This window comes from Rubneribacter sp., assembly GCF_965361815.1.
In genome coordinates this window covers 1-109,546 of record NZ_CBDTNW010000120.1, presented here as the reverse complement: position 1 = coordinate 109,546, position 109,546 = coordinate 1, and the positions used below count along the sequence as shown (strand labels likewise).

Below are 109,546 nucleotides of genomic sequence, written 5' to 3'. Positions count from 1 at the left end.
AAGGTCTTTTTCATTCATAACCTGCTGCCAAGCTTCGAATGTCCAGCTTGCTATTGCAGTGTCCAGACTGCGATTGCAATCAACCTTGGAACGTGGCCATGCAAACTTTTTCGCGAATTCGCAAAATTGGCGTTGACACTGTCTAGCCTTATCGGCATAATGATCTCTGCTGTTTCGACGTGCGCCGTTACCTCAGCTGGATAGAGGGACTGACTACGAATCAGTACGTCGGGGGTTCGAATCCCTCACGGCGCACCACTTACAGCAGACGAATCCGCAACGACTGGCAGCAGCACGTGCGGTTTTTTTATTGGCTGAAGGAAAGGGACGTTGTTGAAGGTTCGAAAACCGAAACCTCACAGTATGTAGTCCTCCTTCGATTCCCTTGCGATGGCGGTCGAAGGACGACCGCAGCACCCGCGCTTGACAGAGATTTTACGCACCTGCAGATCCCGCGCGCGCCCCAACGCGCTACTATGGCCAGGTGCCGCAACCACGCTGCAACGCACGGGCACGACCAGTAAGGGACACCACCATGCTCTACCTCTCTCAAATGATGGGAAAACCCGTGATCGACTGCACGGGCGAGAAAATCGGCACGATATCCGACCTGGCCATATCCACCGGCGAGGTATTCCCGCGCATCACGAGCCTTGCGTTCCAGGGGCCGGGCAAGGTGCCGTTCATGATCTCGTGGCGCAAGTACGTGGGCGAATTCGACGAGGACGGCATCACGCTCACCGTGCAGGCCCACGACATCCGCTTCAGCTACCTGCAGCCCGACGAGGTGCTGCTGGCGCGCGATCTGCTGAACCGCCAGATCGTGGACACGCAGGGCATGAAGGTCGTGCGCGTGAACGACCTCAAGCTGTCCGTGTCGGGATCTCAACTGCGCCTTCTGGGCGCCGAGGTGGGCGTGCGCGGCATCCTGCGCGGCCTGGCTTCGTGGCTGGAACGCGCGGTGGTGGCCGTGGCGCGAGCGTTCGGCAAGAAGATAGACGAGCAGATCATCGCCTGGAACTACATGGACCTGCTCGACCGCGACCTGTCCGAGGTGCAGCTGTCCGTCACCCACAAGCGCTTAGACGAGCTGCACCCCGCCGACGTGGCGGACATTCTGGAGCAGCTGGACCCCCAGCAGCGCGCCAACGTGTTCCAGCACCTGGACGACGCGCGCGCCACCGAGGCCATCTCGGAGATGGAAGACGAGTACCAGGCGGACTTCATCGAAGACTTGGACGACGCGCGCGCCGCCGGCCTGTTGGGCGACATGGACCCCGACGACGCGGCCGACATCGTGCGCGACCTGTCCTACGAGAAGGCCGAAACGCTGCTGCGCCTCATGGGCGTGGAGGACGCCACCGAGATCCGCCGCCTTCTGGGCTACAAAGACGGCACGGCCGGCGGCATGATGACCACGCAGTTCGTGGCCGTGCACGCCGACGACACCGTGGGAGAGACCATCGAGGTGCTGCGCGAGCTGCCCGAGGATCACCCCACCGTGCACTACGTGTACGTGCTGGGCGAATACGACCAGTTCGTAGGCGTGCTCAGCCTGCGCACCCTCGTGCTCACCGACGACGCGAAGCCCGTGAGCGACGTCATGTTCGACGACGTCATCTCCGTTGCGCCGGACGAGACGGAGGAGGACGTGGCCGCCGACATCTTCAAGTACGACCTGCCCGCCATGCCCGTGGTGGACGAGCACGGGGCGCTGCTGGGCATCGTCACGGTCGACGACGCGTGGGACGCCATCGAAGAGGACGTGAGCGGCGACAAGACGAAGCTCACCGCGCTCAAAGTGGCGGGCGGCGTGGCGGGCGGCGTGCTGTTTTTGACGCTCTACACGCTCGTGCTGCTCCAAGCCGTCGGCTACGATTGGGGCTAGGCCATGGCCGGGAAGGACATCCGCCGCACCGAAGCGCCGCAGGCCGCGCAGCTCGCCGAAACGGCCGAAGCCCCAAGCGAAGGCAGGAAGACGCGCAGCAAGCTGCTGTTGGCCCTGGCCGCGCTGGGCCCGGGCATCGTCACGGCCATGGCCGGCAACGACGCCGGCGGCATCTCCACCTACTCCACCGTGGGCGCCAAGTTCGGCTTCGGAACGCTGTGGGTCATCCCCATTATGTGCGTGCTGCTCATTGTCGTGGAGATGACCGCGGCGCGCATGGGAGCCGTCACCGGCAAGGGGTTCGCCGCCCTCATCCGGGAGCGCTTCGGCATCCGCCTGACGGCGCTCGCCATGCTGGCGCTGCTCATCGGCAACGTATGCACCACGTTCTCGGAGTTCGCCGGCATCGCCAGCGGCATGGAGATGTTCGGCGTGTCCAAGTACGTGGCCGTGCCCGTTGCCGCCGCAGCCGTGTGGCTGCTCATCGTGGGGGGCAGCTACAAGCGGGTGGAGAAGGTGTTTCTTGTGCTGTCGCTGGTGTTCGTCACCTATATTGTGGCGGCGTTCATGGCGCAGCCAAACTGGGGCGAGGCGCTGCAAAGCACCGCAGTGCCCCACGTAGAGGGCGATATGAGCTTCATATCGCTGGTCATCGCCATGATAGGCACCACCATCGCACCGTGGATGATGTTCTTCAACCAAAGCAACGTGGTGGAGAAGGGCCTGTCTGTGAAGGACCTGTTCTCGCAGAAGGTGGACGTGGTGGCGGGCACCATCGCCGCGTGCTTGGTGGCGTGGTTCATCATCGTCACCACGGGCGCGGTGCTGCACCCCCAGGGCATCGAGATAGAGTCGGCGGCCGACGCCGCGCGGGCCCTGGCGCCCTTCGCCGGGCACTACGCCGAGGCGCTGTTCGCCGTCGGGCTGGTGGCCGCGTCGTTTCTGGCGGCATGCGTGCTGCCGCTGACCACGGCGTTCGTCATTTGCGAGGCGTTTGGATGGGAGGCCGGCGTGTCCTTCAAATGGAAGGAGGCGCCGCTGTTCAAGAGCATCTTCACGTTCATCATAGCGCTGTCAGCCGTGATCGTGCTCGTGCCGAACATCGACCTGATGAACGTGATGCTGACGGCGCAGTTCGTCAACGGCCTGGTGCTGCCCGTCCTGCTGGTGTTCATGGCCATCATCGCGGCGGACAAGCGCGTGATGGGGGCCTATCGTTCCCGCATCGTGTCACGCGCGCTCATATGGACGACGGTGAGCATCGTGACCGTGCTCACCGTCGTCTTGTTGGTCATGCAGGTGCTGGGGATCGGCTGACCCTCGTTGCTCGTTGCGCGCTTTAGCCGATCGCGGCCAGTCGGCGGCTCTCGTCCTTGAAGCGCTCGGAGAGGATCTTGTTGCTGTCGCCCTTCTCAAGAGCGCACGCCAGAAGCGCCTCCACGGTCAAGCTGTCCAGAAACGCGTTCATGCTCTCCTCCACCAGATCATAGGTGCGGCGAACGCCTTTCACCATTTCGCTGCCCTTGCGCGATGAACGCTTGGAGCGCTTCGAGGAGCGCTTGTCCTCCTCCAGCGCGCTCAGGATGTCGAGCACGCTGATCTTCTCCGGCTTCTTGGCCAAAAGGTAGCCTCCGTGCTTGCCGGGGCGCGCCTCGATGATGCCCGCGTTGCGCAGCAGCTGCGCAAGCTGGATCAGGTAGTCGCGGGGAATGTCCATGTCTTCGGCGATGTCCTTCGAAGAGCAAGTGGTTCCCTGCGCCGCCAGATACAGGACGGCGCGCATTCCGTAATCGGTCGATGCTTTAAGATGCATTGTTGTCTCCTTACTCGACGCCGCATCGGACTCGTTTCAAGGTCCACGATGAACGGTTCGTCCTTGGTCCAAACACGTTTCGAATATACCTAACGGAGAGCGATTATAGCAAGATCAATGATTGGTTTGTCGGTCAAATTGAATCAGATCGGTTACGATTGCCCTACTTCACGCCTAATCTCCACACAAATGCAAGGAGCGCGGGCGCACGAACCCGTTGGCTTGAGCGTTCCGTAGGTGCGCGCGCTAATCTTGTTCTCGCCAACATCCTAAGCCCCCTGTCGATTGGCCACCCCGCGCTTCGGGCGGTTGGACACCGACGCGGCAACCGCCTGACGCGTATTGTTTTAGTATACAGGCATACGCAGAATTCGGGGAGGGGAAGTAAAAAGAAAAGAGCGTCAACGAGCCAGCAATGAGCATCCCACGGGTAGAAGCCACAGCGCGAACACGACCGCGAACGGCCAGGCGTGCTCTTTGCTCACGGCGGCGAATTCGCGGATGAACGCCGTCGGCCAGAAGTATCGGGCCGTGGGGCTTCCAACCCCGTCGGCCGTCAGCCCTATCTTGTGGGCGTACTCCGCCGTGCGGAACACGTGGTAATCGCTCGTGACCACGGCGGCCCGGTAAGATCCGGCGCCCGAGCGCGCGTCCATGATGGCCTTGCTGTTGAGGAGGTTTTCCATCGTGGTGGTGGTGGAGCGGTCCTCCATGATGATGGCGTCGGCGGGCACGCCGCGCTCGTCTGTCAGGTACGCGCGCATGGCCTCTGCCTCCGACACTTCCTCGTCCGGACCCTGGCCGCCCGAGACAATGATGACGGCGCGACGCTTGCCCGCCTCCCACAGCTGCACGCCCTTGTCCAGGCGACCCGCCAGAAGCGGCGTGGGCTTCGCGCCCGACAGGCCCGCGCCGTGCACCACGATGTAGTCGTAGCCCGCACGTTTCGGCAGCCTCCGGTACAACCATGAGTACAGCAGCAGCGCGAAGAACGTAAACGCCACGTACGAACCTTCCATGAGCACCAGCAAAAGCAGCGCCAGCACGGGCATGGGCGCGGGCGTCAGCAACAAGATCGGCGCGGCCATGCACACCGCAACGATGAGCAAAGCCAGGAGCGCAGGCAGAAGATGCGGCAGGGAAACCCCCTCCCTCCGCACCACCACCACGGTGTTGGCCAGAAGGAACACGACCAAAGCCACGGTGCCGAAGGGCACGGAGAGCAGGCCAAGCACGATCAGCCCTGGCAGATCAAGCTGGATGGACAGCCCCCAGAACACGAACAGGCACAGCAAGAGGAAGTAAAGGGCGTTGCGGAACTGGCGCGGCTCCTTGCGATAGTTGCGCAGGAACAACGCCCCGAACACCAGCGCGGGAAAATAGATGAGCACGAGATACGCGAACATGCGGGGACCTCAACCGATCGATGTCGTTTTTCTTACAGTATAGCCTCTCTTTCGCGGTTGCAGAGGACGATGCGTCATCCGTTTCCATCGCGTGATCTGGCAAAGCGCGGGGCGGAAAGGGGGCGGCCCCTCGCTCCGCCCCCGCTGCCGTTGCGCGTGCGTAAGGAAGCGCGAGCCGTGCGGCAGGCGCCTCGCGGGGCACGCCTTGCCCATGCCGCCCTGCGTCGCGCGTCGCCCAACCCGCGCATCGCGACGCCGCGAAACGTCCCGCCTCGTTTCGCGTCGCGCCCCGCCCGCGCGATGAGGCGTTGCGCGGTGCCTCATCGCGGCTCGCGGGGCACGGCTCGCAGCTCGCGCTGCGCGTGCTGAAAGCTAGCGCGCCTCCTCTTCCTCCTCCAGTTCGTGCTCGAACTCGCGGTCGATGGCGCCCTGCGCGCTGGGCGGCTCCACCTCGAACGGCACGCTCTTCGTGACCAGGCTGACCACCGGCACAATGATCAGCGACAACACCATGGCGACAGCGCCGCAGTTGATGGGGCTGGCGATAAGCGGCGCGCCCACGAAACCCATGATCATGTTGCCCGTGGTCAGCCCCACGCCCACGATGAAGCTGGCCCACACCGCCGCCTTCGAGATGCGCTTGGAGTACAGCCCCCAGAAAAACGGCCCCAGAAACGCGCCGGCCAGCGCGCCCCACGAGATGCTCATGAGCTGCGCGATGAACGTGATGGACGAGGTGTACTGCACAAGCGCAATGGCCGCCGACACCGCAATGAACACCACCACCAGCACGCGCATAGTGCCGAGCTGGGTGCGCTCGCTCATGCTCTTCACCACGTTGCCCTTGATGAGGTCGAGCGTGAGCGTGGAAGACGACGTGAGCACCAGCGACGACAACGTGGACATGGACGCGCTCAGCACCAGCACGATGACAATGCCGATAAGCAGGTCGGGCAAGGTGGAGAGCATGGTGGGGATGATGGAGTCGTACACCGGCGCGCCCGCAGCCGTCATCTCCACCTGGTCGCCGTACAAGCGGCCGAATCCGCCCAGAAAGTAGCTGCCGCCCGCCACCACCATGGCGAACACCGTGGAGATGATGGCGCCCTGCTTGATGGCCGGGCCGCTTTTGATGGCGTAGAACTTCTGCACCATCTGCGGCAAGCCCCATGTGCCCAGGCTGGTCAGCACGATGACGCCCAAAAGGTCGGGCAAATTGGGTCCGAAGAAGCTGACGAACGGACCGGCCATGGCCGACTCCTCGGACGGGATGAGCGAAAGCTGCGTGATAGCCTCCGTGAAGCCGCCGTTTCCGGACAGCACCGCCACGATGACCGCCACAATGCCCAGCAGCATGACGATGCCCTGGATGAAGTCGTTCATGACCGTGGCCATGTAGCCGCCCACCACCACGTAGATGCACGTGACAACGGCCATGCCGATGACGCACGCCTCGTACGGCAGCCCGAACGCCATGCCGAACAGCCGCGACAGGCCGTTGTAGACGCTGGCCGTGTACGGGATGAGGAACACGAAGATGATGGCCGCGGCCGCAATGCGCAAACCCTTCGACCGAAAACGCTCGCCGAAGAACTCGGGCATGGTGGACGCGCCCAGGCGATGAGTCATCTCACGCGTGCGCGGGCCGAGCACCCACCAGGCCAAAAGGCTGCCGAGGATGGCGTTGCCGATGCCTATCCACGTGGCGGCGATACCGTACTTCCAACCGAACTGCCCGGCGTAGCCCACGAAGATGACTGCGGAAAAGTAGCTGGTGCCGAACGCGAACGCCGACATCCACGGCCCCACGTTGCGGCCTCCCAGCACAAACCCGTCAACGCTCGTGGCGGTTCGGCGGCAGTAGACGCCCACGCCCACCGCCACTCCGACGAATATGAGCACCATGCAAAGTTTCTCTATCATGAAAGTTCCGTTCCCCTTGGCGTTTCACGCGAAACACGCGTCTTGCTGCTACAACACGGCACGGCGGCACGACGACGCTGCGGCGCACTGCGACGTGACGCACGGCGGAACAGCGCTTCGCATGAAGCGCTCCGCCGCTGGAGGCGCACATGACCTTGCCCGTCGCAGCCGTCGGCGCATGCGGCGCGAGGCGGCACCACGGGACAAACCCATGTGCTACAGGTATCGATAGGAATAATAGGAAACGGCGCGGTAGCTGCCGCTCGATGCGGAAAGCGCAGGCGCGAGGCATTCCGCAGAGCGCGGCGCAAGGGCGCGGCACGCAGCGGCGAGAGCCAGCTGGAAACGCCAGCGATCATCGACGACGGTATGCCTTTTCGCGGAATGCATGTGCATACTCTACCACAGTAAAGCAGCCTCGGCGTCCAGAAAATGCGCGCGCGGCCGCGCATGGTCCCGCGCGGGAGCGCGCCCGGGCCTGCCGGCCGCGCTCCCCGTTCGCGCTTGCGGCGCCTTCCTAGTAGCGGCTGTCGAAGATGCGCTTGGTTTTCTTCTCGCTGCGCGGCAGCTCGCCCATGGGGACGCCTTTGGCGTCGGGGGTGCAGCCGCACTTCGCCTTGAAGATGAGGGCCAGCTCCTCTTCGGCGCGGGCCTTCGCCTCGCCTTCCAGCGGCGTCTCGAACAGCACGGTGAGCACGTCCTTGCCGCTGATGTTCTCTATCATCACCTGGTACTCGCTCGACGTGCCGTCGGTGGCGGCGATAACCTCCTCCACCTGGGCGGGGAAGAGGTTGCAGCCCTTCACCTTGAACATGTCGTCGGTACGGCCCGTCAGCGTGTCGATGCGCGGATGTGTGCCGCCGTGCGCGCAGGCGCAGTCGCCGGGAATGATGCGCGTGAGGTCGTGCGTGCGATAGCGGATGAGCGGCGCACCCTGCTTGCGCAGCGTGGTGAGCACAAGCTCGCCCACCTCGCCGTCGGGCAGCGGATCGCCGGTCTTGGGGTCCACCACCTCAACGTACACGTAATCGGACCACACGTGCATGCCGTGGTGCTCGCTGCACGAGATGCCGATGCCCGGGCCGTACACCTCGGTGAGGCCGTAGATGTCAAAGATCTCCACGCCCAGCTCGCCGGCTATGCGAGCGCGCATCTTGTCGCCCCAGCGCTCGCTGCCGATGACGCCTTTGCGCAAACGCAGCTGGTCGCGGATGCCGCGCTTAGCTATCTCCTCGGCCAAAAGCAGCGCATAGGAGCTGGTGGCGCACAGCACGGTGGAGCGCAGGTCCTGCATCATCTTCAGCTGCTTTTCGGTGTTGCCGGGACCCATGGGAATGGCCATGGCGCCCAGGCGCTCGGCGCCCAGCTGAAAGCCTATGCCGGCGGTCCACAGGCCGTAGCCGGGCGTGATCTGGATGCGGTCGGAGCGCGTGATGCCCGCCGTCTCGTAGCAGCGCGCGAACTGGATGGCCCAGTCGACCACGTCCTGCTGGGTGTAGGGGATGATGACCGGCGTGCCCGTGGTGCCGCTGGAGCTGTGGATGCGCACCACTTCCTCGTCGGGCACGGCCTGCAGGCCCAACGGGTAGGCGCGGCGCAGGTCGTCCTTCTCGGAAAACGGCAGCTTCTCGAAGTCTTCTTGCGTTTGGACGTCGGCAAGATCGATGTCCGCGAACTTCTCCGCATAGAAGGGCGAGCGGTCTTTGAGCGTGGTGAACTGCTGCTTGATCAGGTTGAACTGTTCAGGGGTGAGCTGCATGAGGAGCCTCTTTCCAAGTCGATGGCAACAGGTGCGGGATATGGGCATGCTTCAAGCCCGCAGGCGCGGGTCTTGAAGCTAAAGCCATCGACCGGCCGAGCCGAACGGCACGGCTTGCAAAGCGGAGATGTGAAACAGGTTCGTCATGCGCCCTATTGTAGGTGAAGGGGCCGGGAATGCAAAGGCCGAGTGCCGGGTTTCCAACGCCAACGGCCCAAAAGCGCCTCGCGCGTACCGCTTCTGACAGCGGTATCAGAAGCGGTACGCGCGAATGCCTTCGGCGACCACTTCCGCTAGCCCAAGAAAACGCTTGAGACGGAAGACAACCTGCTCATCCACCTCAAGCTCGCGCGCCATGACCAGGATGTCGCCCATCTCCCCTGCGTGCACGGCGCGCGCTCGCGGACGCAGCTTGGCGGCTCGGGCCTCGTCGGCAAGCTGGACGTCCGGCTCGGCAATGGCGCCCCCGCACGTCTTGGCGAAGCACGCATCCACAACGATGTGCGGCAAATTCTTACGCGTCATATAATCGCGCAATGCGGAATCGTACGTTATGCGCATGGTTCCCTCCAAGGCTGGCTCCCTCAGGCGGTTGCGGCGTCGATGGCGGCCAGGTTGAGGGGGACGTAGGCGGGCTTCACGCAGGCTTCGATGGCGCGGCGCAGGTCGTCAAGGTCAAGCGGGATGCGGCCGACGGACAGCGCGCGGGCCAGCAGCAACGTGTTGAGCGCCTTGCGGCTGCCCACGCGCGCCACGAGCGCAGCGTCGTCCACGGCCACCAAACGCGCCGGGGTGCCCGCGAGCTGCGCCTCCAAGCGCGCGACGATGGCGTCCGCGCGGTAGGGGCGCCCCGAGAGCGCGACGGTCACCGGCTGGACGGGCGTCGTGGCGGTGACGAGCACGCCGTCGAGCGCAAGGTAGGGCAGCACGCGCGCAGCTTCGGCCGGCTCGAACGCTATCACGAGGTCGGCCGCGCCCCGCGCCACAAGCGGCGCATGCACGTCCTCGCCCGCATCGCCCATGCGCACATGCGACACCACGTTGCCCCCGCGCTGCGCCATGCCGATAGTCTCGGCGGTGCGCACCTGCCAGCCCTTCTCCTGCGCGGCCTGGGCCAGCACCTTCGCCGCAAGAACGGTGCCCTGCCCGCCCACACCCGCCAGCAGCACGTTACGCATGGGACCCTCCTTCCGCCGACGATGTTTCACGTGAAACATCGTTGCGCCTTGCAGGTCCGCTCACACGAGCAAGAGAATCCGCAACATCCGACGGAGCAGAGAGCGCGTCGAAGGGGCACACCTGCACGCACAGGCCGCAGCCGGTGCACAGGCTTGCGTCCACGAACGCCTGGCCGCGCTCCTTGCTGCGCGGCCCGCGCGCGTCGGCGTTAAAGCCGATGGCGGGGCAGCCTATCTCGGCGATGCACTTCTTGCAGCCGGTGCACGTCTGCGCGTCCACGGCTGCCGGCGCACCCGGCTTCGCCAGCTGGATGCAGGGGCTTTCGAACAGCACGGCCGACGGCCCCTCGTGGTCGATGGCCGTGCGCGCAGCAGCAACGGAACCCTCCAGATCAAGCGGATCCGCATGCACGATAACCTCCACGCCGATAGCCTCCAGCACGCGCTCGATGGACACCGGCGCGCGACGCGGCCCCATGAGCGTAACGCCGGTGCCGGGATGCGGCTGCGAGCCGGTCATGGCGGTGGTGGCGTTGTCGAGCACGCACACCGTGATGTCGTGGCCGTTGTACACGGCGTTCACGACGCCGGGCAAGCCGCTTGCGAAGAACGTGGAATCGCCCACGAACGCGAGCACCTTCTTGTGCGGTTCGGCCACGGCGAACCCCTGCGCCATGGTGATGCCCGCGCCCATGCACAGACACGTGTCCACCGCATCGAGCGGCTTGGCGTTGCCCAGCGTGTAACAGCCGATGTCGCCGCAGAACACGGCAGGCGTCGTGCCCAACGCGCGCTTGACGGCATAGAAGCTGCCCCTGTGCGGGCAACCCGCGCACAGCACCGGCGGGCGCACGGGAAGCGGGTCGTCGGCAGGGGCGTCGTAGGTTGCGGCGGGCGCGCACGCAAGGGCAAGCTCGTCCAGCCCGAAGAACGCCGCAATGCGGGCGGCGACATCGTCCACGTCGTTCTCGCCGCGATCGCGGGCATCGCCGGTCAGCTTGCCGCGCACGGCGAACGAGCCGTGCGTCGCGCCGCAAAACGCAAGCAGCTCGTCTTCCAGGAAGCAGTCAAGCTCCTCCAGCACCAGCACCTCGCCAAGCCCTTCCGCAAACGAGGCCACGGCCTTCGTCGGGAACGGGTAGGGCGTCCCCACCTGCATGAAGCGGTACGCGGGCAGCTCAACGCCCACTGCGGCTGCTCGCTCTTCCAACATGCGCAGCGCTTCGCGCGCATACGCCGCCGACACGCCGCCCGCCATGATGCCAAAGCGCGGGGCAACGCCCGCCGCGCCGCGCGCGTCCCCTTCCGACACCGGGTTGAACGCCGCCAACGTCGAATCATGCGCGAAATCGTGCGCGATCTGCGGCAGCCGCTTGTTGATCTCGCCATGCGCCTCGAAGGCGCGGCGCGGGAAGATGACCCACTTGGGATGGCGCTCGAAGCCCTCTTCCGGCACCGGACGAGCCTCGGTGACGTCCGCCACCTCGAAAAACGTCGAGGCGTGGTTGATGCGCGTGGTGGGCCGCACGATGACGGGCGTGCGATAGCGCTCCGAGAGGTCGAACGCGGCGCGCATCATGGCGAATCCCTCGTCAGGCGTGGAGGGATCGAGCACGGGCAGCTTTGCGAAGGAGGCGAACCGGCGCGTGTCCTGCTCGGTCTGCGACGAGATGGGGCCGGGATCGTCGGCCACGAACAGCACGAGGCCGCCTTTCACGCCCACGTAGTTCAAGCTCATGAGCGCATCGCTGGCCACGTTGAGGCCCACCTGCTTGCAGGTGAACAGGCAGCGCGCACCCGCGTACGACGCGCCGGCCAAAAGCTCGAGCGCGGCTTTCTCGTTGGTGGACCACTCCACGTGCACGCCGCGCGCAGAACCTGCCGCATGCAACCGAGCCACCGTTTCGATAAGCTCCGACGAAGGCGTGCCGGGATACCCCGCCACCACGCGCACGCCCGCCTCAAGCGCCGCATGGGCGAACGCCTCATTTCCCATCAGCAGTTTCTTTGCCATGATCTTCGCCGCCCCCGCTCTGGTCGCACAAGCGGGCGTTTCACGTGAAACACCCCTTTTGCCATGATAGCAAATGCGCCCAAGCCCGCCAGGACGCATCTGCGAAAGGGAGCCGCCGCCCGCCGCGAACGCATCTGCACTGAGAGTCCTGCGAAAAGGAGCTGTCCGCCGGCGCAAACGCGCCCGTGCCGGGGGTCCTGCGAAGAGGGTCCGCCCGCCAGGACGCATCTGCACCGGAGATCCTGCGAAGGGGTCCGCCGCCCTCGCGAAAGGGTCCGCGAAAGAAAGCCGCCGCCCGCCGCGAACGCGCCCGCATCAGGCGCCTTGCGAAGGGAAGCCCTCCGCCGCAAGACGCACCCGCGCCGGGCACCGGCCATCTGAGAAGGGCGCGAATGTCAAATCGAGGTAACGGTTTTCTTGCGACGCCGCCCGCGACGTGCGCCTTCGATACCATTTTCCACGTACCCGAAAGAGAGCAGGTATCCCATGAAATGCCCTGTCTGCAACGTTGACCTGGTTATGAGCGAGCGTCAAGGAATCGAGATCGATTACTGCCCACAATGCCGCGGCGTATGGCTGGACCGCGGCGAGCTGGACAAGATCATCGAGCGCTCGAACGCCTCGGCGGCACCGATGCCCGCGGCGGCGCCCTACCGCGAAGAACGCCGCTACGACGATGACTATCGCCGCTCGGACAGACGCTACGAAGACCACGACTACCGCAAGCCCTACAAAAAGAAGAAGCGGGGCGATTTCCTCAGCGACCTCTTCGAGTTCGGCGACTAACGCGGCAATCGACACTGCAACGAGAAGAAGAGGGGCGGGCGCCTCGAACGCGGCGCCCTGCCCCTCTTCGCTCCACGACTCTTGCGGCGCCGCCCTTACGCCTCGGCCATGGCGCGCTTGAAATCGACGATCTTCTGGCGTTCCTCGTCGCAGCCGGTGCCGAGGATCTGCACGGCCAGGATGGCGGCGTTCTTCGCGCCGTTGATGGCCACGCAGGCCACCGGCACGCCGGAGGGCATCTGCACCATGGACAATAGCGAGTCGAGGCCGCCCAAGTCGCTCGTCTTCATGGGCACGCAGATCACGGGGTTGGGCGTGTAGGCCGCCACCACGCCGCCCAGATGAGCCGCCTTGCCCGCCGCCGCCACGATCACGCGGATGCCGCGCTCGTGCGCAGAGCTTGCCCACTCGTGCACCTCGGCGGGCTTGCGATGCGCGCTGGCCACCTTCACCTCGTACGGCACGCCGAACTCGTCGAGCTGCTTCATGCACGGCTCCATGGCGGGCATGTCGCTTTCCGACCCCATGATGATGCCGACGACCGGGCTTTTCTCTTCGCTGGACATTCGCGCTCCTTCCTATGTGCTCCCAAATCGCAAAAAGGCCCGCTATCTGCGGGCCTTGGGTTCTCATGGTGGTCGGAGACGGACTTGAACCGCCGGCACGGGGATTTTCAGTCCCCTGCTCTACCAACTGAGCTACCCGACCATATCCTACGCCCTTGCGGACGCGAAACGGTATTATAGCAATCGCTCCCGTAGCGGTCAAACACAAGTTTTGCCAAACCTTCCGAGAAGCGGCATGAGGGTGGGCAAGCCGGCGAGGCGGCGAGCAAAGACGCTGCAAAATGCCTGCGAAAGGGCGCTGCGGGGAGAGCTACTCGGAAACCGAGCGCGCAACCGTCAAAGACTCGCCCGCAAGACCACCGGAAGCCCGCTTCACCTTGAAGTAGGTGGCCTCCGCTTCATCCCTAGGACGGCACTCGTCAAGTTCCACGGGAAGGAACTCGGTATGGCCCGAGAAGTCGAAAAGCACTTCTTGCTCGCCCTCCTCCCCTGAATCGCGCATCAAGGCAAGCGCTTGCAGGGCGTACGGGTCGGCCTCGAGAATCGTCCCGCGGCCAGTCAACGCACCGCTTGTCGTTCCTCCTGCGTGATCCTTCGCGCTTCCCTTTTCCGCAGCAATATGGTCAGAGCCGTTTTCCCTGGGAGGGGCTTCGGAAAGCCCCGTCCGTCGGCTGCCCATCGGGCGGGAAGGGCTTTCCGAAGCGTCTGATCAGGGGAAGCCCGGCCTGAGGATTGGTCAAAACGGGTCCGTGTCAATCCTGGTTTAACAGAGGGAAACCCTTCCTCTCTGGTAAACCAAGACTGACATAGGCCAGGCCGGTTCGCCGGGCAAAACCCTACCCGTCAGGCGGGGAGGGCCTTGCCCAGCGCCCGCCCGGGGAAGGCCCGGCCCGAGATTCGGCAAACGCCGGTTCGCGTCAACGGTGGTTTAACAGCGGAAACCCTTCCCGATGGCGAGAAATCACCGAAGTCGGAAGATCCGACGGCCCATATGCCCCCTCTAGTCCCGTTGCCGAATTGCCGACCTGGTGTTTTACTGGAAAAAGAAGGATTTCCGCTGCCGAGCTTTTCCGATTTCGGTGATTTCTCGCCAGCGGATGCCTCACTCCCTGTTAAACCAGCGTTGACATAGACCAGGCCGGTTCGCCGGGCAAAACCCTACCCGTCAGGCGGGGAGGGTCCTGCGCGGCGGGCCGGCCCGCGCCGATCCCGGTTCAACGGGGGCGCTTCCGTGAGCTGGTCACAAACCGCGCCCTGTGGCACGCCGGAGGGCCGATTCGGCGCGCCAACGGGCCGCGCGATTCCGGCGACCTGGGGTTTCTCCAGACGCGGAGGGGCCGGAGGGCGGAAAACCGGCCCCGCGCGTGCCACAGGGCGCGGTTTGTGACCAGCTCGGCGGGGGGCCGCGTGCCGCAGGGTCGGGCACGCGACATCAGCGTGCCGCAGGGTCGGGCACGCGACATCAGCGCGCCGCAGGGTCGGGCACGCGCGACGTCAGCGCGCGACGCCCCCGGCCTGCGCGACGTCCCCGGCGCGACGGGCCGGGGGCAGCCTCGGCGCGGAACGCGCGGCCGCGCCGTCAGTCCGCATCAACCCGCAGGCGCCGGCGCGACCGGGCAACCGCCAGCGCGGCAACGCCCGCAAGCGCAAAGACGGCCGCCGCCACGGGAGCGTCCCCCGTCGAGGCAAGCGGACCCGCCGGCTTCTCGCCGGAACCTGCCGCCCCATCAGCAGCGGAATCGGCAGCAGGACCCGAGCTGCCGTTCGCACCGCCGTCGGCCGGCCCCTGCGACGAGGGCGGCGTCTGCGAATCCGAACCCCAACCATCGCCCTGGCTGCCATCGGCTCCGCCGCCCGGCGCGCCCTCGCCCGAGCCGCCGCCAACGGAAGGCCCTCCCTCGGACGGCCCGGCCGGCTCCTCGCGGTAGGCTTCCACGGTGTAGAACGACGAAGCGGACGGCTCGTGGTTGCCATCGCCGGCCAGGCGCACCTCGTAGCGGCCGGGCGCCAACCCTTCCAGCACGCCGCCTGCGGGAACGGGCGTCCATTCCGCCGCGCCCTCCAAACGGTACTCAGAGCCTGCCGGCAAACCGCGAAGGGAGCCGTCGTTGCCGCCCGCCGTCGTCTCGGGCGCGCTCGACACCGCACCGGCGTCCAAATGCTGGGGCGCCTTGAAAATGCCCGAGGCAACCTGCCCCTCGATGCCCGCTTGGACAGACGCGCCCAGCGCGTAGTACTCGGCATCGGCGCCCGCCAGCCTGATGTTGGTCGCACGCACCGTCTTCGTGGCCGCGTTCGCATCGGCGAAAGACCAATCGGCCGTCGCGGAAACCTCGTCGGAGCCCTTCACGCCGGCAAGCAGCAGGCTAAGCGTCGCATCAGCGGGGACGCCGGTCGTGCCGTCGTACGCCTTCGCCGCATCGCCCATCACCGCAGCCGTCAGGGGAGCCTCCTTCAAAACGAGGGTCGCATGGTCAACGGCGTCCTCGAAGTTGGGCAGCCCCGTCACGCGCACGTACACCTCGTTCGCCCCCACCTTCAAAAGCTTGCCCGCTTCGGACCCCTTGGAAGTGTCCAGCACGAAATCCACGCGCGAGCCTTCCGAGACGCCTTCGGCCTGCGACCCCAGCAACACGCCGCCGTTGTCGGGATGGCCCAGGTAAAACATTGCCACAGGGGCTTCGTTCGCCACTGCGCCGCGCGCGTGGGCCGACGCGAGCGCGGGCGATACGGAAAACGTCACCGACTCGCCGTAAACCGCTGTGGCGACGTTGCCGTCCGGACCTTCCCCCTGGGAGGACCCGTCGATGGCGAACCCGAGGTCAACCGAGACGGCGGGCGCGGGGACGATGGACACCGAACCGGACACGTCCGAGGCGTCCAAAGCGTAGTTGCCCGCATCCGCGCCCAGCAAAGCGGCCGACGCGGCGAAGAACGGCTTGCCCGCGCCCGCTTCGGCGTCGGCAGCCGCGCCATCGGCCGTCGCGCGCACCGCCTCGCCCGGGAGGACGCCCTCCAGAACAAGCCTCACCTGCGTGAAGTCCGCCGTGCCGTCGTAGGGCTTGGATGCCGTGGAATCCTTTTCGTCAACCGTCGCCCTCAGAGCCTTCGGCTCAACGCTCACGGTCACGTCTGCGGATACGGCTTCGTAGGAAGCGGCGTCCAAACCTTCCGCCTGGAACACCGCGCGATGCGCCGCCTCCCCAACGCCGGGAACCGCCTGCGCGTCCTCCCATACCCAAACGCCGTCCACAGGCTGGCCCTGGTCGTTTGCGACCGCTCCGCCTTCAAGCCGCGCAGACGCAAGCTCGTCCCCGTACACGATTGGCCCCGAAGCCGCAGGAGCCTGCCGAACGACGAACGCCAGCTTCTCAAGCTTGACGGTCACCTGCTCCGAAGCGGGCGAGTCGTTGTAGTTTCCGTTGCCGGCGTAGCGCGCCTCGAAGACGTACGTGGCGCCGGGGATCAATCCGGAGAACGTGGGCGAGTCCTGCCACTCCCCTCCGTTCACGCGGTACTGCACGGTTTTGCCTTCCGCGCCCGCCGGCTTGGCGAGCACGACCGAGGTGCTTGTCGTGCTTGCCACCGCAGGGGCGGCCGGAGCGGCCTGATCGGCCTTCGCCACGCGGAAGTACAGGCTCACCGTGCCGGACCCCGACACGCCGCCAGCCGTGAAGCTGACGCTGGGGGCAAGCACGAAGGCCCCGTTCGAACCGCCGGCACCCACTCCCTTGCCGGTTTTGGCCGCCCAGGTTGCGACAACCTTCTGCCCTTTCTGCAGCGTCAGCCCGCCGGACCACGCAAGGCTGTTCGAGTTGGCCGGATTGGTCGGCTGGGAGGCGCCTTCGGGCACCGCGCAGGAAACGTAGGAGAAGTTCGAGGGGTTTCCGGCGGTGATGCCCGAGATGGTTGCGGGGGTGTCGGCAACGTTCTCAAGCGAAAGGGTCATGGTCGCCTGCTCGGCGGTGTAGCCGTACGGCGCCGTGCGATCCTGCTTCTCCACCTTCAAAGCCGTCAGCGTCGTCGTCGGCGACGCGAACATCGCGTACCCGGCGCCTTCGTTGGGGTTCGCGGCCTTCACGCGCACCTCGTACGCGCCGGCTTCGACGCCGGCAAGCGACGAGGCGGGCAGGTCCTGCCACGAGCCGCCTTCGGCGCGGTACTCGTAAGAGGCCCCTTCGGATGCGGCGGACAGCGAAAAGGCGGTGGTGATGGCGCCGTCCGCCTCCGAAAACGTCGAGGAAGCGGCCGGGGCCGCCGGTCGCGCACCCACTTCGAACGTCGCATCGTCGGCGCCGTTGCGGCTCACCTTGGCCTCAAGCACGGCCCCCTGCTCAAGCGCCTTGTCCAGCGCAGCCGTCAAGGGCGCTTCCAAAGAGTCGGCGGTCAGCGAAACCTCCTCCAAACCCAAATCTTGGCCGTCGGCGTCAACCCACGTCACCGTCGCGCCTGCAAAGCTCGCATCGAACGTCATCGTTTCCTCGCGGTAGTCGATGACCGGGCGGGTTTCGTCTTCGTAGAAGTCGAGCACCGCTGCGGCGAAGTAGTCGGCCCCGGTCCTTGAGGTCCTCTCCTGCAGCTTCACGTAACGCGCTTGCACGGTGTTAAACTCAAGCGCCTTCGTCGGACGCACGGCGCTGCCGCCGCCCCATTCCGCCTCGGTGAAGGTCCACGTCTTCACTTCCCGCCAGTTCGAGCCGTCCGAGCTGACGGACAGCGTCATTTTCAGAGGCAGGCCGTTTTTCGAGGTCACCTGGCGCGGCGTGAAATCCATGCGGTTCAGGTGCCGCTCGCGGCCCAGATCGACGGTGATCCACTTGTTGTGGTCGTTGGCATTCCAGGTGGTGTGCCAGGCTGTTGTTTTGTTGCCGTCCACGGCGTTTTCCTTGTGGCCGCTGTGGGCGGTGGCCTCGGTGGAGGCTCCCGTCGCCGTCATCTGCGCATAGGGGACGTAGCGCGCTTCCAGCTCGGGATTGCTCGTGAACGAGAAGCTTGCGGCGGGCGAGGGCAGCTTGGTGCCGGTCGCGGCCGTGCGCACCTGCACCGTCGCGGCGCCTTCGAAACGCACCGTCTCGTCAAGCGGCTTCCAAGCGTCGCCGTCCGCCATGCGGTATTCGTAAGAGCCTTTGTTGGAGCCGGCTATCACGTTGGCGGAGTCATGCGCGGACAGCGACGAAGGCGCAGAGGAGGTGGTTATGTCGATGGTGAACACCGAGGCGCCGCCGACGAACCGCACCTTGATGTCGTTTTCCGCCGTGATGCCAAAGACCTGCTCGTCGGTCAGCAGCACCGAATGCTCGAACACGTCCGTGAACGTGCTGCCGCCGTCCAAGCTGTACGACCAGGCCACGTCGGAGCCTTCGTACTGGGAGCCGAGCACTATCTTGTTGGCGTTGGCGCCCGAGAACGAGAACGTGGCAACCGTGGCGTCGGCGCGTTGCAGCAGCTTGTTCGCCATGTTCTTGCAAATGGTGGGCTGCAGCACATTGTTGCTGGTGGCGGACGTGGCCTTGGTCAGCGCGCCAATCCGCAGCGAATCGACGGCGCCCACGGCGCTGGCGGCGTCGCCGGTCAGCTTGCCGTTGACGATGGACTTCATCAGGTCGTGCATGGGCAGCGGGAAGTAGGTGAGCGCTTCTGAGAGCCGCGTGGCCAGCTCGATCCACTCCTGGGGGCTTGCGCCCTTTTCGGCGTGCAGGGCGATGGCCTTCTCCCACGTGTCGTAGTTGATGTCCTGCGCGTCAATCGCCCGATCGTAGATCTTCTCGCGATCGACCAGGTCGGTGAACGTGTCGGCGAGCAGCCTCATCTCGTACGCCTTCACGTAGCCGTCGAAGTCGTTGAGGGCCTCCTGCGCATAGGGGACGTAGGAGACGTTGTATTTGCCGTCTATCGTGGTCTTGCTTTTCTGGCCCCAGCCGCACAGAAGCCGCTCTCCCTTTTCGCTGCCCTGCCATCCGGAAATGTCGTTTTGCAGCGACCACGAGCCTTCCTGCTTTCCCGTGCGCACGTCCTGCATGAGGCCGTATTTCAGCGCGGCGGCATGGCCCGGCTGCCCGATGACGGAGGACGGAGTGCCGAAAGTGGCGTTGAGGTTGGCGTAGGTTTTGGCGAGCGATCCGCACACGCCGCCCTTGTCGAACACCATCCACGCCTTGTGGCGGCCGGACGTGCCGTAATCGACGTTCCACTCCTCTCCCTTCGAATTGGGGAAGTTGTCGTCCTCGTACTCGATGAGGTACCGGCCGTTGTAGCCGTTCTCGTACACCTTGTTCGAGTTCGCCGGGCTGACGACCCTTCCGTCGTAGTTGGCGGCGTTGTAGTAGGAGGCGTTGTTGTAGCCGTTATTGCTTGTCCAGTTGGAGGTGTAGGCGATGTAGGAGTAGGCGTCCTCGCGGTTCTTCTGGTTGTTGGGGTTTTTGGTGCGCGCGTAATTGCTCAGCCAGGGAATCTGGTTGTCGTCTATGTTGGAGTCCATCACCCAGCGCATCTCCTCGATCTCCAGCTCGTCGAAGATGTTGGTGTGGAACAGGTACTCGTCGGCGTTTTCGCGGAACGTTTTGTAGATGAGGTAGCGCTTCACCGGGTCGGAGGCGTCGCTGTTGCCCGTCCAGTACTTCACGTTGGCGGTGTGGGTGAGCGACAGCGTCACCATCATGCGCAGGTACACGTCCGCGTCGGTGCCGGTCAAATCGGCGTTGTAAGCGGCGTGCAGCGTACGGAAGATGTCCAAGGACTTGGAATAGTTGTTGTTCACGGGGTTGCCGCCGGTCACGTAGTAGCGCAGCGCGTCGGCGTTGCCCATGAACCACTCCAGAAACGCCGCGTTCTCGTCGGAGGCTCCCGCCCAGGTGGAAAGCGTGCCTTGGGTGGCGGCTTTCGTGAGCGCGCGCTGGAGCAGCGTCAGCTCGTCTTGCTCGGACAGCGCGCCGGACGCGATGTCCGAAAGCCACGAGTCCAGAGCTTTCTGCTTGAGCTGCGCGTCGTAGGAGGCAAGGTCCCGCACGGCCGACCCGCCGTCGGCGGCAAGCGCCGGGGCGGCGGAGACAACCGGGGCCACGGAGGCCGCCAGGACCACCGCCAACGCCGCCGACGCGATGCGCTTCGGCGCGTGGAGAAGCCGTTTCGAACCGTCTTTCTTCAGTACGCGAAAACCTGATGTGCGCATGCGCGTTCCGTCCTTGTCGATCGTTTTCCGGTCGGCCCTTAAATGTTACCGACACTCTATTAAATAATCTTTACGATCTTACCTGAGGTTCCGCACGAAGGTAAAGGGAGGGACGGCCCATCGTCCGCCGAATTCGATGGGGGCAAGGGGGGCGCGAAGCGGGAAGCGCAGCGGGCGCGGGGCGGGGGGCGGGCGGCGGAAAACGCGGCGTGAATGCACGGGGAGGCGAACGCGGAGAGCAACATGCATGCACGGTGAGGGCGGGCGCGGAGGGCGGGCGGACCCGCGGCCTGCTCCGAATGCGCCCCGGAGCGGACCGACCCGACCTCAAGGCCGCTTCCGGAAACCAAGTTGAAGCCCCCCGGATGTTTCACGTGAAACATCCGGGGGCGAAGCGCGCGGATCGGACGCGGAGCGGCGTAAAGCGCTACTCTCTTGCGCAGCCGTCGCCGAAGATCAGCTCGCGCTCCTCGCCGGTGAGGGCGGCGCGCGCCTGGTCGCGCAGGTTGTTCACGCCGATGAAGAACTGGCGCATCATCACCACCATGAGGTAGCGGCCGCGCGGCGTGAGCGTCAGCTCGTCATGCGTGTCGCGGTCGAACGCGCCCGCCGCCTTCATGAACGCCATCTCCACGGGCAGCCCGGCCTCCACCGTGCACCCGAAGTCGCGCTCCCACGCGCGCTTGTCAAGCCGCAGCCCGAACAGCTGCATCATGAAGCGGTAGCGCATGCGGTCGCGCTTGCTGAACGTCGTCTTGCCCATGAGCGACATGCGGCCGGACTCGATGGCCGCGTTGTAGTCCTTCACCGAGAACGTGTTCACGTACAGGCTCTCGCCCAAATACGTGATGCCGCCCGACCCGATGGCCGGGTACTCCTCGTAGTCCACCACGTACTCGTCGATCATCGCACGCGGGGCTTCCACAGGTCCACCAACGTCAGCGAGGGTTTCCCCAGTGTCCCGCATCGTGGGGATGGCGGAGGCGTAGCGTACTTCGGTACGTGCGCCTCCATCATCGCCGCGAGGCGGGGTGCTGGGGGAAGCCGCAGCGTCGGCCCGTTCCGTCGGCTGGCAAGCCGACGGAACCGACAGGCGGTTGAACGTCCACGCCGAGCCGTGCTCGAACAGCGGAGCGTCGCCGCCGGCCAGAAGCTCGTCGATGATCTGGTAGAAACGCTGCTCGCGCGCGTAATCCACCTTGCCCACGGTGCGCGCCAGCGAGCGCGCCACGCTCGGCGACGCCATGAGCGGGTAGAACGTGGTTTGGCTGGCGCCGCTTTCCACCACGCGCTCGATGTCGCTGATGAGGATGTCCTCGGTTTGCGCGGGGAAGTTGAAGATCATGTCCGCGTTCATGGAGACGAAATACGGGCTGGCCTCCTGGATGCGCTCCAGGATCTCCTGCCCGCAGCCGTACTTGTCATAGCGGTCCATCTGCTTGAGCAGCCCGTCGTCGAAACTCTGCACGCCCACGGAAAGGCGCTGCACACGCCCTTTCAGCTTCTCCAAATACGGACGCGTCAGGTGGTTCGGGTTCGTCTCGCTCGACACCTCCCTGATGGAGAACGTCTCGCGCGCCAGATCAATGGTGTCGCACAGCTCGTCGAGCATGATGGTGGGCGTGCCGCCGCCCACGTACAGGCTCTCGAAATCGTAGCCCAACTCTTTGAGCATCATCATCTCACGGCGCATGTTTTCGAAGTAGGGCCGCGCGCGCTCCTCCGAGAACGGGAAACGGTTGAAACTGCAGTACGGGCACAGCCGCTCGCAGAACGGCACGTGCATGTACAGCATGTAGCGCTGACCCGGCACGGGCGCGGGAACGCGCGCCTCCTCGGTGGGCCGAAGCTTCAGATAGCGGTTCGTGCACTGGCGGACGACGGTTGTGAGCAGGCGTTCGGAAAGCATCAGGCGCCCTGCTCTTCCCGACCGGCGATGGCGCGCTTGCCAATGTCCAAACGGTGCTGCTTGCCCTCGAAGTTGATGAGGTCGCACGCCTCGTACGCCTTCTCGCGGGCCTCTTCGAACGAATCCCCCAGCGCCACCACGTTGAGCACGCGCCCGCCGGCGGTCACCAGCTCGCCGTCGCGGTTGAGCGCCGTGCCGGCATGGAACACCGTCACGCCCTCTACGGCCTCGGCCTCGTCAACGCCCAGGATGACCTTGCCCTTCTCGTAAGAGCCCGGGTAGCCCTCGCTCGCCAGCACCACGCACACGGCCCACTGCTCCGACCAGCGCAGGTCAACATCCGCAGGACGCCCCTGCGCCACGGCCAGCATCACCTCGGCCAGATCGCTTTCCAAACGCGGCAGCACCACCTGCGTCTCGGGATCTCCGAAACGCGCGTTGAACTCGATGATCTGGGGACCGGCAGGCGTCAGCATGAACCCGCCGTACAAAACGCCGCGATAATCGTGCTCGAACTCGCGAGCCGTGGCCTTAGCGGCGCGCTCCATGATGGCATGCATGGCGGCCAACTCGTCGGACGTCACGATGGGCACCGGGGAGTACGCCCCCATGCCGCCCGTGTTCGGCCCGCGATCGCCGTCGAAGGCGCGCTTGTGGTCCTGGGCCGTGGCCATGCAGCGGGCCTTGCCGTCGCTCACGAAGGCGAGCAGCGAGCACTCGGGGCCCGTCAGGCACTCCTCGATGACCACCGTGGAGCCCGACGCGCCAAACGCGCCCTCGAAGCAGGACCGCACGGCGTCCTCGGCGTCCTCCAGCTCGTCGGCCACCACCACGCCCTTGCCCGCAGCCAGGCCGTCGGCCTTCACCACAACGGGAGCGCCCAGCTCGCGCACGTAGGCAAGGGCCGGCTCCAGCTCGGAGAAACTGCGGTAGCGCGCCGTGGGAATGCCGTTGCGCTCCATGAACTGCTTGCTGAACGTCTTGCTGCCCTCCAGCTGGGCACCCTGCGCGTCGGGGCCGAACACGGGGACGCCGGCCTCGCGCAGCACGTCCGCCACGCCCGCCACCAACGGCGCCTCGGGGCCCACGACCACCAGCCCCACGGCGTGGTCGCGCACGAACCCGAGCACGGCCTGCCCGTCCTCCGGGTTCAGCCCGGGCACGTTCTTCGCCAGCCGGTCCGTGCCCGCGTTGCCCGGTGCGACGAAAAGCTCTTCGCACCGGGGCGATTTCGCCAGCGCCCATGCTATGGCGTGCTCGCGGCCGCCGCCGCCCAATACCAAGATGTTCATTCCAGGTCCTTTCAAACCCACTTGCCTCGCGCCATCTCACGTGAGACGGCGCGCGTTCGTCGTGCGTTGGTCCCGCTGGCCGCCCGCAGCGTCAGCGAAAAGCGCCAAGGTGCCCAAGGTCGCGGGGAGGGCGAGGCGACGCACGCCTCAGCGCGCAGGCCCCGCCTTGCCGCGAGATCGGGCGCTTTGGCGCTTCGCGGCAGCAACCCGTTTCGCCGTTCGGCGAAACGGCGGGGCTTCTTACCGCATGATGGTCTGATCGCGGTCGGGCCCCACGGCGATGATGCTCACGGGCACGCCCACCGTGCGCTCCAGGTACTCCACGTAGCGCTGCGCGTTCTCCGGCAGCTCCTCGAAGGTGCGGCAGCCGGTGATGTCCACGCCCTTCCAGCCGGGAAGCTCCTCGTACACAGGCTTGGCGTGGAACAACACGCTTTGCTGCATGGGGAAGTAGTCGTACACCTTGCCGTCGCACTCGTAGGCCGTGCACACCTTGATGGTGTCGAACGCCGAGAGCACGTCCAGCTTGGTCAGCGCCACGTCGGTGAGGCCGTTCACCTCGGCCGCGTAGCGCGCGATGACGGCGTCGAACCAGCCGCAGCGGCGCTTGCGCCCCGTGGTCACGCCGAACTCGTGGCCCACTTGGCACAGAAGCTCGCCCACCTCGGCCTCCTCGCCTTCGCCGCCGTCTTCGGCAAAGCGCTGCTCAGTGGGGAAGGGGCCGCCGCCCACGCGCGTGATGTAGGCTTTCTGGATGCCCAGCACGCGGTCGATGGCCGTGGGGCCCACGCCCGATCCCGTGGCCGCGCCGCCCGCGCAGCACGACGAGGACGTGACGTAGGGGTAGGTGCCGTGGTCGATGTCGAGCAGCGTGCCCTGCGCGCCCTCGAAAAGAATCGACTTGCCCTGGCGCACGGCGTCGTTGAGCAGCTGCGCCGTCTCGGCCATGTAGGGCTTGAGAATGCGCGCGTAGGGCAGGTACTCCTCGCAGATCTCCTCCACCGTGTAGGTGTGCAGGCCGTAGATCTTCTCCAAAACAGGGTTTTTCTGCGCGAGCGCCGTCTCCAGCTTCAAGCGGAAGATCTTCTCGTCCAGCAGATCCTGCACGCGGATGCCCTTGCGCGCGGCCTTGTCCTGATAGCACGGGCCGATGCCGCGCTTGGTGGTGCCTATCTTGTTGTCGCCGAGGCGCTTCTCGTCCGCGCCGTCGAAGTCCTTGTGATAGGGCATGATGATGTGCGCGTCGCAGCTGATCTTGAGGTTCTTGCACGAGATGCCCTCGGCCTCCAACATGGCCATCTCCTTGATGAGCACGCCGGGGTCAATGACCACGCCGTTGCCTATCACGGGCACCGCGTTCTCGTACATAACGCCGGAGGGCATGAGGTGAAGCGCCAGCTTCTTGGTGCCGTGGATGACCGTGTGGCCGGCGTTGTTGCCGCCCTGGTAGCGCACCACGTAGTCGTAGTCGCTCGCTATCAGGTCGGTGATCTTGCCTTTGCCTTCGTCCCCCCATTGGGCGCCAACCAGAACTGTGCTCGGCATGTATGTGCGTCCTTTCGTCGCCTGATGGGGCGCGCAGATCGGCCGCCCCGCAACCTTTCACAGTATAGTACAGGAGTCCTGAGCTTCCATGCGAGATTCCAACGATGTGCGAAGGCTTCAAATTCGCGCGGACAAGGCGCTGGATCGCAACGTTTTGGATTGTTCGGCATGCTCGCCCATGAAGCCCTCGTCGGAAGACAGGATGTTTTACGTGAAACATCCTGGGGCGCGAGGGGCGGACGGGATGCCGGAAAGGGCGGCGAGCGGGTGACGACATCGGGGGAGGTGGGCGGCAGGCGGACGGCGGCATGGGGGGGTGCCGGGGAGGGCGGCATCCGAGGCCGGCAGCGAGGGAGGCGAGCCGATAGCGGCATCCGGGGGCAGTGGCGGGGCCTCCATGCAAGATGATCGGCCGTTTTTGGACAAGTTCCCGAGTTATGAGTCCCCAGTTGCCGAGTTATGAGTTTTCCTTTCGGCCGGCATTTCGATGACTGCAACGATTTCAATTCTTGACCTGGGATTTCAGATGCGCGAGCGAGGCGGGTTGCGACGGGGACCCGGGAGAGGCCCCGAGAAAGACTCATAATCGGGGAACTTGTGACTCATAACTCGAGAACTTGGGCGTTTTTCGCGATGTATCTCGCATGGAGGGGCGCTTGCCGCCCAAAACCTGGACTCGCCCCCTCCCCGCCGCCCGGGGTGTTTCACGTGCAACATCCCGGGCGCAGCCGGCGGGCGCACGCGACCGGCAGGCTCAAACCCTCCTCACAGTTCCACCTCGTTGAGCGTTGGGTCGGCGGCGCGCAGGGCTTCGACAACCTCTTCGTGGCAGGTGAACAGGATCACCTGGCGATGCCGGGCCAGCTCGGCCAGCGCCTCGGCCGCTCCGGCACGGCGCTGCGCGTCGAAGTTCACCAGGATGTCGTCGGCCAAGATGGGGATGGCGCGGCCCACGTTGTCCGCGCATATGAGCAGGGCGATGCGCAGCGCCAGGTACAGCTGCTGGCAGGTGCCCAGCGACAGGTGCACGGGATCGCGCACGGTTTTGACCGCGTCCGTCACTTGCAGGCGACCGTCCACCGCCAAGGACACCTTCGTCCAGCGGCCGTCGGTCATGAGCGCCAACAGGCGGCTAGCCTGGCGGTACACCTCGGGCTGGCTCTTGCTCTCCCAAGCGGCGATGGCGGCCTCCAGCATGCGGCGCGCCAGAAGCAGGCGGGCGTAGTCGCAGGCGCTCTCCTCCATGCGCGTGCGCACCTGCTCGCATTCCAGCTTGATCTCGTCGAACTCGCGTTCCTCCTCGGCGCGGGACAGCAGCTGCTTGAGCTCGCCGTAGCGGCGGTTCAAGCGCTCGCTCGTCTCCATGAGCGCCGAACGCTGCTTGGACTTTTGCGAAAGGATGGCGTCCAACGCTTCCACGGTCCGCTCCGCAGACACGCCGGCTTGGTCGAACAGGCGCCTGCGCTGGCGTTTCGCCAGCGCAAGGCTCTCCTCCAGAGAGCTGCGCCTTGAAACGAGGGCTTGGCGGCGCTGACGGTACAGCCCCGCCTCGGCGCGGGCGTCCTTCGCCTCGTCCAACAAGGTTCGGGCGCGGCGGAACGACCCCTGCGCCTCCCGCAGCCCCGACGCGTCAAGCTCGTCGCGCATCCGCGCGCGAAACGCCTCCCGGCTCTCCCGGCATGCCTCCAGTTTCTTCTTGTCCTGCAGCATCACCCACTGGGCATCGCGCAGGCGGGCCTCCTCCTCGTCGGCCTTCTTGTCGGGCCGAAACAGCATGACGAGCGCCGCCAAGGCCACGATGACGGCGATGACCACCAGCCCGACGCCGCCCACCGTGAACGACAGGCTGTTGATCTCGCGCCCATGCATGAACAAGGGCACACCCGAGAACAGGAAGATGAGCGGCAGCGCGACGGAAAGCGCCACCTGCACGCTTCTCTGGCGGCGCAGCACGCCCTGCATCGAGGGGTCGTCCGCCGTTTCGAGCAAAGCCTCGTAAGCCGCCTTCGACGAGGAGAAGTTGTCCTGGGCCAGATCGACCGCGTGATCGCACTTCGCCTCGTCCACAGCCAGCGCCTCCAAACGGTCGCGCAAGGCGCGCTCCTCCGAAGCCTCCAGGCGGATTAGCTGGGAAAGCGCCGCGTCCTCGCGAAGGCGGCGCTGGGCGCGCAGGTCCTCCTCCTCGTCGCGCAGCGCGGCTATCCTCTCCTCCAGCGCCTCCAGCTCGGCGTCCAGCTTCTCCGCGTTCGCCCGATGGGCGGTCAGGGCCTCTATTTCCGAGTTGAGGGCGTCCAGACGCGCCAGCAGCTCGTCGCGCTGGGGCGCCAGATCGCGAAACTCCTTGTCCTCGCGCTTGAGGCGCTCGGCGCGGTCGGAGGCCGCGGAAAGCTCGGCGAGCAGGCGGTCGCGGCGCGCGGCCAGGTTCGTCAGGGAGTGCCCGACGCCCGACGCGCGCGAGGTGTACTCGGCCAGGCGCTCCTGCACCAAGGCGCGCGCATGGGCGGGCGAGGCGCCGGTGCCCGACCCGGCCGTGAGCAGCTTCGCCGTCACGTCGGTGGTGTTGCGCAGGGTGCGCAGCTCGTCGCTGGTGAGGGAGAACATGGTCTTGAACGTCTCGCGGTCCAGGTCGGCCACCAAAGAGGCGTCCCCCTGCAGGCCGTCGGCGTTGCGCGTACGCGACAGCTCCGCCTCGCCGTCCGGCAGCGAGAAGAACAGCGAGCCCGACCGCTCGGCGTTCTCCGGCTTGTAGGTGTTGCGCACGCCCCGGGCCTCTTCCCACCCGAACAGCACGCCGCCCACAAACGAAGCCACCGTGGTCTTGCCCGCCTCGTTGCGCCCAATCACCACGTTGAGGCCCGAAGCGAACGGACCGACGGCCTTGTTCGAAAGCGCCCCGAACGCCGTTATCTTGATATGCTCCAAATACGGCCGCGTCATCGTTCGTCCCCTTGGGCGAGCAGATCAAGGACCAGATCCTCCGCCTCCGCGGCCAGCTGGGCCACCGACCGGACGCATGACCCGGGCAGCTGGATGTTCTTTGCCAGAAACTCGTCCTGCAGAAACGCCACCGCCTGGTCGGGGTCGCTTCGCTGCGCGGCGGCCGCCTGCAAAAACACAGCCGGGAACAGCCCTTCCCTGCGCAGGGCCTCCTTGTCGCGCGCATCTGTGGTCCCGTCCACCAACGCATCGCAGAAAAACAGCGGATACGAATCGTTCAGGTGCTTGCGCAAATCGGCCAGCACGTCGGGACGCTCCAGAACCGCATGCAGCGGCGTGGCGCCCCGCAGCGTGATGCGCGAAACCATCTCCTCGCAGTGGGCCTTGCCGTTTTCGCGGAACAGCTCGCGCATGATCTTGTCGGTGACGGCCGGCAGGTTCGGGCAGTCCTCAACGTCCACGTCCAAACGCTGCCACACCACGCTGGCCGTGGGCACGGGCTCTATCCTGTTGGGACGGCCCTTCTCAAGTGTGACGCAGTAGACGCCCCGCTCGCCCGTCTCCTTGATGTCGCGGCCTTGGATGCAGCCGGAGAACACGAGCTTCGGATCGTCGAAGGAGGGGTACGCGTAGCGCACGTGCACGTGCCCCAGCGCCCAGTAGTCCATGCCCGCGGACAGAAGCTTCGCAGGCTCCACCGGGGCCTTCAAGTCGTCCAGATGCAGCCCGGTGTGCAGCACGCCCACGGAAAACGGCGCTTGCGCGGCGCGCGGATGCTCGGCGGAAAGCGCGGCCACGGCCGCCTCGCGCGTGACCCCTTCGGCTATGCACTCGTCGGCGGGCCAGGTTTGGTTGTAGTAGCCCCGGCCTCCTATCAGGCACAGCGGCTCGCCGTCGCGCTCGTGCAGCGCGAAACCGGGCCTGTCACCCGGCAGCATGACGGCGTTTGCGGGAAGCGAGAAGAAGTCGTGCTGCCACGAGGTGTACGGATCATGGTTGCCCGTCACCAGGTAAACGGTGATGCCGGCCTCCTCCAAGCGGCGCAGGCCCTCGAAGAAGCGCCGGTAGTCGCCGTAGGAGGGGCGCGCGGTGTCGAACACGTCCCCCGCCATCACCACGAAGTCCGCATCGCGCGCGATGGCCGCGTCGATGACGCGGTCGTACGCCTCCGCCAGCGCGGAGAGCAGGCGCGCCGCCCAGGCGTCCGAAAGCGCGCGCAGGCCCCGGAAGGGCGCGCCCAGGTGCAGGTCGGCGGCGTGGATGAATGTCACGTGTTCAGGCATAGGTGCAGTGTAGCGCGAATGGGGCCGTGCCAAGGATCGCAAGACGCCGCCTGCGGAAGAATCTTCGACGAAATCCACGAAGAAACGCGCACGGCCCCCGCGCGATGCGGGGGCCGTGCGAAGAGCGGGGGGGGGGAGGGGGCGGCTCGCAACGGCCGGGCGCCCCTTCGCCTCCTAGCGCCTCGGCCGGGCGTGGCCGGAGCGGCGCGCCCGGGACCGGGCGCGGGCGGCCAGCGCGGTGGCCAAGGCAGCGGCAGCCAGCAGGGCCAGAACCGCCGTGCCGTCGCCCAGGCGGGGCAGCGGCAGCGGGGTGGGCGCCGGCTCCACGGCCAACGGCGCGCCCGCAGGGGCCTCGGCCGGAGTCTGCGGGGCGGCCGGCTCCTCGGGGGCGGCCGGAGCGCCGGCGCGCAGCGTGCCCGTCGAGAGGCTGACGGCCCCGGCGGCATTGCCGTCGGCCACGTTGGCAAAGGCCAAAGCCGCCTGCTGGCCGTCCTCCGCCAAGTCGAGCAGCCCCTCGGCTCCCGACACCGCCACGACTGCGGGGTCGGAGGCGTCCAGCACGTGGAACATGCCGCGTTCGTCCGCCCTCACGGCCGTCACCTGGGCCCGCTCGCGCAACGCCGCGTAGTTGCCGGTCGGATCGGCCAGAGCCTCGCGCTCGTCCGGCCCCAGTTCGAAGTCGCGCGAGTACACGCCGTAGCGCAGGCCCGTGTCCGGATCGACCGTCGAGCCGCCGTGGTCGGACACGTGCGCCGTCACGGTTGCGGACAGGTCCGCCGCCCGGGAGCGGCTTGCCAGGACGAACGTCACCTGCGCGCCGTCCGTCACGTTGGCCGCCGTGGCGGCCTGGCCGCCCACGGTGACGCCCGCCAGGTCGTCCGCGGTGATGGGAACCCCGCCAACCTGTCCGGAGACGTGCGCCAGATCGAACAGCAGCTGTTCGAGCGTTCCCGCCGCCTCGGCAGCAGCCAGCTCGTCTGCCGAGGTGTGGAAGTCCTGGGCGAAGATGTTCGCATCCGTGCCCGGGTCCGAGCCGCCGCCGGGGGTCATGTACACCCGCGACGTGCAGCCGGCGCCCGTCCCGCCGACAATGCCGTAGACCACGTCGAACTCATCTCCCGGAACCGCCGCGTCGAGGGCCGTGCGATCCGTCACCTCCACGACGATGTCCGGATCGGCCACGGTCGAACCCTGGGGCACCACGACCACCTGGCCGCGACGGATCAGCTCCTCGTCGGTGAGCGCTCCCGCGTCGCGCTCCTCGGCGCTCACCGTGTAGTTGTTGGAGTAGACCGTGTAAACGGTGCCGTCGGGCCCGGTGGCCTCGCCGGCATTGTCGAACACCGACAAGGTCACCTCGGCAGAGACGCTGCCGACGCCGTCCTTGGCGTAGACGAACCTCACCTCGTAGCTGGGCAGATCCCAGCTCTCGGCAAACGAATCGTCCACGACCGCCCACGCGCCGTCCTGCTTCACGTGAACAGCCACGTCGGAGACGTCCAGAGAAGTCCCCTGGAAGTCGGTGCCCGAAGCCTGGGCGCCCGCCCACAGCCTCTGGCGCAGCGCCTCGGCGTCCTGGGCAGCCTGCAGGTCGGCGCGCTTCTCCACGAAGTCGGACGCCTGCAAGCTCATGTCCAGGTGCGTCCCTGTGGAGACAGACGTCGCCGCCGCGTGCTGCTTGTTGGCGAACGCCACGTCGCCTGCGGAGCCAAGTGGCACCTGCTTCATGGCCTCCACCTGGGCGGCGTCGGGCTGCACCTGGTCGGCGCCCAGCACCGTCATGTAGCCGCTGCCGCCGCGCACGGTGGCGAAGGCCCCGGCACGCTCGATGAGCGCCGCGTAACCGTTGCCGCCTTCCTCGAACAAGGCTCCATCGCGGTCGGCCGTGTTGAACACGTAGTCGTTGGAGTACATGCCGTAGCGCTTGCCCGGATCGGTCGGGTCCGTCACCTCGCCGCCGTTGTCGGACACGTGCGCCGTCACCGTGGCCTGCGCCTTGGTGCCCACGACCGTGAACGTGACCTTGGAGCCGTCCGCCACGTTGTCCGCAGCGGGCGCCTCAAGAACGCCGTCCACGTCCACCTTCACGTCCACCTTGGCCGCGTCGTAGGTTCCCAGCGCCGCGCCGTCCGCGCCCGTGCCGTTCACGCCGGCCAGGTTGTAGAGCAGCTCGGCCACCTTGCCGGCGTTCGCCTGAAGCTCCGCCTTGGACGTGTAAACGGTGTGCGCCGCAATGCGGGCCTTGCCCGAATCCGGATTGTCCGGATCCACCGGGTCGGTGCCGCCGCCCTCGGTGATGAACACGTTGGACGCGCAGCGCGCCTGGCCGTCCTCGGCCACGCCGAAGACCACCCGCACCGTCGTGCCGGCGTTGGCCGCCACAAGCTGCGTGCGGTCCTCCACCGTCACGGTGCCCTGCGGGGCGTGCGGATCGTCCTTCTTGTAAGCCGTCGCCCCGGCCAGCTGGATGATGCGCTCGTTCGACAGCCCGGCCTCTATCTCCTGGGCGCTCACCTCGAAGTCGTTGGAGAACACCGCGTAGTCCGCGCCCTCCACGTCGCCTTCGTCGCCGCCTCCGCTGGTGTTGTCGAACACCGTCATGGTCACGGCAGCCGTGGCGGTGGCCGCGGGGTCCTTCTGGGACGTGGCCGTGATGGACAGCTCGTACACTCCCTTCTCGCTCGGCAGCGCCAGGCTGTCGCTGCCCTTGTTCGTCACCTTGATGACCGCGGCGTCGTAGGCGTCGTAAACCGTGCCGTCCACCGTCGCCCGGGCGCCCGCCTGGGAGAACGCCCACTCGGCGGCATCGGCGGGAGCCACCTTGGCCAGGTCGTCCACGGTGGTGGCGAAGCCGGACGCCTTCACCGACACGTCCTTGTCCGCAGGCTCGTCCACGTCGTCCCACACGCCCATGGTCACCACGGCCTCAACGCCCTCGGCGTAATGGAAGCGCACCTCGTAGCTGGACGCGTTCCATCCGCCCTGGTAGTCTGCCAGGTCGGTCCAAATGGGCGATCCGTCCTCGGCGGTGCCCGTCCGCACGCTCACGGTCACGTCGCCAACCGTCAGCGCGTTGCCGTCCGCATCCGCGCCCTTGGCGCCGGAGGCGTCCCAGAACAGGTTCTTGATCTGGTCGGCCGTGCCGGTCAGCTCGCCGCGTTCCATGTCGAAGTCGTTGGCGAACAGGCTGCCCTTGCCCACGACCTCCGTGCCGCCGTCGAAATAGGTGCCCGTGGACACGCTGGCGGCCGTCGCGCCGTTCGCGCCTGTGCCCAGCAGGTTGGTGAACGTCACGTCCACCGTCTGCCCATCGGTCACGGCGGCGGCCAGGCCGTCGGCCCCTTCGACGCGCACAACGGCGTCGCTCGACCCGTCCAGCGGATAGGTCAGGCCGTGCTCGTCGGTCTTGGTGGCAACCGCGTTCGCGCGGGCGCGCAGGTCGGCGTAGTTGCCGGCGCCCTTCTGCGCCAGCGCGTCCTTGTCGTCGGCGCTGAAGTCGAAGTCGTCCGAGAACATGCCGTAGGAAACGCCTGTCGAGGGGTCAACCACCGAGCCGCCGTTGTCGAACACGTGCGCCGTCACCGTGGCCTGCACCTTGGTGCCCGCAACCGCGAACGTCACCCTGACGCCGTCCACCACGTTGCTCACGGTGGGAGCCTCGGCGCCCTCGCCCACGGTCACCTGCACCTTGCCGACGTCGTAGGCGCCGGGCAGGGCGTTGCCGTCCGCGTCCGTGCCGAACACGCCGGCCAGCCGGTACAGGAGCGCGGCCACATCGCTGGCGTTCGCAGCCAGCTCGTCAACGGACGTGTAGATGTCGCCGGCGAAGATGGACGCCTTGGCATCCGGATCGTCCGGATCCGTGCCGCCGCCCGGCGTGATGTACACCTCAGACGCGCAGCCCTCGCCCGACTGCTGGTTCGCCAGACCGTACTTCACCTGGACGGTCGCGCCCGGCTCGGCCGTCGCAAGCCCGCCGCGGTCGGTCACGGCGACAGGCGCGTTCGGATCGGCCGCCGTGGAGCCTGCAGGCACCGCCACCACCTGGCCGCGCTTGATCAGCTCGGCGTCGTCGGGCCACGAGTCCGTGCGCTCCTCGGCGCTCACCGTGAAGTCGTTGGAGTACAGCTTGTAGGAGGTGCCGTCGGGGCCAACCACCTCGCCGCCGTTGTCGAACACCGTCATGGTGACGGCGGCCGTGGCGGCACCGGCGTCCTTGGTCACGGTGAACGCCACCTGGTAGCTGCCCTTGCCCGCAGGCCAGGCCGCAGTCGGCTCCTTGCCGTCGATGGTGGCGCTCACGCCGCCGTTTGCCAGGTCGTCGGCGCTCACGGGCGCGCCGCCCACCATGGCTTGCGCCTGCGCCTGCTCGTAGAGCCACTTGAGCAGCGCCTCGGCGCCGTCGGCGGCCGCAGGCAGGTCGGCCGCCGCCACGTTGAAGTCGTTGGCGGAGATGCTCACGCCGCCCTGGGTGGCGGAGTCGTCGGCCACCGTCAAGGTCACCTGGGCCTCCACCGTCTTGCCGTTCTCGGTGTAGGAGAATCTCACCTCGTAGGCGTTCTTGCTCCAACCCTCGTCGTAGTCCGCAGCCGCAACCCACGTGCCGTCGGCCTTCTGCACCTGCACGGCCACGTCGTTCACGCCCAGCGCGGTGCCGTCGGCCTTGAAGCCGCCAGCGTTGGCGTTGGTCCAGAACGTGCCTGCCAGGTCGGTTGCGCCGCTCAGGTCGCCGCGCTCCATGGTGAAGTCGTCGGCGTAGAGCGTGCCCGTTCCCGGATCGGTCTGGCCGCCGTCGCGGTAGGTGCCCAGAGGAGCGGCCGTAACCTGGGGGTTCTCCGTGTCTTTCGCGTTGGTGAACGTCACCGCATGGCTTGCTCCCGCAGTTGCCAGCGCGCCCAGCGCCGCCACGTCGCCCGCGTTCACGCCCACGTTGCCCGCGTCCGCGCCGTCGAGCACGGTGTAGCGGCCGTCCGCGTCCGTCACGGTGGCCGTCACGCCGGCGAAGCGCTGCAGCATGCCGTAGTTGTCGGCGGCGTCCAGCAGCCCGGCGTTCTTGTCGGCCTCGGAGAAGTCGAAGTCGCGGGCGAAGATGCCGTAGCGCGTGCCGTCGGCGCCCTCGTGCGAGCCGCCCTTGTCGTGCACGGTGGCGGTCACCGTGGCCTTGAGGGCGGTGCCGTCCAGATGGAACGTCACCTCGGCGCCGTCAACGATGTTGTCGGCCGAAGCCTCCTCGTCATCACCGTTCACGGTGATCTTGCTTATGTCGGCCACCGTGATGGCCTGGCCGTCCTTCACACCCGTCACGTTGGCCAGATCGAACAGCAGCTGCTTGAGCGCCGCCGCGTCGCCGGCCCCCGCCAGCTCCTCTTTGGAGGTGACGAAGTCCTGCGCGAGGATCTGGTTGCCCGCATCGGGATCAACCGCGCCGCCGCCCCAGATGGTCACCTGCGAGGCGGCCGTTGCCGCGGCGTCGTCGTTTGCCGTGTAGTTCACCCATGCGTCGTCGCCCGCCGTCTTCCAGGCATCGCCGTTTTTGAGGCCGGTCTTGTCCACCGCAACCTTGTCGAGCGCGGCGGCGCCGCTGGCGATGGGAGCCGCCAGGTTGTCTGCGTCGTACACGGTCACCTTGCCCAACGTGGCCAGCTGCTCGTCGGTCAGGCTCGGCAGATCGTCCTCGCTCACCTTGAACGGCGAGGAGAACACGGCGTAGCGATCGCCCTTGGCGCCGTAGGGGTACACCGTCAGGGAAACCGTCGCGGATTTCGTGCCGTCCGCCACCAGGCTGAAAGTCACCTGGTAGGTCTTGGCAGCCCATGCGTCGCCGGCCTGGGTGCCCACCACCGCAACGCTCACCTTGGCGCCGTCGAACGCGGCGGGCAAGCCCACCTGGTCCAGGACGCCGGTCACGTTGGCGCGGTCGTACATCTCGGCCTTGAGCGCGTCAGTCAGGGCGTCCGGCGTGGAGGCGAAGGCCCCCTCGCCTGTCAGCTCGTTCAGGCCGAACGCGAACGGATTGGCCCAAATGCCGTTGCCGTCGGGGTCGGAGGTGCCGTCGCCGTGCACGAACACCGTGCTGGTGCTCTGCGCGCGCTCGGCTTCGGCTGCGGTCTTGGGAGCCAAAAACGTCACCGGCGCGCTCTCTCCCGCCGTCTTCGCGGCCAATTGGGCCAGCTGGTCGCCCATGCCGGTTGCCATGTCGCCGCCGCCGTAGGGGCGGTGCGTGCCGTTGAGCTCCTGGAAGTAGGCCGCCACCTGGGCCGCGTTGCGCAGGTTCTCGTAGTCGTTATCCGGCTTGACCAGATTTGCCAGATCGGCGCCCTCCTTCACATGCACGTTGTTGCTGTAGATGGCGAAATATCCGTTGCCGTCGGGGTCGATCACGGTCTGGCCGTTGTCGTACACGTGCATCGTGATCTGGATGCTCGTGCTCTCCTGGGCCTGGACGGCTATCGTCACCTGGTAATCGCCCGTCGTCCAACCGGTGTGGCCGTTGAGCGTGCCGCTGCTCTTGTTCGTCAGCGACTCGCCCGCAGGCGTGACCACGGTGTAGTACAGCTGGTTGAACGGCAGCGTGCCGCCGGTGCCCAGGTTGACGGGCTTCACCTGGCCGCGATTGTAGATAAGCTGCGTGTTGTACTGCGCGGTCGGCATCCCGCTGCCGGTGGGCAGCAGCTTCTTGCCCTGCAGCTCCTCCAGCGAGATGAAGAAGTCGTTGCCGTTCAGGCTGTAGTCCGTGCTGACGGCGCTGTCGTCGGTGACCAGCACATCCGACGCCGCGCTCGCCTTCTGGGCGGCGGTGTCGTTCTTGGCGGTGAACACCGCGCCGTCCGTCACCGTCGTGCGGCCCAAGGCGTTGCGCAGAGCCGTCAGGTCAACGGCAAGCCCGTCGGAGGGCAGCGCCACGGCGGCGTTGTCGGCCGCGTACAGCGTCGCGCTCGCGCGCTTGACGGCCTCCGCATCGGAGAGGAAGCCGCTGTTGGACGCGCCGGGCGTATCGTCCCACACCAGCTCGTCCGCGCCGGCGGTGAAGTCGTTCGAAGCCACCAAGAAGCCGTCCGAGGCGCCCATGTGGTCGTACACCGTCATGGTGACGGTGGCCGTCACCGCCGTGCCGTCGTTTTGGCCGTCGGCGGTCAGGGGCTGGTACCTGAACGTCACCCGGTAGGAGCCGCGCTCGATGGCCGCCGGGTCGGTGACGGCCTGCGCGGAGCCGCCCGCCGGGGCGATGGTCACCTCGACGTCGGCCAGCGCCAGCTCCTCGGCCCCGTTCTTCTTGGTCCCGTGCGCGTTCGAGCGGTCCCAAGCCAGCTGGTTCATCTCGGCCATGCCGGTCCAGGAGTCCTTTATCTCGTCCTTGCCCACTGCGAAGTTGGAGGCGAACAGCTTGGCCTGCGGGTTCACCGAGGGATCGCCCGACGAGGTCACGGCCATGGTCACCTTCTTTTCCGAGCCGGCAACCTTCTGGCCCGCGGTATCTTGCAGGTAGAACGTCACCTCGTATGCGCCCTCAACCGGCACCGCGCCAAACGCGGTGTCGAAGTCCACCTTCACCGTCATGCCCGAGCCGCTGGGCATGACGCCTGCGGCCGCCCAGTTCTTCAGGTTCGTCTCGAACTCGTTGCGCGAGGCGTCGTCGGCTTTCAGCGTGTAGGAGCCGTTCGCCTCGTCGTAGTACTTCTCGATGGCCGTCTTGGCTATGGAGAAGTCGTTCGCCACAATGTAGGCGCCCGCCACAACCCGGTACTGGTCGGATTCGGCGCTCTTGAACCACGCGCCGTCGCTGTGGGTCACCTGGAACACGTACGTGGAGCCGGGGTCAACCTGGTACGTCCACTCGCCGCCCTGGTAGGCAAGCTTGACCGGCTCCCACGTACGCGCGCCGGCGTCGGCGTCGTCCACCTTGGACACCTGGTAGAAGGTCTCGTACTCCGTGCCCTCGGTCGGGTTGGCCGCGTTCTTGACGTACGCGGCGTCCCAGCCGGTGAACGTGCCCTTGTCGGCCTGCAGGATGGGAGGCGCATAGGCCAGGTCGGGCTTGGCCGCGCGCTGGGGAACCGTGCTGATGACAGCCTGGTCGCTTTCCAGCGTGCTCGCCTTGCCCGTGGCGGTTGCCGTGAAGGTGCCGCTTTGGACGCCGGGCTGGGTTGCGCCCTTGTACGCGCCCTCCTTCGTGCCCGCCAGATCGGCCACGCTGGCCGTGATGGTGCCACCCGCTGCGGTCGGGTTGGAAAGATCCAGTTCAAGCGTCACGTCGTTGCCGTTTTCGGCATACGTCTGGGGAGCCGTCACGGTTTCGGCGGCGTAGTCGTACGTGTACGTCGGCTGGCCGTTCGCCGCGCCCTCGGCAGGGGCGCTGGGCTTCGTCCACATGGTTGCCTCGGCGCTCCAGCCGGCTGCGTCCACGTCGTACACCTTGCTGGCGGCGAAGCGCGCCTTCACCTGATGCGAGGTGTTGGGCGAAAGGCCGTTTTGGGTCAGGCCGGACACCGGCGCGCCCTCGTTGCCGTCAACCGCGTACTCTATCTGCGGCGCGTAGTTCACCTTCCACGCGTTGCCCGCCGGCTGGTCGATCTGCGCAACGCTGAAGTCGTTGCCGTGCGTCGCCGCCTCCCACGTCACCGCATCGACAGCGTAGGCGCTCGCATCCTGCACGGGGGCGCTCGGCGCCGCAATCGTTGCCTTGTTGATGGTCACGTTGGGCTTTGCCGACACGTCGGCGCCGGTCACCTTCACGTGGGTTTGCACCTGGGTGCCCACCGCATCCGGGTTGGCCTCCCTCAGGCCATCGTCCGCGCCAATCGTCACCGTGAGCGGCTGGTAGTTGTTGTTCACGTCGTACGCGGCGCCGCCGACCAAGGCGAGCGCCCAAGCGGTGTAGTTGGAGCCGAGCGCCTCCTTGTCCTTTTCAGGCAGCGTCGTTTGGGCGTTGTTGGCGAACACCTTCACGCCGTTTTGCTCCACGCCCGTATCGTACAGGTGCACGTTCGCGCGCACGTTGAGGGTATGCGTCGCGCCGGTGCCGTCCTTCACGGTCACAACGTAGCTCACCTCTATGGGGCTTTCGTCGTCTTGGCCGATGGAGCTGGGGGTTGCCGTGAAGGTGTACTGGCCGTTGCCCGTGCCCTGGGAAACCGCGCTCACCGTGCCGTCGGCGTTTTCCACCATGACGGAAAGGCCCATCTTCTGCGCCAGGGAGGCGGCGTCGCCCAGTTCGGTGGCCGCGTTGGCGCGCATGGTGGCGTAGTCATGCACCGTGGCGGTGTAGTCGCCCTCCTCGGCCGTCTGGCCGTCGGAGGTCACGTCCACCGTCACCGTGTAGGTCTTGGTCAGCCCGTCATGCTGCCTGCCGAACGAATCGGTGTAACGGTAGGTCACCGTCACCTCGGCCGTGTAGCGCCCGGGCTTCAAATCGCTCTTCACCGTAAGCGGCAGGTCCACCTTTGCGCCGTCGTCGGTTATCTGGCCCGACAGCGCGCCTGCGGAAAGCCAGTCGTTGGCCACCGAGGAGTCGATGCCGGTGGAGGTGTTCGCAACCGTTGCGCTGAAATCGCTGAACGAGGGTTTGTCGCCCACGCTGTTGCGTCCCCCGTCCGCCGGGTCGAAGAAATCGCGCGCCGTCAGCGGCAGGCTGATGCCGCCGATCTGGCCCTCTTCGAACGCCGCGGACAAAGGCGCGTCGGCCAGGCGAGCGTCCTCGAAACGCGCCGCCAGCGAGAACTTGGCGTAATCCGGCAGCTCCGCGCTGTCGCTGTAGCTGCTGTCGCTGTCCGGGCCGTAGGGAACCGGGCGCGCGGTGCCGTCCATGGGGCCCGCCTTGTCTCCGTTCGGCTCGGTCTTGACGCTCCACGTGTCAACGTAGGCGTTGTGCACGTTCTCCTCAACGGTCTTGGCATGGTCCCAGATCGATTTCTGGCCCGCGCCGCCGCCGGCGGTGTCGAACTGCCACTTCTCGTTATGGTAGTTGCCAAGCGCAGGCTGCGCGCCGCTCTTGCCCGGCTCGTCGAACAAAAAGCCCGAGAACACGATGGCCTCGCCGTTGCCGTCCTTAAGGACGCCGGGGGCGTTGAGGGAAACATCGGTGCCGTCTATCTTCACCTGCGAATCCACCTTGCCCTCGGCGGTCACCTTGGACAGGCGGCTGTCGGCCGAGTTGCCGTTCACCAGCGTCACGCCGTCGATGTCGTTGGGCACGTTGAACACCACGCCGTACTGGCCGGTGGAGGTGCGGTACTGCACGCCGAAGGTCAGGCCCTCCACGTCGCGCCACGAGGTGGCCGCCGTTCCCTGGGCGTTCTGACCGTACTCGGCCGGGCTGACGTTCCACACATGCGACAGCGTCTGGCCCACCTGGAAGGGATGGAAGCTGTCCACGTTCGCGTCGTTGGCCCACAGCTGCCACGGGTCGCGCATGTAGCCCGGCCAGTTGACGCTGACAGGATCGATGGGCTTGCCGTCGTCGCCAAGGGTGGCGCTGTCGAAGTACTTGTTCACCCAGGTTGCGTTGTCGGGATCCCACTTGTCGGTGCCGGAGCTTGCCAGCATGCTGGTGCGCACCGTTTCCAGCCAGCTCACCTTCTGCGTGCTGGGCAGGTCGTTGGGGTAGGGGTCTTGGGTGCTGGCGTTGGAGATGTTCCAGCGCACCGTGAGCGTCTTGGGCTCAAGGGTGTAGGTGATCAGCGTGTCGCCCGTTATGTCGTTGGACTGGGTTGCGCCGTACACCTGGTCCTTCTGGTCCTCGATGACCCCGGGCGTGGCGGAGGTGCCCGGGGAAAGGACGCCCTGCTCTATCTTCACGATGTCGAAACCGGGGGTCTCCCACGTGCCGTCGCCCTTGCCGAACACGGGCAGCGTCTCCTTGGCGCCCGCCCGCACGTAGAACTTCTCGCGCTCGGCCACATTGGCGGTGGTGCCGTTCACCTCGCCATAGAAGGTGCTGCGCGCGGTCACCGTGCCGTCGGCGTTCAGCTTGCCGGCAACGCCGTTGCCGTCTTGCTGCGCGCCCTCGAGGTCGGTGTAGAGCAGCTTGTACTCCACCTTGTACCACTGGTCGATCCACACGTTGTTGACGCGGCTGGCAAACCAGCCGTCGTGCGCGTCCGCCGCGCTGTCGGCCTTCCACCTGACACGCACGCCGTACGGGCTGTCCGCATCGGCGGCATGGGCAAACGACGTCGCCCCGTTCAGGCTGTGCCACGCGGAAACGCCGCCCTCCACCATGCTGTGCTGCAGAAGGACCGTCTCCGCAGGGTCCATGCCGGCGGTGTCGATGCGCACGGTGCCGGACGCGCCCTCGCCAAACGCCGGGACGCGCTGCTGGCCGCCCTCCTCGTAGTACGAGTCGGCCACAAGCCCCGGGGCGTTACCGCGGCCGTTGAACGCGGCAGTGTCCAGCGTGCCCGCCTCGTGGGTGTCGCAGACTTTGTGGTTCAGCGTCAGCTCGAGGGCGCTGCCGTCGCCGGCCCAGTTGCCCTGGTCGCTATCGAGTGCCCGAGAAAGGCTCAAATACAGCTTGCCGCCCTCGACCACCCAGCAGTCGTCCCAGTTGACGCTGGCCGTATCCGCATCGGCGCCGGCGATCTCAAGGTGCTCTTTCGCCATGTCCACCGTGGCGGAAACATGGGTGCCCACAATCTGGATGCGCTCGTTCTCGTAGTCGATGGGGCCGAACTTCACGTCCAGATCGGAAACGGGCAGCTTCTCCACCTTGAGCGTCACCGTCACGTAGTAGGCCGGGTTGCCGGCGTTCTCGCTTCCGTCCTTCACGTTGGTGCCCAGGTCAAGGCCGTACTGGTTGCCGCCGTCGTAGCTCACTTTCAGCTTGATCTGGTATTCGCCCACAGCAAGCGCGCCCTGGCCGTCCGCCGGCGCAACCTGCAGCCCAACGCCGTGGCCCAGCGCGGTGTCGAAATCCCCGCTGTCCCCGCTGGCGACGGTCACCTTGAACGCGTCGCTGTTCGCGCCCACAGCCTCTGCCGAGACGCCCAGCACCCGCAGGTCGGGCGCAATGCCGCCCTCGCCGCCGCCCTGCGTGCCGGTCAGGTTCACCTTCATATCGTAGATGCCGTCGTCTTTGTAACCCACCGCAAGCGAGGTGTCCGTGTCTCCGTTCTCAACCCTGCTGCCGGTGATGGAGTAATCGACGTCCACCCACTTGGCGTACACCGTGAGATCGGTTTCCGGAGCCAGCTTGACCAGATCGTACACCTTGGTGTCCTTGGTGTACTGCTCGCCCCAGTCGCCGGTGTCGGTTCCGTCCTTCGTCCACCAGCCCGCAAACGCCTGGCCGTCCCGGTAGAAGTCGAAGGCGTCAAGGTTGGCGCCGTTTTTCTTAGGATCGGGGTGACGGTCGTCGCGCACCGTGCTGCTGTCGTCTTGCGCCCAGCCGTCGGGGTGGCTGAACGCGGCCTTCTCGCCAAGCAGGCTGCTGTTGCCCTGGTTCTCAACCTGGGCGCCCTTGTAGTCGAACGTCACCGTCTGGCTGATCTTCACCCAGTTGAACGTCACGAGGCCGGCTGCGGTGATCTGGATGTTCCCGCTCGTGTGCTCCGTGCCGGCGTACGAGATGGACTTGAGCTTGTAGCCGGGAACGAGCGTGGTGGCCTTGCTCCAAATGGAGCCGGTTTGGAGGTAGGAGCCAACCTCATGGACCTTTTCGCCGGTCCATGCGTCCCAGCCGCCCAAGGTGCCGTCGGCCTCGATGCCGGCCTTCACCAGACTGCTCATGTCTTTGCCGTGGTCGTTCGCATGACTGAGGGTGACCATCACCTCGTGCGTGGCCTTGTAGACGGCCGACGGCTCAGAGGCGAAGTTGCTGTTGGCGTTGCTGCCCTTGATGCGCACCTTGTAGTACGCGCCCGCATCGACGCTCGCCTGCACGGCGCTGCCCGCGCTGGCAGTGCCCATGTCGGTCCATTGGGCGCCGGCGGCCTCGGTTCCGTTGCTGTCGCACTTGATGTACTGGTAGCTGAAGCCGTCGCGGGGGCTGTTGATGGAAAGCGTGGCCTGGTCCGAACCCACCGTCGAGGCCACCGTCGCCTCCGGCGCCTGCGGGCGATGGGGAACGGAGATCGTGCTGGTGTGCGGGCGGTAGAACTCCTGGGTTTTCTCCAGGGTCAGCTCCGTGGACTGGTCGCCGGCGGGCCACGCGTCAAGCGCGCTCGCAAGCGACGCCTTGTCGCCGTCGTTTTTCACCGTGTGGTTGAAGTTGTCGCCCGTCACCGTGGTGCCCGCAACGTCGGCGCCGGTGAACGTGATCTCCTCCGTCTCGTAGTCGATGGTCGGGGTTTTGATGTCAAGGTCGCCCGTGACCGTGGCCTTCAAGGGAATGCTCACCGTCTGGAAGCGGTGCCATCCGCCTGCGGTGGGACCGAGGTCAATCTTGACTTGGATCGCAGTGCTGTACTCGCCCGGCGTCAGGCCGTCTTTGAGCACGGCGCTGAACTCCATCTCGCCGTTCGCGCCGGAGGTGTGCTGCCACGCAAGCGCCTTGCCGTCCTTCAGCAATTCGTCGCCGTTCGGCGCGTACAGGGCGAAGTTGTCGTTGCTGGGATTCAGGCTATACGACGTGATGCGCGGCCAGCTGACCGCCGAGGCGCTGGCAGCGTCGGTGCTGCCCGCGCCGGAGCGCGTGATGGGGATGCTGATGTTCCACTGGCCGCTGTTGGCCAGAGCGTCCCCGGAAAGGTTGCCGTCGGCGCTGCCGCCCTGGTACCCCGTGCTCAGCGACTTGTCGTCCGCGCCGGACACCACGCCCGCAGCAAAGGTGCGGCTGCCCCATTTGGCGTACAGCTGGATGTAGCCGTTGCCGTTGGGAGAAAGCGTGCTGAGGTCCGTGTCCTTGGTGACCCGCGTGCCCGTGCCGCCGACGCCGGTGTACCAGCCTTCGAAGTAATTGTTCTCGTTCGTGCCGGCATCGTTTGCACCGGAACCCAGCTTCACGTCGAAGAGGTGCTTGTTCATCAGCTCGTCGATGTTGGTGTTGGTGAAGGAGCCGGGCAGCTCGTCTTCGTTCGCTTGGCGCGGCAGATCCGTCATGCCAAGCGCTGCGGCCAGCGTCGTCGCGCCCGCGTTCGTGATGTCGTAGCGGTACTTCGCGCCGCCGTTGAGCTGGTCCACCTGCTGGTTCGGGTTGCCCTGGTAGTACCAGTTGGTGCCGAAGTTGAACTTGGCGCCCTTCACGCTGGACTTCCACACCGGGTAGAGCGTCATGCCGTCCCAGGGAACCTGCACGCCGGTCTGCCCCAAAGCGTAGTCGCGCGTGGGGTTGTTGGTGGGGTTGAAGTCCCCCGCGGGCAGGTTTTGCGTGGTTGACCAACCCGCCAGCGTGTAGCCGGCGCGGGAGAGGCCGTTGCCGCTATCCAGCGTCACCGTATCGTAGGCCCACCTGCCCTGATCGGCGGGTGCGTTGCCCGTCACACCGGACGCGCTGCCCTTGTCGTAGGCAATCGCGGCCACCTTTTCGTAGTAGATGTTGGCAATGGGGTCGTTTCCGTCCTTGATGGGGTTCTGACCGGCAACGATGCCCGTCTTACCACTGTCCATGTTCATGACGAAGGTGTCGTCGCCTTCGGTGATCGTCTGGTTGACGAAGGTGAGGTCAACCGTGGCTCCCACCGCCGTCGTCACCCACTCCTCGACCACCGCGTACGCGTCGTTTCCAAAGCCCGTCTTGCCCTCGGAGTGGCGGTACACGTTGACCTTCTTCTGGACGGTCGATCCCGTGCCCGCCGTTTCCGTGTACAGGGCATCGAGGATGATCTTGCCGTTTATCACGTCGGCAACCTTGCTGTCGAACGTGACCCTCGACAAATCGATGCTCCCACCCGGCAGCACGTAGTAGGTCGGCGAGCTGCCGCCCGGCGGCGTGCCGTAGGTCAGGCCGCTGCCAGACGCGGCGGAGACGACGTTTTTAACCTCCCAGCCCTGGAAGTACACGGGAGCCTTGCCGGCCTCCACCAGGCGCTTGGTCGGGTTGGGCAGCAGGGTGCTCACCGGTATGACGGGGTTTGCAATCGACCCGATGCCGTAGGTGTCGTTGTCCTCGGGACTCTTGGGAAGGTAACCCTCCGGATCTCCCGAGCGCCAGTAGCCCCACCAGTTCGTGCCGTTGGAGTCCGTGTACTGCCCCTCGTACGTCACCTTGTACTCAGCGGGCTTGACCATCTTCGCAGCGTCGATGTTGAGCACGTTCACCTGGCCGCCCTTCAGGCCCGCACCCATGTTGGCGGCCATCTGGGCTATCACCCAGCCTTGCGATGTCGTTCCCTGAATGGTGCTGAAGCCCCGGGTGCCGTTCTTCTGGCCGTTGCCCTCGTCGATGCCCTCTATCTTGACCACGTTCAAGCCGTCCGGACCCAGGTTCTTCCCGTACGTGGCGTACTCGGCGTTGGAGAACACGTACCCTTCCGCCGGTTTGTAGCGGATGACCGTCGTGGGGGTTTTCAGGAAGTCCGACAGCCTCCACACGTTCCTGCTGTCGACATCCTCCCACAGGTTCTCTTGGCCGTACTGGCCTTGCTGGCCCTTGAACACCTGCACGTCCATGCCCTCATGGGACGACACGGTGAACGCGCCGGTGGGATTGGCGTTGTTCTGCCACCACGCGCCCCCTTGGACCATGTTGATGTCGATGTCGAGGTCGGTGTAGACGTTTTCGAACTTGATGTCGTAATAGGTGAAGGGGTTGTTATTGTTGTAATTGTTATCGGCTCCCAATCCAGCGCTGCCGTGTTGCCGGTTCGTGGTCACCGTCACTTTCAAGCCGGTCATGTCGCCCGAGCGGAAGGTCGTGGTCGCAGACGCGGTGCTTCCATTGTTCAGCCGGTCGCTGTTGATGTACGAGACGTTTTCCCCGTTCACCCTTATGCTGCCCATAACATAATGCCAGCTTGAGGTTTGATGCTGGCAAAAACCGCTTGCGCGCACCTGGAGGGTGAACTCCGTCTTGTTGCTTGAGTCGATGGAGGATGTGGCGGAACCGCTGATCGATCGGACCCCTGCTTTGCCCGGTGCGCCGGCATACCCCCCGTTGACCGTGGTGGCGGTCTGCCACACCGAATTGTTGTTGGCGCTTCCGACCAGGCTGTTCCCGGAGCTGTTCTTCGCCTCGAACACCCCTTTGAGCGTCTTGTCGGTGTCGAACACGAATCCCCACTTGTCTTTGTAGCCAGCATTGATCCACAGGGGACTCTGCTCGTTCACGCCGGTCATGGTGATCGTATGGTGCACGTAGGAGTCTACGGAGCTGAAGTCTTCGGCTATGTACGAAAGCCGAGGATTGAGCGCAACCACCGCCCCTGACGGGATGTTCTCCGCAGCGGTCGCTCCGTAGGTGCGCAGCACGCCGCCCTCTATCGTGGTTTTCAAAACGGTTTTTGGCGCCGCTTGCAGATTCGTATAGTACTTGTTCGTGGAGGCTTCCCAGTGAAGGTTCACTTTGTCGTTGGGGAAGAACACCTGGAACGTGAAGTACTGGCCGGGCTTGACCTCCGAGGGCACGTCGATGAACTGGACGGTCCTCAGAGCCGAGTCCACCATGCTTTCGTAATTCTTGGTGTTCAGAGACACTTTGTGGCTTTCGAGCGTGTTCTCGTAGGTGAACACGAACTGGTCGCCTGCATTCGCGTAAGTCACAATGGTGGTGGAGTCCGTGGACCCGGTGCCGTCCTTGAGCGCGTACACGGTTTTCTGCCCGGAGCCTATCTGCGCGGTGCCCAGGTAGTCTATCTCGTGGCGGATGCCGTTGAGCACCACGTAGGCGGCCAGGAAGCTGTAGTTGGGCTTGCCGTTTATGGCGGCGCTCTCTTGGCTGATGTCGCCGCCCTTGAAGGTGATGGTGGCGGGGTTTTGTTGGATGACGCCGTCGACCTCCCATTTGACGCCCGTCACCTGCCCCACGGCGGCGTTGGAGTCAAGGGCGAACGTCTGCGGGCCGTCCTCGGCCGGGCTGTCGGCGCGCTCGCCGCCCTCGGTGTCGGCATCGGCGGTGTCGGCAGGCTCTTGCGCCTCGTCGCCTCCGTCGTCTTCCGCGCCGATTTCGGCCACCTTGCCGTACTCCACCACGATCACCCGATCCGCGCCCAGCAGGCGCACCTCGGATGAGCCGGCGGCCACGTAGCGCACTTCGCCTTCGGCGCGGGAGTCGGCGGCAACCACGCGCACGGGCTTGCCGTCAGCGTCGAGCACCTTCTCGCCCGAAGCGGTGTCGTACAGCCAGGCGCCTTGGTAGGACGAAGGATCGGCAAGCGCGGCCGACATGAGGGCGCGCTCGGCCTCGGCGGTTTCGGCGGTGGCGGACACAAGAGGAGTGAAGAGCTCGGTTGCCTGAGCCTCCTCGGGGCCGACGAGATCAAGGAAGGAGGAGAGGGGGTCGGCGGGGGCGCCGTGAGCGTCAGCCGAGGCAGGGTCGGCGGGGGCACCGGCGGCGTCAGCGGTATTGGAAGAATCGGCGGCGGTGTCGGCGGCCGGAAGGCCGTCGGCGGGGGCGGTTTCGGAAGCGGACGGGACTTCCTGCGCGGAAGCCTCCGCGTCGTTGGCCGCATCGGCGCCGGCAGCGGGTTGCTCGCCGTCGGCAAGGTTGTTTGAAGCTTCGGGCGCGAGTCCGTCTTCCGAAGCCGCCTCGTCGGCCGGATTCGATTCGACCGCGCCCGCGTCTCCGGAGACTTCGGGGGATCCCGACGCCTCGTCGGCCCCGGGCACCAGCTTCTCCAAGTCGGCTTCGGAGACAAGCGCGCCGCCGGCGAATTCGGCAGCAGCGTGGCCGTTCAAAGCGGAGGCGTCCTCGCGCTGCGGGTCCAAACCCGCAGCGGACAAATCCGCTTCAACGGGAACGGGGAGCGAACCCGACGCCAGCACGTCGCCCAAAGACGCCCCTTCAACCAAAGCATCCGACGCGCCATCCGAAGGCGCGCCGTCCGCAGGGTTCGCAAACGCCTGCGCGGGGACCATCCCCATCGCCAACGCCAACGAGAGCAAGATGCGGGCGGCGGTGGAACCCGCCTTCCTTCTTGCCCTCGTCGCTTTCTCCAAAGTCTCCGTCGTTCTGTCCATACTCGCCTTCTCTCCTCAATACCGTGGCCTCGCCGTCCGCACAAGCCCTTGCAGCAAAAGCCTTTGCAGCGGCGTCTGAGTCCGTGAGGTCCCTATGGTACTTTGGAGAGAGCATATAAAGCCGCCCCCTACGTCCCCCTTCGCCGCTTTTGCAACGGGGGATAGGGGATTCTATGGCACTTGATCAGGCTGTTTTCGGTTCAAAGGCGCAGGGGCGCAAGAGGAGGGATGCGGGAGGCAAAAGGGCACCAGATAAAGCCAGGTAAAGGAACGCAAAAGGCGACTGGGGAAACCTGGACTCCTGCTAAACCAGCGTTGGCACGAACCTGCCGGAGGCGGTTGGGAAGAGCCGGGCGAAGCCGGGGTCCAGCCGAGGCTACAGGTAGCCGGGCACGCGGGACTCGTCGATGAAGTCCATGAAGCGCGTGTACTCGGCGTTGAAGGCCAGCGGGATGTCTCGCGTGGGGCCGTTGCGGTGCTTGGCCACTATGAGCTGGGCGGTGCCCAGGTCGGGGCGGTCCTCGCTCTCGGCCTCGGCCTCGTCCATACTGCGGTCGATGAAGGCCACGATGTCGGCGTCCTGCTCGATGGAGCCGGACTCGCGCAGGTCGGAGAGCATTGGGCGCTTCTTGCCGCGCATCTCCACGGCGCGCGAGAGCTGCGAGAGGGCGATCACCGGCATGTCCATCTCCTTGGCGAGCACCTTAAGCCCTCGCGAGATCTCGCCCACCTCCACGGCCCGGTTGCCGTCGGCGCGGGCCTTGGGCGGCTGCATGAGCTGCAGGTAGTCGACCACGATAAGCCCCTTCTCGGCGTCGCGCAGCTCGCGGCGGGCCTTGGCGCGCAGCTCCAGGATGGACAGCGCCGGCGTGTCGTCGATGTAGATGTTGAGGTTCGACAGGTTGCTGGACGCCTCCACGATGGCGGCCCAGTCGGCGTCCTGCACCTTGCCGGAGCGCACGGCGGACAGGCTCACGCGCGCCTCGGAGCACAGGATGCGCTGCACCAGCTGGGAGGCGCTCATCTCCAGCGACAAAAACGCCACGGTGGCACCCAGCTTGGCCGCGTTGGTGGCCAGGTTGAGGGCGAAGGAGGTCTTGCCCACGCCGGGGCGCGCGGCCAGGATGACCAGGTCGCCGCCGCGGAAGCCGTGGAACAGCTCGTCCACGTCCCGGAAGCCCGACGCCACGCCCACTATCTTGTTCTCCTGCGCGGCTATCTGCTGGATCTCCTCGTAGGCGTCCATCACAAGCGCGCTCATCTTCCGAAACGACGACGCCACGCGCTTCTCGGTCACGCTGAACAGCGTCTTCTCCGCGTCCTCCACCACCGAGTCCAAGTCGTCGGGGGCGTCGTAGGCCAGCGACTTGATGGAGTCGGAGGCGCGGATGAGGTCGCGCAGGATGGAGGTGCGTCTGACTATCTCCACGTGATTGGGCCAGTTGGTGAGCGCGAAGGTGTTGTCGGCCAGTTCCAGTATCTCGGCGCGGCCGCCGACGGCCTCCAGCTGGCCGGCGGCCTTGAGGTTGTCGGCCAGCGAGATGTGGTCGATGGGGATGTGGCGGCCGTAGAGGTCCAACATGGACTCGAAGATGCGCTGGTGGGAGGCGCGGTAGAAGTTCTGGGGGACCAGCTTGGCGGCCACCTCCTCTATGGCCTCCTGCGTGAGGATGCACGCGGCCAGGACGGATTTCTCCGCCTCGATGTTCTGCGGTTCGAGCCGCCGTCTGTCGGCGACAGGCTCCTCCGGCGCGAAATCGGGATTGTACGGAGCGTTGGGACCGGGCATGAGCACTCTTCCTCTCAACCTCTACAGAGGCTCCCATGATACCGCAAGCGGCAAGGACAAACGCGCCTCTCAACCGTTATCGCCGGAAACAACAAACCCCCTCCCGGCGGGAGGGGGTTCGCATCGCTTGGTCCCGCCGAAGCGGGCGAAGCGGCTTTCGCGCCAACAAAGGGTTGAGCCTATTCGGCCGTCTCCTCGGCAGCGGCCTCGGCCTCGGCTTCGGCGGCCTCGGCAGATTCTTCGGCAGCCTCAACAGCGGCCTCAGCTTCGTCAGCTGCGGCAGCTTCGGCTTCGGCAGCAGCCTCGGCTTCGGCAGCGGCCTCGGCGGCCTGGTCGCCAACGACCAGCTTCACCGTCGCCTTGATCTCGCGGTAGATGGAGATGGCAACCTCGTGCTCGCCGGCCGTCTTGATGGCATGGCCCAGCTCGATGCGGCGCTTGTCCACCTCGACGTCCAAAGCCTCCTTGATGGCGTCGGCGATCATCTGCGCGGTCACCGAGCCGAACAGCTGGCCCTCCTCGCCAACCCTGGCGTTCACCTTGACGGCGGCGTTGTCCAGCGCGGCCTTCAACTGCTCGGCGTTGGCAACGCGGGTTTCCTCGCGCTTGGCAATGTTGTGCCTGCGCTGCTCGAGCTGCTTGAGGTTGCCCTTCGTGGCCAGGATGGCCATCTTGTTCGGCAGCAGGTAGTTGTTGGCGAAACCGTCGGCAACGTCAACAACGTCGCCCTCGCCGCCTTTGTTCTTCAATTCTTGGAGCAGGATGACTTTCATGGTTCCTCCTTGCACCTAGCGGCTGCGACGGTCGCCGCGGCCGCTGATGGCGGGAACCGTGTAAGGCATCAAAGCCATCTTGCGGGCGCGCTTCACGGCGTTCGCAATGTCGCGCTGGTGCTGGGTGCAGGCACCCGTCACGCGGCGCGGCTTGATCTTTCCGCGGTCGGTAACGTACTTACGCAGCATCTGGGTGTCTTTGTAGTCGATGTACTGCGAGTCCTCCTTGCAGAACTGGCAGAACTTGCGACGCGGCTGCTTCGCGTAATCGGACATGTAAAACCTCTTTCGTTTCGCTTAAAACGGGATGTCTTCGTCGTAGACCGAAGAAGAGGCGTCGACAACCGGAGCGGCCATGGGAGGAGCGGCCGGCGCGGCATAGCCGCCGGAAGCTCCAGGGGAGCTGGGAGCCGAATAGCCGCCGCCCATGCCCCCGCCGTACGACGAGTCGCTGTTGCGGCTGGACATGAACTCCAGCTCGTCCACGATGACCTCGATCTTGCTGCGCTTCTGCCCGTCGCGCTCCCACTGGCTCCAGCGCAGCTTGCCCTCTATGGACACCTTCGTGCCCTTGCCGAGGTAGCGCGAGAGCGCCTCGGCGCGGGAGCCGAACATCGTGCAGTCGATGAAGTTCGGGTAGTCCTCCCACTCGCCCGTCTGCGGGTTCTTGCGGCGGTCGTTGACCGCCACGCCGAAGCCGAGCACCGGCATGCCGCTCGCGGTGGAGCGCAGCTCGGGCGCGCGCGTCAGGTTCCCGCTGATGATCACTCGGTTGATGCTCATGTGTCCCTACCTCTTCTCTGTCGGGCGTCGGACGCATCCGAACACCCCCACGTCGTGTCTTAATCGCGGTCGGTGCGCTTCACAATCATGTGACGCACAACGGCATCGGTGATGCGCAGGATGCGATCAAGCTCGGCGACGTCAGCGGGATCGGCATGGAAGTCGATGAGAGTGTAGTCACCATCGGTCAGACCATTGATCTCGTAAGCGAGTTTGCGCTTGCCCCACTCATCAACGTTGTCGATAGTGCCCTTGGCGTCGGTGACCGTGGTCTCGATGCGCTTCATAACAGCGGCACGGGATTCCTCGTCGAGAGTCGGAGCGACAAAAAACAGCAGTTCGTAAGCCTTCATCAGCTCACCTCCTTTGGACTGTACGGCCCCGGGCTGGTGAAGGCAAGAACCGGGGCAGGAATAAGCTTTGCTATTCTAGCAAAAGAGGAAGGTTGAAAACACCTTTACTTTCGCCAGCCGCTTTTTCCCACCGTTTCGCCACACTTGGCGCTTCTCGCCCGCACGTTGACGTCGACCGCTCTTCCTATCAGTGCGATAAGGCCATGGTACCAAAGGCACCTAGCGCGCATATGGCACGAATCCAGCGCGGAGGTTTTTCTTTCCAACGCGATTGCAATGGAACCCTCATGCGATCCCGATGTCTTTCCAACGCGAATCCAGCGCGACCCCAACGCGAACCCAGCGCAGATCAAACGCGCTTCCGCACGGCTCCAAGCGAGTTCAACGCAGTCTAAACGTACACCCAAGCGAGTTCGGCGCGGCCCCAAGCGAACCCAACGCGGCCCCGATGCGAACCCGGACGAATCCGACATGCCTCAACGCGAACTCAAACGAATCTAGCACAACTCCAATGCGAACCCGGACGAATCCACGCGGCCGCAACACGCCTTGGCCGCGAAAGGCACGGCGCACCCATCCCGTCCCTCGAACGTGCTTCGCGGGAGGCCGACCTCCGTCCTGGGCCGCACTTCGCCGCACGCCGACCCCCTCCCGAACGTGCTCCGCAGGGCATCGGCGCACTCTCGGACACACTTCGCGGGACACCAACCCCTTTCCGGACGCGCTTGGCGGGAGGCCGACCTCCTCCCGAACGCGCTTCGCGGTGCGCCGGCCCCTTTCCGAACGCGCTTCGCGGTGCGCCGGCGCCCGCCTGCCCCCAGACGCGCTGCGCAGGACGCTAGTGCCCGGCAGTGCAAAAAAAGCGCCGCAGTCTCCTGCGGCGCGCGATGTTTCACGTGAAACATCTTTGCTGTCTACTCGTTGCCGTCCTCGGCTTCTTCGAGGTACCTCTCCTCTATGTCGTCATCGGCATAGGATTCGGGATCTTGCAGGGCTATCATGAAATTCGGCGCCGCGCCCACGTATGCAGGCTCCTTTTCGAAAACAGGGGCGCCATCCTCGCCGGTTTCGTACAGATACCCGACGGCGTACCCCTCGTCCTCGCCGGGAACGCCGCCCTCCGCTATGAGCGCGTCCTTCGTGCCGTCATCCACCTCGATGTACCCGTCGTAGCACAGGGCGTACGCAGCTGCGCCGCGAGCGTGCTCCACCGTGTGGCGAGCGTAGTTGAAGCATTCCTCGGCCGATTCGCCGGGATGGTTCTCCAGAAAGAGGTTCTCCTTGACCACCAGCGCCGTGAAAGGAACCACGTCTTCTCCCTGAAGCATCTTCTCTTTGGCTTCCTCCAAAGAGAACAGCAGGACTTTCTCGAGTATCTCGGGGATCTCGGGCACCTGCACATCCGAGCTCTCCACTACGCGATCAGCCATGATCCGTCCTTTCGACAACGCTTCCATCCTGCGGCGGCTTCCCCCGGGGGGGTTCGAACCGCCTTTCCTTTACCAGTGTAGAGCTTGCATCTGCCGCAGAAGGCGGCATTCCAAGCATACACGGCGTATCTTCAAAATTGGCGCCGACGGATGCGCGGGGGAGAGGCGGCGTGCCCAGGTTCCCTTGAGGATGGGCATTTTCTCCCAACGACAACAGACGGCGGGCCGAACGTTGCGAATCGATAGCGCTGCTGCGGGCGACAACCGCCTTCGACAGCCTTTCGTCTTCGGAAAACCAAGGCCCGGAATGTTTCACGTGAAACATTCCGGACCCCTGGGGCAAAGCGCGACAGCCGCCGCCAATCCCGTCGATCCCACCAACCTCGCCGTCCCCGTCAACCTCGCCGTCCCCGTCAACCTCGTCGCCTTCGTCAACTTCGCCGGCCCCGTCAACATCGCCGTCCCCGTCAAACTCGTCGGGCCGCCGATCAGCCGACTTTCGACTCTTCGCCAGACGACATCGGCAGCCGTCCATCGCCCTCTGCGCGCAGACCGCCTGGCTCGTTAATGGCAGCAGCAACGACGATGCGCCTTGCGGCCCTTCTTCTTTCCGTTGACGCCCTTGTCCTTCATCGAAAGAATCAGCTTCTCGGTGATGGCGTTCATCTGGGCGACCTCCTCTTCGGACAGGCAGGAGAGGATGTCGTCGGCGGTGCGGTCGTTGGCCTCCACGCGCTTCTGGGCCACGGCGCGGCCCTCATCGGTCAGCTTCACCGCGTACGTGCGCTTGCCTTCGGCGTCCTCGATAGTCACGTACCCGTTTCGCTCGGCTTTCTTCACCACGTCCTTGAGCTCGCTTCGACTCATGCCCAGGATGTCGACCAGCTTGCGCTGCGTGGTTCCGTCGTTTTCCATCAGCGCGTTGAGCAGCGCGCCCTGCCCGCGCTTGTAGCTTTTCGGCCCGTTCTTGTGGAACGCAAGGCGGACGAGCTTGCTGGCCTTCTTCAGTTGGTTCAGGGATGCGGTTGCTTCGTTCATGGCAGTCCTTCGTCTCGATCGATCATGTGCTCGTCGCCACTATACCGCTGCGCACTGCCTCTTGCCCGATTATCCACAGCATTATCTTGATTAATGTTTTTCGCAGTTGAAATGCATTGCTTACATTATTCATGAATAAGTATCATTAGCGGGCGGAGCAGTCGGAGGGACGAAGCAAGCGGACGGGCGGAACGATCATCCGATCAGCGCCCGGGGGCCGGTAGCGCAACGAGCGGGGACAACCAGCAGGCAAGACAGCTGACACGCCGGGCGGTTGCCCGATCAGCGTTCGGGGAAAGCCGGTAGCGCGGCGGGCGGGGACAACCGGAGCGCAAAACGCCCGGCGTGTCAGCCGGTTGCCCACAGCCCCTGAACGCAGAGGCGAGCCAAACCCACAAGAAAGCCTTGCGTGCGCCGGACGATGGAGCATGCTGAACAGCAAGCAAGGTTCGGCGACGGCGACAGCGGAGCCAAAAACGCAACGAACCCCGCCCAGGAGACGACCCGAGCGGGGGTTCGCGTAACTTTCGAATGGCGGAGGAGGAGGGATTCGAACCCTCGTCACCGGGGTTGCCGGTGAAACGGTTTTCGAGACCGCCGCATTCAACCACTCTGCCACCCCTCCGCATAGGGTGCAGGGAACGCCTCTTCGCAGTTCGGATGTTTCACGTGAAACATCCATTGCGCGCCGACGGTGGTCGCATCGGCTTTTAATGGCGGAGAGATGGGGATTCGAACCCCAGATACGCTTGTGGCGTATACACGATTTCCAATCGTGCTCCTTCGGCCAGCTCGGACATCTCTCCGCGGCTTCCCTTGCCCGCCGCCGAATGCGGCGCGCAGCGAATACGTAGTATACAACAGCTAATAGGCGCTCACAAGCGAGAAATATTCCTCTTCACGACCTTCGCAGGCAGCCAAGGTAGCTGAGGGCGCCGAGGACTCGGCCGCACGAGCGACGGAAGAAGACGCTTCGTCCAACCTCCCGCAGGAAGGGCCGCGTCGCTCCACGTGAAGAGGGACGTCGAACAAGCGCGACATGACCTCGTCGGTCAGCATATCCCTTTTCGCGCCGTCGGCGAACAATTGGCCCCGCTTGATGAGGACGATCCGCCCAATCTCGGGAATGACGTCCTCCGGGTAGTGCGTGACCAGAACGATTCCCTTGCCTGCACGGGCAAGGACGCGCATGCTCTTCCGAACGTAGTACATGCCCTCGGGGTCAAGACCGGTGCACGGCTCGTCGAACACAAGCGTCTCGGGATCGTGCACCAAGGCGCGCGCTATGAGTATCCGGCGCGCTTGGCCGGTGGAAAGCGTCATGATGTCCCTTTCCGCAAGGTCCTCAACGCCCAGCTGCCTCAAAGAGGCAAGGGCCCGCGCACGCGTTTCGTCGGTGCCGTGCGCGTGCGCAGGCATGCCCAGGGATCCGAACAAACCCCCTTCCACCACGTCGATGGCCGGCAGATGCACGGAAATCTGGTCCTGCATGCTCGACGACACAATGCCCAGGCTTTTTTTCACCTCGGACACAACCACGCGCGGCTGCCCTTTGAACCGCACAGGCGGGCGATCGCGATGCAACGGAACGATCTCACGCGTTATCAGCTTGACGAACGTCGATTTCCCCGATCCGTTCGGGCCGAGCAGCGCAACGTTCTCGCCCAGGCCGAGCCTGAACGACGGCACGCTGAGGATCGTTTTCCCCGCGCGAACGACTGCGGCGTCCTCTATCTCAACGAGCGGGGCCTCGGCGCGCGTGCAGGCGCGGCCGCCGTCCTTGGCGTCATGGTGTTCGTTGGCTGCTTCCATGGTTCGTCCCTTTCGCATCTTCAAACGAATTCGGTGTCTTTGATGTTTCACGTGAAACGTCGCAAGCGCCCGCACTCGGCGTCTGGGCAAAAGAAGGGGAGCCGGCGCATGCCGACTCCCTGGTGCAGAGGGTTCGCCGCAACCCTCGCTCGATGCGCGGGGCGCGGGGCGCAGGACGCGCAGAGGCGATGCAAGACGCGAACCGCCGCGCAACCCGCACCTGACGCGCAAGCGCAAGCGCAGGATGCGGGGTGCAGACTGCGAACCGCCCTGAGATCAGGTTACGCCGCTTCGGCAGGCTGCTCCGAGGAAGCGCCCTCGGCGCCAGTTCCCGAGCCGTCCGCAGCCTCCGCGTTGCCGGTGCCGCCCTGATCGCCTTCGCCTTCGCCCTCGGCAGCGGCTTCGTCCGCCGTTCCGTCCGTCGAGTCATCGGCCCCCGCAGCCGCGTCGTCAGCGGAGGCGTCGGTCCCGGACCCTTCCTCCTCCGTCTGGTACTTGGTCACGTCAACGTAGTAGGGCAGGCCGTCGGGCATCTCGTTGATCTGGACGTTGGAGGCTTCACGCTGCTCTTCCAGCCATTGCTGGTAGGCTTCGGTCTGCTTCTGGGACTTCAGAGATTCGTTGATCTTGTCGAGCCATTCGGACGGAATCTGGTCGATGCTCGTGATCTCCACCGTTTCGGCGCCGTCCTCGCCTGTTGTCTTCGGCGCGTTGTACACGTCGGTGCACTTGATGATATGCAGCCCGTAGGTGCTGGTGACCAAACCGCTCACCTGATCTTTCGCAAGCGAGTCAAGGGCCGTTTGGTATTCCTCCACAAACGAGGAGGTCTTGTCCCAGCCCACATCGCCGCCATTTTCGGCAGAACCCGTGTCCTGCGAGTACTCCTTGGCCGCTTCGGCGAAATCCAACTCGCCGGCGTTGATGCGGTTGAGCACGTCCTGAGCGGTTGCTTCATCCTCGGAGGAGAACAGTATATGGGAGGAGCGCTTGGCTCCGTCGTAGGCGCTCGCGTACATCTGCGCGTACTGCAGCTGGTCGGACTCGCTGAGAGCTTCGTCCGTGGCGAAGCTTTCCTGGAGGTACTTGTCCATCAGCTGCAGCTCTATCTCCTTGCGATAGTCGTCCTCGGTCATGCCGGCCTGCTGGAGGGCTGCCTGCCATTTCTCGTCATCGTCGTAGTTGCTCTTCGTCTGCTGGATGTAGCTGTCCACCTCGGAGCTTTCCACCGTGATGCCCCGGTCGGCCGCGTGTGAGCGGATGATCTCGCGCGTGACGAAGGCGTCAATGACCTGCTCGCGGAATTCAGCCACGGAAAGACCCTGCTGGGCAAGGCTTTTTCCCCAGGATTCCTCGTCCGTCAGGCTGTAGGACGACCGAAGGCTTTCCACGTACGCGGTCACGTCGCTTTCGGAGATCTCCACGCCGTCAACCGTGGCGGCCACGGAGTCTGACCCGTTCGAGTCGCCGGATGCCGCCCCCGTGCCGGAACAGCCTGCAAGACCCCATGCGCATGCAGCAGAAACGCCCACCGCGCATACGGTTCTCATGATATGCAACTTATTCATAGAGCCCTTCCTCGAGCATGCGGACAGCAAATACCGCATGCTGCTTTCTCATATGAAGATTACTGCGCCGTATTTTCGCATACGCGCCAGAAAGGCTCGAAGCGTTGCACAATATGCCCATCATCGATTCACAGACCCCACGTCCAATACCCGTGCGAACAGGGAGAACGCAAAATGGACAAGAAAAGGAGAGTAGACGGGGGTCAAAACGGAAGAAAGTCGCCGGCAAACCGGTTTTGCAAGAGGGGGCGACCGCGCAGGAGGCGGGCTTCGCGTCATGGGGCAGGGGATGAGCGGGGCGAAGCGGGAGAACCGCTGGCACAACTCCAAATGCCCGGCAGACGCTCAGGCGGGCGAGAGGTCACACGCCCAATCAGGCAGGCGAGAACGCCGCAACGCCGCATGGGAAGACAATAGGCGAAGGCACATGCGAGTGGGCGAAAACTGACAGGTGCTCGGGCAGCCAGATCGGCGACGTCCAGCCGGGCGGCGGACGTTCGGGCAGACGGTCAGCCGCACGCGTGCAACACCAAACGCGCGAAAGCCTTCTGCGAAAAACGCCCGGGATGTTTCACGTGAAACATCCCGAGCGCGCAGGTTCGCGAACGCATGCTCCCGAGTTGCCCGCCGGCAGCGAACCAGGACATGCCGGAAAAGCAGCGTCCGCTCCTCCGTTCGCGCAGTGCCGCTACTTCTTCGCCGCCTTCTTACGCTCCGTGGCCGACAGGATGCGCTTGCGCAAGCGGATGTTCTTGGGTGTTATCTCCACCAGCTCATCGTCCTCGATGTACTCGAGCGCCTCCTCAAGCGTGAACGTGACGGGAGGCGTCAGCTGGATGGCCTTGTCCGCGCCGGAGGAGCGCTGGTTGCCCAGCTGCTTGGATTTGGCGATGTTCACCACCATGTCGCCCTCTTTGGCGCTCTCTCCCACGATCATGCCCTCGTAGCAGTCCTCGCCGGGACCCACGAACAAGCGCCCGCGCTCCTGCAGCGTATCCAACGCGTAGGCGACGGACTTCTCGGTGGACATGCTGATCATCGAGCCGTTCTTGCGGCCGCCGAACTCGCCGCGGAACGGGCCGTATTCGCTGAAGTGGTGAAACATCGTCGCCTCGCCGCGCGTGGCGTTCAGAAGGCGCGTGCGCAGGCCCATGGTGCCGCGCGAGGGGATTTTGAACACGAGGTGAGTCTGGTCACCGCGCTGGAACATGTCGGACATCTCGCCGCCCGCACCGCCGAACACCTCGATGGCCTTGCCCGCGTACTCGCTCGGCACGTCCACCGTGGCCTCCTCGATGGGCTCCAGCTTGCGGCCGGCCTCGTCCTTCTTGATGAGCACGCGCGGGCGGCCCACTTGGAACTCGAAGCCCTCGCGGCGCATCGTCTCCATGAGCACCGACAGATGCAGCACGCCGCGCCCCGCCACTTCGATGCCGGACTTGTCCTCCAATTCCTCGATGCGCATGGAGATGTTGCTCTCCTTCTCGCGCATGAGACGCTCCTTGAGCTGGCGCGCGCCCACTATCTCGCCCTCGCGGCCCACCAGCGGGCTGGTGGACGCCTCGAACACCACGGCCATCGTGGGCTCCTCCACCTGAATGGGGTCCAGGCGCACCGGGTTGTCGCGACTTGTCACCATGTCGCCGATGTCGGCGTCCTCCACGCCCACCACGGCCACAATGTCGCCGGCGTGCACGTCAGGCTGCTCCTTCTTGCCCAGCTCCTCGAACGTGAACACCTGCTTGATGTTGGTGTTGTAGCGCGTGCCTTCGTTCTTGATGACCAGCACCGGCTCTCCTTTGTGGATGGTGCCGGAGAACAGGCGCCCCACGCCGATGCGCCCAACGAAGCTGGAGTGGTCCACCGTGCAGATCTGCAGCGCCACCGGACCGGACGGCTCGCAGTCGGGCGCGGGCACCTCTTTGAGGATGGTGTCCAAAAGCGGCAGCATGTTCATGTTGCCGTCGGCGGGATCGAATCGCGCGTAGCCGTTCATGGCGCTGGCGTAGATGACGGGGAAGTCCAGCTGCTCATCCGACGCCTCCAGCTCCACCATGAGGTCGAACACCTCGTCCACCACCTCTTCGGGGCGCGATCCGGGGCGATCTATCTTGTTCACCACCACTACAATGCGAAGACCCAGGTCAAGCGCATGCTTCAACACAAAGCGCGTCTGGGGCATAGGCCCTTCGAACGCGTCCACGATGAGCAGCGCGCCGTCGGCCATGTTGAGCACGCGCTCCACCTCGCCACCGAAGTCTGCGTGGCCGGGCGTGTCGATGACGTTGATCTTCACGCCGTTGTACGTGACGGAGATGTTTTTGGACAGGATGGTGATGCCGCGCTCGCGCTCTTGGTCGTTGCTGTCCAGCACGCGCTCCTCCACCTGCTGGTTCTCGCGGAACACGCCCGCCGTGTACAGCAGGCGGTCCACGATGGTGGTCTTGCCGTGATCGACGTGCGCGATGATGGCGACGTTGCGGATGTTGTCTTGCTTCACGTTACTCTTCCTCTTCCAGTTGCTTCAGTAGCTTTTTGCGCTCGCGCTCCAGGTCAGCGAGATGCTCGTCGATGGTCGAGATGGTGCGCTGCGACGACACCACCTGCACGATACCCCACACGGCCGCCGCGCCGGCAATAGCCGCCACGATGCCGAGGATGCCGAACGGACGGCGGCCGGCGAACAGCGCCACCAGCGCGCCGATGCCAGCCAGGGCGCCCCCGTTGCGCCGCTCGTCGTAGGCCACGTCGCGCTGTTTCACCAGCTGCACGCGGGCGGCGGCGATGCCGGCGATGCGCGCCTCGAGGTCGCTTGACGCAGTGCGCGCACGGGCCGAGGCGGTGCGGCTTGCGGAGGATTCGCTCCCCGACCGGCGCGCACCGCGCCCTTTCGTCAGGTACTCGTAGGCTTCTTGGAGGTTTTTGAACTGCTCGGTGGCGCGATCCTGCAGCTTCTTGTTGCCGGCGAAGCGGTCGGGATGAAGGATCTGCGCGGTTTCCTTGTACGCGGCCTTGATGTCCTCGGGCGTGGCGTCGCCGTCAAGCCCCAGAATGCGCAGCGCTTCCGTTCGGTTCATGTCCCCTCGTGTGTGTCGTGTGCCGTCTTCCGATCCCGTATGCTACCACGTCGCCGCACACGCGCGCGGCAGGGCAGGGCGCGCGCCACAGAATGCACGCGCGAGAATCGGTTTTGGAGGCGGCGGTGCGGTTGCTGCTTGCGCACTGTTGCGCCGCGAAGCGGCGGTAGTGGGTGGTGGGCGCGGGCAGGGGCTCCCCAATGCGGCGGGCGGGGCGGGCGGGGCGGATGGGCGGGAGACGGGAGGATGCGGGGGCGGGCGGGACGGCAGGCGGGATGCCCCAAGATTGTTTCACGTGAAACATTCGGTTTGCGAGGGCGCGATTCGGTTCGCAAGGAGCCGCAGCGGTTCGCGAAACGCCACGGCGGTCGCAGGGGCGCCGCAGCGGTTCGCGAGACTCCGTTCGCTGGGACGCCGCTCCGGGTCGCGAATCCGCCGCTCCGGCCCGCGAAAACCCCTACACCGAAGAAAACCCCTACACCGAATAGAAAAGAGCCGCCACCTCTCCGTCGCTCAAAGAACGACCCTTTCGAACCACGCGGTCTTCTCCGGAGAACACCCTCATCGACACGTCGTCGACATTCCCCGCAAGCACGATGCCCAACCTGCGCGCCGCTTCGACAGCCTGCCGCGTGGGCGCACCGCACGACCCCACAAGATCCGCCCCCAAACGGGCAGCCGCTTCAACCATCGAACGGCAGATGGGGCCTGTCGTGAGAACGGCGCCGCCGCTGATGCTGCGGTTTTTTAGCAAGCAGGCGCCGCAGAGCTTGTCGAAGGCGGGCAGAGGACAGGCGTCCTCGTATCGAAGAACCACCTCGCCCTGGAACGCAACTCCGCACTGGCACAGGCCCCTCGCATGGGAGCGCGAAGCGTCTATGCGCTTCAACCTCCTTATGCCGCAAGAAACCTCCTCCTGAGAAAACGCCCTCTTCTCAACCACGATCGCCTCAGGAGACACCCGCACGGAAGCCGGATGGGCGATGCCGCCGCCCGCCCCAAGGAGGGGGCGACACCGCCGCGCGAGGCGGCGGGCGCCATGTTCGCTCAAAAGGCCAACGCTGACGCAGCAAGGACGAGGTCCCACGTCAAACGCAACGACGTCTTCAACGCGTTGGATGGTCCGCTCCCTGTACAGGTAACCGTACACCATCTCCGCAAGCGAATCGCCCAAGCACGGGAGCACAGCCCGAAGCCTTCCGTCCACCGTCAGCTCCACCTCGTGCTCTTCCACGCAGGCCGCCGGCCGAACCTCTTGGAAAAATCCCCCTGTTCACTAAAATCTGCAAGATCGCGTTTCCACCTCCCCGTGGCAAGCGGATGCAGCGCTGAGGATCGAAGGAAATTCGAAAAAGGCGTCCATCACCTGCTTGCCGACACATCCCATGCCGAAGCATGCAGCGGCTCCAAATCAATCATCACGAACGAGAACGCCGGCCCAAGCGCCCTGAGGATTTCAGAGCGCCGCACAACGCAACGTTCGAAGTCGGCAGGAGCCACCTGAATGCGAACCGCGTCCCCGAAGATCCTTGCCCGGCATTCCCCAATCCCCTCGCGATGCAGCAACGATTCGGCTCGCTCCACCGTGCCAAGAAGGGCTTCCGTGAGGAGAGTGCCCTGGGGAATGCGCGTGGCGAAGCATGTTTGCGAAGGCTTGTCCCACGTGGGAAGCGAGGCGTCGCGCGACAGCTGCCTCACCATCGACTTGGTAAGCCCCGCCTCCCTTAAGGGCGAGAGGATGCCGGCTTCCCTGACAGCCCTCATCCCCGGGCGATCCCCTTCGTCGTCGGACGCGTTCGTGCCCTCCACAACGCACGAGATGCCCTCGCGCGCAGCCTCCTCGGCAATGCGCGAGAGCATGAGCTGCTTGCATCGGTAGCATCGATCCGGCCCGTTGCAAACGACAGCGGGGGTTTCAAGCATGCTTACCGAAACGACGGTCAGGGACACCCCTATGAGGTGGGCCAGCCGACGCGCTGCGGCAAGCTCTTCGGCGGATTGGAATTCCGATTTCACGTAGTAGGCTCGCGCACGGCGGGCGTGCTTCTTCGCCGCCCATGCGAGGTACGCGGAATCAACCCCTCCGGAGAAGGCGACCGCCACAACGGGTTCGCGAGAGAAGAAATCACGTAAAGGCACGAAAGTCCTCGTTTCCTCGGTTCGCCGCCCGTCTCCACACGGCGGGCGGCGAACCGATCAAGCGGCTCTATCGTCAATCAACAGGCGGCTGCCACTCGCCAATCTTCTCGCCGGTCTCCGTGTCGTAAGAATCCAGCATGTCGTCGTAGAAGCGCGCGACTTTGTCCATGATGTCGACGATGGGCAGATGCTGCGGGCACGTCCGCTCGCACAGACGGCAGCCGATGCAGTCCTTCGCCCTACCGTGCTCCGACATGAGGCTGATGTAGTTCACCACCTCCGTGGGCAGATACTCGTTGTTCAAATACTTGATGTTCTCCTTGCCCGAGTTGTACAGGTAGATGTAGTTCGGAATGGGAATGTCCTTCGGGCAGTCGTCAAGGCAATAGCGGCAGAACGTGCACGGGTACCCTTTCTGGTTCTTCTCGTAGATCTTGACGACCTCCTCCATGACCGCGTGCTCTTCTGCGGACAGAGGTTTAAAGTCCTTCATGGTGGCCACGTTTTCCACGAGGTGCTCCATGCAGTTCATGCCCGTTTGCACCCACTGAACGCCCTCGAGCGAGGCGGCGTAGCGGAGGTTCCACGCCACGGGAGACAGACCGGGCGCCTGCTTGTTCATAAGGTCGAGCGCCTCCTGAGGAGGATGCGCGAGCATGCCCCCCTTGTTCGGCTCCATGACCGAGACGGGAAGCCCGTACTTGCGCGCGATCTCGTACTGACGTCGCGCCTGGAAGTTCGGGTCCTCCCAGTCGACGTTGTTGATTTGAAGCTGGATGAAGTCGAGCCGGTCGGCGTACTTGCTCAACACCTCCTCAAGAAGATCGGGCGTCCCGTGGAAGGACATGCCCACTTCCACGATTTTGCCCTCCTTCTTCTTCTCGCGGACAAAATCGAAGTAGTCGAACTTGACCGCCGCGTTGTATTGGGGCTGGCTGATGTTGTGGATGAGGAAGTGGTCGAAATAGTCGATTCCAAGCTTGCTCATGGAATCGTCGAAAAGACGGGGAAGGTCGTCTTTAGTGTGGAGCAGATCGGGCGTCACCTTCGAGGCGATCACGAACGAGTCGCGCGGATACCGCTCCACGACGGTCTTGCGCAGCGCGATCTCCGACTCCCCCTCGTGGTACACGTACGCCGTGTCGAAGGTGTTGAAGCCGCTTTTCATGAAGTAGTCAACCATTTCGGTCAACGTGTCGTAGTCAATGGACTTCAAGTCGTTCTCGTCGAGAACGGGCAGCCTCATGAAACCGAACCCAAGCTCTTTTTCCATCGAAGAATCCTCTCTGTTGCCGAACTTTCCCTCTTGCGCGCACCGCGCTAGCTGGCTCCGTCCGCCGAAGCCCCATCCCCCTTTCCGAACGAAGGGCCTACACGCCTCAGCACAATCGCGATCACAACCGCGCTCGCCAAAAGCAGGGTGCCTCCGCAGTAGAACGAAAACCGAAGGTCTCCCTCCATGCCGGCGAACCCTGACAAAAACGTGTACACGAACGGCGAGACGAACGACAAAGCGCTGCTCGCCGCGTTGGTAAGCCCCACCGCGAACGTCAGCTGACCGGGGCACACGATGCTGTAGATCATGGGGGCCATGGTGACGATGGTCGTGTATCCGAACCCGACCAGCATGGACCCCGCTATCAACAGCGGGATGGAAGCGCCAAAGCCTATGCAGAACATCCCCGCCATCGCAATGGCGAACGACAACGTCATCGTGTGTAGCCCCAGCTTTTTGTAGAAGACGCCGAACGTTGGGCCGACGAGCAATCCGGCAAGCGAGAACGTGGCCGTCACCGTACCCGCCGTCGCCGCATCCCCCATGCCGGTGTTGACGACGATGGACGACACGTAGATGAGCGTCGGGTAAATGAAGAAGAACGAAAGCGCCGCGAACACGATGACGAACCACCCAAGAGCAGGGATCCTTCCCCTCTCCTTCCTTCCAAGGCTTTCTTGGGCGGAATCCTCCTGGGACAATTGACGCGCCGCCTTGCGTTGGAGATTGGGGATGAACAGGGCAAGAACAAGCACGGGCAGGACAAGGAGGTGGTAAAGGAACACGTTCCACACATCCCCGTTCGCAAGGATGCCGCCCACCTGGGTGTGAATCATGCCCGAAAGGCCCGAGAGCGTGCCTCCCCACCCAAGCAGCTTCGCCCGCGTGCTCTCGCCGAACTTCGCGCCCGCATACGTGGGGGCCATGGGAAGGAACAGGCCGAACGCTAGACCCACCACCACACGGCACACCATGATCAGAGCAAAGTTGTCCCGCACGAAAAACGGCGTCAAGCCCCCGATAAAGTACAGGGCGAACGCGACGAACAATGTCTGCTTGAATCCTATGCGGCCGATGATGGCCTGGCAGAAGATGTTCGTCGGAATGGAAGCGACCATGACCAAACTTGTGAGCATCGACACCTGGTCAACGCTGTACTGCGGAAACGCCTCGGACAAACCGGGCAGCGCGGCAAGAAGACCGTTCGAAACGCTTTGGAGAAAGAACAGCGAAGCCGCGCCCACAATGAGAAGGATGCCGTTGCCTCGCCGCGCCACATCCTCTTGAGAGCCCCCCCATGATACCGATCATCCTCCTTTCGAATGACCATGCATTGGTTTTTAGACAGCAAGGATGCCCAAGCGAATGCCGCTTGCATTGGAACCACCTGCGTCTACATGCCGAATCGGAGAAGCTTCCCGTGCCTTCGATGATAGGAGCCTTCCCTGAAGGGGGCCATCACCTAAATGCGAATCAGTGGGGAAAGAGCCCTTTTCCCGCATTCGTCACCCTGAAGGCGCGGCGCGCGGGGCTCAATCGGCGCCGCGCGCGGGGCTCAATCGGGGCGCTTCGTCCTAAAAACGCTTCTTAGGGCCTTGCGCCCGCGCGGTTTCCGTACGCCGCGCGCACCTCGTCCATGGCCGTTCGGATGGGAATGCGATGGTGCGCGGCAAGGGCGGCCACGTCGTCGTACTCGGGCTTCCAATGAACCGCATCGCGGCCAGACGAGCGCTTCACCCTCACGTTGCCCCACGCCGTTCCAACTGTTTCCCAGCTGTTTTCAAGAGACACCTTGCCGCAAAGATGAACCCTCAACCCGTTGGTCGTCGTCTCCCTCAGCACGCAGGCGGCCACTTCCCGTTCGTCCTTCTCGGGGCAAAGGACGGTCAGCACGTAACCCGGCCGGCCCTTCTTCATCGTTCCCGCCACAAGGTACGCGTCAAGCGCCCCCTGCCCGAGAATTTGCGAGCACGCGTACGAAAGCTCTTCTGGCGTCATATCGTCTATGTTGCAAACGAGTTCGACGATGCGCGGTTCCCTCTCGCGATCCTCCGTCCCTAAAAAGACGCGCACGCAATTTGGACGATCGAATTGCTTGGATCCCACCCCCACGCCCATCTTCTCCACGCGCAGGGGTGGAAGCGGTCCGAATTCATTTGCGAAACGAACGAGCAGCGCCGCCCCCGTCGGCGTGCAAAGCTCGCCTTGCACGCCTCCTCCGTACAGAGGGGCTCCTTCAAGCAAACGAACCGTCGCAGGTGCGGGAACGAGCATGATGCCATGTTCGCACTCGGTGAAGCCCGCACCCACGTGTACAGGGGAGACCACCACGCGAGAAGGGGCTATCCTGTGCAGCGCAAGACACGCGACAGCCACGTCCGCCACCGCGTCCAAAGCCCCCACCTCGTGGTAGTGCACATCGCCGACGGGGCATCCATGGGCCTTCGCCTCCGCATGGGCGATAGCGTCGTAGACGCGTCTTGCCTGCTCTTTGACAGGCGAGGGGACGGCGAGCGCGTCTATGATCTTCCCCACGCTTCCGGGAGTGGCGTGATGGTGGCTTTGCCGGTGGTCGGAGTCGTTCTCATGGCCATGAAGGTGCCCTCCCTCCTCCGTCCCGTGAACGAGGACTCGCGCACGGGTTCCCACCATCCCGCAGGTCGTGGCAGGTTCGAACATCACCTCCACCCCCGGTATCCCCAAAGCGGCAAGCTCCCGCTTGAACGACTCCTTGTCGTCTATCAGCTCGTACAACGCACCGCAGAGCATATCGCCGGCAGCCCCCATGAGGCACTCGATGTAGATCGTCTTTCCGCTCTCACTCATCGATGCCCTCCATCTGGTTGATCATGTTGGCCAGATATCCCGCGCCGAAGCCGTTGTCTATGTTGACGACGCTGCTCCCCGACGCGCATGAGTTGAGCATGGAGAGCAAAGCGGAAAGCCCTCCGAAGTTCGCTCCGTAGCCCACGCTCGTGGGCACGGCGATGACCGGACAATCCACCAAACCTCCCACGACAGAGGCAAGCGCACCCTCCATTCCCGCCACCGCCACCACGCAGCGCGCGGCCATGAACGCATCGAGGTTCGAAAGAAGCCGGTGAAGCCCCGCCACGCCAACGTCGAACATGCGAACGACGCGGCTTCCAAGCACCTCGGCCGTGCACGCTGCCTCCTCCGCGACAGATGCGTCGCTTGTTCCGGCAGTCGCAACGACAACCTTCCCCCTCAAAGGACGCTCGCAGGGAAACGCTATGGCAAGCTGCGGAATCTCGCGGTACTCAAGCGGAATGGCGGGGTCTATCGCGGCCGCTTTCTCTGGCGACAAGCGGGTGATCAGTATATTGCGGCCGCCTTTTCTTCCCATGGCTCCCACAATCTGGGAAATCTGATTAGGATTCTTTCCCGCCCCGTATATCACTTCCGCCGCACCTTGCCGAACGCTTCGATGGTGGTCTATCTTTGCGCAGCCGACATCCTCGTAAGGAGCCATCTTCAACTCAAGAAGAGCCTCTTCGGGTGTTTTGCACCCTTCGGCAACGCAGCGGAGCACATGCAGAACATCTTGCTTGGTGTCCATAGAAACCCCCGTTCCAAAGCGAGGAAGCCGTCGCGCCGACTTGTCTGCAAGGCTAGGCGCGAGAAAAGCGCGGAGCTTTCCCACGGCAACCGTACGGCCGAAATCGTCGAGCGGCCATTCATGAAGTGGAAAACGGGCGCAAATACTCCTTTTTCAGCGGTTCGGGCTATTTGGTCACTTTCAGCCTTTTAGGAACCATGGCGCTTGGTTCCATGAGACACCCAGAACGCGACCAGGGCCCTGTTGAGATCCACAAGTTCCCTGCATTCCTCCTCGGGGATGCTTCCGTACTGCCACCTGTCGTAGAAGCTCTGCGCCAGATCGCAAAGGTTCTTTGCGGCGATGGCGAGCAGGTAATCCTCCAGGAAGTGGCCCTCCTCTTTCAAATGGTTCTTCAGGATGGTTTTCGCTCCTTCGAACTCCGCGCGGTATCTGACGGAATCGGGTTCGTTGTAATCGGTCGACTTCAGCGTGAGGTTGGCTCCCAAGGGCTGAGGGTACGCTTCGAACCACAGGCACTTGATCCGCTGCATGTACTCTATGAAGCGCATGTCCATCTTGTTGAGGACGGGATTGCCCTCCTCCAGGTCGGTGAAAAAATCCCCCGAGTTGAGGTAGTCGCAGAGAAACTCCCCCTGAAGCTTGTTCACCGTATGAGCAGCAAGATCATATTTATCTTTGAAGTGGTAGTAGAACGCCTTCTTGCTCAGCCCGCATTCTTCGCAGATGTCGTTGACGCGAATGTCATCAAGCTTCTTCTGCCGGGCTAAGCGGCAAAGCGCCTCTGAGAATGCCTTCTTTGTCAGATCTTGCTTCATACGACCGTCCCCCATGCGTCAGGCACCGCTTTGAGGTGTAGTTTAAAACTTGAAAATTCCTACGGAAAGGGAAATTCTCCGGCAATCTCCCGAACATTGGAATACCTCGGTGCCCGGACGTTGCCTGCACGCCGGCATTCCGCTGGAGTGCCTGATACGGCGCCTCGCCGACGCGCCGTTGCGCGGGACGGCAGCCTTGGGAGCGGCAATTTGCTGTGGCGCAGCCTAGCGCAGCATGTTGACGTGGGATGGCGAGCGCGGCGACCTTGCGCGAGGCGCGGGCGCGACGGAGCGACGGCTCGGCGGCTCGGCGGCTTGGCGGCGCGGCGGCTCGGCGGTTTGGCGGCGCGGCGGTTTGGCGGTTTGGTGGCGCGGCGGTTTGGTGGCGCGGCGGCTCGGCGACGCGACGGCTCGGCGGCTCGGCGGCGCGGCGACCCCGAGCCACGTGGGATCCTCTACGATGCCCCTCTAAGGCAGCGAAGCGCGCGACAGCTTGCTGCGCATGCCCTCCGCGAGTGCCTCGCTGCACCATTTCGCCGCCCTTCATCGCGGTCCAATTGCGGCATTCCGCTGCGGTGCGTCGCTGCGGCATTCCGCTGCAAGACTCCGTTACCGCTCCTGCACCGCAGCCTTGGCAACGCCGCAACGACCCGAATGTTTCACGCGAAACATTCGGGTCGTGAAATTACCGCTCCGTCATGCGAAACGCAAACGCCTGACGAAGCACCCAGCGCACCCCCTGTGCGACCTCGCTGCAATACCCCCGGCGCGTCCACCGCCGTGCCCCGGCGCGACGTGTCGCGACGCGTCCACCTCAGCGCCCCTACCTCAACATCCCAGCGCAACTCCTCGCCTCAACACCCCAGTTCAGCGTCTCCGCCTTAGCCCCAGCGCAGCGCCTTGCCGCGACACCTCCGCCGCCGGGTCCGCGTCAGCGCTTTCACTGCCGGGTCCTCCACCCGCCCTGCGCGAAGCCTCCGCCGGGCCTCAAAAAATGTTTCACGTGAAACATTCGGTTCGCAAATTCATCGGCATGCGAGTCCATCGGCATGAGTGCCCGCCAGCATACGAACCCATCGTTCCAAGTTGTAAGATGCGCATGTTTGGAAATGCCCAACACGCTCTCTTGAAAAAAGTCCCCTGACAGATTTTCGCGCAGCGCCTGGCTTCATGAAGCGCACTAACGAACGATCATCTTCAACATGATCGCATCCTCGCAGCTCGTAATAGTCCTTTGCGAGCATGAGCAAAACCTACACAAGAGATTTCTCCGAATCGGGTTTCATCGGTCAGAAATTAAATTATAAGCGTTCGAGTTGGTGAGTCATTTCGGCTGATTTTTGGTCAGAATTGACAGGGTAAACAAAAAGGTCAGAGCAAAAACATGCTCTGACCTGGTGTTTTAATGGTGGAGCGTAGGGGGATCGAACCCCTGACCTCAGGCTTGCAAAGCCCGCGCTCTCCCAGCTGAGCTAACGCCCCGTTCGCATCGTTCCGCGCTGCCACGCGTCGCGAATGTTTCACGTGAAACATTCGACACAACCAAGCGGACGCGCAGAATCCTCTCCGAACATTAATAAACGCTCCACCGGCAAACTCGGCTCACGGTGGAGCGTTTATCGCAACATGGTGGGCCCGAATGGATTTGAACCAGCGACCTCACGCTTATCAGGCGTGCGCTCTAACCAACTGAGCTACGGGCCCTTAAAAAGTGCTCAACTACTTTATCTCAAACCGAAGCATGGGGTCAAGGATTTTTTTCGATTCATTTTTCCAATTTCGACCCAAAACGCCCAAGGCGCCCAAGGCGACCCTTGGAGCACCCCTTAAGACCCCGACGCGCTTCCCTGAAACTCTTAAGGCACCCCTCCCCCCATAGCATGCGTTGGACGCGCCGCGGAAACGTCCTTGCGCAGTCCCTCACCGGTGGCAAGCCCGCACCCGCAAAGCGCTCCCCCAACAGAAAAGCAGCCGTCTCATCTTTATACCGCCGGCTTTCGCCCGCAGCTCCTTTTAGTCGGGCAAGTCGCCGACAGCGCCATGATCTTACATCGAATCGGCCCCCTTTACGGCCCCTTGCAAAAGGCGATATGGTACGCTTGTCGTGCGTGATTGGTCACTTGGAATTCACGGGGTCTTGCTGCGAAGGACTCCAGCAAAACGGCGCGGCACGTAACAAAGACGCCGCCGGAAGAACGAGGAAACGCGAAAGCAGGCAGAGGTGAACGTCAACCAAATCAGATACTTCGTTTCCGTTGCGCAAGAGGGAAGCCTCTCGCAAGCGGCGCGATTGCATGGCGTCACCGCCCAGGCCATATCGAAATCCATCAACGAACTTGAACGAGATGTGAAAGAGCCTTTGTTCTTCCGCGAGCACAGCGGCATGCGCCTCACCACCTTCGGCCAAGGATTCTTCGAACGCGCCAAAGACGCGCTGACCGCTTTCGACAACCTGCAAGCCATGGTCTCCGAGGGCAACCTGGCAAGCGCCCAGATTCAATTCGAAGAGCCCGACAAGCTGAGGGTCCTTGTCTGCGCCCCTTCGTTCAGTATGAAAGACAGCGCCATGCGCCAGGCCACTTCGTTTGCGGAGGCGTTTCTTGGAACGCCCACCGAGCTTTCGCTCGGTTCGGGGCAGGAGGGGATGAAGGGCCTCGACAAAGGGGCCTACGACGCCATCATCACCATCGGAACGCTGTCGGACCCCGATTTCGAATGCCTGACCGTAGGGCACGTCCATGCTTGCGCGTGCCTGTCGAAAAGCCACCCCCTGGCAAAAAGGGAAAGCGTGACCATGGATGACCTGGCATCATTCCCAGTCATCTTCTCGCCAACGTTCGACCAGTTCAACGATTCCATCCTTCTCACCTACAAAAAGGCCGGCCTTGCCTCTCCGTTCGCCGAGCACAGCGGCGTCGGGGCCGCCGGGGCCTTCTACTTCAAAAACGCCTACGCCCTCATGGCCAGCATTCCCGCCCTGGGCGAGATGCTCCCCTTCAGCACAACCGTCCCTTTGGCCGAGAAGGACCGGATCCCCATCCCCTTGTGCCTGATCCTGCCGAAAGGGCGCTCATCGCAGGCCGCGCGCAAGCTCGAACGTCTTTTGAAGTCGCGCCCGGCCTCGCAGCGGTATAATCGGGCAAGCCGCACGAAACCGGCTCCGCCTTTGGCCCATTTGTCGTAGGAAGGAGATGCGATGGTACCAGTCAACATCCAAACCCTGATCGTCTCCACTGCGCCCGCTCCGTCCATCATCGTGCTGAACCCGGTGGAGAAAACCCCTCAAACGGGAAAATCTCGCATCGTGCCTATATGGGTGGGAGTGAACGAGGCCACACAGATGGGCATCGCCCTTGAAAAGGCGCGGTTCTCGCGCCCTATGACCCACGACTTGTTCCTCGACGCGCTCACCAACCTCGATGCGCGGGTCGACCATGTGGTCATCAACGATGTGAAGGGGGCCACGTTCTTCGCCCGCCTGACGCTTCGCCAGCATGACCGACTGGTGGACCTTGACGCGCGCCCAAGCGATGCTTTGGCACTTGCCATCAGGCAGAAAGCGCCTATCTATATTGAAGAGGACGTGTTGGAGCGCGCCTCTTTCCCTTACATGTTCAGGTCCTCCCACAACCATTCCGTCTCTGAGCAGGAGATTCAGGAATTCCACCGCTTCCTGGAAGGGATAGCCCCCGAAGATTTCGAAAGCTGATCGGGCGAAGGCGCCAAGCGGTCACCACAACGCCGCGATTGCGGCGGCGGCCGAATCGGCCACAGCTTCCGGAAGCGCCCCCTCGTCGGCTGAAGCGAGCGCCGCCAGCGCCCCGACGCCCGACGCGGCGGGTTCGCGCGGCTTGCGCGGCTCGGGCGAGGGAGACGGGGAGGGAGAAGGCAGCGGCGCAGAGGGAGCGGATGACGGGGGAGTTGCGGACGGTGCGGGCGGCGAGGGCGGTGCGGGCGCTGGGATCGACGAGTGCGCTGCGGACGGCGCGGATGACGAGTGCGGTGCGGGCGGCGAGGGCGGCGCAAACGCCAAGGTCGATGGGGGCGTCGCGGACAGAGCGGTTGGCGCATGCGACACGGGAGGCGTGGACATCGCAGACGACCTGTCGCTATCAAGAAGGTCGCACGCCGCCCCCTTCGCATGCGACGAAGACTCGCTCACCCGTTTCCCATCTGCGCTTTCGCGCAGGCTGAAATCCTTTTCGGCGACAGTTCTCCATCGTCCGCGAGCAAACGCCGCCACCAGGAAGGCAGCGCGCAACCACTCGTCAACGCACATGGCCGCCCACATGCCCACGATGCCCCAACCAAGCCCTATGCCCAGCGCGTACCCGCCTCCTACGGCAAACACCCACGAGAACGCGACGTTCGCCGCCACCGGCGTCTTCACGTCCCCCACCGCCACAAGGGCCCGCACCATCACTATGTTGACGGCGCGTCCTGCGCTCAAGAACATCTCGATGAACAGCACCCGAGCCCCTAGATCGCGCACAAGAGGGTCGTCGGTGAGAAAGCCGAGCACCGTATCCGCATTGAGCCACAAGGCCGCCGACACGCACGTGGTCAGAACGACCGCTGCAAGATCGACCATCCACACCCGTCTTTTCACCAGGTCGAAGCGCCCAGATCCGAATAAATACCCCAAAACGATCTGCATTGCCTGCGAAAGCGCCAGCGAGTACAGATACGCAACGCCCGCCACCATGGAGCAGTACACCTTCACCGCGACCACCGTGGTTCCCAACACATTGATGAACGACAGGATGACCACTTGGACAAGATCGTAATTCAATTGCTCGCCGGAGGACGGCACGCCAACGCGAAGCATGTCCCTCAGTGTTCCCCAAGGGAACGGCTTCACAAGAGAAATGCTCAAATGAATACAAGTATGCCTGTTCACCAGGTAAAACGCAACAAGCAATCCAATCATGCGCGCCGCCACGTTCGCAACGGCGACACCTTCCACCCCCGAAAGCGGCACCGGGATCGCGCCGAAAACCAGCGAGGCGCCCACCAAAACGTTCACACCGTTCATTGCAAGGCTCGCCAACATCACGTCTTTGACCCGCGCCTGACTGCGTAGCAGCGCCGTGAACGTGAAGAACAACGATTGAACGACCGTGCTCGCCCCCACGATCAAAAGGAACGACGACGCCATATCCCTGATTGACGGATCGACGTTCAGCAAAGCCAGCATCTGAGGCCATAACACGAACAACAATGCTGTGATCAGGATAGATAATGCACCGTTCACCACCAGGGCAACCGCCCCCACCTCTGAGACCCTCGTTTCCGGCAAAGCCCGTCCAACGGCGCGCGTCGCAAGAACAGTGGTCGCCGTGCTCATAGCGGAAAGAACAACAGTCACGATATTGAGTATCTGAAGCGCGTTTCCCACCGCTGCCGCCGGCTCACTTCCTTGGGAAACGAGCATGAGTTGATTGACGTTTCCCATCATGATCTGCATAAACAGTTCCACGAACAAGGGGAATGACAGCAGGAGCACATCGCGCGCCTCCGTCCTGTCGGCCAAGGGCCTCTCGGCGCGAGCAACGCGCGAGCGGCGCGCACCGGCCTGCGTGCGCAGAACCCTAGCTTTCGCATCCGCAGCGCGGAAGCGAATCCCTTGTGTCCAAGCCGCAACCGACAAGGCAACCTCCTTTCGCATTCTTCGCTTTTGAGGCGTGCAGTATACGGCAGGGCAACAATCGCCCCCTGAGAGCCTTAAGAGTCCACGGTTTCTGCATTCCCGTTTCGTTAATTTATAATTATTGTAATCATGAAATGTTTCACGTGAAACATTCAGAGGGTTGAAACGCTCCTCGGCAAGGCGGCGTGCCTACGAGGCACCCTTTTCAAGAAGCCTTTCGTTTCCAAGTGAACCTCCAAAGAGAACCGCCGTTCACGAAACGCTCCGCCCTTTGGCAGGCTGCTTCCCATCACCCATTTGAGAACGCCATCACAACGCCTTCACTTGCGGAACAGGCTCATCGCGAACAACATAAGTGGAAAAGCCATCCAATCCTGAATAAGCCGTATCGATCAGGGCGCGTGAAAAACGCTTTGGAAACTGCAGGTCTGCTCGCAGGCGGAACAGCTGCAACAAGCGAAACAACCTCTAAACGGGTCCGCTGACGTCCGTTCGCGAACCATCCTGTTCGCAAGACGCCACCCTCGCGAGGCCGCAGGGAAATCCGCGCCAAGAACAGCGCAAATCTCCTAGGAGTTGCGGCGCCGGCAGGTTGCGGCGGGCGGCGGGTCGTGCGGTCACCGGCTTGTGGCGTGTTGTGATGGTCGGCGGGTTACGACAGCCGACGGGTTGCACGGGCGGCGGGTCGTGATGGGTGGCGGGTTATGACAGCCGACGGGTCGTGGCGGGCGGCGGGTCGTGGCGGGTGGCGGGTTGCGGCGGGCGGCGCGCTGATGCGGGCGCTTCGGACTTTTCTCAAGTTGAAGAGCAATTCAACAGAAGAAAGCATTGCGCATCCCAACGCCGAAATGTTTCACGTGAAACATTTCAACGCGAAATTATTTTCCACCACGTTTTATCCCTCAAACAAGGGGTGCGAGAAACCGAAACCTTCGACAAGGACCCGCCTACACCAACGCTCCGCTCACCACGTCACCCCTACACCAACGCTCCACCCGCCACGTCATTTGACACTAACGTGCCACCCGCAATGTCACCCAACATCAGCCAAAGACATCCGTCCAACGAACGACCACCATAGGCTGTTGATCAGCGGCACCAACCAACAACGCCAACCAGCGACGCTCAACCAGCAACGTTCGAACAGAAACATCCAACCAGCCGTCGCTCGCTCACTGACTTCGGTTCAGCCGCTATCGCCACCACACACCCATAAAACGCTCCAATCTCCCCTCATCAGACACTCTGAATGTTTCACGTGAAACATTCAGAACGCAAAAAACCGCCTGCCGTGCGTGGCAGGCGGTTTCGCAAACCTATCCGTTTGAGCGAAAAGCGCCCAAGGGGCCTCCGCCTTACGAACGGTCCTACTACTCGCCAGAGGACTCCTTGCCGGCGGCCTCGACCGCAGAGCCGTCCTCGTCCATGTCGTCAATCTGGGACTCGTCCACGTCGGATGCCTCGTCATTCTTGCCCAGTTTCTTCTTCTTGCCGCGGCTCGAGATGGCCACCGCAGTCACACGATCCTTCTCGGCCACCTTCATCACGCACACGCCCTGGGTGGAACGTCCCAGTTCGGAAATGCCGGACACCGGAGTGCGCACGACCACGCCCTCCTCGGACATGATCATGATCTCGTCTTCCACGCCGACTATCTTCATAGCCGCAAGCAGGCCCTTCTTCTCGGTCATCGTGATGGTGAACACGCCCTGGCCGCCACGATGATGCTCAGGGTACTCGGACACCGGAGTGCGCTTGCCGAAGCCCTTCTCCGTGATGACGAAAAGATCAGTATCAGGCTGAGCTATTTCCATACCCAGCACCTTGGCGATAGGGGGCACGTTCATGCCGCGCACACCAGCCGTGGCGCGACCCATGGCGCGCACCTCGCCCTCGTCCCACATGATGGCCTTGCCGGCCGAAGATACCATAAGCACCTTCTCACCAGGGGCAACGCGCCGCACGCTTATCAACTCGTCACCATCTTTCAAGTTGATGGCAATCAACCCGTCGCGGCGAGTGCGGTCGTACTGGTCCATCGAGGTTTTCTTCACCATGCCATGGGCGGTGGCGAACATGAGGTACTCGTCGCCGGGGAAGTCTTTGGTGGCGATGACGGCGCTGATAGTCTCGCCCTTCTCAAGCGGCAGCAGGTTCACGATGGCCGTGCCGCGCGCATGGCGCGACGCCTCGGGAAGCTCGTACACTTTCAGGCGGTAGACCTTGCCCTTCGTTGAGAAGAACAGCATAAAGGAATGCGTCGAGGCAACGAACAGATGCTCGACGTAGTCGTTGTCTTTCAGGTTCACGCCCTGCATGCCCTTGCCGCCGCGCTTCTGCTGGCGGTACGTGGCCACCGGCAGGCGCTTCACGTAGCCGGACTTCGTGACCGTGACCACCATGTTTTCCTCAGCGATAAGATCCTCCACGTCAAGGTCCTTCGCCGCCTCGGACAAAAGGGTCTTGCGGGGCGAGCCGAACTTCTTCTTGACCTCCTGCAGCTCCTCCTTGATGATGGCGCGCACGAGGGCCGGGTCGCCAAGCACGCGCTTGTAGTAGGCGATGCGCTCAAGCAGCTCGGACAGCTCGTTCTGGATCTTCTCGCGCTCCAAGCCGGTCAGGCGGCGCAGGCGCATCTCCAGAATGGCGTCGGTTTGGCGCTTCGTCAGCCCGAACCGCTCGGTCAGGCGCTCGCCGGCCTCTTGGTCGGTCTGCGAGGAGCGGATGATACTGATGACCTCGTCGATGTTGTCCAGCGCGACGATCAATCCCTCCAAGATATGCGCGCGCTCTTCGGCTTTCGCCAGCTCGTAGCGCGTGCGGCGGACGATGACGTCCTCCTGGTGGGCGATGTAGTAGTGCAGCATCTCCTTGAGCGACAGCACGCGCGGCACGCCGTCCACCAGCGCCAGCATGATCACGCCGAAGCCCACCTGCAGCTGCGTGTGCTTGTACAGCTTGTTGAGCACCACCTGCGGGATGGCGTCTTTCTTCAGCTCGATGATGATGTCAACCGGAGAGTTGCGGTCGGCGCCGTCGTGGATGTTGCTGATCTCGGGCAGCTTCTTTTCACGCACAAGCTCGCCCAGCTTCTCCAGCAGGCGCTGGCGGTTCACCTGGTAGGGGATCTCAGTCACCACGATGGAACTCTTGCCGTTCTTGCCCTCCTGCACCTCGCAGCGGGCACGCACGGTGAGCGAGCCGCGACCCGTCTCGTAGGCGTCCAGGATGCCCTTGCGGCCCATGATGATGCCACCGGTGGGAAAGTCCGGGCCGGGCATGGCCTTCATCAGGTCCTCAGTGGACACCTCGGGGTCATCCAGCATAAGGCACGTGGCGTCGATAGCCTCGCCCAGGTTGTGCGGCGGAATGTTGGTCGCCATGCCCACGGCAATGCCCGACGAGCCGTTGACCAGCAGGTTCGGGAAGCGGGCGGGCAGCACGGTGGGCTCTTCCAAGCTTTCGTCGTAGTTGGGTTGGAAGTCCACCGTTTCTTTGTCCAGATCGCGCAGTATCTCCATGGCCGCTTTGTCCAAGCGCGCCTCGGTGTAGCGCATGGCGGCCGCCGAGTCGCCGTCGATGGAGCCGAAGTTGCCATGGCCGTCAACCAGCGGCACGCGCATGGAGAACGGCTGGGCCAGGCGCACCATGGTGTCGTACACGGCCGAATCGCCGTGCGGATGGTACTTGCCGATGACGTCGCCAACGGTACGCGCCGACTTCATGTGCGGACGGTTGGGCGTGTAGCCGGACTCGTTCATGGCGTACAGGATGCGACGGTGTACCGGCTTCAGGCCGTCGCGCACGTCGGGCAGAGCGCGCGAGACGATGACGCTCATCGAGTACTCAAGGAACGAGGTCTGCATCTCTTTGCCCAGGTAAGCCGAGCGGACAATGGTGCCTTCGCCCCCGTTGGCGCCCTCCACGATGGCGCCGTGCGGACTGCCCATGGACGAGGTATCTATGAGCGACCGGGCGCGGTCCTCCTCAGATGCCCCATGCACGGGACGGGAAGCGTCCCGTGCGGCGGATGCGCCTTCGGCGGAGGAGTCGGAAGCGTCGCCTCCTTCGCTGGCGGCCGCTTCTCCTTCCGATTCGCGGTCGGCGCGCTCGGCGTCGTAATCCTCTTCGGCGCGTGAGAGCAGCTTGCCGAATGCATCATCGCGAGCCGTCCCCTCGGAAGAGGACCCGGACGGCTCGAAATCTTCAGTGTTGTCAGCCATGTGTCTCCTCGGTTCTAAAATGTTTCACGTGAAACATTTTCTCTGCGAAACTTCGGACGCCGCACGGACCGCCGAATACCCGCGCTCGCGCGTCAGGCGGCCTCCCGCGAGCCGCCTGACGCCCCTGCTTGCGCAGGCAGCGTCCGCGACCCGGGCGGCGAAACGCTAGATGTCCAGGAAGCGGACATCTCGCGCGTGCTTCTGGATGAACTCCTTGCGCGGCTCCACCAAGTCTCCCATAAGCTCGCTCACCACGCGCTCCGCCTCGGCGGCGTCGTCGATGTTCACCTGCAGCAGCGTGCGGGTGGCCGGCTCCATGGTGGTCTCCCACAGCTGCTCGGGGTCCATCTCGCCCAGGCCTTTGTAGCGCTGCACGTCGAACTTGCCAGGCTCGTCGTATTCGGCCAGCACCGACGACAGCGACGACTCGTCGTAGATGTAACGCTCGATCTTGGGGTTGCGCGAGTTCTTCTTCTTGAGGCCGAAGATGGGCGGCTGCGCGATGTAGACGTAGCCGCGGTTGATAAGCTCGGGCATGTAGCGGTAGAAGAACGTGAGCAGAAGGCAGCGGATGTGCGCGCCGTCCACGTCGGCATCGGTCATGATGATGATGCGATGGTAGCGCGCCTGGTCGGCGTCGAAATCCTCGCCGATGTTCGTGCCGATGGCCGTGATGAGCGAGCTAATGGTGTCGCTGGACAGCGAACGGTGCAAGCCCGCGCGCTCAACGTTGAGGATCTTGCCGCGCAAGGGCAGGATGGCCTGCGTTTTGCGGTCGCGCGCCTGTTTGGCCGATCCACCTGCGGAATCGCCCTCTACAATGAAGATCTCGGACTCGGCCGGAGTCTTCGACGAGCAGTCGGCCAGCTTGCCCGGCAGCGCGAACGAGTCCAGCACGCCTTTGCGACGCGTCATCTCGCGCGCCTTGCGGGCGGCCTCGCGCGCCTTGAGAGCCTGCGTCGCCTTGCCGATGATGCGCTTGGCAGGCGCGGGGTTCTCCTCCAGGTATTCGGCCAGCCCCTGCGTCACGGCGTTCTGCACGAGCGGGCGAATCTCGGTGTTGCCCAGCTTCGTCTTCGTCTGGCCTTCGAACTGCGGGTCGTGCAGCTTCACCGAGATGATGGCCGCGCAGCCCTCGCGCGTGTCGTCGCCGGAGAGGTTGGAGTCCTTCTCCTTGAGGATGCCCTTGTTGCGCGCGTACTCGTTGATGGTGCGCGTGACGGCCTGCTTGAAGCCGTCGAGGTGCGTGCCGCCCTCGTGCGTGTTGATGTTGTTGGCGAACGCCATGACGGAGTTCGTGGAGTAGGACGTGGACCACTGCATGGCCACCTCCACCGTGCCGTCGACGTTCTCCGCCTCGAAGTAGATGGGCTTGTTGAGCGTTTCCTTGCCCTCGTTGAGGTACTTCACGAAGTCCACGATGCCGCCGGCGTACTGGAACACGTCGGTGCGCGGGTTGCCATCAGCGTCGGTAACGCGTTCGTCGTGCAGGATGATCTTGAGCCCCTTGTTGAGGAACGCCATCTCGCGGAAGCGGTTGGCCAGCGTGTCGTAGTCGTACACCGTGGTCTCGGTGAACACCTCGGGGTCGGGCCAGAACGTGGTCGTGGTGCCCGTGTGCTTGGCGGTGCCCACCTCGTGCAGCTTCTCGCAGGTCTTGCCGTGGTCGAAGGCGATGGCGTACTCCTTGCCGTCGCGGCGCACGTTCACCTCCACGCGGGTGGACAGCGCGTTCACCACCGACACGCCCACACCGTGCAGGCCGCCGGACACCTTGTACCCTTCGCCGCCGAACTTGCCGCCGGCGTGCAGGATGGTGAGGACCACCTCCACCGTGGGTATCTTCTCCTTCGGGTGCTTGTCCACCGGGATGCCGCGCCCGTTGTCTGCGACGGTGATGGAGTTGTCCTGATGGATCCACACCTCTATCTGGGTGCAGTACCCCGCCAAAGCCTCGTCCACGGAGTTGTCCACCACCTCGTACACCAGGTGGTGAAGCCCGCGCGGACCCGTCGAGCCAATGTACATGCCCGGACGCTTGCGGACCGCCTCCAAGCCTTCGAGGACTTGGATGTCGGAACCGTCGTAATGGTCAGGTTTGTTTGCCACTGACATGCTCCTTTTGTAGTGCGATATGTGGATGAACGGCGCTTGAACGCTAATCTTAAAAATTGTAGCACAGATGCGCAAGGTACGGATGAAAAACATCTTGTTTGAAGCCCCTGTGATGGCCTGTGGAGCGAGAGCGTGCGTCCCGAGGTCGTTTTTGTTGCCGTGAGGCCATTTTGCGAGGAAAGAGGCACAGCGCCAGGCGGCGAACCACGTTGGAACGCCGCTGGCGAAGGGGTGTCCGGAAGGAGGGGCGAATGGGGGGTGGAGGGTCCTCGATGAGAACACGCGCGGCCGAGGGGGGTGGGGCACGCAAGCGAGGGGCGAGCAAAAGCGCACGAGAAATGACGGGGGGCGAAGATGGCGAAAGGGAAAGAATCGGTCTTGAAGAAACGGGGTTTCGCACGATTGCCCGACAACGCGTTGACCTCCGCGCCCGAAACAAGGCACCGCATACGGCGGAGTTGCCGAAGGAGAACGCCCCGAATGTTTCACGTGAAACAATTGCTGGAGAACGTCCCGAATGTTTCACGTGAAACATTCGGGACGTTATTTGCCGGAGGCTTTTGTTACAGCCCCCCGGTTTTCGAGTCTCCCCATACGGCACCGGATCCGCTCTTCGGCGACGAACCCGGCAAACGGCAACGGACACCGCGTCCTTCCCCGTTCCGCGCGTGTCGGCATCCGAAGAAACGGGGATTTCGCTCGAGCGCGCCTCTCCGCCAGATCGCATCCCGCGGCCGCGCGCGGATACCCTCCGGCGGGCCTTTGTCGACAACCTTCGCATAATGAAGTCCTCGCGAGGCACCCCCCCGCACGCGCAAAATGCGACCTCGGATGACGACCCCGCATGCGAAGCGCTCGTGAGACACGCCCCTGCGCGCTCTCATACGGGGCGACCGCGAGGCACTCTCCCGAGCGGCATGCCGCGCGCAGCGACGCGTCGTGCTCCCTCACGTGACGCACCACTGCGCAGCGCCTCGCCCACGCCGGAATGTTTCACGTGAAACATTCCGGCATGAAACCACACGAAGGAGTCCAAAGCCCGCGCGCTCAACCAAAAACAAAGACCCGCTTCCCTCTCTCCCCACCGAGTGTTTCACGTGAAACACTTGACCGCTTGGAGGTGGAGCGCTTCGTCTCGCGCATGGTCGAAACAACGGGGAATGTTTCACGTGAAACATTCCCGCCGCGCGCCTATGCCCGGATCCCCGCGTCCGTGGGCGCCTACACCGGCCTTTCCAGCCGCACGACGCGCGCGCGGTCAAGCAAGTCGGCGTCGAAATAGTCCAGGTTCGTCGTAGTGACGAACGCCTGCATATCGTCTGTCACAAACGCAACCAGCGCCCGCCTCCGCGAGGCGTCAAGCTCGCTCATGACGTCGTCAAGCAGCAGCACCGGGTTCTGTCCCAGCATCTCGCGCATGATAGTCGCCTCGGCCAGTTTGAACGCGAGCACCACGCAACGCTGCTGCCCTTGGCTGCCGAACACCGCGGCGTTGCGGCCGTCGATGAAAAACTCCATCTTATCGGCATGAGGTCCGACCACCGACCTCCTGCGCGCGCGCTCCTCGGCGCCGCGCGCCTCCAAAGCGCGCGCCAACGCCTCCCGTGCCTCGTCACGAGCGAACGAGAACGTCCGGACCTTCCCCGGATCATGCTCCTCCCATGAAGGAACATAGCAGGCGTCCAACCTCTCCCGCCCATCGGAGATGTCTTCGTAGAACGCGCGCATAGAGCGTGAGAGCTTTTCGAACAACGCCGCGCGGTAGCACGTGAGCTGGGCGCCGCAAGTGATGAGCATCTCGTTCACGCTCTCCACCAAGGTGCGGTCGGCCTCGTCTTTGAGAAGCTTGTTCTTATGGCGCAGCACCTTTTCGTAATCGCGCCTGATGAGATGATGGTTGGCCGAAAGTTGGGATCCCAAGGCGTCCACGGCGGCGCGCCGGACGGACATCGATCCCTTGGCAAGCTCAAGGTCGTCGGGCGTGAACGTGACCGACGGGACGATGCCGCGCATGTCAACCGCCCTCTTCGGCTTCCCGTTCAGCAGGTGGCGTTTCTTCCCGTCCGAAAGACGCAGCTCCAGGGAAAGCTCGCGATTGCCATCCCCCGCATCGGCCCGCAAAAACCCGCAGGCGGCGCCGGAGCGGACAAGCTGCTCGACGGTCGGGTTGCGAAACGACGTGCGCGCCGTCAGAAGCTGGATGCCCTCCACGACGTTCGTCTTCCCAACGGCGTTGGGTCCTACAAGCACGGTCAGCGGGCCTACATTCTCCAGATCGAACGACTTGTAGCTGCGGAAATCGCGCAGCGCTATATGGCTGATAGACAGACCCACGCCAAAGGCCGCCCTGCTCTACGAGATGCGCACGGGCATGACCAGGTACAGGAAGTTCTCACCCTCGTCAGCCTTGAAGATGCCGGGTTTGAGCGAGGACTGTACCTCAAGAAACACCCGCTCCGTCTCGATCGACGCCAGACCCTCCAAAACATAGGAGTAGTTGAACGCTATCTCCAGGTTCTCCCCCTCCCCTTCGCAAGGAAGCGTCTCCTGAGCGGTGCCCACGTCCTGTGCCGCCGCCGAAAGCTGGACCGTCTGCGACGAGACGTCGATGCCGAACTTGACCGGGGAGCTCGCCTGCCCCAGCAGCGAGGCCCTCTTCACGCCTCCCACCAGATGGCCCACGTCCATGCTCACGCGCGTTGCATATGAGTCGGGCAGCAGCTGGCGGTAGTTGGGGAAGTTGCCCTCGATACGCCGATTGATGAACACCGTGTCGTGGTAGGTGACCACAATCTGGTTCTCCGCCAGCGCGATCCTCAGCGGATCGTCGGTGCGGGGAAGCGAGGCGATCTCCTGCAGGAACGAACCCGCTATGACCGCCTGGAAATCCTCGACGACCGAATCGGGGAGGTCGGCTTCGGTGATGGCCAGCCGGTACGAGTCGGTTGCGACCATTTTGAGTAAGGTCCCCTCCAAGGTGATGAGCACGCCGGTGAGGATGGCGCGGCTCTCGTCCTTCGACACCACGCGCGCGACGCGTTTGACCATGGAGGCGAACTGGGAAAACGGAATGGACACCTCCTGCTGCACGTCCACATGCGGGAATCCGGGGAAATCCTCGGCGTCGAGTGCCTTGATGGAGAACGAGGACGTGTCGCACGTGATGACGGCGGAATCCCCTTCGGAGGCGACATGCACCGCAGCGTCGGGCAGGTTCTTCACTATCTCGGAGAACAGCTTGCCCGGCAACACGCCGCGCCCCTCTTCCTCAACGAGCGCAGGGACTTCGTACTGAATGGAAAGTTCCAGGTCGGTAGCCTGGAGCGTGAGAGAGTCGGCGCGGGCGTCAAGGTAGATGCCCGACAAGATGGGAAGCGTCGACCTTGTGGCAATGCCCTTCAAGACGACAGCCAGTGCGTTTTGCAATTCCGTTTGGTTGATGCTGAACTTCACAACCGCTGCCTTTCTCTCGCCGTCTGCGCGTGCGGTTCCAGTATCGCACAACCCAGGGGCCGTGTGACGCGAGGCGCGGCAAAACCGCGTCCTTCCTTCGCTTCTTCGCTTCGGATCGAAATGGATTGTTTTTCGTTGCCGAATGTTTCACGTGAAACATTCGGAGTTGGGATCCGGGGTCGGGGAAGACGCGTTTGGGTTGGCGGAGTTGGGAATTGGCGGAGCTGAGGAGCAGCGGCGCATCGATTTTGACGAATCTGATGGGTTCGATGGGTTGGAAAAGGTCTTCTTTAATATGCATAAGGGTTTAATAGTTGTAATAATAAGGACGGTGGAAATGTTGACAACTCTTGTTTCCCCACGTCAATTGGGGAATTCTCTCTTCTTCGGCGTGTGCAGAGCGAGTTCCCGCCCTCAACACCAATTATCGCAAAAATTATCTTTCCAGGGAATCGGAAGGTTTTGCGCGTTCTTTCAGTTGGTTCTCCCCATGCTTTTCCGCAACACGGACGAGCGCGTTCGGGGCCGCCTCTCTCTCCGCGTTTCTTGCGGGGCCTTCTTGCAAGGCCGCTTCTCTTCGCCTGTCGACGAAGAGGGGGGTTGGCAAGCCCGGTTGGCCGAAGCGAACCCGCCGTGCCGCTTTCGGCTGCCGAGTCCGAGCGGCACGTGCGTTCGCGCGGGAAACGCCCATCGTGTGTGTGAGGGCTGCTTGGCAAAGCGGCGAATCCGCACAGCGCCCGAAATGTTTCACGTGAAACATTTCGACGATCGCAGGATGCAACCGGCGCCGCCGCAAGCCGAAAGTCGCACAGCCGCCACAAGCCGCAGGCCCCGCCGCCGCAAGCCGCAGGCCCCGCCGGCGCCACAAGCCGCAGCCCCCTTCGCCGTCCGGGACCCCTCGCGAGCAACGCACCCCACCCCGGCAGGGCGTCAGATTTCGCGGATGATCTGGCGGAGCGTCTCCAGCTCCTCGCGCAGCTCGCGGTTCTCCTTCATCTTCTCCTCCACGTTGGTGACCGAGTACATGACGGTGGAGTGGTCTCGGTTGAATTTCTTCCCAATGTCGTTGAAGGGCAGGTCGAGCATCTGCCGGCACAGGTAGATGGCGATCTGGCGCGCATAGATGATGTTGCGCGTGCGCTTCTTTCCCACGAGATCAGCAAGGCTCACCTTGTAAAACGCCCCGACTTCCTTCTGGATGTCCGCAATGGTCAGGCGCTTGGATGGGCCGCCGGAGAAGTGGTTCTCCAGAAGCGACCTTACGTCGCTAAGGTTTAGGTTCGGCTGGTTGAAGAACGTCATCTGGTAGATGACCTTGGTGACGGCGCTTTTCAGCTCGCGGATGTTGGAGCTTGAGCTTTCCGCGATGTACATCTGGATGTCGGCGGGGATGTCGAAGTCGTCCGGGCCTTCGGCTTCGCGGTACTCGTCCACGAAGCTCTTCACGATGCCGAGCTTCGTCTCTATTTCCGGCGGCTGGATGTCGAAGGTGCCGCCGGAGTTGAAGCGGCTCTTGTAGCGCTCGTCGATGTCGATGTTCTTCGGCGCGCGGTCGGCCGACAGCACCACCTGGCGCCCTTGGCTCGTCAGCTTGTTGAATATCTGGAACACGATGTCGAGCGTCTGCTTCTTGCCCTGAAGGTATTGGACATCGTCGATGAGCAGGACATCCGCCTCCTCGTAGCGCGTCTTGAAGTTCTTGTAGCTCGATTTCTCCTTGTCGTGCGCGGCGCTGGCCTCCATGTAGTCGGAGAGGAGTTCGGCGGAGTCCACGTAGATGACGGACAGGTGGGGCATCGTCTCGGTCACGTAGTTTTGTATGGCGCGCATGAGGTGCGTTTTGCCCAACCCCGACTTTCCGTAAATGAACAGGGGGTTCAGATGGGCTTTGCCCGGCATCTCGGCCACCGCCACAGCCATCGAGTACGCCATGCGGTTGGAATCCCCGATGACGAAGTTCTCGAACGTGAGCGTTGACGTGGGGTTTTCGGCGCACGGGCTGCTTTCGTCGGTCGCTGCGGAGTCGTTGGGCTCACGGCGGGCGTCGGCGGTGCGCGGGGCTTCGGCCGAGCCGGATTGCGCAGGCGCGACGCCACCGGCTTCGATCGGGCGGATCGCATCGGGCCGCGTCGCTGCCGCGGCGCCCGCGCGCGCGGCGGCGCCGGTTGCGGGAGAGCCAGAGACGGCGGCGCCCGCAGGGGCGAAGGCGGCGACAGCTGCGGGCGCAGCCGACGCGGCGGTGGGCGCCGGCGCAGCGACGGCGGTGACGGCCGCAGGCGCCGCCCCAGCCGCTGCGGGCGCAGCAGCGGCGGAGGGGCCGCCCGTGTTCGACGCCGTGTCGTCAACCTCGATGATCACGGTGAACGGAACCCGATGCAAATCCTCGAACGCTTGTTTGATAAGCGAGGAATAATGTCGCTCTATCCAGGTTCTAATGAAGTCGTTGTCGGCCGTCAGCATGGCGAACCCTTCGCTCATGGCCTGAAGGCGCAGACGGGAGAAGAACGCGTCTATTTGCGAAGGGTCTGTGCTGTTGTAGCTTTTAACCTGGTTGCACACGTCTTGCCAGGCTTGCTCGAGTGTTTGGCTGTCCATACGCTGCTTTCTTGGCGGGGAACCTCCGTCGGTCGCCGCCCCGCGTGCTTCCGAGGGCCGTCCGGCGTGGGTTCGATTGTATACAAAACCGAATGGTCAGGCAAAGACGTTCACAGGGAACGCGCCACTTGGTATCCCAGATTCGTCAAAACGCGCTTTTGCCCGTGCGTTTTCTCGATGAGGCCGGCTTTCTCGAGCTTGGAGAGCGCCGCGTGCGTGCTCGACGCAGGCGCGCCGGTCAGATGGGCGAGGTCGGTCACCCCCAAAGCCCCTTCGGAGAGGAACAGGGCAAGGAAGTCCCGCTCCCGCTGGGTCAAAGGGGAGGCGAGAGCGGCCGTCGGGTACTGACGGTATGGGTCGTGAGGCGCCGCGGCCACGGGCACGCCTGGCGCGGCGGGGTAGCCGTACCCGGCTCCTGCGGCGGGCATGGCGGGGTAGCCCGACGGCGCGTAGGGGTATGCGGGAGGAGCCTGGTAGGCGGCCGCAGCTGCGGCGGCAGGCGCAACTGCGGCGGCGGGGTAGCCAGCCGCTTGGTAGCTCGGATGCGCGAGGGGGGGCTCCTGGGCTTGGGGCCATGGACCCTCCAGGGGTCCTTGGCCTTGCATGCCGATCCGCTCCATTTCGCCGGGGACCCCTCCGGCCGGTTCCCCAGCTCCGCCCGGAACGTCGGAAGGATGGCGCTCAAGGCTGATGGTCACCACGGATCCGGTCCCAAGGTTGTCCTCTATAGCGATGGTCCCGTGCGAAAAGTCCAGGTACTCCTTCACAATGGGAAGGCCCGACCCCACGCCTCGTATGTAGCGTTTCATCGGCTCGACCGCCGAGGTGAATCCGGGGAGCTGGGCCTTCTCCTTCTGTCGTATCCCCGGCCCCTGGTCGGCGAACCGGATGGTGTTGCCCCCGTCGAGTATCGACACCGTCACTTCGGCGAAGCGCGCGTGGATGAAGTTTTCGGACACCTCCCGGATAACCGTGTAGGGGATGGTGCCGCCGGACGCCTTCGCCTGCTCGTAGACGCTCGAGGCAAGGTTTTCGATGTAGTCCGCGGTGGGCGCCGGGGCGATCTCGGTCACGCGCGGCGCGCTGAGGAGGTCGTCGTAGAGCGCTATTCGCGCCGTCGAGCTCACATGGGCGTAATCGTAGGGGCTTTCACCGTTCTCGGCGGGCGAGGGTGCGGGGTGACCTGCTTGTTCAATCTGGTTGTCCAATGGTGTTCCGTTTTTCAGATCGATTTTTCAGATTCATTCAAAGACTTTCATGAGCATTGTAGCGTTTTTTCACTTGAGAATCTATTCACCTGCGATGTTATAGAGGGGTAATTGGGGAAATCGGACGTTTGCAGAAAAATTCCCCGCTGTTTCACACGGTGTTTTCAAGGTTTTCCACTTTTCATTCAGAAATTGTGGAAAACAACAAGAAACAGGCTGAAAGCGGAAGGGGGAAACGGTGAAAAACCTCCCTCCATTGTTAATACCGTCTTGCCGAAAGGCGGCTTTTCGGAGAATCGGGCGTTCTTGGCTCGCGCCATCGTATGGACGTTCGTTTTGTCGAAGCTTCGGTCGGCCGAACGGGGGAATCCGCTCCCCCTTCGCTTCTTGAAAAGAAAAACACCAGTTCATGCGCATGTTTTTGTTTTCCTCTTTCACTAATGCCTGATGAGCGGCTTGTCAAATTTTTGCAAAATGCATCTTGACAAAACTGTCCTCATGGGGATTTCCACAACGCCTCTCGAATGAAAAAGAAGTTTTCAACATTTTCCACAATGAGCCGATGGAAAAAGACTCCCCGTCGCTTGAATTTCCCTTGTTTTCAGCATCCTCCGCCTTGATTTTCAATGGAGACCCCGATGTTTTTCAGTGTCGGCCGAGGCGAAAGGGAACGCCCGTTTCTCTGGGGCCTATCCAGTCTTCCTGCGATCCAACCCACCGCCCGCTCCACGAGCCCCGCTGCCCGCCTTTCTTCGCACCCCCCTCTGCGTCTCTGCGCTGCCGTGAGGCCCCTGCGAACCTGCTCTGATCACCGTGCGAGTCCACCGCGCCTCTCTGCGCTCCTTCCCTGCGCCCGCCTCCCCTGCGCGCTTGCTCGCCCCCGCCCCCCCGATCCCCTTCGGGCCGTCATGTGCCCCCGTCCCGTGCCAGCCGCGCCCCGTGCCCCCCGACCCCCGCAGCTTGCAGCCCTCTTCCCTCCCCCTTATCCCCAGGTTCTTTGCGTTCTTAGGTATTTTCCTTGACTCGGAGGGAACGTGCGATATACTTTCGAAGTTGCTCTGAACAACGGAAGGGAACAAAACATGAAGCGCACCTATCAGCCGAATACTCGCAAGCGGGCGAAGACCCACGGTTTCCGTGCCCGCATGTCGACCAAGGGTGGCCGCAGGGTTCTGGCCGCGCGCCGCGCGAAGGGCCGCAAGCGCCTGTGCGTGTAGGGGAGACGCGCGATTGGAGACCATCAAGTCCTCCGGGGACATCTCCGATCTGTTTTCCCATGGCAAGCGTTTGCACACGCCTTACCTCACGTTCATAGCGTCACCCACGAAGCAGCACGGCCCGCACGGTCGTGTTGCTTTTATTGCGGGCAAAAAGCTTGGAAACGCGGTGTGGCGCAATGCGGCGAAACGGCGCATGAGGGCCGTCTGCCATGAGTTGGGAGGCCCGTGGGAGGGCTTCGACGTGATATTTCTCGCGAAGTCGGGCGTTTGCAAGGTCTCTTATAGTAAAGTGCTAGCAGTATGCAGCGATACGTTGAAACAAGGCGGGATTCGACGGGGATGACGCGGGCGCAGCGTTTTTCAAGGCTTGCGAGGCAGATGCCATGCAACGTGGCGATGTTTCTCGTAACCTTTTATCGCAGCGCCGTGTCGCCTATGTTTCCCTCGTGTTGCCGGTTCACTCCAACGTGCTCGGAATACGCGCTCGACGCATTTCGGCGTTACGGCTTCGCGAAGGGGTTGAAGCTCACTGTGAAACGCGTGCTTCGCTGTCGTCCGGGCGGGCCTCACGGCTACGACCCGGTCCCTTGACGGCTCTCCGAATGCTTTCGGGGGCTTTCTCCAACACTGAAGGAAGGAACAGCTTAGAATGTGGGATGTAATCAAGGATTGGGTGTTTGAGGTCATCCATTTCTTCTACCAGATGTGCGGCGACTGGGGGCTTGCCATCATCATCGTCACCCTCATTATCCGACTGCTCCTCTTCCCCCTCATGCAGAAGCAGACGAAATCGTCGTACAACATGCAAAAGGTCCAGCCTCTCATGCAGGAGATCCAGCGCAAGTACTCCGACGATCCGCAGCGCATGCAGGAGGAGATGCAGAAGCTGTACGCCGAGGTCAAGTTCAACCCCTTGGCCGGCTGTCTTCCCATGCTCTTGCAGATGCCCGTGTTCATCGCGTTGTTCCAGGTGCTCAGCGAGATGGGCACGCGCACGCAGGGCACCTCCTATGAGTTCTACAACCTGGTGCCCAACCTGGTTATGCGTCCTTCTGAGGCTTTTGCCAGTGGATTTGGAACATTTGTTCCTTATTTGGTGCTGTTGGTGGTGTTCGCGGGCGCGACGTTCCTTCCCATGGTGCTCATGCAGCTGGGGAACAAGGACAACCCCCAGCGCAATCAAACGCTCATCATGTCCGGCGTCATGAGTTTGTTCATGCTGTGGATCGGTTGGGGGTCTCCGGCGGGCGTCCTTCTGTATTGGGGCGTTTCGTCGTTGTTCGGCCTCGCTCAGCAGCAGATCACCATGAGGATGATGAAGAAGAAGGATGCCGAAGAGGCGCAGACCATCGAAGTGAAGCCTATCGAAGTGGAGGTCACGCGCAAGGTGAAGAAGCCTCGTCCCACCAAGAAGAACACGGTGAAGAAAAAGTAGATGCCGCAAAGAGCCTCCGAATGTTTCACGTGAAACATTCGGAGGCTTTCCGTATAGGGTAAAGGAGCGCACCATGGCTGAAGAACATGTCGAAAGGCCCGAGGAAACGCTTGAGAGCGAAAGTGTTGGAACCGATGCGCCAGCCGAGGTCGGGGAATTGAGCGACGAAGAGCTTGATCGCATTGCGGACACGGCGATTGGCGCGTTGCAGGACATTCTCAAGTACTTCGACGTGGGAGAAGTGACCATCGACGAGTACGAGGGGGACGAAGGCGAGCTGATCCTCGACATCACAGGCGATGATCTGGCCGTGCTCATTGGGCGTCATGGCAAAACCCTCGACGCTTTGCAGTTCCTTGTGTCCGCTATCACGGTGCGCACCATCGGGTTCAGGTATCCCGTGATCGTCGATGTCGAAGGGTACAAGGGCCGCCAGCGCGAGAAGCTGGAGTCTATCGCCCGCTCGTCAGCCAATCGGGCGGCCAGCCAGCATCGCAGCATCAAACTGAGGCCCATGACTCCTTACGAGCGTCGTATCGTCCATATCGCTTTGAGGGATGACGACCGAGTGGAGACTGCTTCCGAGGGGGAGGGCAGCGCTCGGCATGTGGTGATTCTCCCTCGTTGACGGATGCTCCGCTTCCGTTGACCCCGTTTGCACGAATGAGAGGCAAGGCCCGCACACCTTGATGCGGGCCTTATTGTTGTCTATTGCTTTGGAATGTTTCACGTGAAACATTCCGTTGCGCGTTTGACGCGCTTGTGATGCCGACAGAAGCCGGGAAGGGGGCTGTTATGAACGACGCGTTGCTGAAAAGGCATTTGGAGTTGGTGATAGAGGCCAACAAGGTGACGAACATAACTCGCATCTCAACATGGGACGAGGGAATGCTTCTTCATGTGGAGGATTCCCTGGTGGGATTGCCGGAGGTTGTTGCAGCGCCGGAGGGACGCTACGTTGACCTTGGCTCGGGCGCCGGGTATCCCGGAATTCCCCTGGCTGTTGAGAGCGGTCGTCGCACGTTGCTGGTGGATTCAGTTGGGAAGAAGACGGCTATTTTGGATTCCATGGTACAAGAGCTGGGTTTGACCAATGTTGAAACCTATACGGGAAGGATCGAGGACCTCGCCAGGGAACAGCCTTGTTCCTTCGCCGTTGCAACGGCAAGGGCTTTGTCTCGTTTGTCCGTGTTGATGGAGCTTGCGTCTCCCCTTTTGATTTTGGGAGGAGTCTTGGTTTGTTACAAAGCGCATGTGGAGGAAGACGAGCTTGAGCACGCGCTGGCTTTGCAGGATCAGACGGGGATGTTTCTTTGCGGAGACAGGGAAGTGGATTTGCAGGGGAGGGAGAGGAGGATCATCTCTTTCAAGAAGAAGGCAGAGCCTTCGATCAACCTTCCCCGCAAAACTGGTTTTGCGCAAAAGCGTCCGCTTTGAGGGGCCTGCGCTTGTTGTTCAGGCGCGTGAGTTAGGTCGCGCTTGCATAGATTGCTTGCCCGGAATGTTTCACGTGAAACATTCCGGGTGAAGATGTCGGGCGAAATACTCTGCCGGCGATGTCCTGCTGGCAGGGAATTTCCCGATAGCGCGAACGTTCCACCACCAGCACATCGCAGAATCACGCCACATCGCAGAATCGCGCCAAACGGATTGCTGAGCTGCCGGCGCCCTGCCGCTTTTCGCCAAACGATCCGAAAACAACTCTCTTCCGGATCGCGCCAAGCGTCCCGTTATCAAGAAGCTGCCAGATCAAACCAAACGCCCTGTCGCCCTCGCTCTGCGCTCTGCGGAATCGCGCCAAACGCCCTTTCGTCCTCGCTCTGCCGGATCGCGCCAAACGCCCTGTCGCCCGCGTTCCTCAGGATCTCACCAAACGCCCTGTCGCCCGCGCTCTGCTGGATCGTGCCAAACGGATCGCCGACAGCGCACTGTTGTCAGCTTCCTGCCAACAGTTCCCCGGCGGCAACACCTTGCCAAAGTTTCATGATTTCTGCTGCAAGATGCGAAACAGGCGGCTTTGAGGACTCTCCACGTCGTTCCTTCTTGCCATCACTTCGTTGTGAATGGTTTCGCACACGCCTTCGAAATTCTCGTACACCTGCTCATTGGTGAACCTCAGCTCTTTTATCTCAAGCATCTCAAGGTATGTTGTCCGTATCCTGTCGTATCGGGCTTGACGTGGCGATGCGTGGGTGTCTCCATCAAGTTCTATGCTGAGCCGAGCTTTCCGGCAGAAGAAGTCCACGATATAAGGGTCTATGACCTTTTGCGCAACGAACGATGTTGGGTAGTGCCGCAAAAAGCCAAGCCAGAGCCGCTTTTCGGCGTACGTCATGGAATTTCTCATAGTTGATGCTCTTTGAGCGAGAATCTGCCTTCTTGTTTGTCCCATTGCCATCTGACGCTCCTTTGAATCGCTAGGCCTGCCCTCTTGTTGTCGTGCTATGGTATACCAAGCTTATTGACAGGGATCTTGCGCGTATCCAGCGAAAATCGTTCCAGTTGTTTCGCATGTCTTACGGGGATCCAATCCGGTTCTTGCCCGCTTCCAGCGCCGTTCCAGCGCTTTTCCAGTGTGTTTCTATCCTCTTCGCAATGGTTTGGACCGGCGAAGAGCGTTTGGCAGGGCAATCGTGCAAACCAGCTTGCTGAAATGTTTCACGTGAAACATTTCGGTTGCTCTATTCGTTTGTTTGCTGATCGAAAGAAGCAAGGGCACCCGGAGGGGTTATCTTGTTGATGGGCCTGTCGATTTGTCGTGAATGTTTCACGTGAAACACAAACAAGGTATACTGTCGTAGCAGTTAGGAAAGGGGGTCCCAGTGGGACTATTCGATGGTCTCAAACGAGACAAAAAACCAGCCGAGACTGTCAAACATGACGAACCAGAGCTTGTTGAGAACGAGATTGAAGATGAAATCTCGATAGATCATATCGAGGTGGTGGAACGCTCGGTTCCTACGAAGGTCGAAGAGACGCCTCCTCCTCCGAAACCCCTTAAATCCTTTAAAGACAAGGCCCCGGTCAGGCATGTGGTGGGGCAAACGAAGGTCATCGCGATTATTAACCAAAAGGGAGGCGTGGGGAAGTCGACCACGGCCATCGATCTTTCCGCAGCGCTCGGAGAGCTTGGAAAGCAGGTTCTCTTGGTTGATTTGGATCCCCAAGGAAACGCCTCAAGCGGTTTGGGCATAGAGAAGAGCCAGGTCAGCAACTGCGTGTACGATGTGCTCCTCAACGACGTCCCCATAGAGGACGTTATCATCCCCGATGTGTACGAGGGTTTGGACGTCGTGCCCGCGACCATAAACCTTGCCGGGGCCGAGGTTGAGCTTGTGTCGGAAATGGCTCGCGAGAATCGGCTCAAGGACGCAGTGGGGAGTTTGAGGGGCAGGTACGACTACATCTTCGTCGATTGTCCCCCATCTTTGGGCCTGTTGACGGTGAACGCGTTGGTTGCCGCCGACAAGCTGCTGATTCCCATCCAATGCGAGTTCTACGCGTTGGAGGGTGTGACAAAACTCCTTGATTCAATGAAACGTGTCAAAACACGCCTCAATCCAACGCTTGATATCTTCGGCGTGCTGCTGACCATGTACGACGGTCGGACCACGTTGTCGCGCCAGGTGGTGAGCGAGGTGAAGAACTATTTCGGCAAGGCTGTGTTCTCCACGCTCATTCCCCGTACAGTCAAGCTGTCGGAAGCGCCCAGTTTCGGACAGCCGATCACACAGTATGATCCAATGGGCAAAGGGGCCCAATCTTATACCGATCTTGCGAAGGAAGTGATACAGCGTGGCTAGGTCGACAAGGGGCGGTTTGGGAAGAGGATTGAATTCGCTGCTGGGAGGAGCATTCGAAGAGGCTGCCCCTGCGGAAAACTCCCAAAAGAGGGTTTTGGTGGAAGATGACGAGGTGCGTGCCGCCCGCAGAGGGCAGGCTTCGGCAGCGAACGCGGCCCCTTCGGTTAATCAAGAAAACCAAAAGGAAGCCGCTGATCAGCCTCGCAGCGAGGAATCCATTGTCGAGGAAGACGGGCAGGTGACCATCAAGAGCGTCATGCAGCGCCATACCGACGAGGTCCCCATTGACTCCGTCAGCCCCAATCCTGATCAGCCGCGCACCAACTTCAAGAAGGATCAGCTGGAAGAGCTTGCCGCCTCCATCGAGAAGGACGGGTTGCTCCAACCTATCTTGGTCAGGCCCATTGGGTATCAGAAGTACCAGATCATAGCCGGGGAGCGCCGGTGGCAGGCGTGCAAGATGGTGGGACTGCCAACGGTTCCGGTGCGCATAAAGGAAGCCGACGACGATCTGGCCCTTGAGCTTGCCTTGGTGGAGAACGTCCAGCGGTCGGACCTGAACCCCATCGAAGAGGCGTACGGGTACCGTCGTATGATGGAGAGACGGAATCTGACCCAGTCTGAAGTGGCGCAGGCGATGTCGAAGGGTCGTTCGACGGTGGCGAACGCCCTTAGGTTGCTCGAACTTCCGGAAGAGGCTCAGCAGCTGCTTTTCGAAGAGAAGATAACCGCCGGCCACGCGCGGGCTATTCTGTCCATTCCCACAAAGGAAGGTCGTCAGAAGCTTGCGGAGAAGATGGTGGCCGACAAACTGACGGTCCGCGAAGCCGAATCTATCGCCCGGCTGCTCTCGGGAAAGCGCGGGGAGAACCAGCAGCCGAAGGCTCCGGTTCCCAAGACGTTCAAAACCGTGGCTCGTGCGCTGAAGGACGTCCTCAATACGAATGTGAAGGTCAAATCCGTCAAGGGAAAGAACAAGATAGAAATAGAGTTCAAGGACGAAGAGGATCTGGAGAGGCTTTTCGAGGAGTTGATAGCCGCCGCATCGTGATGATGCGGAACGGTTGGAATCCGCAGAATGTTTCACGTGAAACATTCTGCGAGAGTGCGGCGTTCCTTTTTTGCCTTGGTCGCTTTGCTGTCGCAGATGAGCGGGCGCGTGTGTGCTAGGAGCGTTCGCTGAGATGGAACTCGCTAAAATGGTGTTCGTATTTGAAAAGGGCTGTGAAAGGCCCTTTTCTTATATGGCATGCGAGAGCGGGAGGAGCGGCCATGGCGGCAACAAAAGCTCGGCAGCTTAGATCATGCTTGGGCTGGATGCACAATAAAACTTGGTGGGTTCCTGGGCTTAGAGGGTGGCTGGCAGGTGACTGGAGCCGGCGGGTAGCTGAGCCCAACAAGCAGTCGGGCTGACGGGAACTGGGTCCAACGGGTGACTGGCGGGTGATTGGGGCCGGCGGGTGGCCGGAACTGGCAAATGGCTGGGCGGAACGGGCGATTCAGCGGGCAATCGAACTCAAAGTATGATCAACACCTGGGGAACGAAAGAGCGCAACGCTCGTCCAACTAGAGGGGGAGAATGTTTCACGTGAAACATTCTCCCCCTCTGTTAATTGCGGCGATACGTGTTTTTCAATTGGCCGCAGGCTCCATGGACGTCCGCGCCGCGGGAATCCCTGATAGTGGTTTCCGTGCCGCTTTTCTGCAATTCGCTCACCCACTCGTTCATCGTCCGCTGCGGACTGGGCTTGAAAGGCGCGCCCGGGACGGGGTTGATGGGGATGAGGTTCACATGGCAGAGCAGACCTGAGCAAAACGACTTCACTTTCGCAAGGTCCTCTGAAGAGTCGTTCACTCCTTTGATCATGAGATACTCAAGCGTGACCCGGCGTTTCGTTTTCCGGATGTAGCGGCGCAGGGCATTTTTCAGGTCGTCCAGCGAAAAAGAGGAGACTTTGGGCATGAGACTGTCGCGCACGGCTTGCGAGGCGGCGTGGAGGGAGACGGCAAGCGTGAACTGCTCAGGCTCGTTGGAAAAGCGATCTATGCCAGGAATGATTCCGCAGGTGGAAACGCTGATATGGCGTGCCCCTATGCCGAGGGCTTTCGGATCGTTGCATATGCGCAGCGCGGCGAGCACGTTGTCGTAATTGAGAAACGGCTCGCCCTGCCCCATTCCCACGATGTTCGTGACGCGGCGGCCGATGTCGTTGCGAACGGCGATCACCTGGTCCACTATCTCTCCCGGAAGGAGGTTGCGAGTCAGCCCCTCTTGGCCGGTCGCGCAAAAAGCGCATTGCATGGTGCAGCCGGCTTGGGTGGAGAAGCATACGGTGAGGCGTTCCTCGTTTCGAGACGGTATGGCCACTGTCTCGACGCACACCCCGTCGTCGTAGGAGAGTAGGTACTTGATAGTTCCGTCTTTCGACGTTCTTTTGTCTTGAATGACAGGGGACCCTAGGGAATAACCCTCCGCAAGGGCGGACCTCAGCTGCAAAGAGAGGTTGGTCATCTGGTCGTACGACGAGGCTCCATGCTTGTAAAGCCATTCGTAAAGCTGCTTTGCCCTGAAAGCGGGTTGACTCAGATCTCTCATCAGCGCTTCAAGCTGAGGGAGAGTGTATGCTTTGATGGATGGTTTCATGGCAGCCATTATACCTGTTTCACGTGAAACATTCCGCAGCACGCGGCAAGTCGTCTTTTGGGATGGGCGGTTTGATATACTGCTTTGGTCCATATCCGGCGAAAGGCGAAAGAAGGGGCCATGGTTGAGGACTTCAATCCTCGGCGGTATCGCGTGGCGGTGCTCGCAGGGGGAAAGAGCGGAGAACGGGAGGTTTCCCTCGCTTCGGGAGAGGGGGCGCTCAAAGCCCTCGAACAAGCGGGATTTAACGGCGTCCTGCTGGATCCCGCCGAGAAAGAGGACCTCAAACGGCTGATGGACGAGCCGTTCGATGTCGCCTTCCTGTGCCTTCATGGAAAATGGGGCGAAGATGGGACCATGCAGGGTTTCCTCGACTTGATCGGCCTGCCGTATACGTGTTCGGGGGTGTGGTCAAGCGCGCTTGCCATGGACAAACCCCAGTCGAAGCGCTATTACCGTGACGAGGGGATACCAACTCCCCCCGCTATCGTGGTGCGCGCGGGGGACCAGACGGACGCAGACGAAGTGTTTTCCCAGCTTGGGCATCGATGCGTGGTGAAGCCGGGTTCTGAAGGAAGCGCTTTGGGCGTGTTTATCGTGGAAGGAAGGGCCTCGTTGGAAGAGGCTCTTGAGAAGGCGCTGGCCTTGGATGACGAGGTTCTGATCGAGCGGTACATCAAGGGAATGGAGCTGACGGTTGCCGTTTTGGGCAACGAGGATCCGGAGGCGCTTCCTGTCATAGAGATAGTTCCCAAAAGCGAGTTTTACGATTTCGAATCGAAATATGCGCCCGGCGGGTCGCAGCATGTGTGCCCGGCCCGATTGTCCGTCGAAGACACCGCGAGGATCCAGGACTTTGCCGTAAGAGCCCACAAGGTTCTCGGATGCAGGGGCGTGTCCCGGTCGGACTTCATCTTGGAAGAAGACGGGTCGTGCTGGATTCTTGAAACCAACACGATTCCCGGTATGACGGAAACGTCGTTGCTGCCCGATGCCGCGCGCGCAGCGGGAATATCGTTTCCGCAATTGTGCACGAAGCTCGTGGAGCTTGCCCTTTCGTAAAAGAAACCTTGCACCCTGGATACGCTGAATGCGTCGAAAAAACAAGGGCCGAATGTTTCACGTGAAACATTCGGCCCTTGAAACGTCCGCAGCGTCGGCCATCCCGCAGCGTCGGCCATCCCGCAGCGTCGGCCATCCCGCAGCGTCGGCCATCCCGCAGCGTCGGCCATCCCGCAGCGTCGGCCGCGTGGCGCCGGGAAACGTCAGAACACTCCGCAGGACTTCAACGCGAACGCCGCAAGCGCCACAAGGGCGAAAATGAACGCCCAACTGGCAACGTAGCATCCCTTGTTTCCCTTGCGACCTTGCTCTATCAGCTTCTCGTTCATCTTGCGGCGGCTTTTCATGATGACCGTTCCCCTCTCCCGCGAAGGAAGGGGGATCGTTTTCTTCGGCTGCCACGTGCCGTTGCTCTGCAAAACGGAATCGACTGCCTGGGTTCCAAGGTCGATGTCGGGCCGAATGCCATCCGAAAGCCGCGCCGATAATCCTTGGACGAACGCGGAGAAAGGCTCGGAGAAGGCGGGATCATAGCAGATGATGGCGGCTTGGCCCCAGTAATGGCCGGGATCAGGGGAATCGGTGAACGCAACGAAAGAAAGGAGCGCCTTCGGATCCCAACCTCGTGCTTTGAAAATGCTCAAACGACGCGAGAGTGCGGCGTCGAAATAGCCCGCAAGGCAACCAAATCGGTTTTTCATCCAGGCGATATCGACTCCATCCTCTTCAATGAACACGATGTCGAAAACGTCTCCAACAAGATTGTCCGCGCCAAGCAGAGCCGCCGCGTCCTTTTTCGACTTCGTTTCGAATCGAGCGTACGTTCCGAAGTACCGTTCCGATTGCATACCGTGCTCCTCCGCTGTTTTTCCTCCGCTGTTGCCGGCGGGCGGCTTCCCTTTTGCGTGCGCCCGCGTATGCGGGCATGTGTTCACCGTGAGGGGATTTGTGTGATTCCATGATAGATGATAGGCTGATTCTTATGGATAAACAACGAATGCTCAACCATGATGCCCTGCAAAGCTTCATAAGCGAAGGCACGCCCAAAGCTGTGAGAGAACGCTACGCCGCGTTGTCCGCGCTTGCCGAGAACGCTGATTTCGGCGATCTTGATCGCAACATCGTCGTGCTCGACACCGAGACCACGGGACTCTCGTTCAACCATGACGAACTCACCCAGATCGCCGCCGCGCGCATGGAACGCGGCGTCATAACGGATTGGTTCGTGACGTTCGTGAACCCTGGCAAGCCCATTCCGGAGGACGTGGCCCGCCTGACCGACATACATGACGAGGATGTGGCTTCCGCCCCTTCTCCGGCTGAAGCGCTGTCGCGTTTGGCCGAGTTCGTTGGGGATGCGACGGTGGTGGCCCATAACATGGAGTTCGACCGCACGTTCACCACGAGGCACGAAGAGGGTTCCCCTTTGCTGTCGTGCACGTGGATAGACTCCCTCGACCTGGCGCGCATCGCGCTGCCACGTTTGAAATCCCACCGGCTGCTTGATTTGGTGAAGGCGTTCGGCGCTCCCCTGTCAACCCATCGCGCGGATGCCGACGTGGCGTCAACCTGCGCCATATTCCGCATTCTGCTTGCAGGGGTGGCTGCCATGCCCCCCTCCCTGGTGCGCGAGATAGCCGGGTTGGCCTCCAAGGACCAATGGTGCTCGCAGGTGGTGTTCGAGAAAATTGCCGCCCTGCAGGAAGATGACGCGTTCCGCGCGCATTTCGCGCATCCGGGTTCGGATGTTTCACGTGAAACATCCGGCGACGGGGAGGAAAATGTTTCACGTGAAACATCCGACGCTGCGCGGAGGTTCTCGCTCAAAGCGCTCAGAAGGGTCCGCTTGACCAAAACGGAGCGCGCCGCGAAGGTGGATGCGGACGACATAGCGTCCGATCCTCAGCGCGAGCTTGTGTTTCCAAGCGACGCCGCCATAGGCGAGGCGTTTTCGGAGAAGGGGCTTGTCGGCTCGCTGTACGAGCGGTTCGAGCCGCGCGCGGAACAGGCGGCCATGGCCGAGGCGGTGAGGAGCGCGTTCGCGTCTTCGGAGAATCTCATGGTCGAAGCGGGAACGGGTGTGGGGAAATCCATGGCGTACCTGGTGCCCTCGGCGCTGACGGCTCAGGCGAACAACATCGCCCTCGGCGTTGCCACGAAAACGAACGCGCTGCTCGACCAGCTGGTGCACCATGAGCTGCCGGCTCTGGCGAAGGCTTTGGCCAAGCTGCGGCCTGAGCGCCATCCTCTGACGTTCGCGCCGCTCAAGGGCTTCTCGCATTATCCGTGCCTCAGGAAGATAGAACGCATCCTGGGCGAGGAAAACCATATGCGCCTGGTGGCGGGAAGGGAGCAGTCGCAAGCTCCGGCGTTGGCCGCTTTGCTGTCGTTCGTGGAGCAGACGGGCTACGACGACATGGACGGCCTCAAGATAGATTACCGCTTGCTGCCGCGCCGCGCCATCACCACGACAAGCCACGATTGCCTGCGGCGCAAGTGCCCGTACTTCGGAACGTCGTGCTTCGTCCACGGCGCGCGTCGCCGCGCGGAGGAGGCGGACATCGTGGTGACGAACCACAGCCTGCTGTTCTGCGACCTTGCGGCAGACGGCGGGCTGCTTCCCCCCATTCGGTATTGGACCGTGGACGAGGCCCACGGCGCCGAGGCCGAGGCCCGCCGGGCGTTTTCGGTGGAGCTGTCGGCTGAGGACATAGTCCACCTTGCCAACCGCGTGGGTTCGGACGAATCTTCTCGAAACGTGTTCGTGCGTGCGGAGCGGCGCGTGGTGGTTCCCGGAAGCGAAGAGGGCACGTCGCTGTTCTACGCCCTTACCGGCAAGGCGCGCGAGGCGGGGAGGATGTATGCCGAAGACGCGCGCGAGTTCAGCGACAGCCTGAAAAGCCTTTTGTTCTTCGACCAGAGCAAGAAAGGCCGAGGCTACGAGACCGTCGAGCTATGGATCAACGACGACATTCGCCACAGCGCGACGTTCGGCCATGTGGCGGAGCTGGGCCGCTCCATGGCGCAAAAAGCGGAGAAACTTGTTACCGCATGTCAAGAGCTTGTGGGCTACTTGGAGGAAGTGGACGGCGTCGCGGAGATACAAAGGGAAGTGGCGGCCTGCGCAATAGAGCTGAAGGAGCAGATAAGCGCGGTGGACATCATATTGAGCGCCGCTCCGGAGGCTTACGCGTACTCCGCAACGCTCAATCGCAAGAAGGATCGCCTGGCCGAAAAGCTGGAAGCGCTGCCCATCAACGTGGGGGACGTGCTCAACGAAACCTTGTACGCGCGCACTCATTCGATTGTGTTCGCTTCCGCCACGCTGGTTGTGAACGGGACGTTCGACTCGTTCGAGCACTCGTTGGGGCTGAACGCATCGGAGTTTTCGCGGTGCCGCGCGCTCAAGCTCGATTCATGCTACGACTTCGACGGACACATGACGGTGTACGTGGCAAACGACATGCCCGAGCCGAACGACCCTTCGTATTTGGAGAGGCTGCAGCGCTTGCTGGTGGATGTCCACCGGGCGCAGCAGGGATCCATGCTGACCCTGTTCACCAACCGCCGCGAGATGGAGCGGTGCTACGACGAGGTCCAACCCCCTCTCAAAGAGGACGACTTGAGGGTTGTGTGCCAGAAATGGGGCGTCTCCGTGAAGGGGCTGCGGGACGACTTTCTGGCGGACGAGCACCTTTCGCTTTTCGCGCTCAAAAGCTTCTGGGAGGGATTCGACGCGCCCGGAGCAACCTTGAAAGGCGTGGTCATCCCCAAGCTGCCGTTTTCGAAGCCGACCGATCCCCTGTCGTGCGAACGCGCGGCGCGGGACGACCAGGCATGGAGGCGCTATGTGCTTCCCGCAGCCATTCTGGAGACGAAGCAGGCGGCCGGGCGGCTCATCCGCACCGCCGACGACACCGGCGTGCTCATTTTGGCCGACAAACGCCTGATCACGAAAAGCTACGGCAAGGCGTTCCTCAACTCCCTGCCCAGCAAGACGATCAAGATCATGACTGCTGCGGAGATAGCGGAAGATCTGCGCAATCGCCGTCTCTGACCGCATGGAGCCAAGGATATGGCGAAGCAAGACGACAAATTCACGCGCGCTGCGCACATCAAAAGACACACGAAGGGCACGTCGAACGAAATATCGTTCAGCGTCCTTGATGCGGCGCGCGAGACGCTCGATGACAAGAGGAATCGCGACGGGGTCGCTTCCCGGTTCGGCAAAATATCCCTGTTCACCCTGCCGGGCAGGAGGAAGAAGCCGTCCGGAACGCCCGTGAAGGAGCAGGGGCTGCCGCTGTCCGACGGGGGTTTCGCGGCGGCGGGAGGAAAAGGCTCGCTTTCCCGATACGATGCGCTCGATTTCGCGTCGTCGGCTGTGGAGGAGGCGAAGGACTCCAAGAGGGGCGACGACCGCATTGAGGGCGGCGCTCTGGCGAACGGTGCCGCCGCTTTGCCTGCGGCCGACAGGTTGAGCGTCGAAGTGGAATCGAGCACCGCGCGGGATATCGGCGCGGCGCTTGTGCAGGAAGTGGCTCCCAGCTTGGGGCGCGCGGGCGACGGGTTGGACGGGCTGGGCGCGCTCGGCGGGCTGGGCGTGCGCGACAACGATGTTTCACGTGAAACATCTCATCCGGCGAAACCGCCGCGCTCCCCCGAAGAGGAAGTGGCTCGGCGCAAGGCACGGCGGCGCCTGAGCAGAATAGCGGCCGCGGTCGTCGTCGTGTCGGTGGTGGCCGCGCTCACAGCCGTAGGGGGCTTCTACCTTTACAAAGAGGTTCGGCACCAAAGGGAGAACGTCAACCTGCTCAACGAGGCCCTGAATTTGGTGAACGAGGCCGACCAAGCCATCATAGAGATGGACGACCTCGTGTCCAATCCGTTCGGAGAGGATTTCGCGAATCGCTGCAAGAAGGTTCAGGCCGGCTTGGAGCAAACGGCGGCGTCCCTGAGCGCTGCGGACGAGAAGGCCCGCGCGGCGTCGATGGAGCTTCGGGACGCGCGCGAGAAGGAGGCGGCGAACCAAACCGTGGCCGCCGTGTCCGCGCGCAAGGAGCTTTTGAACACAGGCGGGCAGTTGTTGGAGGACGCGCAGAGAGCATGGGCCGCATCGGTTTCCCTTGAGGAAGCGTGGGAGGCCGTGCTGGAGGCCGATGCGTTGGCCCGCGACGCGGCCGAACTGGTGACCGACGCAACCGCCGAGAACGTGCAGGCGTCCAAAGACAAGACGAACGAAGCGCTGACCGCGTTTGCAGAGGCCCGCTCCGCTTTGGAGAGCGTGCAGGCGTCTTTCCCCGACGCGGATTTGTCTTCCCTGATGGGGTACGTGGACAAGCGAGTTGAGGCGCTTTCCCACGCCGTTTCCTCCAACGACGCGCTCCTTGCGAAGAACAAGGAGGAGGCAAGCGCCCAAAACGACGCCTACAACGCGGCCGACGCGGAAGCCGTCTCCCTCGCGCGCTCTCTTCCGGCCGATCCGTCGGATATCGTGTTCGAAGCGTACGAGCGCGCCACCGAGCGCTTGTCCGAATCTTATGCAACGGCCCGTTCACAGGCTGGAACGGCCGATGCTTTTATTCGCGATTACTTGGGGGCAGGAAGCAAATAGCGTATACTTGCACTATGTATGCCTTGTTGGAAAAGCCAAGGAACGAAAGGCAAAGCGTATGCCGGAAATAGCAGATCACGTCGCGTACCTGTCCCAGGAAATCGGGCCGCGTCCGGCGGGCACCGAAGAAGAGCAGCAGGCGGCGCTGTATATAACCGAACAAATGCAGAAGGATGCCGGCCTTTCCGCCGTGATTGAGGACTTCAACGGCGCGCCGAACGCCGAGGTGCCCCGCATGATATGCTGCGCATGCTCGGTGCTGGTGGCCCTTGCGTCTTTGTTCCTTCCCGTCATGGGGGTTCCCTCCATCATCGTCTCTTTGGCAGCCGCGCTTCTGTTTGCTGCGGAGGCTTTCGACAGGCCTTTGCTGTCCAGGTTGTTCGAGCGCGGCGTGAGCCAGAACGTCGTGGCCAAGTACGATCCCGGGTACACGCCCGAGGGAACGGGGCCACGGCGCCGCAAAGTGATTTTGGTGGCGCGTTACGACAGTGGAAAAGTGCGTTCTGAACTGGGAGGATCGTTGGTTGGGATCCTCCCTGCGCTGCAGTGGGCCACGCTCGGCGCCATGGTTGGCCTTCCGGTGATCCTGGTTTTGCGCAACGCGGTGTTCCTGAACGCCGAAGGCGCTCTGGCCGTGGTGATGAACGTGCTGACGGTGCTGGCGGTCGTGCTGGCGGCCGTTCCTTTGGCGGTGGGCGTTCTGCATAAGCTCGCTTCGTACAATGAGGCCGCGAACAGCAACGCAGCGGGAACCGCGGTGCTGTTGGAAGTGGCGCGTCGTGTGGGCCGCGGCCGCGTGAGCGAGGCCGAGCTGGCCGAGCGCGAGAACGCCGCCATCCACGGCGAAGAGGCCGCCCGCGCGGCGGGCCTTGTGCCCGAAGGCGCCGATCTGGTGTACGAGGCGCAATCCCTCAAACCGCCCGAGCCCACGCCCCAGACGCCCGAAGCGCGCCTGGCCGCCGCCAAAGCGGCCGTGGCGGCGCTCACCGGCAAGCCGGTCAGCGGCATGGCGGCATCGGACATCGCCCAGAACCTCGTGCAGATCAAAGAGCCTCCCCTTCAGCATCCCTCGGAGGAGGATTTTCGCGAACAGCGCGGGGAGACGTTCGAGGCGTTCTCGACCATTCCTCCCGACACCGTGCAAGCCGCCCTCGCCAACGTGGAGAAGGCGGCCGAAGCGGCGGCTGCGGAGGGGCTTGCGGATGCCGGCGCTTCAGAACAGCCGGTTGCCGGCATTGCTCCGCAACCGATGGTTGAACAGCCGGTTTCCGCAGCCACGCCCTCGGACGGCGTTCCGGACTGGTTCAAGAAGGCCCAAGAGAAGGCCAAGCGTCCTCGGACGGCGGACAAGCCGGTTCAGCGTTCCCGCTACGCAAGCGCTTTGGACGCGGCGGTGGCGGAGAGCGCAGGGCATTTCGCCGAGGCGAATCTGATTGTGGAGCAGCGGCTTGAGCAGGTGCTTGACGAAGGCCGCGAGGAGATACGCGAGATCAAGGCGCCGCAATGGGGGAAGAATCCCGATGTCGCCGATCCGTCGGCCGACCGCGTTGCCTCGCAGGAGGCCGTCGAGCAGGAGCTGGCGGCTGCGTTCTCCGGCGAAAGGGTCCAGGAGGGCGCGTCGAACGCGCAAAACGCGGGCGCGGAAGGGGGAAACGCTTCTGACGGAGAGGCCGCTCCCGGGGCTTTGCCGGCTGTTGCGGCGGCTTCCAACGCCGTTGCCGCGTACGAGGGAACGCACGACGGATCCGATGGATCCGACGAACCCTGGCGGGTTTCGGAGCAGGACGGCGCTGCCGTTGCGGCAGGCCAAGATGGCTCGGGCGATGTTTCGGCCGCAAAACGCGAGGCCGACCCCTTCTCGACCACTGCGATGGCGCCCATCGATGTGAGCACGTTGAACATAGACGACGTTCCCGCCGTGTCCGAGCCGTCGATGCCCGCGTTCCTTGATCCGCGGAAAGTTCGGGAAGAGGCCGAAGCCGCCAGGCAGGACGGCATTCGCACGGGCAACCGCGTAGATGTCACCGACGCGTCCATAGGAGCGAGCGGGCGCATAGAGATGGGCGACGCCCAACCGCGTAAGTCCGCTCGGCAGCCGCAGGTCGACGCCCAGCAGGCGTCGCAGCAGGCGGAAGCCTCGTCGCGCCGTCCCATCGTTCTGCCCGATATAGGCGTATCCGCCGCCAAGCCGGCCCCCATCACCGAGCTGCCCAAGCAGCGCGCTCCTTTGGCCGATGTGGAGAACGCGGGCAAGACCGCCGCGAAAAGCCTGCTCACCATGCTTCCGTCCATCAGCGTGGGCGACGCCTCCAACGAGGTTGCCCCGTCGGATACCGCCGAGAAGCACGACGAGCCCGCAAAGAGGAAATCCTCTTTGCTCGCATCGCTGCCCTCTTTGTCAGGGGCGATCGCGCGGTCGGGCGGTGCTGACAGCAGGAACTCCAACGTCAACGCGGCCGGGGCGTTCGTCCCCGCCGGTGCGACCGGGGCGTTCGCTCCCATCGGCGACGAGTTGCTTGAGAACGTGGATCCCGACGACATCTACGTGGACGATGCGGACGATTCCGCGTACGATGAGAATTTCACCGAGACCGGGGCTTTCGCAGGACCCGGCTACGTGGAGATGCCGAAATCGCGCGTGCGCCGGTTGTTCGACCGGTTCCGTCGCAAGGACAAAGAGGACGAAGCTAGCACCCAGGAATGGCTCGACGTCGACGAATCCTTCGACGCCCGCACGGTGGGTGCGCAGCGCGGTGGTTGGGAGAGCTTCCGCGAAGATGGCGAAGCGGGCGACACTGCCGACATGACCAGGCGCGACGCTTATGAGGAGCCTTACGTTGGCACGGAGATAGACCAATTCGAAGAGGATTCGTTCTACTCCGATGACAAGTATTATCGCCAGGACGCCTACGACGAGGGGGCGTACGACGGCGAGGCGTATAGTGAGGAGTACGACGGCGGAGCGTACGACAATGAGGCGCCTGCCGGCGGAGCGTACGAAGACGAACCCTATGCTCCAACGGATGAGGGATACTCCGCGGACGATGGCCGGCACCGTTGGAACGGAGGCGCGTTCTCGTCCCGCCGAATGGAAAGCGCCGATCTTGACTCCGAGACCCTTGCTGAAGAGTCCGCCCAGGCCGCTTTGCCGGACGCCGAAATCTCTGAGGAGCTTCAGCAGATTTACCAGTTCCGCAACCCCGATGTCAACACCGAGGTGTGGTTTGTGTCCCTAGGCTCGGAATTGGCCCAGAACAGCGGCATGAGGGCGTTTTTGGCCGAGCATCAGCAAGAGTTGCGCGGTGCGATCATCATCGAGCTTGATTCGCTGGGAGCCGGGGATCTGTGCATGATCGAGCAGGAGGGCATGTACAAGCGCGCGAAAACCTCCTCTCGCATGAAGCGCTACATCAAGAAGGCGTCGCAGGCCACTGGATTGAGTGTGGGATCGGCCCGTATCCTGTGGGGCGATAGTTCTGCGTCGTACGCCATCAAGCATGGACAGCAGGCCATGCATCTGGTGGGCATGGCCGGAGGCAAGCCCGCGTTCTTCGCACAGAGCGATGATGTGCTGGAAAACGTGGACGAAGACGTGCTGAACGCGAACGCAGGGTTTGTTATGGAGTTGTTGAAGAATATATAAGGGGTAGGGGGCGAGCTTAGCTGGCGATTCGCAAGCTTGCCCTATAATGCTCTGCCGTGCGTTCTCACGCGCACGGTTCTTATCACGAATAGATGCGAGAGTCGGCTGGTCGCCGGCTTGAGCGCAAGACAGAGAGGTGTTTTTAGCCATGGCCATCGAAGCTTACTGCGTGAAGTGCAAGGCGAAGAAGATCATGAAGGATCCCGTCGAGAGCACGACGAAGAACGGCAAGCCCATCACGAAGGGCAAGTGCCCCGACTGCGGTACCACGATCTGCCGCATTGGCGCTGCGAAGTAGCTTCGCAACCTGGGTGGACCCACAACTTGGCGAACGGCGTCCGTTTCGAACGGACGCCGTTTTTTTGTGCCGAGCATGCGCCGCGCGCGTGCCGAGTGTTTCACGTGAAACATTTTGCAGTGCTTCGAAGATGCTTTGTCGAAGGCGCATAGTCGAAGACGCTTCGATGTTCTGCGTTTCTGCGGCGATTCGGAGTTCCAACAGCGTTCGCATACCTTGGAATGTTTCACGTGAAACATTTTGCGGCGTTTGGGAGAATTCTCGTTTCGGGGGCTTCCTCGTTCTGGAGCTGCCTCTGTGTTTCAGGGTGTTTTGCGGCTCTGCGATATTTCGCGTTTTTGGATTGGCCTTTTGGCAGCGCCCTTTAGGAGTCCTTTCCCGGGAGGGCTTCGAGGGCGTGGGATTCCGGCAGCGCGTTTGCAGCGGGCTTTACGCTTCCGCGTCGCTTCGGCTTTGCATCCGAAATGCCGCCGGTGTCTCGCATGCAGAATGTTTCACGTGAAACATTTTTGCGGCGTTTGGGAGGCTTCCTCGCATTGAGGAGACTCTGGGCCTCGGGGACGCTCGCGATTCAAAGGAGTTCGGTGTTCCCATAACACTTCTACCCCTGCAACATTCGGTGCTCTTATGCGCTGCAGGAAGGTTCCTTCTGCTTCTGCAATGCCTCATTGTTCTTGCGGCGAGTGTGCCTTTCGTTCCCGCGACGTTTCGGCGTCCCTGCGGCGCGCGTTTCCCTCGACAGCACTCCGCATTCTTGCATTCCAATGCTCTTGCGCCGTACATGCTGAATGTTTCACGTGAAACATTCAGCCAAACGGAATTCCAATCCGCATCTAGCGCCTTTTCACCGACGAAGCGTGCAATGAACGCTACCTTGCTGCCCCCGTCGGAGTATCATGATGAGATTATCGTCAGCATGTCCGTTCAATTGCCCAGCCCTTCGTCGCAGGCCGTGCGCGCCTCCGTCGCAGGTGCATAGGGCCTGTTGCTTTGTTCGTTGTTTCAACAGGGAGCCGCGTTCGCGGCGGAAAGGGTTTGCTATGGGAGATGAGAAGAAGATTGCCCTGTATGAGAACTTCAAGGCTGTGAACACCATCGGCATCGACAGCTACGAGCAATATGATGTGAAACGCGGCCTGCGCAACGCCGACGGAACCGGCGTCTTGGCCGGGTTGACGAACATCTCCAATGTTCACGGCTACGTAATTTCCGACAACGAGAAGATCGCAGATGACGGCATGCTGCGATATCGCGGCTACGACATCTGCGACCTGCTGGATGTCGATGACGCCGAACGCCGTTTCAACTACGAAGAAGTGGCGTACCTCCTGCTCATGGGAGAGTTGCCCACACGCGAGCAACTTGATCGGTTCATTGCTGCCCTCGATGCCGAACGAGAGCTGCCCAACGGCTTCACCGCGTCAATGATCATGCGCGACACGCCGCCCGATATCATGAACGTGCTTGCGCGCACCGTCTTGCTGCTTTACGCGTACGACGACAACGCCGAGGACCGGTCGGCCCATCATGAGGTGCATACGGCCATCTCGCTCATCTCCCGTCTTCCGCGCATCATGGTGCTGACCTATTACGCCATGCGTGCCCGTTACAACAACGAATCCATGATCATGCACCGTTTCGTGCCGGGTCAATCCACGGCCGAGACTATTTTGTCCATGTTACGCCCCGATCGTTCGTTCAGGCCGGAAGAAGCGCGGATGCTCGACATCATGCTGTGCCTGCATGCCGAACATGGCGGCGGAAACAACTCAACTTTCGTCACGCGTGTGATGACCTCAGCCGACACCGATCCCTACTCCACCTACGCCGCCGCCATGGGGTCGTTGAAGGGTCGGCGTCATGGCGGGGCGAACCACCAGGCGATAGCCATGCAAAAGGAAATCAAGCAAAATGTGAGCGACTGGTCTGACGAGGGCCAAGTGGCCGACTACCTGGCAAAAATAGTCAACAAGGAGGCATTCGACCGAACAGGACTCGTGTACGGAATGGGCCACGCGGTGTACACAAAATCAGATCCACGCGCCATATTATGTAAGCAATTTGCTGAACGTTTGGCGAAGGGAACGGAATTTGAAGCAGAATTCGAGCTTCTCAAGTCCATCGAACGCCTTACGCCTGAGGTTATTTTGCAGCAAAAGGGCACGAACAAAGACATATGCGCGAATGTGGATATGTATTCAGGATTCGTCTACTCGATGATGGGGATTCCAGAAGACTTGTTTACGCCGCTGTTCGTCTGCGGGCGCATGTCTGGTTGGGCCGCGCATCGCTTCGAGGAGATAGTGTCGGGCAAGCGCATCATTCGGCCGGCGTACAAGTCCGCTCGCAGCGGAAAACGAGCGTATATTCCTCTTGATGAACGCTAGAGCAGGAAACGTTCATAGGGGCGTGCGAATCGGAATGCGTGAGTGCTCCATGCTTGGGTAGCCAGCTGTTTTGAGTTGGCAGAGGCGTAGTTGCTGGTTGCTCACGTTTCCTTGAAATTGGAGGGGCTCAAGGTTTCACGGGAAACATCGAGCCCCTTGTTGTTCCTGCAGTGCAGTCGCGTACGACAAAACTTCCGGTCCTCGGGTCCCCCCCCCCTAGAATGTTTCACGTGAAACATTCTAGG

The 109,546-nt window shown here is 63.2% G+C and carries 66 protein-coding genes and 6 tRNA genes; 21 read left to right on the top strand and 51 right to left on the bottom strand.

Annotation, left to right across the window (positions count from 1 at the left end):
- The first annotated feature begins 181 nt into the window (after positions 1-181).
- The 3 genes from ACWKY3_RS08920 (at position 182) to ACWKY3_RS08910 (ending at position 3,205) form a co-directional block, all read left to right on the top strand.
- Positions 182-258 (top strand) — tRNA-Arg (locus ACWKY3_RS08920).
- A gap of 277 nt (positions 259-535) precedes the next feature.
- Positions 536-1,888 (top strand): magnesium transporter, encoded by a 1,353-nt coding sequence (locus tag ACWKY3_RS08915; protein WP_449316065.1) that lies wholly within the window; start codon positions 536-538, stop codon positions 1,886-1,888.
- A 3-nt stretch (positions 1,889-1,891) separates the two neighbouring features.
- A complete protein-coding gene (locus ACWKY3_RS08910; protein WP_449316064.1) occupies positions 1,892-3,205 on the top strand; it encodes an Nramp family divalent metal transporter in 1,314 nt (437 codons plus the stop codon).
- A 22-nt stretch (positions 3,206-3,227) separates the two neighbouring features.
- On the opposite strand, the gene ACWKY3_RS08905 is transcribed toward ACWKY3_RS08910, so the two are convergent.
- From ACWKY3_RS08905 to ACWKY3_RS08875, 7 genes are all read right to left on the bottom strand, one after another.
- Positions 3,228-3,701, bottom strand: coding sequence for an RrF2 family transcriptional regulator (locus ACWKY3_RS08905; protein ID WP_449316063.1), 474 nt, complete (start codon positions 3,699-3,701; stop codon positions 3,228-3,230).
- Positions 3,702-4,102: 401 nt separating this feature from the next.
- Entirely contained in the window at positions 4,103-5,107 is a 1,005-nt protein-coding gene (locus tag ACWKY3_RS08900; RefSeq protein WP_449316062.1) for a YdcF family protein, read from the bottom strand.
- 372 nt (positions 5,108-5,479) lie between these two features.
- Positions 5,480-7,030 (bottom strand): sodium:solute symporter family protein, encoded by a 1,551-nt coding sequence (locus tag ACWKY3_RS08895; RefSeq protein WP_449316061.1) that lies wholly within the window; start codon positions 7,028-7,030, stop codon positions 5,480-5,482.
- A 517-nt stretch (positions 7,031-7,547) separates the two neighbouring features.
- The gene (locus ACWKY3_RS08890) at positions 7,548-8,789 is read right to left on the bottom strand and encodes a phenylacetate--CoA ligase family protein (RefSeq protein ID WP_449316060.1); all 1,242 of its coding nucleotides are present in this window, start codon (positions 8,787-8,789) and stop codon (positions 7,548-7,550) included.
- A gap of 252 nt (positions 8,790-9,041) precedes the next feature.
- Entirely contained in the window at positions 9,042-9,362 is a 321-nt protein-coding gene (locus ACWKY3_RS08885; protein ID WP_449316059.1) for a hypothetical protein, read from the bottom strand.
- An 11-nt stretch (positions 9,363-9,373) separates the two neighbouring features.
- Positions 9,374-9,967 (bottom strand): indolepyruvate oxidoreductase subunit beta, encoded by a 594-nt coding sequence (locus ACWKY3_RS08880; protein WP_449316058.1) that lies wholly within the window; start codon positions 9,965-9,967, stop codon positions 9,374-9,376.
- Entirely contained in the window at positions 9,960-11,981 is a 2,022-nt protein-coding gene (locus tag ACWKY3_RS08875) for a thiamine pyrophosphate-dependent enzyme (protein ID WP_449316057.1), read from the bottom strand. Before ACWKY3_RS08875 ends, ACWKY3_RS08880 begins: the two co-directional genes overlap by 8 nt.
- A gap of 486 nt (positions 11,982-12,467) precedes the next feature.
- Between ACWKY3_RS08875 and ACWKY3_RS08870 the strand changes: the two genes are divergently transcribed.
- A complete protein-coding gene (locus ACWKY3_RS08870; RefSeq protein ID WP_449316056.1) occupies positions 12,468-12,767 on the top strand; it encodes a TFIIB-type zinc ribbon-containing protein in 300 nt (99 codons plus the stop codon).
- Positions 12,768-12,862: 95 nt separating this feature from the next.
- On the opposite strand, the gene purE is transcribed toward ACWKY3_RS08870, so the two are convergent.
- The 16 genes from purE to ACWKY3_RS08790 all read right to left on the bottom strand — a co-directional run bounded on the left by purE (position 12,863) and on the right by ACWKY3_RS08790 (position 52,643).
- Positions 12,863-13,333, bottom strand: a complete 471-nt coding sequence (purE, locus tag ACWKY3_RS08865; protein WP_449316055.1) for a 5-(carboxyamino)imidazole ribonucleotide mutase — start codon at positions 13,331-13,333, stop codon at positions 12,863-12,865.
- A gap of 66 nt (positions 13,334-13,399) precedes the next feature.
- Positions 13,400-13,475 (bottom strand) — tRNA-Phe (locus ACWKY3_RS08860).
- 168 nt (positions 13,476-13,643) lie between these two features.
- Positions 13,644-13,835, bottom strand: coding sequence for a hypothetical protein (locus tag ACWKY3_RS08855; RefSeq protein WP_449316054.1), 192 nt, complete (start codon positions 13,833-13,835; stop codon positions 13,644-13,646).
- A 1,077-nt stretch (positions 13,836-14,912) separates the two neighbouring features.
- Positions 14,913-20,501: a YDG domain-containing protein gene (locus ACWKY3_RS08850; protein ID WP_449316053.1), complete on the bottom strand. Its 5,589-nt coding sequence runs from the start codon at positions 20,499-20,501 to the stop codon at positions 14,913-14,915.
- A gap of 427 nt (positions 20,502-20,928) precedes the next feature.
- Complete coding sequence (locus ACWKY3_RS08845; RefSeq protein WP_449316052.1) at positions 20,929-22,410, bottom strand: radical SAM protein; 1,482 nt, start codon at positions 22,408-22,410, stop codon at positions 20,929-20,931.
- Positions 22,410-23,702 (bottom strand): phosphoribosylamine--glycine ligase, encoded by a 1,293-nt coding sequence (gene purD / locus ACWKY3_RS08840; RefSeq protein WP_449316051.1) that lies wholly within the window; start codon positions 23,700-23,702, stop codon positions 22,410-22,412. Before purD ends, ACWKY3_RS08845 begins: the two co-directional genes overlap by 1 nt.
- 240 nt (positions 23,703-23,942) lie before the next feature.
- The gene (locus ACWKY3_RS08835) at positions 23,943-25,247 is read right to left on the bottom strand and encodes an adenylosuccinate synthase (RefSeq protein ID WP_449316050.1); all 1,305 of its coding nucleotides are present in this window, start codon (positions 25,245-25,247) and stop codon (positions 23,943-23,945) included.
- A 765-nt stretch (positions 25,248-26,012) separates the two neighbouring features.
- A complete protein-coding gene (locus tag ACWKY3_RS08830) occupies positions 26,013-28,184 on the bottom strand; it encodes an ATP-binding protein (RefSeq protein ID WP_449316049.1) in 2,172 nt (723 codons plus the stop codon).
- Complete coding sequence (locus ACWKY3_RS08825) at positions 28,181-29,455, bottom strand: metallophosphoesterase family protein (protein ID WP_449316048.1); 1,275 nt, start codon at positions 29,453-29,455, stop codon at positions 28,181-28,183. The genes ACWKY3_RS08830 and ACWKY3_RS08825 overlap by 4 nt, the downstream gene beginning before the upstream one ends.
- A gap of 186 nt (positions 29,456-29,641) precedes the next feature.
- Entirely contained in the window at positions 29,642-47,515 is a 17,874-nt protein-coding gene (locus ACWKY3_RS08820; RefSeq protein ID WP_449316047.1) for a hypothetical protein, read from the bottom strand.
- 376 nt (positions 47,516-47,891) lie between these two features.
- Positions 47,892-49,304: a replicative DNA helicase gene (gene dnaB / locus ACWKY3_RS08815; protein ID WP_449316046.1), complete on the bottom strand. Its 1,413-nt coding sequence runs from the start codon at positions 49,302-49,304 to the stop codon at positions 47,892-47,894.
- A 179-nt stretch (positions 49,305-49,483) separates the two neighbouring features.
- A complete protein-coding gene (gene rplI, locus ACWKY3_RS08810; protein WP_449316045.1) occupies positions 49,484-50,077 on the bottom strand; it encodes a 50S ribosomal protein L9 in 594 nt (197 codons plus the stop codon).
- 15 nt (positions 50,078-50,092) lie between these two features.
- Positions 50,093-50,353, bottom strand: coding sequence for a 30S ribosomal protein S18 (gene rpsR, locus ACWKY3_RS08805; RefSeq protein ID WP_449316044.1), 261 nt, complete (start codon positions 50,351-50,353; stop codon positions 50,093-50,095).
- 21 nt (positions 50,354-50,374) lie between these two features.
- Positions 50,375-50,860 (bottom strand): single-stranded DNA-binding protein, encoded by a 486-nt coding sequence (locus ACWKY3_RS08800; protein ID WP_449316043.1) that lies wholly within the window; start codon positions 50,858-50,860, stop codon positions 50,375-50,377.
- A 59-nt stretch (positions 50,861-50,919) separates the two neighbouring features.
- Complete coding sequence (gene rpsF, locus ACWKY3_RS08795; RefSeq protein WP_449316042.1) at positions 50,920-51,213, bottom strand: 30S ribosomal protein S6; 294 nt, start codon at positions 51,211-51,213, stop codon at positions 50,920-50,922.
- A 914-nt stretch (positions 51,214-52,127) separates the two neighbouring features.
- Complete coding sequence (locus ACWKY3_RS08790) at positions 52,128-52,643, bottom strand: hypothetical protein (RefSeq protein WP_449316041.1); 516 nt, start codon at positions 52,641-52,643, stop codon at positions 52,128-52,130.
- Between the two features lie 307 nt (positions 52,644-52,950).
- Here ACWKY3_RS08790 and ACWKY3_RS08785 point away from each other — a divergent pair, with 307 nt between their 5' ends.
- Entirely contained in the window at positions 52,951-53,211 is a 261-nt protein-coding gene (locus tag ACWKY3_RS08785; RefSeq protein WP_449316040.1) for a hypothetical protein, read from the top strand.
- Here ACWKY3_RS08785 and ACWKY3_RS08780 read toward each other — a convergent pair.
- The 16 genes from ACWKY3_RS08780 to ACWKY3_RS08705 all read right to left on the bottom strand — a co-directional run bounded on the left by ACWKY3_RS08780 (position 53,208) and on the right by ACWKY3_RS08705 (position 69,655).
- Positions 53,208-53,681, bottom strand: a complete 474-nt coding sequence (locus ACWKY3_RS08780; protein ID WP_449316039.1) for a MarR family winged helix-turn-helix transcriptional regulator — start codon at positions 53,679-53,681, stop codon at positions 53,208-53,210. The genes ACWKY3_RS08785 and ACWKY3_RS08780 overlap by 4 nt on opposite strands.
- Positions 53,682-54,213: 532 nt before the next feature.
- Positions 54,214-54,306 (bottom strand) — tRNA-Ser (locus ACWKY3_RS08775).
- Positions 54,307-54,395: 89 nt separating this feature from the next.
- Positions 54,396-54,487: transfer RNA gene (locus ACWKY3_RS08770), tRNA-Ser, on the bottom strand.
- A gap of 58 nt (positions 54,488-54,545) precedes the next feature.
- Positions 54,546-55,493, bottom strand: a complete 948-nt coding sequence (locus ACWKY3_RS08765; RefSeq protein ID WP_449316038.1) for an ABC transporter ATP-binding protein — start codon at positions 55,491-55,493, stop codon at positions 54,546-54,548.
- 281 nt (positions 55,494-55,774) lie between these two features.
- Entirely contained in the window at positions 55,775-57,061 is a 1,287-nt protein-coding gene (locus tag ACWKY3_RS08760) for a peptidylprolyl isomerase (RefSeq protein ID WP_449316037.1), read from the bottom strand.
- Between the two features lie 688 nt (positions 57,062-57,749).
- Positions 57,750-59,561, bottom strand: a complete 1,812-nt coding sequence (gene typA, locus ACWKY3_RS08755) for a translational GTPase TypA (RefSeq protein ID WP_449316036.1) — start codon at positions 59,559-59,561, stop codon at positions 57,750-57,752.
- A gap of 1 nt (position 59,562) precedes the next feature.
- The gene (locus ACWKY3_RS08750) at positions 59,563-60,138 is read right to left on the bottom strand and encodes a J domain-containing protein (RefSeq protein ID WP_449316035.1); all 576 of its coding nucleotides are present in this window, start codon (positions 60,136-60,138) and stop codon (positions 59,563-59,565) included.
- 475 nt (positions 60,139-60,613) lie between these two features.
- Complete coding sequence (locus tag ACWKY3_RS08745; RefSeq protein WP_449316034.1) at positions 60,614-61,372, bottom strand: formate dehydrogenase accessory sulfurtransferase FdhD; 759 nt, start codon at positions 61,370-61,372, stop codon at positions 60,614-60,616.
- A 128-nt stretch (positions 61,373-61,500) separates the two neighbouring features.
- A complete protein-coding gene (gene larE / locus ACWKY3_RS08740; RefSeq protein WP_449316033.1) occupies positions 61,501-62,277 on the bottom strand; it encodes an ATP-dependent sacrificial sulfur transferase LarE in 777 nt (258 codons plus the stop codon).
- 73 nt (positions 62,278-62,350) lie between these two features.
- Positions 62,351-63,550 carry an aldo/keto reductase gene (locus ACWKY3_RS08735; RefSeq protein ID WP_449316032.1) on the bottom strand — a complete coding sequence of 400 codons (1,200 nt, stop codon included), beginning with the start codon at positions 63,548-63,550 and terminating at the stop codon, positions 62,351-62,353.
- A gap of 47 nt (positions 63,551-63,597) precedes the next feature.
- Positions 63,598-64,830 (bottom strand): MFS transporter, encoded by a 1,233-nt coding sequence (locus ACWKY3_RS08730; RefSeq protein ID WP_449316031.1) that lies wholly within the window; start codon positions 64,828-64,830, stop codon positions 63,598-63,600.
- Positions 64,831-65,140: 310 nt separating this feature from the next.
- On the bottom strand, positions 65,141-66,379 hold the full coding sequence (gene larC / locus ACWKY3_RS08725) for a nickel pincer cofactor biosynthesis protein LarC (protein WP_449316030.1): 1,239 nt from the start codon (positions 66,377-66,379) through the stop codon (positions 65,141-65,143).
- Positions 66,372-67,133 (bottom strand): nickel pincer cofactor biosynthesis protein LarB, encoded by a 762-nt coding sequence (gene larB / locus ACWKY3_RS08720; RefSeq protein ID WP_449316029.1) that lies wholly within the window; start codon positions 67,131-67,133, stop codon positions 66,372-66,374. The genes larC and larB overlap by 8 nt, the downstream gene beginning before the upstream one ends.
- Before the next feature lie 188 nt (positions 67,134-67,321).
- Positions 67,322-67,951, bottom strand: a complete 630-nt coding sequence (locus tag ACWKY3_RS08715) for a TetR/AcrR family transcriptional regulator (protein ID WP_449316028.1) — start codon at positions 67,949-67,951, stop codon at positions 67,322-67,324.
- 1,406 nt (positions 67,952-69,357) lie between these two features.
- A tRNA-Ala gene (locus ACWKY3_RS08710) sits at positions 69,358-69,433 on the bottom strand.
- Between the two features lie 145 nt (positions 69,434-69,578).
- Positions 69,579-69,655 (bottom strand) — tRNA-Ile (locus ACWKY3_RS08705).
- 517 nt (positions 69,656-70,172) lie between these two features.
- On the opposite strand from ACWKY3_RS08705, the gene ACWKY3_RS08700 reads away from it, so the two are divergent.
- On the top strand, positions 70,173-71,135 hold the full coding sequence (locus ACWKY3_RS08700; RefSeq protein ID WP_449316027.1) for a LysR family transcriptional regulator: 963 nt from the start codon (positions 70,173-70,175) through the stop codon (positions 71,133-71,135).
- Between the two features lie 12 nt (positions 71,136-71,147).
- On the top strand, positions 71,148-71,660 hold the full coding sequence (locus ACWKY3_RS08695; RefSeq protein WP_449316026.1) for a bifunctional nuclease family protein: 513 nt from the start codon (positions 71,148-71,150) through the stop codon (positions 71,658-71,660).
- A gap of 21 nt (positions 71,661-71,681) precedes the next feature.
- On the opposite strand, the gene ACWKY3_RS08690 is transcribed toward ACWKY3_RS08695, so the two are convergent.
- The 9 genes from ACWKY3_RS08690 to ACWKY3_RS08650 all read right to left on the bottom strand — a co-directional run bounded on the left by ACWKY3_RS08690 (position 71,682) and on the right by ACWKY3_RS08650 (position 87,612).
- Positions 71,682-73,484: an MATE family efflux transporter gene (locus ACWKY3_RS08690; protein WP_449316025.1), complete on the bottom strand. Its 1,803-nt coding sequence runs from the start codon at positions 73,482-73,484 to the stop codon at positions 71,682-71,684.
- A gap of 426 nt (positions 73,485-73,910) precedes the next feature.
- Positions 73,911-74,057, bottom strand: a complete 147-nt coding sequence (locus ACWKY3_RS08685) for a hypothetical protein (protein WP_449316024.1) — start codon at positions 74,055-74,057, stop codon at positions 73,911-73,913.
- Positions 74,058-74,971: 914 nt separating this feature from the next.
- Positions 74,972-77,551, bottom strand: coding sequence for a DNA gyrase subunit A (gyrA, locus tag ACWKY3_RS08680; protein WP_449316067.1), 2,580 nt, complete (start codon positions 77,549-77,551; stop codon positions 74,972-74,974).
- Between the two features lie 438 nt (positions 77,552-77,989).
- Positions 77,990-79,939, bottom strand: coding sequence for a DNA topoisomerase (ATP-hydrolyzing) subunit B (gene gyrB / locus ACWKY3_RS08675; RefSeq protein WP_449316023.1), 1,950 nt, complete (start codon positions 79,937-79,939; stop codon positions 77,990-77,992).
- Between the two features lie 1,221 nt (positions 79,940-81,160).
- A complete protein-coding gene (gene recF, locus ACWKY3_RS08670) occupies positions 81,161-82,273 on the bottom strand; it encodes a DNA replication/repair protein RecF (RefSeq protein ID WP_449316022.1) in 1,113 nt (370 codons plus the stop codon).
- A gap of 18 nt (positions 82,274-82,291) precedes the next feature.
- On the bottom strand, positions 82,292-83,392 hold the full coding sequence (gene dnaN, locus ACWKY3_RS08665) for a DNA polymerase III subunit beta (protein ID WP_449316021.1): 1,101 nt from the start codon (positions 83,390-83,392) through the stop codon (positions 82,292-82,294).
- 930 nt (positions 83,393-84,322) lie between these two features.
- Positions 84,323-85,987, bottom strand: a complete 1,665-nt coding sequence (dnaA, locus tag ACWKY3_RS08660; RefSeq protein ID WP_449316020.1) for a chromosomal replication initiator protein DnaA — start codon at positions 85,985-85,987, stop codon at positions 84,323-84,325.
- Between the two features lie 110 nt (positions 85,988-86,097).
- Positions 86,098-87,195, bottom strand: a complete 1,098-nt coding sequence (locus ACWKY3_RS08655) for an ATP-binding protein (protein WP_449316019.1) — start codon at positions 87,193-87,195, stop codon at positions 86,098-86,100.
- Between the two features lie 81 nt (positions 87,196-87,276).
- Positions 87,277-87,612: a hypothetical protein gene (locus ACWKY3_RS08650; protein ID WP_449316018.1), complete on the bottom strand. Its 336-nt coding sequence runs from the start codon at positions 87,610-87,612 to the stop codon at positions 87,277-87,279.
- Between the two features lie 665 nt (positions 87,613-88,277).
- Here ACWKY3_RS08650 and rpmH point away from each other — a divergent pair.
- The 6 genes from rpmH to rsmG all read left to right on the top strand — a co-directional run bounded on the left by rpmH (position 88,278) and on the right by rsmG (position 91,287).
- A complete protein-coding gene (gene rpmH / locus ACWKY3_RS08645; protein WP_449316017.1) occupies positions 88,278-88,412 on the top strand; it encodes a 50S ribosomal protein L34 in 135 nt (44 codons plus the stop codon).
- Positions 88,413-88,425: 13 nt separating this feature from the next.
- On the top strand, positions 88,426-88,758 hold the full coding sequence (gene rnpA, locus ACWKY3_RS08640) for a ribonuclease P protein component (protein WP_449316016.1): 333 nt from the start codon (positions 88,426-88,428) through the stop codon (positions 88,756-88,758).
- Complete coding sequence (yidD, locus tag ACWKY3_RS08635; RefSeq protein ID WP_449316015.1) at positions 88,716-89,006, top strand: membrane protein insertion efficiency factor YidD; 291 nt, start codon at positions 88,716-88,718, stop codon at positions 89,004-89,006. Before rnpA ends, yidD begins: the two co-directional genes overlap by 43 nt.
- A gap of 58 nt (positions 89,007-89,064) precedes the next feature.
- Positions 89,065-89,850 carry a YidC/Oxa1 family membrane protein insertase gene (locus ACWKY3_RS08630; protein ID WP_449316014.1) on the top strand — a complete coding sequence of 262 codons (786 nt, stop codon included), beginning with the start codon at positions 89,065-89,067 and terminating at the stop codon, positions 89,848-89,850.
- 73 nt (positions 89,851-89,923) lie between these two features.
- On the top strand, positions 89,924-90,478 hold the full coding sequence (locus tag ACWKY3_RS08625; RefSeq protein ID WP_449316013.1) for a Jag family protein: 555 nt from the start codon (positions 89,924-89,926) through the stop codon (positions 90,476-90,478).
- A gap of 167 nt (positions 90,479-90,645) precedes the next feature.
- Positions 90,646-91,287 (top strand): 16S rRNA (guanine(527)-N(7))-methyltransferase RsmG, encoded by a 642-nt coding sequence (gene rsmG / locus ACWKY3_RS08620; RefSeq protein WP_449316012.1) that lies wholly within the window; start codon positions 90,646-90,648, stop codon positions 91,285-91,287.
- A 544-nt stretch (positions 91,288-91,831) separates the two neighbouring features.
- Here rsmG and ACWKY3_RS08615 read toward each other — a convergent pair.
- Positions 91,832-92,248 carry an endonuclease domain-containing protein gene (locus ACWKY3_RS08615; RefSeq protein ID WP_449316011.1) on the bottom strand — a complete coding sequence of 139 codons (417 nt, stop codon included), beginning with the start codon at positions 92,246-92,248 and terminating at the stop codon, positions 91,832-91,834.
- A 424-nt stretch (positions 92,249-92,672) separates the two neighbouring features.
- Here ACWKY3_RS08615 and ACWKY3_RS08610 point away from each other — a divergent pair, with 424 nt between their 5' ends.
- Together ACWKY3_RS08610 and ACWKY3_RS08605 are read left to right on the top strand one after the other, a co-directional pair.
- Positions 92,673-93,653, top strand: coding sequence for a ParA family protein (locus ACWKY3_RS08610; protein WP_449316010.1), 981 nt, complete (start codon positions 92,673-92,675; stop codon positions 93,651-93,653).
- Positions 93,646-94,704: a ParB/RepB/Spo0J family partition protein gene (locus ACWKY3_RS08605; protein ID WP_449316009.1), complete on the top strand. Its 1,059-nt coding sequence runs from the start codon at positions 93,646-93,648 to the stop codon at positions 94,702-94,704. Before ACWKY3_RS08610 ends, ACWKY3_RS08605 begins: the two co-directional genes overlap by 8 nt.
- 558 nt (positions 94,705-95,262) lie before the next feature.
- Here the strand turns inward: ACWKY3_RS08605 and rlmN are convergent.
- Complete coding sequence (gene rlmN, locus ACWKY3_RS08600) at positions 95,263-96,297, bottom strand: 23S rRNA (adenine(2503)-C(2))-methyltransferase RlmN (RefSeq protein WP_449316066.1); 1,035 nt, start codon at positions 96,295-96,297, stop codon at positions 95,263-95,265.
- Positions 96,298-96,417: 120 nt separating this feature from the next.
- Here rlmN and ACWKY3_RS08595 point away from each other — a divergent pair, with 120 nt between their 5' ends.
- Positions 96,418-97,359, top strand: a complete 942-nt coding sequence (locus ACWKY3_RS08595) for a D-alanine--D-alanine ligase family protein (RefSeq protein WP_449316008.1) — start codon at positions 96,418-96,420, stop codon at positions 97,357-97,359.
- Positions 97,360-97,562: 203 nt separating this feature from the next.
- Here the strand turns inward: ACWKY3_RS08595 and ACWKY3_RS08590 are convergent, their stop codons facing one another.
- Entirely contained in the window at positions 97,563-98,207 is a 645-nt protein-coding gene (locus ACWKY3_RS08590; protein ID WP_449316007.1) for a hypothetical protein, read from the bottom strand.
- A 134-nt stretch (positions 98,208-98,341) separates the two neighbouring features.
- Here ACWKY3_RS08590 and ACWKY3_RS08585 point away from each other — a divergent pair, with 134 nt between their 5' ends.
- The 5 genes from ACWKY3_RS08585 to ACWKY3_RS08565 all read left to right on the top strand — a co-directional run bounded on the left by ACWKY3_RS08585 (position 98,342) and on the right by ACWKY3_RS08565 (position 109,301).
- Positions 98,342-101,416 (top strand): helicase C-terminal domain-containing protein, encoded by a 3,075-nt coding sequence (locus ACWKY3_RS08585; protein ID WP_449316006.1) that lies wholly within the window; start codon positions 98,342-98,344, stop codon positions 101,414-101,416.
- An 18-nt stretch (positions 101,417-101,434) separates the two neighbouring features.
- Entirely contained in the window at positions 101,435-102,973 is a 1,539-nt protein-coding gene (locus ACWKY3_RS08580) for a hypothetical protein (protein ID WP_449316005.1), read from the top strand.
- Between the two features lie 58 nt (positions 102,974-103,031).
- The gene (locus tag ACWKY3_RS08575) at positions 103,032-106,616 is read left to right on the top strand and encodes an aminopeptidase (protein ID WP_449316004.1); all 3,585 of its coding nucleotides are present in this window, start codon (positions 103,032-103,034) and stop codon (positions 106,614-106,616) included.
- A gap of 148 nt (positions 106,617-106,764) precedes the next feature.
- A complete protein-coding gene (locus ACWKY3_RS08570) occupies positions 106,765-106,914 on the top strand; it encodes a DUF5679 domain-containing protein (RefSeq protein ID WP_169999052.1) in 150 nt (49 codons plus the stop codon).
- 1,040 nt (positions 106,915-107,954) lie between these two features.
- Positions 107,955-109,301, top strand: a complete 1,347-nt coding sequence (locus ACWKY3_RS08565) for a citrate/2-methylcitrate synthase (RefSeq protein ID WP_449316003.1) — start codon at positions 107,955-107,957, stop codon at positions 109,299-109,301.
- Positions 109,302-109,546: the final 245 nt, after the last annotated feature.

Bases quoted from the DNA above. Each gene is read 5' to 3' on its own strand.
- ACWKY3_RS08765 (WP_449316038.1), bottom strand. From the start codon at position 55,493: ATGGAAGCAGCCAACGAACACCATGACGCCAAGGACGGCGGCCGCGCC.
- rpmH (WP_449316017.1), top strand. From the start codon at position 88,278: ATGAAGCGCACCTATCAGCCGAATACTCGCAAGCGGGCGAAGACCCAC.
- ACWKY3_RS08900 (WP_449316062.1), bottom strand. From the start codon at position 5,107: ATGTTCGCGTATCTCGTGCTCATCTATTTTCCCGCGCTGGTGTTCGGG.
- purD (WP_449316051.1), bottom strand. From the start codon at position 23,702: ATGAACATCTTGGTATTGGGCGGCGGCGGCCGCGAGCACGCCATAGCA.
- ACWKY3_RS08630 (WP_449316014.1), top strand. From the start codon at position 89,065: ATGTGGGATGTAATCAAGGATTGGGTGTTTGAGGTCATCCATTTCTTC.
- ACWKY3_RS08820 (WP_449316047.1), bottom strand. From the start codon at position 47,515: ATGGACAGAACGACGGAGACTTTGGAGAAAGCGACGAGGGCAAGAAGG.
- ACWKY3_RS08835 (WP_449316050.1), bottom strand. From the start codon at position 25,247: ATGCCGAGCACAGTTCTGGTTGGCGCCCAATGGGGGGACGAAGGCAAA.
- rlmN (WP_449316066.1), bottom strand. From the start codon at position 96,297: ATGAAACCATCCATCAAAGCATACACTCTCCCTCAGCTTGAAGCGCTG.
- rplI (WP_449316045.1), bottom strand. From the start codon at position 50,077: ATGAAAGTCATCCTGCTCCAAGAATTGAAGAACAAAGGCGGCGAGGGC.
- larB (WP_449316029.1), bottom strand. From the start codon at position 67,133: ATGGACACCAAGCAAGATGTTCTGCATGTGCTCCGCTGCGTTGCCGAA.
- ACWKY3_RS08850 (WP_449316053.1), bottom strand. From the start codon at position 20,501: ATGCGCACATCAGGTTTTCGCGTACTGAAGAAAGACGGTTCGAAACGG.
- ACWKY3_RS08905 (WP_449316063.1), bottom strand. From the start codon at position 3,701: ATGCATCTTAAAGCATCGACCGATTACGGAATGCGCGCCGTCCTGTAT.
- ACWKY3_RS08830 (WP_449316049.1), bottom strand. From the start codon at position 28,184: ATGACGCGGCCGTATTTGGAGCATATCAAGATAACGGCGTTCGGGGCG.
- ACWKY3_RS08870 (WP_449316056.1), top strand. From the start codon at position 12,468: ATGAAATGCCCTGTCTGCAACGTTGACCTGGTTATGAGCGAGCGTCAA.
- purE (WP_449316055.1), bottom strand. From the start codon at position 13,333: ATGTCCAGCGAAGAGAAAAGCCCGGTCGTCGGCATCATCATGGGGTCG.
- ACWKY3_RS08915 (WP_449316065.1), top strand. From the start codon at position 536: ATGCTCTACCTCTCTCAAATGATGGGAAAACCCGTGATCGACTGCACG.
- gyrA (WP_449316067.1), bottom strand. From the start codon at position 77,551: ATGGGCAGTCCGCACGGCGCCATCGTGGAGGGCGCCAACGGGGGCGAA.
- ACWKY3_RS08800 (WP_449316043.1), bottom strand. From the start codon at position 50,860: ATGAGCATCAACCGAGTGATCATCAGCGGGAACCTGACGCGCGCGCCC.
- ACWKY3_RS08790 (WP_449316041.1), bottom strand. From the start codon at position 52,643: ATGGCTGATCGCGTAGTGGAGAGCTCGGATGTGCAGGTGCCCGAGATC.
- rpsR (WP_449316044.1), bottom strand. From the start codon at position 50,353: ATGTCCGATTACGCGAAGCAGCCGCGTCGCAAGTTCTGCCAGTTCTGC.
- ACWKY3_RS08855 (WP_449316054.1), bottom strand. From the start codon at position 13,835: ATGCGCGATTCAGGGGAGGAGGGCGAGCAAGAAGTGCTTTTCGACTTC.
- ACWKY3_RS08575 (WP_449316004.1), top strand. From the start codon at position 103,032: ATGCCGGAAATAGCAGATCACGTCGCGTACCTGTCCCAGGAAATCGGG.
- rsmG (WP_449316012.1), top strand. From the start codon at position 90,646: ATGAACGACGCGTTGCTGAAAAGGCATTTGGAGTTGGTGATAGAGGCC.
- ACWKY3_RS08580 (WP_449316005.1), top strand. From the start codon at position 101,435: ATGGCGAAGCAAGACGACAAATTCACGCGCGCTGCGCACATCAAAAGA.
- ACWKY3_RS08735 (WP_449316032.1), bottom strand. From the start codon at position 63,550: ATGGAAAAAGAGCTTGGGTTCGGTTTCATGAGGCTGCCCGTTCTCGAC.
- ACWKY3_RS08695 (WP_449316026.1), top strand. From the start codon at position 71,148: ATGGTACCAGTCAACATCCAAACCCTGATCGTCTCCACTGCGCCCGCT.
- ACWKY3_RS08785 (WP_449316040.1), top strand. From the start codon at position 52,951: ATGTTTCACGTGAAACATTCCGGACCCCTGGGGCAAAGCGCGACAGCC.
- ACWKY3_RS08845 (WP_449316052.1), bottom strand. From the start codon at position 22,410: ATGCTTTCCGAACGCCTGCTCACAACCGTCGTCCGCCAGTGCACGAAC.
- ACWKY3_RS08565 (WP_449316003.1), top strand. From the start codon at position 107,955: ATGGGAGATGAGAAGAAGATTGCCCTGTATGAGAACTTCAAGGCTGTG.
- gyrB (WP_449316023.1), bottom strand. From the start codon at position 79,939: ATGTCAGTGGCAAACAAACCTGACCATTACGACGGTTCCGACATCCAA.
- ACWKY3_RS08650 (WP_449316018.1), bottom strand. From the start codon at position 87,612: ATGCGCATGAACTGGTGTTTTTCTTTTCAAGAAGCGAAGGGGGAGCGG.
- ACWKY3_RS08595 (WP_449316008.1), top strand. From the start codon at position 96,418: ATGGTTGAGGACTTCAATCCTCGGCGGTATCGCGTGGCGGTGCTCGCA.
- rpsF (WP_449316042.1), bottom strand. From the start codon at position 51,213: ATGAAGGCTTACGAACTGCTGTTTTTTGTCGCTCCGACTCTCGACGAG.
- ACWKY3_RS08780 (WP_449316039.1), bottom strand. From the start codon at position 53,681: ATGAACGAAGCAACCGCATCCCTGAACCAACTGAAGAAGGCCAGCAAG.
- ACWKY3_RS08750 (WP_449316035.1), bottom strand. From the start codon at position 60,138: ATGAACCGAACGGAAGCGCTGCGCATTCTGGGGCTTGACGGCGACGCC.
- ACWKY3_RS08880 (WP_449316058.1), bottom strand. From the start codon at position 9,967: ATGCGTAACGTGCTGCTGGCGGGTGTGGGCGGGCAGGGCACCGTTCTT.
- ACWKY3_RS08890 (WP_449316060.1), bottom strand. From the start codon at position 8,789: ATGCAGCTCACCCCTGAACAGTTCAACCTGATCAAGCAGCAGTTCACC.
- dnaA (WP_449316020.1), bottom strand. From the start codon at position 85,987: ATGGACAGCCAAACACTCGAGCAAGCCTGGCAAGACGTGTGCAACCAG.
- dnaB (WP_449316046.1), bottom strand. From the start codon at position 49,304: ATGCCCGGTCCCAACGCTCCGTACAATCCCGATTTCGCGCCGGAGGAG.
- ACWKY3_RS08625 (WP_449316013.1), top strand. From the start codon at position 89,924: ATGGCTGAAGAACATGTCGAAAGGCCCGAGGAAACGCTTGAGAGCGAA.
- ACWKY3_RS08615 (WP_449316011.1), bottom strand. From the start codon at position 92,248: ATGGCAATGGGACAAACAAGAAGGCAGATTCTCGCTCAAAGAGCATCA.
- ACWKY3_RS08895 (WP_449316061.1), bottom strand. From the start codon at position 7,030: ATGATAGAGAAACTTTGCATGGTGCTCATATTCGTCGGAGTGGCGGTG.
- ACWKY3_RS08585 (WP_449316006.1), top strand. From the start codon at position 98,342: ATGGATAAACAACGAATGCTCAACCATGATGCCCTGCAAAGCTTCATA.
- ACWKY3_RS08760 (WP_449316037.1), bottom strand. From the start codon at position 57,061: ATGAATAAGTTGCATATCATGAGAACCGTATGCGCGGTGGGCGTTTCT.
- ACWKY3_RS08570 (WP_169999052.1), top strand. From the start codon at position 106,765: ATGGCCATCGAAGCTTACTGCGTGAAGTGCAAGGCGAAGAAGATCATG.
- ACWKY3_RS08590 (WP_449316007.1), bottom strand. From the start codon at position 98,207: ATGCAATCGGAACGGTACTTCGGAACGTACGCTCGATTCGAAACGAAG.
- ACWKY3_RS08875 (WP_449316057.1), bottom strand. From the start codon at position 11,981: ATGGCAAAGAAACTGCTGATGGGAAATGAGGCGTTCGCCCATGCGGCG.
- yidD (WP_449316015.1), top strand. From the start codon at position 88,716: ATGCAGCGATACGTTGAAACAAGGCGGGATTCGACGGGGATGACGCGG.
- ACWKY3_RS08715 (WP_449316028.1), bottom strand. From the start codon at position 67,951: ATGAAGCAAGATCTGACAAAGAAGGCATTCTCAGAGGCGCTTTGCCGC.
- ACWKY3_RS08910 (WP_449316064.1), top strand. From the start codon at position 1,892: ATGGCCGGGAAGGACATCCGCCGCACCGAAGCGCCGCAGGCCGCGCAG.
- larC (WP_449316030.1), bottom strand. From the start codon at position 66,379: ATGAGTGAGAGCGGAAAGACGATCTACATCGAGTGCCTCATGGGGGCT.